The 87354-nt window shown below is 64.4% G+C and carries 85 protein-coding genes and 1 tRNA gene; 62 read left to right on the forward strand and 24 right to left on the reverse strand.

The genetic code is table 11. The features are described 5' to 3' along the window. Positions 1–14 precede the first annotated feature (14 nt). Complete coding sequence (locus N5C91_RS28235) at positions 15–332, reverse strand: YqjD family protein (protein WP_045211754.1); 318 nt, start codon at positions 330–332, stop codon at positions 15–17. Between the two features lie 404 nt (positions 333–736). Between N5C91_RS28235 and N5C91_RS28240 the strand changes: the two genes are divergently transcribed. Then, positions 737–1945, forward strand: coding sequence for an ammonium transporter (locus N5C91_RS28240; protein WP_279833590.1), 1209 nt, complete (start codon positions 737–739; stop codon positions 1943–1945). Positions 1946–2083: 138 nt separating this feature from the next. Here N5C91_RS28240 and N5C91_RS28245 read toward each other — a convergent pair whose 3' ends face one another. The 3 genes from N5C91_RS28245 to N5C91_RS28255 all read right to left on the reverse strand — a co-directional run bounded on the left by N5C91_RS28245 (position 2084) and on the right by N5C91_RS28255 (position 5055). Next, the gene (locus tag N5C91_RS28245; protein ID WP_236170926.1) at positions 2084–3355 is read right to left on the reverse strand and encodes an OprD family porin; all 1272 of its coding nucleotides are present in this window, start codon (positions 3353–3355) and stop codon (positions 2084–2086) included. A 176-nt stretch (positions 3356–3531) separates the two neighbouring features. Continuing rightward, the gene (locus tag N5C91_RS28250; protein ID WP_279833592.1) at positions 3532–4398 is read right to left on the reverse strand and encodes an MBL fold metallo-hydrolase; all 867 of its coding nucleotides are present in this window, start codon (positions 4396–4398) and stop codon (positions 3532–3534) included. A 60-nt stretch (positions 4399–4458) separates the two neighbouring features. Further along, positions 4459–5055: a glutathione S-transferase family protein gene (locus tag N5C91_RS28255; RefSeq protein ID WP_279833595.1), complete on the reverse strand. Its 597-nt coding sequence runs from the start codon at positions 5053–5055 to the stop codon at positions 4459–4461. A gap of 178 nt (positions 5056–5233) precedes the next feature. Between N5C91_RS28255 and N5C91_RS28260 the strand changes: the two genes are divergently transcribed. The 3 genes from N5C91_RS28260 to N5C91_RS28270 are packed head-to-tail and all read left to right on the forward strand — an operon-like array spanning position 5234 to position 6987. Then, entirely contained in the window at positions 5234–5791 is a 558-nt protein-coding gene (locus N5C91_RS28260; RefSeq protein ID WP_279833597.1) for a TetR/AcrR family transcriptional regulator, read from the forward strand. A 28-nt stretch (positions 5792–5819) separates the two neighbouring features. Next, complete coding sequence (locus tag N5C91_RS28265) at positions 5820–6059, forward strand: glutaredoxin family protein (protein ID WP_275094673.1); 240 nt, start codon at positions 5820–5822, stop codon at positions 6057–6059. A gap of 52 nt (positions 6060–6111) precedes the next feature. Then, the gene (locus N5C91_RS28270; RefSeq protein WP_236170921.1) at positions 6112–6987 is read left to right on the forward strand and encodes an NAD(P)-dependent oxidoreductase; all 876 of its coding nucleotides are present in this window, start codon (positions 6112–6114) and stop codon (positions 6985–6987) included. Between the two features lie 114 nt (positions 6988–7101). On the opposite strand, the gene N5C91_RS28275 is transcribed toward N5C91_RS28270, so the two are convergent. The 3 genes from N5C91_RS28275 to mobA all read right to left on the reverse strand — a co-directional run bounded on the left by N5C91_RS28275 (position 7102) and on the right by mobA (position 8213). After that, positions 7102–7178: transfer RNA gene (locus N5C91_RS28275), tRNA-Pro, on the reverse strand. 134 nt (positions 7179–7312) lie between these two features. Next, the gene (locus N5C91_RS28280) at positions 7313–7534 is read right to left on the reverse strand and encodes a YgdI/YgdR family lipoprotein (protein WP_017519306.1); all 222 of its coding nucleotides are present in this window, start codon (positions 7532–7534) and stop codon (positions 7313–7315) included. 91 nt (positions 7535–7625) lie between these two features. Continuing rightward, positions 7626–8213, reverse strand: a complete 588-nt coding sequence (gene mobA, locus N5C91_RS28285) for a molybdenum cofactor guanylyltransferase MobA (protein ID WP_236170920.1) — start codon at positions 8211–8213, stop codon at positions 7626–7628. A gap of 70 nt (positions 8214–8283) precedes the next feature. On the opposite strand from mobA, the gene moaB reads away from it, so the two are divergent. Next, the gene (gene moaB / locus N5C91_RS28290) at positions 8284–8823 is read left to right on the forward strand and encodes a molybdenum cofactor biosynthesis protein B (protein WP_081519428.1); all 540 of its coding nucleotides are present in this window, start codon (positions 8284–8286) and stop codon (positions 8821–8823) included. Next, a complete protein-coding gene (glp, locus tag N5C91_RS28295) occupies positions 8820–10034 on the forward strand; it encodes a gephyrin-like molybdotransferase Glp (RefSeq protein ID WP_279833605.1) in 1215 nt (404 codons plus the stop codon). The genes moaB and glp overlap by 4 nt, the downstream gene beginning before the upstream one ends. Before the next feature lie 245 nt (positions 10035–10279). Here glp and N5C91_RS28300 read toward each other — a convergent pair whose 3' ends face one another. Continuing rightward, positions 10280–11308, reverse strand: coding sequence for an AraC family transcriptional regulator (locus N5C91_RS28300; protein WP_236170918.1), 1029 nt, complete (start codon positions 11306–11308; stop codon positions 10280–10282). A gap of 157 nt (positions 11309–11465) precedes the next feature. Here N5C91_RS28300 and N5C91_RS28305 point away from each other — a divergent pair, with 157 nt between their 5' ends. The 6 genes from N5C91_RS28305 (at position 11466) to N5C91_RS28330 (ending at position 19242) form a co-directional block, all read left to right on the forward strand. Further along, the gene (locus N5C91_RS28305; protein ID WP_279833607.1) at positions 11466–13061 is read left to right on the forward strand and encodes an FAD-binding oxidoreductase; all 1596 of its coding nucleotides are present in this window, start codon (positions 11466–11468) and stop codon (positions 13059–13061) included. 4 nt (positions 13062–13065) lie between these two features. Then, positions 13066–14643, forward strand: coding sequence for a glycerol-3-phosphate dehydrogenase/oxidase (locus N5C91_RS28310; protein ID WP_279833610.1), 1578 nt, complete (start codon positions 13066–13068; stop codon positions 14641–14643). 26 nt (positions 14644–14669) lie between these two features. Next, the gene (locus N5C91_RS28315) at positions 14670–16229 is read left to right on the forward strand and encodes an FGGY-family carbohydrate kinase (protein WP_279833612.1); all 1560 of its coding nucleotides are present in this window, start codon (positions 14670–14672) and stop codon (positions 16227–16229) included. Between the two features lie 79 nt (positions 16230–16308). Beyond that, complete coding sequence (gene yegS, locus N5C91_RS28320; RefSeq protein WP_279833615.1) at positions 16309–17229, forward strand: lipid kinase YegS; 921 nt, start codon at positions 16309–16311, stop codon at positions 17227–17229. Between the two features lie 113 nt (positions 17230–17342). Continuing rightward, complete coding sequence (locus N5C91_RS28325; protein WP_236198596.1) at positions 17343–18272, forward strand: chemotaxis protein CheV; 930 nt, start codon at positions 17343–17345, stop codon at positions 18270–18272. A 160-nt stretch (positions 18273–18432) separates the two neighbouring features. After that, the gene (locus N5C91_RS28330) at positions 18433–19242 is read left to right on the forward strand and encodes an MOSC domain-containing protein (protein ID WP_279833616.1); all 810 of its coding nucleotides are present in this window, start codon (positions 18433–18435) and stop codon (positions 19240–19242) included. 217 nt (positions 19243–19459) lie between these two features. Here the strand turns inward: N5C91_RS28330 and N5C91_RS28335 are convergent, their stop codons facing one another. Both N5C91_RS28335 and N5C91_RS28340 read right to left on the reverse strand, forming a co-directional pair. Next, a complete protein-coding gene (locus N5C91_RS28335; RefSeq protein WP_024766845.1) occupies positions 19460–19840 on the reverse strand; it encodes a lysozyme inhibitor LprI family protein in 381 nt (126 codons plus the stop codon). 64 nt (positions 19841–19904) lie between these two features. After that, a complete protein-coding gene (locus N5C91_RS28340; RefSeq protein ID WP_279833617.1) occupies positions 19905–21830 on the reverse strand; it encodes a transglycosylase SLT domain-containing protein in 1926 nt (641 codons plus the stop codon). 207 nt (positions 21831–22037) lie between these two features. Between N5C91_RS28340 and N5C91_RS28345 the strand changes: the two genes are divergently transcribed. Both N5C91_RS28345 and N5C91_RS28350 read left to right on the forward strand, forming a co-directional pair. After that, positions 22038–23948: an ATP-binding cassette domain-containing protein gene (locus N5C91_RS28345; RefSeq protein ID WP_236170909.1), complete on the forward strand. Its 1911-nt coding sequence runs from the start codon at positions 22038–22040 to the stop codon at positions 23946–23948. Positions 23949–24012: 64 nt separating this feature from the next. Next, complete coding sequence (locus N5C91_RS28350; RefSeq protein ID WP_236170908.1) at positions 24013–24699, forward strand: hypothetical protein; 687 nt, start codon at positions 24013–24015, stop codon at positions 24697–24699. Between the two features lie 44 nt (positions 24700–24743). On the opposite strand, the gene N5C91_RS28355 is transcribed toward N5C91_RS28350, so the two are convergent. Then, on the reverse strand, positions 24744–25184 hold the full coding sequence (locus tag N5C91_RS28355) for a universal stress protein (RefSeq protein WP_024766849.1): 441 nt from the start codon (positions 25182–25184) through the stop codon (positions 24744–24746). An 81-nt stretch (positions 25185–25265) separates the two neighbouring features. On the opposite strand from N5C91_RS28355, the gene N5C91_RS28360 reads away from it, so the two are divergent. Continuing rightward, positions 25266–25700, forward strand: coding sequence for a hypothetical protein (locus tag N5C91_RS28360; protein ID WP_236198599.1), 435 nt, complete (start codon positions 25266–25268; stop codon positions 25698–25700). 5 nt (positions 25701–25705) lie between these two features. Here the strand turns inward: N5C91_RS28360 and N5C91_RS28365 are convergent, their stop codons facing one another. Further along, the gene (locus N5C91_RS28365) at positions 25706–26512 is read right to left on the reverse strand and encodes a hypothetical protein (RefSeq protein WP_236170906.1); all 807 of its coding nucleotides are present in this window, start codon (positions 26510–26512) and stop codon (positions 25706–25708) included. A 475-nt stretch (positions 26513–26987) separates the two neighbouring features. Here N5C91_RS28365 and fadB point away from each other — a divergent pair, with 475 nt between their 5' ends. The 6 genes from fadB (at position 26988) to N5C91_RS28395 (ending at position 34368) form a co-directional block, all read left to right on the forward strand. Further along, positions 26988–29135, forward strand: coding sequence for a fatty acid oxidation complex subunit alpha FadB (gene fadB, locus N5C91_RS28370; protein ID WP_226045336.1), 2148 nt, complete (start codon positions 26988–26990; stop codon positions 29133–29135). A 30-nt stretch (positions 29136–29165) separates the two neighbouring features. Continuing rightward, the gene (gene fadA, locus N5C91_RS28375; protein WP_236170905.1) at positions 29166–30341 is read left to right on the forward strand and encodes an acetyl-CoA C-acyltransferase FadA; all 1176 of its coding nucleotides are present in this window, start codon (positions 29166–29168) and stop codon (positions 30339–30341) included. A 123-nt stretch (positions 30342–30464) separates the two neighbouring features. Beyond that, the gene (locus tag N5C91_RS28380) at positions 30465–30728 is read left to right on the forward strand and encodes a DUF1653 domain-containing protein (protein WP_236170904.1); all 264 of its coding nucleotides are present in this window, start codon (positions 30465–30467) and stop codon (positions 30726–30728) included. A 92-nt stretch (positions 30729–30820) separates the two neighbouring features. Further along, on the forward strand, positions 30821–33427 hold the full coding sequence (topA, locus tag N5C91_RS28385) for a type I DNA topoisomerase (protein ID WP_236170903.1): 2607 nt from the start codon (positions 30821–30823) through the stop codon (positions 33425–33427). A 67-nt stretch (positions 33428–33494) separates the two neighbouring features. Further along, positions 33495–34016, forward strand: a complete 522-nt coding sequence (locus N5C91_RS28390) for a DUF6586 family protein (protein ID WP_236170902.1) — start codon at positions 33495–33497, stop codon at positions 34014–34016. A 112-nt stretch (positions 34017–34128) separates the two neighbouring features. After that, positions 34129–34368, forward strand: coding sequence for a hypothetical protein (locus tag N5C91_RS28395; RefSeq protein ID WP_236198600.1), 240 nt, complete (start codon positions 34129–34131; stop codon positions 34366–34368). Positions 34369–34412: 44 nt separating this feature from the next. On the opposite strand, the gene sulA is transcribed toward N5C91_RS28395, so the two are convergent. Both sulA and lexA read right to left on the reverse strand, forming a co-directional pair. Continuing rightward, complete coding sequence (sulA, locus tag N5C91_RS28400; RefSeq protein WP_236170900.1) at positions 34413–34886, reverse strand: SOS-induced cell division inhibitor SulA; 474 nt, start codon at positions 34884–34886, stop codon at positions 34413–34415. Positions 34887–34899: 13 nt separating this feature from the next. Further along, on the reverse strand, positions 34900–35514 hold the full coding sequence (lexA, locus tag N5C91_RS28405) for a transcriptional repressor LexA (RefSeq protein WP_026079098.1): 615 nt from the start codon (positions 35512–35514) through the stop codon (positions 34900–34902). Positions 35515–35765: 251 nt separating this feature from the next. Here lexA and N5C91_RS28410 point away from each other — a divergent pair, with 251 nt between their 5' ends. From N5C91_RS28410 to N5C91_RS28425, 4 genes are all read left to right on the forward strand, one after another. After that, entirely contained in the window at positions 35766–36482 is a 717-nt protein-coding gene (locus N5C91_RS28410) for a TetR/AcrR family transcriptional regulator (protein ID WP_279833626.1), read from the forward strand. 57 nt (positions 36483–36539) lie between these two features. Then, the gene (locus N5C91_RS28415) at positions 36540–37064 is read left to right on the forward strand and encodes a L,D-transpeptidase (protein ID WP_279833628.1); all 525 of its coding nucleotides are present in this window, start codon (positions 36540–36542) and stop codon (positions 37062–37064) included. Between the two features lie 11 nt (positions 37065–37075). Further along, positions 37076–38074, forward strand: a complete 999-nt coding sequence (nagZ, locus tag N5C91_RS28420; RefSeq protein WP_279833630.1) for a beta-N-acetylhexosaminidase — start codon at positions 37076–37078, stop codon at positions 38072–38074. A 147-nt stretch (positions 38075–38221) separates the two neighbouring features. Further along, positions 38222–38959: an S-methyl-5'-thioinosine phosphorylase gene (locus N5C91_RS28425; protein ID WP_236170896.1), complete on the forward strand. Its 738-nt coding sequence runs from the start codon at positions 38222–38224 to the stop codon at positions 38957–38959. A 135-nt stretch (positions 38960–39094) separates the two neighbouring features. Here the strand turns inward: N5C91_RS28425 and N5C91_RS28430 are convergent, their stop codons facing one another. Then, positions 39095–39754: a CsiV family protein gene (locus N5C91_RS28430; protein ID WP_279833649.1), complete on the reverse strand. Its 660-nt coding sequence runs from the start codon at positions 39752–39754 to the stop codon at positions 39095–39097. Positions 39755–39766: 12 nt separating this feature from the next. Further along, positions 39767–43231 carry a transcription-repair coupling factor gene (gene mfd, locus N5C91_RS28435; RefSeq protein WP_279833651.1) on the reverse strand — a complete coding sequence of 1155 codons (3465 nt, stop codon included), beginning with the start codon at positions 43229–43231 and terminating at the stop codon, positions 39767–39769. Between the two features lie 140 nt (positions 43232–43371). Here mfd and N5C91_RS28440 point away from each other — a divergent pair, with 140 nt between their 5' ends. From N5C91_RS28440 to sthA, 4 genes are all read left to right on the forward strand, one after another. Next, positions 43372–44838, forward strand: a complete 1467-nt coding sequence (locus N5C91_RS28440) for a glyceraldehyde-3-phosphate dehydrogenase (RefSeq protein ID WP_236170893.1) — start codon at positions 43372–43374, stop codon at positions 44836–44838. A gap of 108 nt (positions 44839–44946) precedes the next feature. Further along, on the forward strand, positions 44947–46347 hold the full coding sequence (locus tag N5C91_RS28445) for an amino acid permease (protein ID WP_279833653.1): 1401 nt from the start codon (positions 44947–44949) through the stop codon (positions 46345–46347). A gap of 114 nt (positions 46348–46461) precedes the next feature. Continuing rightward, positions 46462–47490 carry an FAD:protein FMN transferase gene (locus N5C91_RS28450; RefSeq protein ID WP_279833655.1) on the forward strand — a complete coding sequence of 343 codons (1029 nt, stop codon included), beginning with the start codon at positions 46462–46464 and terminating at the stop codon, positions 47488–47490. A 211-nt stretch (positions 47491–47701) separates the two neighbouring features. Continuing rightward, positions 47702–49096: a Si-specific NAD(P)(+) transhydrogenase gene (gene sthA, locus N5C91_RS28455; RefSeq protein WP_236170891.1), complete on the forward strand. Its 1395-nt coding sequence runs from the start codon at positions 47702–47704 to the stop codon at positions 49094–49096. A 42-nt stretch (positions 49097–49138) separates the two neighbouring features. Here sthA and N5C91_RS28460 read toward each other — a convergent pair whose 3' ends face one another. Genes N5C91_RS28460 through N5C91_RS28470 form a run of 3 tightly spaced genes read right to left on the reverse strand, consistent with a single transcriptional unit; the run spans position 49139 to position 50765 of the window. Beyond that, positions 49139–49861, reverse strand: coding sequence for a glycerophosphodiester phosphodiesterase (locus tag N5C91_RS28460; protein WP_236170890.1), 723 nt, complete (start codon positions 49859–49861; stop codon positions 49139–49141). Beyond that, complete coding sequence (locus tag N5C91_RS28465) at positions 49858–50175, reverse strand: phosphodiesterase (RefSeq protein ID WP_236198608.1); 318 nt, start codon at positions 50173–50175, stop codon at positions 49858–49860. Before N5C91_RS28465 ends, N5C91_RS28460 begins: the two co-directional genes overlap by 4 nt. 14 nt (positions 50176–50189) lie before the next feature. Then, complete coding sequence (locus N5C91_RS28470; protein ID WP_279833658.1) at positions 50190–50765, reverse strand: PilZ domain-containing protein; 576 nt, start codon at positions 50763–50765, stop codon at positions 50190–50192. 124 nt (positions 50766–50889) lie between these two features. Between N5C91_RS28470 and N5C91_RS28475 the strand changes: the two genes are divergently transcribed. Genes N5C91_RS28475 through N5C91_RS28485 form a run of 3 tightly spaced genes read left to right on the forward strand, consistent with a single transcriptional unit; the run spans position 50890 to position 54093 of the window. Beyond that, positions 50890–52143: a lipoprotein-releasing ABC transporter permease subunit gene (locus tag N5C91_RS28475; protein ID WP_045211653.1), complete on the forward strand. Its 1254-nt coding sequence runs from the start codon at positions 50890–50892 to the stop codon at positions 52141–52143. Then, positions 52136–52834 (forward strand): lipoprotein-releasing ABC transporter ATP-binding protein LolD, encoded by a 699-nt coding sequence (gene lolD, locus N5C91_RS28480; RefSeq protein ID WP_015477950.1) that lies wholly within the window; start codon positions 52136–52138, stop codon positions 52832–52834. Before N5C91_RS28475 ends, lolD begins: the two co-directional genes overlap by 8 nt. 11 nt (positions 52835–52845) lie before the next feature. Further along, on the forward strand, positions 52846–54093 hold the full coding sequence (locus N5C91_RS28485; RefSeq protein ID WP_236198610.1) for a lipoprotein-releasing ABC transporter permease subunit: 1248 nt from the start codon (positions 52846–52848) through the stop codon (positions 54091–54093). Between the two features lie 173 nt (positions 54094–54266). On the opposite strand, the gene N5C91_RS28490 is transcribed toward N5C91_RS28485, so the two are convergent. Then, on the reverse strand, positions 54267–54797 hold the full coding sequence (locus N5C91_RS28490) for a DUF2062 domain-containing protein (RefSeq protein ID WP_236170886.1): 531 nt from the start codon (positions 54795–54797) through the stop codon (positions 54267–54269). Positions 54798–54949: 152 nt separating this feature from the next. Here N5C91_RS28490 and N5C91_RS28495 point away from each other — a divergent pair, with 152 nt between their 5' ends. From N5C91_RS28495 to murB, 8 genes are all read left to right on the forward strand, one after another. Further along, positions 54950–57160, forward strand: a complete 2211-nt coding sequence (locus N5C91_RS28495; RefSeq protein ID WP_279833702.1) for a DNA internalization-related competence protein ComEC/Rec2 — start codon at positions 54950–54952, stop codon at positions 57158–57160. 71 nt (positions 57161–57231) lie between these two features. Then, entirely contained in the window at positions 57232–57867 is a 636-nt protein-coding gene (locus N5C91_RS28500; protein WP_017519262.1) for a MotA/TolQ/ExbB proton channel family protein, read from the forward strand. Continuing rightward, on the forward strand, positions 57864–58313 hold the full coding sequence (locus tag N5C91_RS28505) for a biopolymer transporter ExbD (RefSeq protein ID WP_045211644.1): 450 nt from the start codon (positions 57864–57866) through the stop codon (positions 58311–58313). The genes N5C91_RS28500 and N5C91_RS28505 overlap by 4 nt, the downstream gene beginning before the upstream one ends. Continuing rightward, positions 58313–59311: a tetraacyldisaccharide 4'-kinase gene (lpxK, locus tag N5C91_RS28510; protein ID WP_279833665.1), complete on the forward strand. Its 999-nt coding sequence runs from the start codon at positions 58313–58315 to the stop codon at positions 59309–59311. Before N5C91_RS28505 ends, lpxK begins: the two co-directional genes overlap by 1 nt. 66 nt (positions 59312–59377) lie before the next feature. Next, positions 59378–59563, forward strand: a complete 186-nt coding sequence (locus tag N5C91_RS28515) for a Trm112 family protein (RefSeq protein ID WP_009621404.1) — start codon at positions 59378–59380, stop codon at positions 59561–59563. A gap of 4 nt (positions 59564–59567) precedes the next feature. After that, on the forward strand, positions 59568–60332 hold the full coding sequence (kdsB, locus tag N5C91_RS28520; protein ID WP_279833703.1) for a 3-deoxy-manno-octulosonate cytidylyltransferase: 765 nt from the start codon (positions 59568–59570) through the stop codon (positions 60330–60332). Continuing rightward, complete coding sequence (locus N5C91_RS28525; protein WP_236198613.1) at positions 60332–60796, forward strand: low molecular weight protein-tyrosine-phosphatase; 465 nt, start codon at positions 60332–60334, stop codon at positions 60794–60796. Before kdsB ends, N5C91_RS28525 begins: the two co-directional genes overlap by 1 nt. Then, positions 60793–61812: a UDP-N-acetylmuramate dehydrogenase gene (murB, locus tag N5C91_RS28530; RefSeq protein ID WP_236198614.1), complete on the forward strand. Its 1020-nt coding sequence runs from the start codon at positions 60793–60795 to the stop codon at positions 61810–61812. The genes N5C91_RS28525 and murB overlap by 4 nt, the downstream gene beginning before the upstream one ends. Before the next feature lie 333 nt (positions 61813–62145). Here murB and rne read toward each other — a convergent pair whose 3' ends face one another. Then, positions 62146–65325: a ribonuclease E gene (gene rne / locus N5C91_RS28535; protein ID WP_279833671.1), complete on the reverse strand. Its 3180-nt coding sequence runs from the start codon at positions 65323–65325 to the stop codon at positions 62146–62148. A 591-nt stretch (positions 65326–65916) separates the two neighbouring features. Here rne and rluC point away from each other — a divergent pair. Genes rluC through sppA form a run of 3 tightly spaced genes read left to right on the forward strand, consistent with a single transcriptional unit; the run spans position 65917 to position 68547 of the window. Further along, on the forward strand, positions 65917–66873 hold the full coding sequence (rluC, locus tag N5C91_RS28540) for a 23S rRNA pseudouridine(955/2504/2580) synthase RluC (protein ID WP_236198616.1): 957 nt from the start codon (positions 65917–65919) through the stop codon (positions 66871–66873). Beyond that, entirely contained in the window at positions 66866–67552 is a 687-nt protein-coding gene (locus tag N5C91_RS28545; protein WP_236170879.1) for an HAD-IA family hydrolase, read from the forward strand. The genes rluC and N5C91_RS28545 overlap by 8 nt, the downstream gene beginning before the upstream one ends. Next, complete coding sequence (gene sppA / locus N5C91_RS28550; RefSeq protein WP_279833673.1) at positions 67552–68547, forward strand: signal peptide peptidase SppA; 996 nt, start codon at positions 67552–67554, stop codon at positions 68545–68547. The genes N5C91_RS28545 and sppA overlap by 1 nt, the downstream gene beginning before the upstream one ends. Before the next feature lie 83 nt (positions 68548–68630). On the opposite strand, the gene N5C91_RS28555 is transcribed toward sppA, so the two are convergent. Further along, positions 68631–69209 carry a nucleoside triphosphate pyrophosphatase gene (locus tag N5C91_RS28555; protein ID WP_236170877.1) on the reverse strand — a complete coding sequence of 193 codons (579 nt, stop codon included), beginning with the start codon at positions 69207–69209 and terminating at the stop codon, positions 68631–68633. A gap of 112 nt (positions 69210–69321) precedes the next feature. Between N5C91_RS28555 and N5C91_RS28560 the strand changes: the two genes are divergently transcribed. The 13 genes from N5C91_RS28560 to N5C91_RS28620 all read left to right on the forward strand — a co-directional run bounded on the left by N5C91_RS28560 (position 69322) and on the right by N5C91_RS28620 (position 79459). Further along, on the forward strand, positions 69322–69852 hold the full coding sequence (locus tag N5C91_RS28560; protein WP_236170876.1) for a YceD family protein: 531 nt from the start codon (positions 69322–69324) through the stop codon (positions 69850–69852). Positions 69853–69865: 13 nt separating this feature from the next. Continuing rightward, on the forward strand, positions 69866–70048 hold the full coding sequence (rpmF, locus tag N5C91_RS28565; protein WP_009621425.1) for a 50S ribosomal protein L32: 183 nt from the start codon (positions 69866–69868) through the stop codon (positions 70046–70048). A 3-nt stretch (positions 70049–70051) separates the two neighbouring features. After that, positions 70052–71059, forward strand: a complete 1008-nt coding sequence (gene plsX / locus N5C91_RS28570) for a phosphate acyltransferase PlsX (RefSeq protein WP_279833676.1) — start codon at positions 70052–70054, stop codon at positions 71057–71059. A gap of 102 nt (positions 71060–71161) precedes the next feature. Continuing rightward, on the forward strand, positions 71162–72100 hold the full coding sequence (gene fabD, locus N5C91_RS28575) for an ACP S-malonyltransferase (protein WP_279833678.1): 939 nt from the start codon (positions 71162–71164) through the stop codon (positions 72098–72100). 14 nt (positions 72101–72114) lie between these two features. Beyond that, positions 72115–72858: a 3-oxoacyl-ACP reductase FabG gene (gene fabG, locus N5C91_RS28580; RefSeq protein ID WP_037014455.1), complete on the forward strand. Its 744-nt coding sequence runs from the start codon at positions 72115–72117 to the stop codon at positions 72856–72858. 192 nt (positions 72859–73050) lie between these two features. Next, positions 73051–73287 (forward strand): acyl carrier protein, encoded by a 237-nt coding sequence (gene acpP / locus N5C91_RS28585; protein WP_015477931.1) that lies wholly within the window; start codon positions 73051–73053, stop codon positions 73285–73287. 118 nt (positions 73288–73405) lie between these two features. Then, on the forward strand, positions 73406–74650 hold the full coding sequence (gene fabF / locus N5C91_RS28590; RefSeq protein WP_236198622.1) for a beta-ketoacyl-ACP synthase II: 1245 nt from the start codon (positions 73406–73408) through the stop codon (positions 74648–74650). Beyond that, positions 74650–75465, forward strand: coding sequence for an aminodeoxychorismate lyase (gene pabC / locus N5C91_RS28595; RefSeq protein WP_279833681.1), 816 nt, complete (start codon positions 74650–74652; stop codon positions 75463–75465). Before fabF ends, pabC begins: the two co-directional genes overlap by 1 nt. A 6-nt stretch (positions 75466–75471) precedes the next feature. Beyond that, positions 75472–76566, forward strand: coding sequence for an endolytic transglycosylase MltG (mltG, locus tag N5C91_RS28600; RefSeq protein ID WP_279833705.1), 1095 nt, complete (start codon positions 75472–75474; stop codon positions 76564–76566). A 25-nt stretch (positions 76567–76591) separates the two neighbouring features. Beyond that, on the forward strand, positions 76592–77224 hold the full coding sequence (tmk, locus tag N5C91_RS28605) for a dTMP kinase (RefSeq protein WP_236170872.1): 633 nt from the start codon (positions 76592–76594) through the stop codon (positions 77222–77224). Continuing rightward, on the forward strand, positions 77217–78203 hold the full coding sequence (locus tag N5C91_RS28610) for a DNA polymerase III subunit delta' (RefSeq protein WP_279833683.1): 987 nt from the start codon (positions 77217–77219) through the stop codon (positions 78201–78203). The genes tmk and N5C91_RS28610 overlap by 8 nt, the downstream gene beginning before the upstream one ends. 36 nt (positions 78204–78239) lie before the next feature. Next, entirely contained in the window at positions 78240–78596 is a 357-nt protein-coding gene (locus tag N5C91_RS28615) for a PilZ domain-containing protein (RefSeq protein WP_009621447.1), read from the forward strand. Between the two features lie 86 nt (positions 78597–78682). Beyond that, a complete protein-coding gene (locus tag N5C91_RS28620; RefSeq protein WP_236170870.1) occupies positions 78683–79459 on the forward strand; it encodes a TatD family hydrolase in 777 nt (258 codons plus the stop codon). A gap of 264 nt (positions 79460–79723) precedes the next feature. Here N5C91_RS28620 and N5C91_RS28625 read toward each other — a convergent pair whose 3' ends face one another. Further along, positions 79724–80857 (reverse strand): aminotransferase class V-fold PLP-dependent enzyme, encoded by a 1134-nt coding sequence (locus N5C91_RS28625; protein ID WP_279833685.1) that lies wholly within the window; start codon positions 80855–80857, stop codon positions 79724–79726. Positions 80858–80941: 84 nt separating this feature from the next. On the opposite strand from N5C91_RS28625, the gene N5C91_RS28630 reads away from it, so the two are divergent. The 5 genes from N5C91_RS28630 to N5C91_RS28650 all read left to right on the forward strand — a co-directional run bounded on the left by N5C91_RS28630 (position 80942) and on the right by N5C91_RS28650 (position 84814). Then, positions 80942–81580, forward strand: coding sequence for a TetR/AcrR family transcriptional regulator (locus N5C91_RS28630; protein ID WP_236170868.1), 639 nt, complete (start codon positions 80942–80944; stop codon positions 81578–81580). A 94-nt stretch (positions 81581–81674) separates the two neighbouring features. Next, positions 81675–82643, forward strand: coding sequence for a radical SAM protein (locus N5C91_RS28635; RefSeq protein ID WP_279833687.1), 969 nt, complete (start codon positions 81675–81677; stop codon positions 82641–82643). 26 nt (positions 82644–82669) lie between these two features. Continuing rightward, complete coding sequence (locus N5C91_RS28640) at positions 82670–83563, forward strand: radical SAM protein (RefSeq protein ID WP_279833689.1); 894 nt, start codon at positions 82670–82672, stop codon at positions 83561–83563. A gap of 64 nt (positions 83564–83627) precedes the next feature. After that, positions 83628–84239: a DUF4823 domain-containing protein gene (locus tag N5C91_RS28645; protein ID WP_236198630.1), complete on the forward strand. Its 612-nt coding sequence runs from the start codon at positions 83628–83630 to the stop codon at positions 84237–84239. Beyond that, complete coding sequence (locus N5C91_RS28650; protein WP_279833692.1) at positions 84236–84814, forward strand: DUF1285 domain-containing protein; 579 nt, start codon at positions 84236–84238, stop codon at positions 84812–84814. The genes N5C91_RS28645 and N5C91_RS28650 overlap by 4 nt, the downstream gene beginning before the upstream one ends. A 107-nt stretch (positions 84815–84921) precedes the next feature. Here N5C91_RS28650 and N5C91_RS28655 read toward each other — a convergent pair whose 3' ends face one another. Next, on the reverse strand, positions 84922–86610 hold the full coding sequence (locus N5C91_RS28655; RefSeq protein ID WP_275094671.1) for an electron transfer flavoprotein-ubiquinone oxidoreductase: 1689 nt from the start codon (positions 86608–86610) through the stop codon (positions 84922–84924). 310 nt (positions 86611–86920) lie between these two features. On the opposite strand from N5C91_RS28655, the gene N5C91_RS28660 reads away from it, so the two are divergent. Next, positions 86921–87354, forward strand: a 434-nt coding sequence (locus tag N5C91_RS28660) for an electron transfer flavoprotein subunit beta/FixA family protein (protein ID WP_233299426.1), incomplete at its 3' end; no start/stop codon positions are given.

Here is an 87354-nt window from a genome sequence, read left to right on the forward strand (position 1 = left end):
CCATCGCTCATCGATCAGCGCCGGCTGACCAGCAGACCGAGCAGGAAGCCGACGCCAGCGGCGATGCCCACGGCTTGCCATGGATGATCGCCGACGTAGTCTTCGGTGGCGTCCACGGCGGCCTTGCCCTGGTCGCGCACGGAGTCCTTGGTGGAATAGATGGCGTCGCGGGCGCGCTTGAGGCTTTCGTGGATCTGCGCGCGCATCTGGTCGGCTTCGGCGCCGGCCAGGTCGGCCGAGCTCTGCAGGAGTTTTTCGGTGTCGCTGACGAGGGCCTGGAATTCGGCCAGGAGTTCATCCTTGGCGGCGTTCACTGCGGTCTTGCGAGGCATGTGATGCTCCTTGTGCGGGTTGAGGTTCCTAGTTTTCGAGCCCCAGGCTCGCTGGAAAGTTTCTCATAAATTCACCATGGGGCCGCTCTCGCGTGAGAGTTGAAGCCTAGCTGCTATTGGTTTCGCTGGTGGTATGCCGCTTGCATTTCTCTGGTGCGCATGGAGAGCGGAGCGCCCCACGGCGGGGCGTTCCCGATGCCTGGAAAGGCCGGGAATCGAAGCTCAAACCACTGAAAAACATAAGGAAGTACAGGAAATTGCAACGCTGCTCGAATGGCTTCCGGGCCATTCTGGGTCAGCGCTCGGCCCCTCTGTGGTGCGCCACTGCTTCAGTGTGGTGCGGTGCGGGGTGGCCGCGAGCCGTTTTGGTGCTTTCCCCTTGACCTCCGGGGCTGCCTGTAGCGATGGAAAACCTCAATAGTGCCGTAGAGACGCTGGTCCACGGCTCCAACACGCTGTTCCTCCTGATGGGCGCGGTCATGGTGCTGGCCATGCACGCGGGCTTCGCGTTCCTGGAAGTGGGCACGGTGCGCCTGAAGAATCAGGTCAACGCCTTGTCGAAGATTCTCTCGGACTTTGCCATTTCGGCTCTGGCCTACTTCTTCGTGGGCTACTGGATCGCTTATGGCGTCACCTTTCTGCAGCCGGCGGCGCAACTGACGACTGAAAACGGCTACGCGCTGGTGAAGTTCTTCTTCCTGCTGACCTTCGCCGCGGCGATTCCCGCGATCATTTCGGGTGGCATTGCCGAGCGGGCGAAATTCGGCCCGCAGTTGGTCGCCACCGCGCTGATCGTGGCTTTCGTCTATCCCTTCTTCGAAGGGCTGATCTGGAATGGCAACTACGGTTTTCAGGGCTGGCTGAAGGCCGAGTTCGGCGCGGCCTTCCATGATTTCGCCGGCTCCGTGGTGGTGCACGCCTTTGGCGGCTGGCTGGCGCTGGCGGCGGTGGTCCTGCTCGGTCAGCGCAATGGCCGTTATCGCGAGGGGCGACTGGTGGCCTTCGCTCCGTCGAACATTCCGTTTCTGGCGGCGGGCTCCTGGATCCTGATCGTCGGCTGGTTCGGCTTCAACGTGATGAGTGCGCAATCCCTGGCAGGTGCAAGCGGGTTGGTGGCGGTGAACTCGCTGCTGGCGATGGTCGGCGGCACCGTGGCGTCGCTGCTGGTCGGCCGCAATGACCCGGGCTTCCTGCACAACGGTCCGCTGGCTGGGTTGGTGGCGGTGTGCGCGGGTTCCGATCTGATGCACCCCATCGGTGCCCTGGCCACCGGCATGGTGGCAGGTGCACTGTTCGTCTGGGCCTTCACGGCGACCCAGGTGCGCTGGAAGATCGACGACGTGTTGGGCGTCTGGCCGCTGCATGGCCTGTGTGGCGCCTGGGGCGGTATCGCCTGCGGTATTTTCGGTCAGCAGGCGCTGGGAGGGCTGGGTGGGGTCAGCCTGGCCAGCCAGGCGATCGGCACGCTGCTCGGGGTGACGGTAGCCTTCGCGGGTGGCTTGCTGGTGTACGGCCTGGTAAAGTCGACGGTAGGCATCCGCCTGACGAAGGAGGAGGAGTACTACGGCGCCGACTTGTCGATCCACAAGATCGGGGCGCTCAGTCAGGACTGAAGGATATTGTCGGAGCGAGCTTGCTCGCGAACGCTTCGCGCCGGAGTGGCGGTCGAGAGGTTCGCGAGCAAGCTCGCTCCTACAAAAGAGCAAGAAAAAGCCCGGCGGTTGCCGGGCTTTTTCGTTATGCAGTGCGGGTTACCAGAGCGGCATGGTGTAGCTGACGATCAGACGGTTCTCGTCGTAGTCGTTCGTGTAGTTGGTGCGCATGGTTGCGTTGCGCCACTTCACGCCGAGGTTCTTCAGCGGGCCATCCTGGAAGACATAGGCGATGTCGGTGTCGCGTTCCCATTCCTTGCCTTCGCCGGAGGTGGTGATCAGGTCGATGTTGTCGCCCTTCACGTAGCGGGTCATGAAGGTCAGGCCGGGGATGCCGAGGCCGGCGAAGTTGTAGTCATAGCGCGCCTGCCAGGACTTCTCGTCCTTGTTGGCGAAGTCGCCGATCTGGATGTAGTTCACCAGGTAGGGGTCGGTGCCGTTGATGTAGGCGAAGCCGGTGTCGCCGCTCATCTTCTGGTAGCCGACGCCAAACGCGTGGTAGCCCAGGGCATAGGTGAACATGGCGTTGAGCGCCTTGTTGTCGACGTTGCTGCCGCCGTCGTCGTCGGACTTGGCCCAGCGGATGTCGGACTTCAGCGACTGCTTGTCGGCAATCGGCAGCACGTGGATCAGGCCCAGGTAGTGCTGTTTGTAGATGTCTTCCAGGCCGCCGTAGTGGTAGCTGGTGCTGAGGCTGTCGGTCCACTTGTAGGTGAGGCCGCCGAAGAGGAACTTGTTGCTGGTGGTGGCATCGCCGAGCTTGATGTTGCGTTTGCCACCGCCGGTAATGGTCATGTCCTCGTAGTCGGAGGAGTCACGCTGGTTCACCTGGTAGAGGCGGCCGCCATCGACGGTCAGGCCGTCGAGTTCCGCGGAGTTCAGGGCGAAGCCGCTGAAGGTCTGCGGCAGCAGGCGGGTATCGTTGTACTGCACCACCGGCATCTTCGGCAGCAGGGTGCCGGCCTTCAGGGTGCTCTTGGATGCGCGCAGCTTGGCGGTGATGCCCAGGTCGCCATAGCTGTCTTCGGCACGACCGTCGCTGCGCGAGCGCTGCAGCAGGCCGGTGCCGCTGCGGTCTGGCGAGGAGTCGAGTTTCAGGCCCAGGGTGCCCAGGGCGTCGACGCCGACACCGATGGTGCCGTCGGTGTAGCCCGATTCGTACTTGAGAATGAAGCCTTGTGCCCATTCCTCGGCCTTGTTCTGGGTCGGGGCCGGGCTGTCCTGGCGGAAGTCGCGGTTGAAGTAGAAGTTACGCAGTTCGACGGTGGCCTTGCTGTCCTTGATGAAGTCAGCGTGGGCGAGTGTCGGAAGGATAAAGCTGGTACCCAGCGTGGACAAAGCCACGGCACGGGCGATCGGGGTCTTGCTCATTGTTATTGTCTCCTCGAGCGCTTGGGGCAGTTCGGTGATACCGGGTGGATCAGGCCGGCATGTCGATCTGTTACAGCCTATCTACTAAATCATTACCGAATGTTGACGACTCTTAGACCTTAGTCGCTGATTAGTGAGCTGGCTATTGAAGCGCTGAGCGGCGACCGGCGCGGCTTTCACTGAATCCACTGGGGGTAGTAGCCGAGCTTGTCCTGCACCTGCGCGTCGTGGGCTGGCACTACGGTCAACTTTGGATAGGCAAGCATCAGTTCGTGCACGCGAGCCACTTCGGCCAATGTCTGCTCGCGGTCGCTGTCCACCAGTTTGCGACTGACCCAGAACTTCTCGTGGGGGCCGGTGAAGCCGGACAGGCGCCAGGTGGTGTCGCCGCTGAAGAAGAAGCGGCGACCATCATCCAGGGTGATGAACAGGCCAACCGAACCGGGGGTGTGGCCGCGCATCGGCACCAGTACCAGGCTGCCGTCGCCGAACAGATCGAGGCTGCGGTCGTAGCTCAGGAAGGGGCCGGACTCGAACTGGAACGGCTGCCACTTCAGCGGATGACGGAATTGGCTGGGAAACACGGCTGGCGGCTGGGCGATGTGGGCGTAGTTGATCTCTTCGTAGGTTGCCCACACCGGCACGTCCGGGAAGTCAGCCAGACCCGAGGCGTGGTCCCAGTGGGCGTGGGACAGGATGATCCGGTCGATACCTATGCCGCTGCCCAGCAATTGGTCTCGTGCGGGTTTCAGGCCCTCGTACTGGAACAGCGGCTTGTCCCACCAGGGCATGTCCTGCTTGAACTGCGCGTCTGCCTGGCTGCCCAGCCCGGTGTCGAACAACAACGTCGCGGCGTGGTGCTGGATCAGTACCGCGGTGTGGTTGAGCGGGACTTTTTGCGTCCAGTCGCCGCCGGCCACGGTGAAGGCGTCCAGGGTAGTGACGCCGGAAGTGCGGATCAGCGAGAAGCGCAGCTCGGCGGCCTCGGCGGTCAGGCCGGCGAGGGCGAACAGCCCGGCCAGCAGCAGGGATGGCAGACGCATTGGAATTTCCTTTTCTTGCAGCGCAGAGGTAGGCCGCCGCGAGAGCGGCGGCGCAAAGGGTCAGAGTGCGGGTTGGGCGACATAGCCGGGCAGGGCGCGCACACGTGCCAGCCAATCCTGCACATAGGGATAGGCGGACGGTTCCAGGCCGCCCTCCGGCGCCAGTGCGACGTAGGGATAGACGGCAATGTCGGCGATGCTCGGTTTTTCGGTCTGCGCCAGCCAGCGGTGGTCGGCCAGCGTCGCATCCAGCAGTTCCAGGGCATGGCGGCCCTTGGCCTGGGCTGCGCCCAGGTCGCCCGGGCGCTTGAACAGCAGAATCACCCGTGCCAGGGCCAGGCCGTGCTGTACCTCGTTGGCCGAGTAGCTCAGCCAGTTGGCGATGCGCCCCTGGGTCATGGCGTCCTGGGGGGACCAGTGCGGCTCGCCGTATTGCCGTGCGAGGTAGGCCAGGATGGCGTGGGAGTCGCCCAGGCGGAGTTCGCCGTCTTCCAGCGCTGGCACCTGGCCACGCGGATTGATCGCCAGGAAGGCCGGGCGCTTGTGCGCGCCGCCCTGCAGGTCCACCGGCACCAGCTCAGCCTTGCGGCCGATGAGCCCGAGGAACAGACGAACCTTGTAGCAGTTACCGGAAAGCGCGACGTCGTGGAGTTTCATGGCGAGAGCCCTGTGCATTGTTGTGGGGACAGTGAGATAGATATTAGACAGACAGGTCTGTATAGTTCAAGCGAAATGACCGCTCGCCAATCGACATCCGAGCTGCCGCTTCCGGCAACTGTCCGGCTCCCCATGGGCAGCAAGCCTCGCGCATAATGTGCGGTCAGGAGGTAATGCCATGGCATCCAGCAAACGCGAGCTGCTGCTCAACACCGCCCAGGACCTGTTCTACCGCGAGGGCTACCACGCCACCGGCATCGATCGGATCCTTGCCGAGTCAGGCGTCGCGAAGATGACGCTGTACAAGCACTTCAAGTCCAAGGACGAGCTGATCATGGCGGCGCTGGAAGAGCGCCACGCACGTATGGTCGAGCGCATGGAGGTGGCCGAACGCATCCTCGCGCCCCGCGAGGCGATCCTGGCGATCTTCGATGGCCTGCAGGAGGTGCTCGACAGCCCGGACTTCTGCGGATGTGCTTTCATCCATGCGGCCGGTGAATTCCACGACCGCGGCCACCCCATCCATCAGCAGGCCGCCGAGCACAAGGCTTTCCTCGGGCGCTTCTTCACAACCCAGCTGGAACGCCTGGGCGCCGCACAACCTCAGGCGCTGGCCCGCCAGCTGCAGTACCTGCTCGAAGGCGTGCTGGTGATGGCGCACATGCAGGGCCCGGCGCAGCAGGGGCGAGAAGCCCGCGCCATGGCTGATACGTTGCTCAAGCACGCCGGAGTCTGACCCCATGCAATCGCCCCTGGAGTCTCACATGCCCCCCGAATGCCAACTCTTCGGCACCCTTGGCTGCCACCTGTGCGAAGTGGCCGAAGCGGTGCTCATGCCCTTCGTCGAACACGGCCTGCTGGTCGAACTGGTGGACATCGCCGATCGCGAGGAGTGGGTTGAGCAATATGGCCTGAGCATTCCCGTGCTGCGCCGCTGCGATTCCGGCGCCGAGCTGAACTGGCCCTTCGACGCCGAACAGGTCGCTACTTTCCTCAGCCGCTGACGCGTGTGGCGGCTTTCCCTCTCCTCAATCAGCCGATACGAGGCGCAATGCAATGAAGATCGGATTTCTCGGACTGGGCGGCATGGGCGCTGCCATGGCTGCCAACCTCATCAAGGCCGGCCACCAGGTCGTCGTTTGGAATCGCTCGCCGGGTGCCGCCGAGCCACTGGTGGCGCTGGGTGCCGTTGCCGCCACTACGCCTGTGCAGGCTTTCGACGTCGAGCTGGTGATTTCCATGCTCGCCGACGACAACTCCACCCGCGCCGTCCTGCTGGACAGTGGCGCCCTGGCCTCGGCCAAGGCCGGGCTGGTGCACCTGAGCATGGCCACGCTGTCTACCGCCCTCGTCGGTGAACTGGTTGAATTGCACCGCGAGCAGGGCGTCGAGTTCGTCGCGGCGCCGGTGTTCGGGCGCACCGATGTTGCCGCTGCCGGCAAGCTGAACATCCTGGTCGCCGGCCCCGAGGCCGCCATTGCCAAGGCGCAGCCGGTGCTCGACGTGCTGGGGCAGAAGACCTGGCCGCTGGGCGACGATCCGCTGCGCGCCGTGGCGGTGAAGATCGCCGGCAACTTCATGATCGCCAGCGCCATCGAAGCGATGGGCGAGAGTGCGGCCCTGGTGAAGACCTACGGCGTGGCGCCGGGCGAGTTCATGGAGATCATGGGCAATACCCTGTTCAACGCGCCGGTATACCGCAACTACGGTGCGCTGATTGCCGAGCAGCGCTTCGATCCGGCGGCGTTCCGTCTGGTGCTCGGTCTGAAGGACGTGGGACTGGCGCTGTCGGCAGGGCAGGAGCAGCACGTGCCGCTGCCGTTTGCCAGCATCCTGCGCGATAACCTGCTGGAAGCCATCGCCCACGGCGACGGTGAACTGGATTGGAGCGCGTTGTCGCAGGTGGCGCTGCGCAAGTCTGGGCAGCTCTGATTCGCCCATGAAAAAGCCCGTCCGGCTGGACGGGCTTTTTTGTGCCTGAAGATTGGCCTGCATGAAAAATCGCAGGCAATAAAAAACCCGCCGTCAGGCGGGTTTTTCGGGATTTGGTCGGAGCGACTGGATTCGAACCAGCGACCTTCTCGTCCCGAACGAGACGCGCTACCAAGCTGCGCTACGCTCCGTTTGTTGGCGCGCATTCTACCGAAAAACTTTTGACGCACAAGGGGTTAGCGAAAAATATTTTTCGCCCCCCGGTAAAACGCGAACGCCCCGCAGACCGGTCAGGGGCTGCGGGGCGTTTTCACCACCGGGCGAATCAGAGGTCCTTGACGGTCCGTACCTGATCCTTGTTCACGCGGGCGGTTTTGCCATCCAGCTGTTCGAACTCATAGAAGCCGGATTCTTCGTCGTACTTGGGTTTGTCGACCGACTGAATCTCGCGACCATCGTTCAGGGTGATGACGGACGGCGTGGAGCAACCAGCGAGCACTCCAAAACCCAGGGCGAGCAGGAAGGCGGGAAGCATCCGTTTGTTCATTGGTGAATCTCCTGATGAGCGAACATAAAGGTACGAAAAGTCTGACCGGGTGCTTCTTGGCATAGTTCCCGGAAAATTTCCGAATATGTCGCTATCGAGCGTGATAGAGCAGCTCCGGGGTGTTCAGATTGGCCAGGCGCGGGTCGCCGGCCGGGCAGTCCACCGCGTGCAGGCCCAGCTTCGCGAATACGTGGCGCGGGCTGCGGTCCCCCTGAAGCCAGGCGTCTTCTATCTGTGCGCGCAGGGCTACCGGGATGATGCTGAACAACGGCTCCCACTGGGCGCCACAGCGCAGCATGTGTACGACACCCGGCGCTGCGGCAGATGCGCGCAGCAGACGCTCGAGCAATTCAGCGTCCAGCTGTGGCGCGTCGCAGGGCAGCACCAGCAGGTGGCTGTGGCGAGCGACGGCCAGGCCCGCGCGGATGCCGGCCAGCGGGCCCGGGAAATCCGTGCTGTCGTCCTGCACCAGGCGGTCGGCGAAACCTGCATAGACGTCTGCGTTGCGGTTGCACGAGATGATCAGGTCATCGCTGAACGGGCGGGCGAGGGCGGCGGCGTAACTCACCAGCGGGCGGCCCTGCCATTCCAGCAGGCCCTTGTCCTGGCCGCCCATGCGCTGGCCGCGTCCTCCGGCAAGAATCAGGGCGGAACAGGGGGGCAGCGGGGCTTGTGGCATGTCAGGGTCTCCGGGGCGGGCCTGTGATATAACACCGCGCATTCCCACCTCACAAGCAAGGGCCCTCATCATGAGCCACAAGGCCGAGCAGCCATTCGTCCCGCTGAACATCGCCGTCCTCACCGTCAGCGACACCCGCACCCTGGAAACCGACACCTCCGGCCAGCTGTTCGTCGACCGCCTGAAGGCCGCCGGGCACAATCTGGCCGCCCGCGTGCTGCTCAAGGATGACCTCTATCGCATCCGCGCCCAGGTCGCGACCTGGATAGCCGAGGACGAAGTGCAGGTGGTGCTGGTGACCGGCGGTACCGGCTTCACCGGCCGCGACAGCACCCCGGAAGCCGTGACCTGCCTGCTGGACAAGGTGGTGGATGGCTTCGGCGAACTGTTCCGGCAGATTTCCGTGGCTGACATCGGTACCTCCACCGTGCAGTCCCGCGCGTTGGCCGGCCTGTCCAATGGCACCCTGGTCTGCTGCCTGCCGGGCTCGACCAATGCCTGCCGCACAGCCTGGGACGGCATTCTCGGCGAGCAGCTGGATGCCAGCCATCGCCCGTGCAACTTCGTTCCGCACCTGAAGAAGGCGGCGCCCTGCGAGAGCCGCGGATGAGCTGCTGCGACAAGCCCGGCCTGCTGCCGGTCGAAGACGCCCTGGCGCGCCTGCTGGCGCTGGCCGAACAGTCTCCGATCTCCGAGTGCGAAACCTTGCCGTTGGCCGCCGCCGATGGCCGCGTGCTGGCCGAGCCGCTGCTGGCCGGCCTGGACCTGCCGCCGTGGCCGAACAGTGCCATGGACGGCTACGCGCTGCGCCTGTCCGACTGGCAGGGCAAAGCGCTGCCGGTAAGCCAGAAGATATTCGCCGGTCAGGCCGGTGAACCGCTGCAACCGGGCACCTGCGTGCGCATCTTCACCGGCGCGCCGGTGCCGCAAGGCGCCGACTGTGTGGAAATGCAGGAAAACGCCGAGGTGCTGGAGGATGGCCGTGTGCGCTTCCTCGAAGTGATGGAAGCCGGCCAGCACATCCGCCCGCAGGGCCAGGAAACCCGCAAGGGTGACTGCGTGCTGCCCACCGGCACGCGCATCGGCCCCATCGAGATCGGTCTGGCCGCGTCCCTCGGCCACGCCGAATTGACAGTGCGCCGTCGCCCGCGCGTGGCGCTGCTGTCCACCGGCGACGAGCTGGTCGAACCGGGCCAACCGCTGGCGCTGGGGCAGATCTACAACAGTAACCGGCATCTGCTGCGCACCTGGCTGTTGCGCTTCGGTTGCGAGGTGGTGGACGCCGGCATCTTGCCCGATGACCTCGAACGCACCCGTGCTGCACTGGCCGGTCTGTCGAACGTCGATCTGATTCTCTCCACTGGCGGCGTGTCGGTCGGCGAGGCGGATTTCCTTGGCGCGGCCCTGCGCGAAGCCGGCGAGCTGGCGCTGTGGAAGCTGGCGATCAAGCCGGGCAAGCCGCTGACCGTTGGGCATTACCAGCAGGTGCCGGTGATTGGCCTGCCGGGCAATCCCGCTTCCACCCTGGTGACTTTCGCGCTGCTGGCGCGGCCTTACCTGATGCGCCGCCTCGGTATGCAGAAGGTCGAGCCGCTGCGCCTGCAGGTGCCCGCCGGGTTCAACTGGACCAAGCCGGGCAACCGCCGCGAGTACCTGCGTGCGCGCCTGGAGGGCGGGCGCGCGGTGCCCTATGCCAACCAGAGCTCCGGCGTGCTGCGCAGCGCAGCCTGGGCGGAAGGATTGGCGGAAGTGCGTGAAGGGATGACGGTGGCCGAAGGCGACTGGCTGGCCTTCATTCCGTTCAGCGAACTCTTCGACTGATCCCGTATTTGTAGGAGCGAGCTTGCTCGCGAACCGCCTGATGCCTGAGAGTCCGGCAGCGTTCGCGAGCAAGCTCGCTCCTAAAGATTTCCGGTGATTATCGATGGGGGCGCAGGAGAGGATTCCTCCGCAATTCGGCCGGCAGGGCCGGCCGGTCAGCCGTCACGGACGGAGTCCGCTCCTGCGCAAAGCCGCCCACCTTGCGGACGCAGGGAATCATGCCTGCTCCAGGAAAAACGCCGGTCTCAGACCGGCGTTTTTTTATGCTGCTGGCGATACTCGCCCGGCGTCTGGTCGGTCCAGCCCTTGAAGCTGCGGTGGAACGAGCGTGATTCGGTGAAGCCCAGGTACTGGGCGATGTCCTGGATCGGCAGGTCGCTGTGTACCAGGTAGTGCTCGGCCAGTTCCTGGCGCAGCTCGTCGAGGATCTGCTGGTAGCTGGTGCCGGCCTGCTGCAGGTGGCGCTGCAGGGTGCGCACGGTCATCTCGAAGCGCTCGGCGACGCGCTCCTTGCGCGGCAGGCCGTCCTTGAGCAGCAGGCGCAGGGCGTTCTTCACCCGCAGCGGCAGCGGCTCGTCGTCGTCCAGTTCTGCCATCAGCGCCAGGGCGTGCTCTTCCAGGGTGCGCAGCAGGTTGGCGTCGGCCTGGCGCAAGGGGTAGCTCAGCAGTTGCAGGGGCACCAGCAGGGCGCTGAAGGGTTGTTCGAAGCGCACCGGGCAGCCGAACAACTGCTCGTACTCGGCAACATCGGTGCCTTCGGGCTGCGCGTGCTCGAACCAGACTTCCTGCGGCGAGCCATTGGTGTCGGCGATCCAGCGCGCATACAGCAGCCAGGACGCCAGCACGTTCTCCACCATGTGCCGGCGGATCTGTGCGGCCTCGTGGCGGCAGTTCCAGATCAGCTTGATATGGTCTGCGCCCGGTTCCAGGCGGCTGACGCCCATGTCACCGACCAGCTTCTCGTAGGGAATGATGCGGCCCATGGCTTCGCCGAGGTTGGCGCAGTTCATGGTGATGTAGCCCAGCACGCTCCACGAGCCCGGCTGCACGAAGCGTGCGGAGTGCAGACCGAACAGCGGGTCGCCGGAATGCGCGCATAGATGCTGCAGCAGGCGTTCGTGAGCCTCGCTGGGCAGGCGCTGGCTGTTGTCGCTCAGTTGCGAGCGCTCAAGCCCCGCGGCCTTGAGGGCGACGTCCAGGTCCATGCCGAGGGACTCGGCGTGGCGCAGGTATTTCAGCAGTGCGGGGACGGAGGTATAGCCGAGGGAATGCATGGCGTTCGTTCTTGTTCTGGGTGTCTCGATCGGCAACTGCGCCTGTCTTGATCCGACAGTGACAGGGCAGGGCGGCTGGCTAGTATAGGCAGCCATCAAGCGGCACCGAAATAGCAATCGAAATTGCAGACAAAGACCCTGAATAAAAGGAGCGGGCATGCGACGCTGGAACGGCTGGGGTGAAGAAACGACGGTGGTGGAACTGCCCGACAACGGACGCGCTTTTCTCGCCGAACTGGTCGGCCCGGGCCTGACGCTGCCGGACGCGACGCTGGAGCAGGTGCTGGCCAAGGTGCCAACCTCGCGCCTGCCCGAGCATCCGCTGGTGGTGCGCGAAGCTCGCGACCGCCTGCTGCACGCCCGTGGCCAGAGCCTGCCGGACTGGCTGGCGATGCGCGAAGGCGAGTTCGGCGTATTCCCCGATGGCGTCGCCTACCCGCAGACCGCCGAGCAGATTCGCGAGCTGCTGAAGTTCGCCGAGCTCTGGGACTGCCTGGTGATCCCTTATGGCGGCGGTACCTCGGTGGCCGGCCATATCAACCCGCCGGACTCCGACAAGGCGGTGCTCACCGTTTCCCTGGAGCACATGAACCGACTGCTGGAGCTGGACGAGCAGAGCCTGATCGCCACCTTCGGCCCCGGCGCCAATGGCCCGCAGGTGGAAAGCCAACTGCGCGCCCGTGGCTATACCCTCGGCCACTTCCCACAGTCCTGGGAGCTTTCCACCCTCGGTGGCTGGGTTGCCAGCCGCTCCAGTGGCCAGCAGTCGCTGCGCTACGGGCGCATCGAGCAACTGTTCGCCGGCGGCACTCTGGAAACCTTCGCCGGCAGCCTGGAGATCCCGACCTTCCCGGCATCTTCCGCCGGCCCGGACCTGCGCGAAGTGGTGATGGGTTCCGAAGGCCGCTTCGGCATTCTTTCCTCGGTGAAAGTGCGGGTAACGCGCATCGCCGACGACGAGCGCTTCTACGCCGTGTTCCTGCCGTCCTGGGAGCAGGCACTGGAAGGCATCCGCACCCTGGTACAGGCACGTGTGCCGCTGTCCATGCTGCGCCTCTCGAACGCCGTTGAAACGACTACCCAGCTCGCGTTGGCTGGCCATCCGGGGCAGATCGCCTGGCTGGAGCGCTACCTGAAGCTGCGTGGCGCGGCCGACGGCAAATGCATGCTGACCTTCGGTGTCACCGGCGATCGTGCACAGAACGCCACTTCCCTGCGTGCCGCGCGACGTCTTCTCAAGGGCTTCGGTGGGGTATTCACCGGCACCCTGCTGGGCAAAAAGTGGGCGCAGAACCGTTTCCGCTTCCCCTACCTGCGCGAGGCGCTGTGGGAGAACGGCTACGTGGTGGACACCCTGGAAACCGCCACCGACTGGTCCAACGTCGACAACCTGCTCAACCGCATCGAGGCCAGCCTGCGCGACGGCCTGGCCGCCGAGGGTGAGCGTGTGCACGTGTTCACCCACCTGTCGCACGTCTACGGCGAGGGTTCGAGCATCTACACCACCTATGTGTTCCGCCCTGCCGCCAGCTACGCAGAAACACACGAGCGCTGGCGCAAGCTCAAGCACGCTGCCAGCCAGACCATCGCCAACAATCGCGGCACCATCAGCCACCAGCACGGCGTGGGCAAGGACCACGCGCCCTATCTGCCAGTGGAGAAGGGCCCGCTGGGGATGGCGGCGATCAAGGCGCTGGCCGGGCATTTCGACCCGTCCGGTCGGCTGAACCCCGGCACCTTGCTGCAGGACTGAACCCATGCCTGCCTGGAACGCAACCTGGCGCGCCGAAGCGTTGCCCGAGCTGGCGGCGCGTGACTGGGATCTGATCGTGGTCGGTGGCGGCATCACCGGCGCCGGCATCCTGCGTGAGGCCGCGCGACGCGGCTGGCGTTGCCTGCTGGTGGAGCAGCGCGACTTCGCCTGGGGCACCTCCAGCCGCTCCTCGAAGATGGTCCACGGCGGCCTGCGCTATATCGCCAAGGGCCAGTTCGGCCTGACCCGCGACTCGGTGCGCGAGCGCCAGCGCCTGCTGGGTGAGGCGCCGGGGCTGGTCGATCCGCTGAGCTTCATCATGCCGCACTACCAGGGCGGCTTCCCCGGCCCGCGGGTGTTCGGCACCTTGCTGTCGCTGTACGACGCACTGGCCGGGCGCCGCAATCATCTGTTCCATCGCCTGGAAGAGCTGCGTTACCTGGCGCCTGGGTTGAAGGAGGACCGGTTGCTGGGCGGCACGCGTTTCCAGGACGCAGTGACCGACGACGCGCGCCTGGTGATGCGCGTGCTCGGTGAGGCGCGCGCCGAGGGCGGCGAGGCGCTGAACGGCCTGAAGGTGATCGAACTCGATCGCCGTGACGACCGTGTTCAAGGGCTGGTCGCCGAGGACAGCGAGAGCGGCGAGCGCTTCACCTTCCGCGCTCGCGCCGTGGCGCTGGCCACCGGTGCCTGGGCCGATGCCTTGCGCCAGAAGCACGGCAGCGAGCACATCCGCCCGCTGCGCGGCAGCCATCTGCTGCTGCCGGCCTGGCGCTTGCCGGTCGCCCACGCCTTCAGTTTCATGCATGGCCAGGACAAGCGCCCGGTGTTCGTCTTCCCCTGGGAAGGCGCGACTGTGGTCGGCACCACCGACCTCGATCATCGCGCCACGCTGGATGACGACGCTGCCATCAGCCGTGAGGAAGTGGAATACCTGCTGGCGGCCTGTGCGCAGCAGTTCCCGGCGGCGCAGATCACTGCCGGAGATGTGCGCTCCACCTGGGCCGGCGTGCGCCCGGTGGTCAGCGATGGCGCGCCGTCACTCAAGCCGTCGGACGAAAAACGCGAGCATGCGCTGTGGGTCGAGCCCGGTTGCGTGACATTAGCTGGCGGCAAGCTCACCACCTTCCGCCTGCTGGCGCTGGAGGTGCTCGCGGCCTGTGCGCCGATGCTGGCGCGGCCGCTGGAAGCCGCCGGCGAACAGGTCTTCGCGCCGGTGGAGAATGTCGCCCTGCCTGGCCTGACGCCTCCCCAGCAAAACCGTCTGCGCGGTCGCCATGGTCGCGCCCTGCCGGAACTGGCACGGGTGCTGGGCGTCGTGGGCAGCGAGTGCATCGGCCACACCGATTCGCTCTGGGCCGAGCTGGCCTGGGCGGCGGAAGGCGAACTGGTGCTGCACCTGGACGATCTGCTGTTGCGCCGCACCCGCATCGGCCTGTTGCTGGCCGACGGCGGCGCCCATGAACTGCCAGGAATCCGTGCCCTGTGCCAGCCACGCCTGGGCTGGGACGACGCACGCTGGAAACGCGAAGAACAGGACTACCTGGCGCTGTGGCGTCGCTGCTACAGCCTTCCGCATTGACCGAAGCCCTCATTGATCAAGAGCCCATGAATAACAACAACTACCTGCTGGCCATCGACAACGGCACCCAGAGCGTGCGCGCGCTGCTCTTCGATCTCCAGGGCAACCTGGTGGGCAAGGGCAAGGTCGAACTGGAAGCTTATTTTTCCTCGCAGCCCGGCTGGGCCGAGCAGCACCCGGACTACTACTGGGAACAGCTGGGCGAGGCCTGCAAGCGCCTGTGGGCCAGCGTGGACATCGACCGCAGCCGCATCCTTGGCGTGTCGCTGACGACCCAGCGCGGCACCGTGATCCATGTTGACGAAGCCGGCCAGGCGTTGCGCCCGGCGATCATCTGGCTGGACCAGCGTCGCGCCGAACTGGGCGAGTCGATCAAGGGGCCTTGGGGCTGGCTGTTCAAACTGGTGGGCGCGCAGGGCGCGGTGGACTACTTCCGCACCCAGGCCGAAGTGAACTGGGTCGCCCAGCAGCAACCGGACATCCACCAGCGCACACACAAGGTGCTGCTGCTTTCCGGCTTCCTCACCCAGCGCCTGTGCGGGCGCTACGTGGATTCGGTGGCCTGCAGCGTGGCCTACCTGCCATTCGACTACAAGAAGCTGCAATGGGCCGCGCCGCGCGACTGGAAATGGCAGGTGCTGGACGTGCGCCGCGAGCAGTTGCCGGAGCTGTTCAAGCCTGGCGAGAAGCTGGGTGAGATCACCGCCGAGGCCAGTCGCCTGACCGGTATACCCGCAGGCTTGCCGCTGATCGCCGCGGGCGCCGACAAGGCCTGCGAAGTGCTCGGTGCGGGCGCCATCGATCCGACCGTAGCCTGCCTGTCCTATGGCACCACCGCGACCATCAACACCACCCGTTCGCGTTACCTGGAAACCATCCCGCTGATCCCGCCATACCCGGCGGCGATCCCCGATCACTTCAACACCGAGGTGATGATCTATCGCGGCTTCTGGATGGTCAGCTGGTTCAAGCGCGAGTTCGGCCTGCGCGAGATGCAGCGCGCCGAAGAGCTGGGTATCGAGCCGGAGAAACTCTTCGACGAACTGGTCAACAGCGTGCCCGCCGGCTCCATGGGCCTGATGCTGCAACCTTACTGGACGCCGGGCATCCGCGAGCCGGGCCTGGAAGCCAAGGGTTCGATCATCGGCTTCGGTGACGTGCACACCCGCGCGCACATCTATCGCGCCATCCTCGAAGGGCTGGCCTACGCGCTACGCCAGGGCAAGGAGCGCATCGAGAAGCGCTCCGGTACCCGTATCCAGCGCCTGCGCGTGGCTGGCGGTGGTTCGCAGAGCGACGCGGCGATGCAGCTCACCGCCGACATCTTCGGCCTGCCGGCGGAGCGCCCGCACGTCTACGAAGCGTCCGGCCTGGGTGCGGCCATCGATTGTGCGGTGGGCCTCAAGCTCTATCCGGACTTCAGCAGCGCCATCGCCGCCATGACCCGCGTCGGCGACGTGTTCCACCCGCGCCCCGAGGCGCAGCGTACCTACGAGCGGCTCTACGGCGAGGTCTATCAGCGCATGTACAAGCAGCTCAAGCCGCTGTATCAGAGCATTCGGGAGATCACCGGCTACCCGGCCTGAGCGGCAAATCAAGTGGGAGGAAATGTCTTCGCGCTAGTCTGAGTCCATATCCAATGGACTCACCGGGAGGAAACCCGCCATGACGCAAGCCAAGGCCCTGCTGATCCTGCACGGCAAGCAAGCCGCCAACGAAGAGGTGCGTGCCGCCGTGCTGGCCACGCGCGAAGCGGGGCGAGCACTGGATGTGCGGGTGACCTGGGAGGGCGGCGACGCCCGGCGCCTGGTGGAGGAGGGGCTGGCGGCGGGATACACCACGCTGATCGCCGGCGGTGGCGACGGCACCGTGCGCGACGTCGCCGAAGCGCTGGTCCAGGCCGGCGGCAAGGCCAGCCTGGCAATCCTGCCGCTGGGCACCGCCAACGATTTTGCCCGTGCCGCCGGCGTGCCGCTGGAGCCGGCCGCCGCGCTGGCGCTGCTGGACGTACCGGCGCGGCCCATTGACCTGGGCGAAGTGGACGGGCAGTTCTTCCTCAACATGGCCACCGGCGGCTTCGGTTCGAAGGTTACCGCCAACACCCCGGAAGACCTGAAGAAACTGCTCGGCGGGGCTGCCTACCTGCTCACGGGGCTGACGCGCTTTTCCGAGGTGCATGCAGCGCAAGGTCGCTTTACCGGGCCGGACTTCGAATGGGAAGGCGAATTCCTCGCCCTGGGCATCGGCAATGGCCGCCAGGCCGGCGGCGGACACGTGCTCTGCCCGCAGGCCACGGCGGACGACGGTTTGCTGGATGTGAGCATCCTGCCGACGCCGCAGGACATGGTCGGCACTCTCGGCGCACTGCTCGGTAGCGGCTTCGGCACCCAGGACGTATTCGTCCGCGCGCGGGTGCCCTGGGTCGAGGTGGAGGCCCGCGAAGGGCTGGACGTCAACCTCGATGGCGAACCGCTGGAAGGCCGCAAGCTGCGCTTCGAGATACGCCCGGCAGCGCTCAGGATGCACCTGCCGGCGGATTCGCCGTTGCTTTCCGCCACTGGGCGCCTGGCCGCTGAGCCGGGCTGATCGCGCTGGTCCGGATCGGGCAAGTCGTGCATGATGGCGCACGGCCAGTATCTTGTTGGCGACGATACGGCCGATAGCTCTCCCGCACGACTCATTTCGAATCTGGAGCAGGCATGGCCGGTATTCTCGACACTGTCGATCAACGTACCCAACTGGTAGGCGAGAACCGCCTGGAAATCCTGGTCTTCCGCCTCGCCGGGCGGCAGCAGTTCGCGATCAACGTGTTCAAGGTGCAGGAAGTCCTGCAGCTGCCGCGCCTGACCCTGATCCCGCAGCGCCACCCGATGATCTGCGGGGTGATCAACCTGCGCGGCCAGACCCTGCCGGTGATCGATCTGTCGCGTGCCATCGGCATGCGCGCGCTGACCCCGGATGCCAACAGCACCATCATCGTCACCGAGTACAACCGCTCGGTGCAGGCCTTCCTGGTGGGCGGGGTGGAGCGCATCCTCAACCTCAACTGGGAGTCGATCCAGCCGCCGCCCGGTGGCGCCGGTCGCCAGCATTACCTGACCGCGATCACCAAGGTGGAAGACCGCCTGGTGGAGATCATCGATGTCGAGAAGGTGCTGGCCGAGATCGTGCCGATGAATACCCGTGTCTCCAGCGACCGCCTGGACGACACACTGCTCAGCCAGACCCGTGGCCGCGAAGTGCTGGTGGTGGATGACTCGAGCGTCGCCATCACCCAGCTGCGCGATACGCTCGGCCAGCTCGGCCTGCGCCTGCACGTGGCCACTGACGGCCTGCGCGCGCTGCAGCAGCTCAAGCGCTGGGCGGACGAAGGCCTGGACATGGACGAGAAGCTGCTGATGGTCTTTACCGACGCCGAGATGCCGGAGATGGACGGTTATCGGTTGACCACCGAGATCCGCAGCGATCCGCGCCTGCGCGATCTCTACGTGGTGCTGCATACGTCGCTGTCGGGCAGCTTCAACGATGCCATGGTGAAGAAGGTCGGCTGCGACGATTTCCTCTCCAAGTTCCAGCCGGACCAGTTGGTCGAAGTGGTGCGCCGTCGCTTGCAGAAAGTCCCTGCCTAGCTGCTTTCAAAGGAGCGAGCTTGCTCGCGAACCGCTTGATGTCGTTGCCTCCGGAAAAAGCGTTCGCGAGCAAGCTCGCTCCTACAAGTTCGTTGCCATTGCTAGACGCCCGTTCCACACCGTATAAGGTCGCTTTCGCCTGCACGAAAGGAAGCCTCCGATGTACACCCTCAGCGAGCTCTACCGCTACCCGGTCAAATCCACTGCCTACGAGCCCCTGGAGTCCGTCCGCCTGGACGCCCTGGGCCTGGAAGGGGATCGACGCTGGATGGTGGTCGACTCTGCCAACGGGCGCTTCCTGACCCAGCGCCTGCTGCCGCAGATGGGCCGTATCGAGGCGCGCTGGCAGGACGATTTCCAGGTATTGCGCCTGCGCGCACCGGGCATGGACGACCTGCTGGTGAAGGTGCCGGGGCGCGATGACAACCTGCGTGGCGTGCTGATCTGGCGCGACATGTTGCAGGTGCCCGATGCCGGTGATGCGGCGGCGCAGTGGCTGAGCACCTTCCTGCAGCGTGATGTGCGCCTGGTGCAGATTCCCGAGGAGCGTGCACGGCAGGTGGATACCGCCTACGCCGAGCCTGGCGAACACGTGCATTTTGCCGACGGCTTCCCGTTGCTGCTGATCGGCCAGGGCTCGCTGGACGACCTGTCGGCCAAGGTTGGTCGCCCGCTGGAGATGCTGCGCTTCCGCCCGAACCTGGTGGTGGCCGGCGCCGAACCGTTCGCCGAGGACGGCTGGAAGCGCATCCGCATCGGTGATGTCACTTTCAAGGTCGCCAAGCCCTGCTCGCGCTGCATCCTCACCACCATCGACCCGCATACCGGCGAGCGCGATGCCGCCCGCGAGCCTTTGGCGACCCTGCTGGGCTATCGCAACGTCAATGGCGAGGCGCTGTTCGGTCAGAACCTGCTGGCGGAAAACCGCGGTGAGCTCAAGCTGGGCATGCCGGTGGAAGTGCTGGAATAACGGACCGGCGTACGACGCGGAGCGTTGAACGCCCTACGTAACTGCATGTGGGTATGGAAGTTCTGGAGTAGCGCGCATAGGCACATCGCGCCTAGGGTTGTGCGCAGCCCCAACTTGTAGGAGCGAGCTTGCTCGCGAACTCGCCCGACGCCTGTGCCGCCGGAAAATCTGTTCGCGAGCAAGCTCGCTCCTGCAGGGGGTGTTCGCCGTCAGCGCCTTACAGCTTGCTGTCGACGCAACCGGTGCTCTGGCACTCGCGCTCACGCTCGCGCAGCACGGCCAAGCGCTCGTTGGTCTTGTCCACGGCGCATTGCAGGTTGACGAAGTAGCCGCCGTCGCGCTCGTAGCTGCACTGCGCATCGCGATCCTTGATCCAGGCGATCTGGCTCTTCTTCAGCGCGGCCTTCTGGCCGTCGTTGAGCATCTTGCGCAGGGTGCCGAATTCATTGTTCAGCTCGCGGTCAACCTGGGCGTATTCGGTGCTCAGGCAATACACGCTGTCGAAGGCGTTGCGCGGCTTCTCGCAGGCAGCCAGGGCCAGATCGGCGCTGAGCAGGCCGGCGGCAAGCATGGAGAGGGAGAGAACGGTCTTGCGCATGGAAATTTCCTTTTTTCCTTGAGGAGATGAAAGCCGCCCGGCGAGTGCCGGGCGGTGGAGGATGTCAGAGTTCGTCGAAGAAGCGTTCGTGCCAGTCGACGATGGGCTGCGGCGCGTTGAGCTTCTGCCCGTAGATCACTGCGTAGGACAGCACGTTCTGCACGTAGGAGCGGGTCTCATCGAACGGAATGGTCTCGACCCAGACGTCGAAGGCCAGGTGGCGCGCATCCTTCAGCCACTGGCGTACGCGGCCGGGGCCGGCGTTGTAGGCGGCGGTGGCGAGCACGCGGTTGCCGTTGAACTGGCCGTGCACCTGGCTCAGGTAGGCAGCGCCGAGTTGGATGTTCACATCCGGCACTATCAGTTGCTGCGGCGAAGCCAGCGGGATGCCGAACTTGCGCGAGGTTTCCTTGGCGGTGGCCGGCATCAGCTGCATCAGGCCGGTGGCGCCAACGCCCGAGCGTGCATCGGACATGAAGGCGCTTTCCTGGCGGGTGATGGCGAACACCCAGCTGGAGTGCAGGCCGCGGTTGCGTGCCTCGCGCACCAGGGTATTGCGGTAGGCCATGGGGAAGCGGATATCCAGGTCGTCCCAGTACTTGGCCTGGCTGATGGCACGGATGGCGGGGAAGTACCACTGCATGTCGTAGGCGATCTTGGCCTGGGCCAGCAGCTCGTCGTGGCTCAGGTGGCGGGCGGCGTGGTACCACTCGCGGCGGGCGTTGATGATCTCGCCACGGGCGTAGAACTCCAGGGCCCGGCGGGTGCTCGGCGCGTTGCGTACGCGCTGCATTGTCGCCGCGTCCAGCGATACCGGGCGGTTATTCAACTGGTAGGGGGCGTTGATCCGGTCCGCGGCGAGGAACCCGTAGAAGTCGCGTTCGCCAGCCACCGGCTGGTACAGGCTGATGGCCTGCTTGTTCTGCGGCTGCGCCAGTTGCAGCGAGCGCGCCTGCCAGTACTTCCAGCGGTTGGTCTCGGCCAGTGACGGCGGCAGCGCGCGGGTCAGCTTGTAGGCTTCTTCCCAGCGGCCCAGGCGCAGCAGCAGGCGCAGGCGCCATTCGGTGACGGTGTCGTCGCGCAGTTGCGGGTCGTACTTGACCATCATCGGCAGGGCGCGCGGGTCATAGCGACGCGCCAGGCTCAGGCCGATCTCGCGGGCGATGGAGACTTTCTCGTCGCTGGAGAAGGGCAGCACCGAGCTGTAGTAGTCCAGCAGGTTGATGGCCTTTTCCGGGTCCTGCTTGGCCAGGCGGCGCAGGCCGAGGCCGACCACGTCGGCAGTGGCGTGGTCGCGGGCGCCGAAGCGGGTGGTCTGGCTCAGCTGCGCCGGGTTCTGCGCGACATTGACCATCAGCGCGCCCTGGCTGCCCAGGGTCGGCAGGCGCTTGGAGAGCACCGTGGCGAGGCTATAGTTGCCTTTCTCGGCGGCCAGCTTCAGGCGCTTCCAGACCTTTTCCTCGGTGAGCTGGCCATCGGCCTGCCACATGGCGAAGGTCGTGTCGCAAGCGTCGGGCTGCGGCTTGCCCACCAGCCAGAGCTTCTCGGCGGTGGCGTAGCCTTCGGCCTTGTTGCCGTGGCCCAGCTGGTACTGGCCGTAGAGGCAGTCCAGCTCGGTGAAGTTCATCTTCGGGTCGTAATAACGGACGAACGTGTTCCAGTCGCCGCGATCGGCCAGTTGGCGCATCCAGCGCAGTTTCAGCCAGTTGATCTGCGGCAGGTCGCCGTGCTGCTCGATGAAACGTTCGATTTCGGCGTTGCTGGCGCTTTTCAGGCGGTTGGTCAGCTCGTCGTAGGCCAGGTACGGCTGCAGCGGATAATCGGCCAGTGCCGACTGGTAGCTGAAATACGGGCCGCTGTCGCCACGCGCCAGTGCCTTCTGCGCCTCGTCGTACATCTGGCGCTGCTGGGGCAGGGACGCTGCGTTGGCTGTCGAAGCGGACAGGCTGAGGATCAGGCAGGAAAACAGTGAGAAAAGGCGACCGCGCATGGCTCTTCCGGGAAGATGATCGGTGGGCGCTGGATGACGCGCGCCCGCTGCCACCTAGCTTAGCCTGTTGCGCGAGGGGGGCGAAAGCGCCGCCACGGTTACACCGTGCAAAGGCGGACGCCAGTCTCGCCTTGCGAGATTGTGTGCGACCCTCTGACTTTTGCGCACTTTCCCTTAAACTGCGCGCCCTGTTTGTGGAGATACCCAATGACCCTGCTCAAGTTCACCGATGTGTCCCTCGCCTTTGGCACCACTCCGCTGCTGGATAAGGTGTCCTGGCAGATCGCTCGGGGTGAGCGGGTTTGCGTCATTGGCCGCAACGGCACCGGCAAGTCGAGCATGTTCAAGCTGGTCAAGGGCGAGCAGAAGCCCGACGACGGCGACATCTGGCGCGCGCCCGCGCTGAAGATCGGCGAGTTGCCGCAGGAACTGCCACGTGCCGACGACCGGACTGTCTACGACGTGGTTGCCGAAGGCCTGGCCGAAGTCGGCGAACTGCTCGCGCGCTATCACCATCTGAGCATGCACATCGAAAGCGAAGAGGACCTGAACAAGCTGGCACGCGTCCAGCAGGACCTCGAAGCCCGCGATGGCTGGCGCCTCGGGCAACTGGTGGATACCACCCTGAGCCGCCTGCAACTGCCGGCCGACAAGACCCTCGCCGAGCTCTCCGGCGGTTGGCGTCGCCGCGTGCTGCTGGCCCAGGCACTGGTGGCCGAGCCCGACCTGCTGCTGCTCGACGAGCCGACCAACCACCTGGACATCGGCGCCATTGCCTGGCTGGAAAACGCCCTGGCGGACTTCCCCGGCGCCGTGCTGTTCATCACCCACGACCGTTCCTTCCTGCAGGCCGTGGCCACCCGCATCCTCGAACTGGACCGCGGCCACCTGATCGACTGGAACGGCGACTACGCCAGCTTCCTCGTCCATAAAGAGCAGGAACTGGCGGCGGAAGAGGCCGCCAACGCGCTGTTCGACAAGCGCCTGGCCCAGGAAGAAGTGTGGATTCGCCAGGGCATCAAGGCCCGCCGTACCCGTAACGAGGGCCGTGTACGTGCGCTCAAGGCCATGCGCAACGAGCGCGCCGAGCGCCGCGAGCGCCAGGGCAAGGCCAGCTTCCAGATGGAGACGGCCGAGAAGTCCGGCAAGCAGGTGATCGTCGTCGAGAAGGCCGGCTTCGCCCATCCGGGCGGCCCGGCGCTGATCCGTGATTTCTCCCTGGTGCTGCAGCGCGGTGACCGTATCGGCCTGCTCGGCGCCAACGGCACTGGCAAGACCACGTTGCTCAAGCTGCTGCTGGGCGACCTGCAGCCGACATCCGGCAGCGTCAAGGAAGGCACCCGACTGGAAGTGGCTTATTTCGACCAGTTGCGTCACCAGTTGGAGCCGGAAAAGACCGTTATCGACAACATTTCCGAAGGTCGCGAATTCATCACCATCAATGGGCAGAATCGCCACGTGCTCAGCTACCTGGGCGACTTCCTGTTCTCCCCGCAACGCGCCCGTACCCCGGTGAAAGCGCTCTCCGGGGGCGAGCGGGCACGCCTGTTGCTGGCGAAGTTGTTCAGCAAACCGGCCAACCTGCTGGTGCTGGACGAACCGACCAACGACCTGGACGTGGAAACCCTGGAACTGCTCGAAGAAGTGCTGCTGACCTTCGACGGCACCGTGCTGATGGTCAGCCACGACCGGGCCTTCCTCGACAACGTGGTCACCAGCACCCTGGTGTTCGAAGGTGAAGGACGCGTGCGCGAATTCGTCGGTGGCTACCAGGACTGGCTGCGCCAGGGCGGCTCGCCCAAGTTGCTTGGCGTGGGCGAGGAAAAGGCCGACAAGCCCGCTGCTGCCCCCGCACCCGAGCAACCGGCAGCTGTGGCTGCGCCGGCGGAAGCCGCGCCGAAAAAGAAACTCAGCTACAAGTTGCAGCGCGAGCTGGAAGCCATCCCCGGGCAGATCGACGCCCTGGAAGGCCAACTGGCTGCGCTGCAGGAAGAAACCGCGTCGCCGGACTTCTACCAGCGCCCGCAGGACGAGGCCCAGGCCGCTCTGGCGCGCCTGGCTTCCCTGCAGGAAGAGCTGGACCGGTTGATCGAGCGCTGGGCTGAACTGGAAGAATAATCCGGTCGGTCAGGCGAGGTGCCCGTGTGCGTATCGCTGATCAAAGACTGCTAGGAATGGCCGCATGGCAATCGAGTACCGCATCACCCTGGATGATGAGCACGAGTTCAGTTATCGCATCGAACTGGAGCGCCAGTACGACCCGTACGCCGCCGCCCAGACGCCACGCTGGACGCGCCTGGAGAACAACCGTTGCAGCAATTGTCCGCTGAACCCGGCGCAGTACAGCCACTGCCCGGCAGCCGTGGATCTGCACCGGGTGATCGAGGATTTCCGCGGTCTGCCCGCGTTCAAGAAGGTCTCGGTGCAGGTCCGCACGCCGGAGCGCGAATACATCAAGCATGCGGGACTGGAGGAAGGCCTGCGCGCGCTGCTCGGCGTGATCATGGCCACCAGCGCCTGTCCGCTGCTGGGCCGGCTCAAGCCGATGGCGCAACAGCACCTGCCATTCGCCAGTAACCAGGAGTTCATCCTGCGCGCGGTGTCGCTCTACCTGATGCGGCAGTACTTCAATTTCCGCGAAGGCCGGCACGCCGACTGGGAGCTGAAGGGGCTGGTGAAGCAGTTCCAGCAGTTGCAACTGGTGAATCAGGCGTTCTGGCAGCGAATCCACGAGACCTGCGAGGGCGACTCGAACCTGAAGGCTTTCCTCAGTTTCTTCTCCATGGCATCGAGCATGAGCTATTCGCTGGAGGCGCAACTGCAGAAGGTGCGGCCGCTGCTGATGAGCGGGGACATGCTCGGCGCCTGAAACCAGGCGGGCCCCGCAGGGCCCGCTGTCTCACTTGAGTTGGCTCAGCTGGTTTTCTGCAGGCGCACAGCGAGAACGTCGCAAGGCGCTCCGTGCAGCACGTCGTTGGCGGTGGAGCCCAGCAGCAGGGCGAGGCCGTGGCGGCCGTGGCTGCCGACGACGATCAGGTCGCAGTCCTGCTCATCGGCGAGGCGGTGGATTTCCTGGCGCGGCTGGCCGTAAACCAGGTGGCACTGGGAGCTGGTGATTTCGGCGTAGGTAAGGGTGAACTGGTGCAGGCGTTCCTTGGCCTGGTCGAACTGCTGCTGTTGCAGCATCGACAGGTCCATCGGCACGTCGCCGCCGAAGGCCATGGCCATGGGCTCGACCACATGCACCGCCGAGAGCCGGGCATCGTTGGCCTTGGCCAATGCGACCGCCCGCTTCATCACCGGATCGCATTCTTCGGTAAGGTCGACGGCGACCAGAATGTGTTGGTAGGGCATGAGCGTCTCCTCCGGGGGACTCGTTATCAATCAGTATGGCCCCAATGGCCGTGCTTGACCTGTTTGACCGGTATAACCGATATGACCACGTGGATGGTAATTCTTCTCATCGCATTGGTGCTCAGCCCGCTGACCTGGCTGATCCCGTCGCGCGGCCAACGCGGGCAGATGGACCTGCGCCTGCAGGCGCGGCGCCTGGGGCTGGCCATGCAGATGGCGCAGCAGGACTGGCCGCACTGGCTGGAACGGCAGCCGCCGCGGCAGTGCGCGCAGTACCACCGGGCCCGGGGCAGGAACCGGGATGCCTGGTGCTACTGGCAGAGCGAGCCGGGTGTATGGCTGGATCGCTGGCGCGAAGCGAGTGCTCCGCCCGAGCTGGCCCAGGCGCTGGCCGGCCTGCCCAGGGACGTCTACATGGTCGAGGCGACGCCGCAGTTCCTGGCACTGTACTGGGGGGAACGGGGCGATGCCGGCGACCTGCAGCGGGTCGCCGATTTCATCAAGCAGCATGCCTGAGCGGATCAGCTCTGCTGCGCAGCGTAGAGGCCGGAAACCTTTTCCAGGTCTTCGATGATGCGGTCGGAGTACTTGTTGATCAGGAAGGGCACGCTGTTCTGGTTGTAGTTCTGCAGCGATTTTTCGATATAGCGCCACTTGATCGCCACGCCGCGCAGCTCCTGGCCGATCTCCGGCGTGGTCTGCGGCGCCTGTTGCAGTTTCACCAGATTGATGGCGAAGCGGTTGGCCAGGTCATCCAGCGGGCGTTCCTCGCCGCCGCCGAAGAAGCTGGCGCCCACCGAGGCGTTGCGCGAGGCGTAGTCCACCGCGATGTCCTGCATCAGCAGGCTCTGCTCGCGGGTCTGCTGGGTCAGCGGCGGGACCTTGCTGCCGCTTTCCTCCTGGATTTTCGCGTAGAGCTGCTCGGCGGTATCCAGCAGCTTGCGGTTCTGCGCGGCGAGGTCGGCCACCGGTTGCAGGTCGGTATAGCCGCTCTTGTCCAGCGCGCCGGTGAGGGTGCGCAACTGAGCTGCGTAGGCCTTCCATTCATCCTGCAGTTCAGTCTTGAGCTTCTTCGATTCGTTGCCGGGCATGTCGCCGAGCTGGCCCAGGGCGTCCGTGGCGCTCTGCGACGAGGCCTCGACCATCTTGGCGTACTTCTGGTCGCCTTCCATCGCGTTGAACATGAAGAAGTCGCCAAGGCTGCGCTGGGCGGCGAGGCGGGTCTGGTGGACATTGAGCAGGTCGCTGGCAGCGTCGGCGGCAGCGATGAGGGGCAGGGCGGTAAGCGCGAGCGCAGACAGCAGACGCACGAGCGGACGGCTGGACATCGTTCCAACTCCTTGGAGCCATGGGCTTCTTGTTGTTTTGTTTTGCACAGGTTCCAGGCGCCTGCCGGCGTTGGCAGAAGGCAGATCGCCATTGCGCCCGACTCTAGCGCGGGCCATGGGGTTTGACCAGTGGCTGTCGGGACGACGGTGCCAGGTAGCAATTGTCACGATAGGCATGGTGAATAGCGCGTCAGGGCTGCGCTGAATGCTCCGGGCCAGACGCCCCGGCCGCTTTGCGACTGTTACGTCTCGCCGATTGACAAGCCCTGGCTTTTCCTAGAAGGTGGGCGCACCCAAATCAAACGGGCGTATGAATCGAGCGTTTGCCCCGTGCAGTGACTCGATCAGAACGCCCCGGCTATCGCGTCGGCGGGTGTGCCGCAAGCTTTGGGACTATCCTCGGCGACTGCCGGGCCGTCCCGATACACGGTGTCCGACGTGTGATTTCAAGCTTCCCTAGCGTGGAGATCAGTTGATGATTTACCAAGGTAAAGCCATCACGGTTAAGGCTCTTGAGAGCGGCATCGTCGAGCTGAATTTCGACCTCAAGGGCGAGTCCGTCAACAAGTTCAACCGACTCACCCTGAATGAACTGCGTCAAGCAGTGGATACCATCAAGGCCGATGCGTCCGTCAAGGGCGTGATCGTGACCAGCGGCAAAGGCGTATTCATCGTCGGCGCCGACATCACCGAGTTCGTCGACAACTTCAAGCTGCCTGACGAAGAGCTGCTGGCGGGCAACCTCGAAGCCAACAAGATCTTCAGCGACTTCGAAGACCTCAACGTTCCGACCGTAGCCGCGATCAACGGCATCGCCCTGGGCGGTGGTCTGGAAATGTGCCTGGCTGCCGATTTCCGTGTCATGAGCGCCACCGCCAAGGTCGGCCTGCCGGAAGTGAAGCTGGGCATCTACCCGGGCTTCGGCGGCACCGTTCGCCTGCCGCGCATCATCGGTTGCGACAACGCAGTCGAGTGGATTGCCTCGGGCAAGGAAAACAAGGCTGAAGACGCGCTGAAAGTCGGCGCCGTCGACGCCGTCGTGGCTCCCGAGCAGCTGCAAGCCGCCGCTCTGGACCTGGTCAAGCGCGCCATCGCCGGCGAGCTGGACCACAAGGCCCGTCGTCAGCCGAAGCTGGAAAAGCTCAAGCTGAACGCCATCGAGCAGATGATGGCCTTCGAGACCGCCAAGGGCTTCGTTGCTGGCCAGGCCGGCCCGAACTACCCGGCTCCGGTCGAAGCCATCAAGTCGATCCAGAAAGCCGCCAACTTCGGTCGTGACAAGGCGCTGGAAATCGAAGCCCAGGGCTTCGTGAAACTGGCCAAGACCTCGGTCGCGCAGAGCCTGATCGGCCTGTTCCTGAACGACCAGGACCTGAAGAAGAAGGCCAAGCAGTACGACGAGATCGCCAAGGACGTGAAACTGGCTGCCGTACTCGGCGCCGGCATCATGGGTGGCGGCATCGCCTACCAGTCCGCTTCCAAGGGCACTCCGATCCTGATGAAGGATATCCGCGAAGAGGGTATCCAGATGGGTCTGAACGAGGCCTCCAAGCTGCTCGGCAAGCGCGTCGAAAAAGGCCGCATGACCCCGGCGAAAATGGCCGAGGCCCTGAACGCCATTCGCCCGACCATGTCCTACGGCGATTTCGGCAACGTCGACATCGTTGTCGAAGCCGTGGTCGAGAATCCGAAGGTCAAGCAGATCGTTCTGGCTGAAGTTGAAGGCGTAGTGAAGGAAGATGCGATCCTCGCGTCGAACACCTCCACCATCTCCATCAACCTGCTGGCCAAGGCGCTCAAGCGTCCGGAAAACTTCGTCGGCATGCACTTCTTCAACCCGGTGCACATGATGCCGCTGGTCGAAGTGATCCGTGGCGAGAAGTCCAGCGACGTCGCCGTCGCCACCACCGTGGCCTACGCCAAGAAGATGGGCAAGAACCCCATCGTGGTGAATGACTGCCCCGGCTTCCTGGTCAACCGCGTGTTGTTCCCGTACTTCGGCGGCTTCTCCAAGCTGCTGGGCTTCGGTGTGGACTTCGTGCGTATCGACAAGATCATGGAGAAGTTCGGCTGGCCCATGGGTCCGGCCTACCTGTCCGACGTGGTCGGCATCGACACCGGCCACCATGGCCGTGACGTGATGGCTGAAGGCTTCCCGGACCGCATGGCCGTGGAAGGCAAGACTGCCGTCGACGTGATGTATGACGCCAACCGCCTGGGCCAGAAGAACGGCAAGGGCTTCTACGCCTACGAGACCGACAAGCGCGGCAAGCCGAAGAAAGTCACCGACCCGCAGGCTTATGAGCTGCTGAAGTCCATCGTCACCGAGCAGCGCGAGCTGAGCGACGAGGACATCATCAACTACATGATGATCCCGCTGTGCCTGGAAACCGTGCGCTGCCTGGAAGACGGCATCGTCGAGACCGCTGCCGAGGCCGATATGGGCCTGATCTACGGCATCGGCTTCCCTCCCTTCCGTGGCGGTGCCCTGCGTTACATCGACTCCATCGGTGTGGCCGAATTCGTCGCACTGGCCGACCAGTACGCCGACCTGGGTGCGCTGTACCACCCGACCGCGAAGCTGCGTGAAATGGCCAAGAACGGCCAGAAGTTCTTCGGTTGAGTGCGCAACGAATAGAGCGAGAGTGAATTTATGAGCCTGAATCCGAGAGACGCCGTCATTGTCGACTTCGGCCGCACCCCGATGGGCCGTTCGAAGGGTGGCATGCACCGCAACACCCGCGCGGAGAACATGTCCGCGCACCTGATCAGCAAGCTGCTGGAGCGTAACCCGAAGATCGACCCGGCTGAAGTCGAGGACGTGATCTGGGGCTGCGTGAACCAGACCCTGGAGCAGGGCTGGAACATCGCGCGCATGGCGTCGCTGATGACCCAGATCCCGCACACCAGCGCCGGCCAGACCGTCAGCCGCCTGTGCGGTTCGTCCATGAGCGCCCTGCACACCGCCGTGCAGGCGATCCAGACCGGCAACGGTGACGTCTTCGTCATCGGCGGCGTGGAGCACATGGGCCACGTCGGCATGATGCACGGCGTCGATCCGAACCCGCACATGTCCCTGTACGCCGCCAAGGCGTCGGGCATGATGGGCCTGACCGCCGAGATGCTGGGCAAGATGCACGGCATCACCCGCGAGGCGCAGGACAAGTTCGGTGTGCGTTCGCACCAGCTGGCCTGGAAAGCGACCCAGGAAGGCAAGTTCAAAGACGAAATCATCCCTATGGAAGGTTACGACGAGAACGGCTTCCTGAAGATCTTCGACTTCGACGAAACCATCCGTCCGGAAACCACCCTGGAAAGCCTGGCCGCCCTGAAACCGGCGTTCAACCCCAAGGGCGGCACCGTGACCGCGGGTACTTCCTCGCAGATCACTGACGGCGCTTCCTGCATGATCGTCATGAGCGCCCAGCGCGCCCAGGACCTCGGCGTGCAGCCGATGGCCGTGGTTCGCGCCATGGCCGTGGCGGGCGTTGATCCGGCGATCATGGGCTACGGCCCGGTTCCGTCGACCAACAAGGCGCTCAAGCGCGCCGGCCTGACCATCAACGACATCGACTTCTTCGAGCTCAACGAAGCCTTCGCTGCACAGGCCCTGCCGGTGCTGAAGGACCTCAAGCTGCTCGACAAGATGGAAGAGAAGGTCAACCTGCACGGCGGCGCCATCGCCCTGGGTCACCCGTTCGGCTGCTCCGGTGCGCGTATCTCCGGCACCCTGCTGAACGTGATGAAGCAGAACAGCGGCACCCTGGGCGTGTCCACCATGTGTGTGGGTCTCGGTCAGGGCATCACCACCGTCTTCGAACGCGTCTAAGCTTTCGTCGATGGGAGAGCCGGGGCCTTGTGCCCCGGCTTTCGTTTTTGTCGGGTGGGGATTGCCCGGCGGTCGCGCAATCAGCACAATCGCCGCCTTTTGGCCGGCCGAGGGAGAACCGACATGCACTTGCAGCCCGGACTGTATCGACACTACAAGGGACAGCAATACCGTGTGCTCGGCGTTGCCCGGCATTCGGAGACCGAAGAAGAGCTGGTGATCTACCAGGCGCTGTATGGCGAGTTCGGCCTCTGGGTGCGCCCGTTGAGCATGTTCACCGAGGCGGTGGAAGTGAATGGCGAGAAGGTTCCGCGATTCGCCCTGGTGAATGCCGAAGACGATCCGCTGGGTCTCCAGACTGGCCCGTCCGGCGAAACCCAAGCTTGACCTTGGCGCGACCGCCACTATATATAGCGGTGCCGCTCCAAGCGCCTCCCTCCTTGTAAATTCATCTTTTCGACGCAGGAATCTTCCGATCCATGGGTAAATCGCTGGTCATCGTGGAATCACCGGCCAAGGCCAAGACCATCAACAAGTACCTGGGCAACCAGTACGTGGTGAAGTCGAGCATCGGCCACATCCGCGACCTGCCCACCAGCGGCTCGTCCGCGTCGAAGGAGCCTGCGGCCAAAGGACGCAAGACGGCTGCCGAAGCGCCGGCCCTGTCGCCAAAAGAGAAGGCCAAGCGCCAGCTCGTCACCCGCATGGGCGTCGACCCGGAGCACGGCTGGAAGGCCAAGTACGAGATCCTTCCCGGCAAGGAAAAGGTGATCGAGGAACTGCGCCGCCTGGCCAAGGACGCCGACACCATCTATCTCGCAACCGACTTGGACCGCGAAGGGGAGGCCATTGCCTGGCACCTGCGCGAGGCCATCGGTGGCGATGACTCGCGCTACAAACGCGTGGTCTTCAACGAAATCACCAAGAAGGCCATTCAGGAGGCCTTCTCCCAGCCCGGCGAGCTGGATATCAACCGCGTGAATGCCCAGCAGGCGCGCCGCTTCCTCGACCGCGTGGTGGGCTACATGGTCTCCCCGCTGCTGTGGGCCAAGATCGCTCGCGGCCTGTCCGCTGGCCGCGTGCAGTCGGTGGCGGTGAAGCTGGTGGTCGAGCGTGAGCGCGAGATCCGCGCCTTCGTGCCGGAAGAATACTGGGAAGTGCATGCCGACCTCGGCACGCCGAAGAACGACAAGGTCCGCTTCGAGGTGGTGCGCGAGAAGGGCGAAGCCTTCAAGCCGCTCAATGAAGCGCAGGCCATGGCCGCCCTGGAGAAGCTCAAGGCTTCCAGCTACAGCATCGCCAAGCGCGAAGACAAGCCGACCTCGAGCAAGCCCTCGGCGCCTTTCATCACTTCCACCCTGCAGCAGGCCGCGAGCAATCGCCTGGGCTTCGGTGTGAAGAAGACCATGATGATGGCCCAGCGTCTCTACGAAGCCGGCTACATCACCTATATGCGTACCGACTCGACCAACCTGTCGGCCGACGCCATCGATATGGTGCGCGGTTTCATCGACAGCGAGTTCGGCAAGAAATACCTGCCGGCCAAGCCGAACTTCTACTCCAGCAAGGAAGGCGCCCAGGAAGCGCACGAAGCGATTCGTCCTTCCGACGTCAACCTGCGTCCGACCCAGCTGTCGGGCATGGAGCGCGACGCCGAGCGCCTTTACGACCTGATCTGGCGCCAGTTCGTGGCCTGCCAGATGCCGCCGGCCGAGTACCTGTCCACCACCGTCAGCGCCGCTGCCGGTGACTTCGAGCTGCGCGCCAAGGGCCGCATCCTCAAGTTCGACGGCTACACCAAGGTGCTGCCGCAGCAGAGCAAGCCGGGCGAGGACGACGTCCTGCCGGTCATGAACCAGGGCGACGCGATGAAGCTGCTCAAGCTCGACCCGAGCCAGCATTTCACCAAGCCGCCGGCACGCTTCTCCGAAGCCAGCCTGGTCAAGGAGCTGGAAAAGCGCGGCATCGGCCGTCCGTCCACCTATGCGGCGATCATCTCCACCATCCAGGAGCGCGGCTACGTCACCACCCACAACCGCCGCTTCTACGCGGAAAAGATGGGCGACATCGTCACCGACCGCCTCAACGAGAGCTTCTCCAACCTGATGGACTACGGCTTCACCGCCGGCATGGAAGAGAACCTCGATGACGTGGCCCAGGGCGAACGCGACTGGAAAAACGTGCTGGACGAGTTCTACGGCGACTTCCGCAAGAAGCTCGACCTGGCCGAGGCTGCCAACGACGGCATGCGCGCCAACCAGCCGACCCTGACTGACATCCCCTGCCGCGAGTGCGGCCGGCCGATGATGATCCGTACTGCTTCCACCGGCGTATTCCTCGGCTGCTCCGGCTACAGCCTGCCGCCGAAAGAACGCTGCAAGGCGACCGTCAACCTGATTCCGGGTGACGAGATCGCCGCGGATGACGAGGGCGAGTCCGAGTCCCGCGTGCTGCGTGGCAAGCATCGCTGCCCGATCTGCAGCACCGCGATGGATGCTTACCTGGTCGACGAGAAGCGCAAGCTGCACATCTGTGGCAACAACCCGGATTGCGCCGGCTACGAGATCGAAGAAGGCCAGTACCGCATCAAGGGTTACGAAGGCCCGAGCCTGGAATGCGACAAGTGCGGCAGCGAGATGCAGCTCAAGACCGGCCGTTTCGGCAAGTTCTTCGGTTGCACCAACCCGACCTGCAAGAATACCCGCAAGCTGTTGAAGAATGGCGAGCCTGCACCGCCGAAGATGGACGCCATCCGCATGCCGGAACTCAAGTGCGAGAAGGTGGACGACATCTACGTACTGCGTGACGGCGCTTCCGGCCTGTTCCTGGCTGCAAGCCAGTTCCCGAAGAACCGCGAGACCCGCGCTCCGCTGGTGGCCGAGCTGATCCCGCACAAGGAAGAGCTGGATCCGAAGTACCACTTCCTGCTCGCCGCGCCGGCAAAAGATCCGGATGGCCGCCCGGCGGTGATCCGCTTCAGCCGCAAGACCAAGGAGCAGTACGTGCAGTCCGAGGTCGACGGCAAGCCCACCGGCTGGCGTGCTTTCTTCGACGGCGGCAAGTGGAAGGTCGAAGACAAGCGCTGATGGAAGGCGCGCCCCGCCGAGGCGGGGCGTGCTTATACTGCCGAAGTCGACTGCAGAGGGCCCGGTCATGGCGAACGAACTCTATACCCGCACCAACCAGAAGCTGTTCTTCGCCGGTCTTGCCCTGGAAGCCTGGCGCAGCGCCGAAACGGCGCGTGCGATGAATGCCCAGGCGCGCATCCAGGCCGAGCGCGAAGCGGCGCTGTTCCATCTCTATGGTGCCGTGCTGGGTGTGGCCCATGAGATCGCCGGTTACTACCGCCTACCTCAGGCCGGTGCGCCGCGCGTCGAGATGCTGCTGAACGCCGAGGTTCTGGCCGCCGCTCCAAGCCCTGAGCTGGCGGAAATGGTCGAGCTGGCGCAGTCGCCAGAAGCCTGGCTGGGTCGCCTGCTGGCTGCCTATGCCGCGCTGTTCCAGCCGCCGAGCGAACCGAAGAAAGCCAAGGTCGATCCGACCCAGCCGCTGATCCAGGCGGTGAATGTCGACGACGAAGCGCCGATCGAGCTGGGCAACGACGAGCTGGAAACCTGGCGCAAATCCCTGAAGGAACTGGTGCTGCGCTTCCGCGCATCGCTCACCGAACTCTGACCCTCACCCTGACTCACGCGGAGCCGGCCTTCCGGTCGGTCCGTGAAAGCTTTGGCTAGGGTGCGGCGGATGTGGCTGTTACACTACGCGTTCTGCTGTGGAGAACGTCGCTATGCCAACCTCATTTCTGGAAATTGTCGAGCTGCCTGACGGGCGTATCGTGCTGCGTCGCGCGGACGAGGAGGAGGCGCTGGTGACCCTGGAGTTCTCCGCCGATGCCAAGGGCTTCCTGCAGGGTCAGCATATCGAGATCGCCAAGGCGATGTTCAATGTCGGTGTGCAGATGGCTGGCCGTCTCGCCGAGGGCGGAGACATGGGCGTGGACGACGAAGGTCCGCGCGTACTGCACTGAGTTCTGCCGCTTCGCCGCGCTCGCGGCGAAGCTTCCCGATCAGATCATCCCAGACGAATATTCAGGCTCTGCGCCTGGCCGGCGACGGCGGCGCGGGATAGTTGCGTGCGCGCTTTGGCGCTGAGATTCAGCCAGCTCACCACGGTGTGGCTATTGCCCAGGCGCAGCGCCTCGCAGGCCAGCGCCTGGGCGGCGGCCTGATCGCGGGCTGGCAGCAGCAGGATGCCCTGGCGGTTCAGGCCTGCCTTGCGCAGCCAATCCGGAGTCAGGCTCGACGGTGGGGCGATCAATGTCAGCCAGCGCGAGTCGCTCTCTTCACTGAGCTCGCGGAGCATCGGCGCCAGCAGCGTCAGGCATTGACCGGGGAGGCCACGCAGGGCGATTTCACTGAAGGCGCTCTCGTCGGCGGTGGGCTCGTCTTCCATCAGCTCCGGGAGCAGGGGAGCAGTACCGCTTGCCCAGAGTGCTTCCTGGAAGAGCGGGAGTTGCGGCAGGTTCTGCGGCTGCGGGTACTGCATGGATGTCTCCTGTTCAGCGACGGATCACGCCGACGCTCAAGCCTTCGATGACCAGTTCCTGTTCCTTGAGGTCGACCTCGATGGGGGCGAACTCCGGGTTTTCGGCGAGTAGCCAGACCTTGCTGCCTTCACGCTTGAAGCGCTTCACCGTTACCTCTTCACCCAGGCGGGCGACCACGATCTGGCCATTGCGCGCCTCGCGGGTGACGTGCACGGCGAGCAGGTCGCCGTCCATGATGCCGACATCCTTCATGCTCTGGCCGCGTACGCGCAGCAGGTAGTCGGCTGGCGGGTTGAAGAAGGTGGGATTGATCCGGCAGGTGTCGTCGACGTTCTGCTCGGCCAGGATCGGGGCGCCAGCGGCGACGCGGCCGATGATCGGCAGTTCATCGTCATTGGCAGCAGCCTTGGGTTCGAAGCCGGGAATGCGGATGCCGCGGGAGGCGCCCGGGGTCATTTCGATGGCGCCTTTGCGGGCGAGGGCCTTCAGGTGCTCCTCGGCGGCGTTGGGCGACTTGAAGCCGAGTTCCTGGGCGATTTCCGCACGGGTGGGCGGGTAGCCGTTGGCTTCCAGGCAGCGTTTGATGAAGGCGAGGATCTCGGCTTGGCGCGGCGTGAGCTTCAGCATGTCCATACTCTGGCTTTTTATACAGTGACTGGAATTATATACAGTGATGGCGGGCTGGCAATGCTTTTATCGCATGCGGCTGTCAGTGGTACGTTCGTGCATGTAACCTTTGGGCGTTGGCAAGCGTCTTGCTGCTAATAAGGTGTCTCGTCGCATTGCCATGATATTGGTAACAATCCATCGCACTTTGCTTGACAATACAAGACGCTGAAACGTATGTTTCAAACAAGTGTTTGTCAGGCGGAGTAGCCATGGCCCAGTCGGAAACCGTCGAACGCATCCTGGATGCTGCGGAACAGCTGTTCGCGGAGAAAGGCTTCGCCGAAACCTCCCTGCGTCTGATCACCAGCAAGGCGGGTGTGAACCTCGCGGCGGTGAATTATCACTTCGGCTCGAAGAAGGCGCTGATTCAGGCGGTTTTCTCGCGCTTCCTCGGGCCGTTCTGCGCCAGCCTCGAAAAGGAGCTGGATCGCCGCCAGGCCAAGCCCGATGCGCCGCGTGCCACCCTGGAAGAACTGCTGGAACTGCTCGTCGTCCAGGCCATGGCCGTCAAGCCTCGCAGCGGCAATGACCTGTCGATCTTCATGCGCCTGCTGGGGTTGGCGTTCAGCCAGAGCCAGGGGCACCTGCGCAAATACCTTGAAGAAGTCTATGGCAAGGTTTTCCGCCGTTTCATGCTGTTGGTGAATGAGTCGGCCCCGCGCCTGCCGCCGCTGGAGTTGTTCTGGCGCGTGCATTTCATGCTGGGTACCGCAGTGTTCAGCATGTCCGGTATCAAGGCCCTGCGCGCCATGGCCGAGAACGATTTCGGCGTGAATACTTCCATCGAGCAGGTGATGCGTCTGATGGTGCCGTTCCTGGCCGCCGGGATGCGTGCCGACAGTGGCGTCAGTGATCCTTCGCTGGCTGGCGCGCAGCTCAAGCCGCGCAGCAAATCCAGCAGCGCGCCCGCACCCGCCAAGGTTTGAACCTGGGCCCGGCCTTGCGCTGGGCTGCATCGGCCTGATCGGCTACAGTAGCCGGCCATGGCTGATCTCGATCTTCTCCATATTTCCCTTGCTGACCAGATGCTCTACGGCTTTGCCGCGGGGCGTCTTGTCGTGCGCTTCCCTGTATCCAGCGCCGCCAACGGCGCTGGGGAATGCAATGGTTCCGGATGCACGCCGCGCGGCTTGCACCAGGTTCGCGCGCGCGTCGGCGAGGGGCTGCCCAAAGGTGCGGTGCTGAAAGGGCGACGCTGGACCGGCGAGGTCTGGACGGCCGGGCTCCACGATGAGTTTCCCGGCCGCGACTGGATCCTTTCGCGCATCCTCTGGCTCAGCGGCTGTGAGCGGGGCCGCAACCGGATGGGTGAGGTCGATACCTTCCGCCGCTACATCTACCTGCACGGAACGCCGGACTGCGAGCCCATGGGCACGCCGCTGTCCCACGGATGTATCCGTCTGCGCAACGACGACCTGCTGGAACTCTTTCCCAGAGTTCCCCTCCATTGCCGGGTCCGAATCGAAGAAGCCGCCTGCCCCGAGTGGCGCGTGGCGCAATTGAATTGAAAGGAATGTACATGCAAGGCTCACTGATGCTCGACATCGGCGGCACCTGGCTCACTGCCGAGGACCGCCAGATCCTGCGCCAGCCGGAAGTCGGCGGCCTGATCATATTCGCCCGCAACATCGAGTCGCCGCGCCAGGTGCGCGAGCTGATGGCCGCCATCCGCGCGGTGCGCCCCGACCTGCTGCTCGCGGTGGATCAGGAGGGGGGCCGGGTGCAGCGCCTGCGCCAGGGATTCCTGCGTCTGCCAGCAATGCGTGCCATCGCCGATAACCCCAACGCCGAACGACTGGCTGAGCAGTGCGGCTGGTTGATGGCGACCGAGGTGCTGGCGGTGGGGCTCGACCTGAGCTTCGCTCCGGTGCTGGATCTGGACCACCAGCGCAGCGCCGTGGTCGGCAGCCGCGCCTTCGAAGGCAATCCCGAGCGTGCCGTTGCGTTGGCTGGAGCGTTCATCCGTGGCATGCGCGCCGCCGGCATGGCCTCTACCGGCAAGCATTTCCCTGGCCATGGCTGGGCGGAAGTCGACTCCCATGTGGGGATCCCCGAGGACGAGCGCACGCTGGAGCAGATTCGCGCCGTCGACCTGGTGCCATTCCAGCGTCTTTCCGGCGAGCTGGATGCGCTGATGCCGGCACACGTGATCTACCCGCAGGTCGATCCGAATCCGGCCGGCTTCTCCCGACGCTGGCTGCAGGACATTCTGCGTGGCGAACTGGGCTTCGACGGGGTGATCTTCAGTGATGACCTGTCCATGGCTGGCGCCCATGTGGTCGGCGATGCCGCCAACCGCATCGAGGCTGCGCTGAGCGCAGGCTGCGATATGGGGCTGGTGTGCAATGACCGCGCCTCCGCCGAGCTGGCCCTGAGCGCCCTGCAACGCCTGAGGGTCACCGCGCCGCAGCGCCTTGAGCGCATGCGTGCCAAAGCCTGGCCGGGCATCGAATACAAGCAGCTGCCGCGCTGGCAACAAGCCGTGGGTGAGCTGCGTGCCGCACAACTGATCGACTGATAGCGATCTGCTGCGCGTCGGCATAACTGCGTTGGAAGGCTGGATCAGACTGCTCATTGACCTGAAGTCAACTCCGCGTCCAATCCATCCTTCCGCCTTGTTCTGCTCTAGCTCGCGCGATCGCAGGGATAATTTGAGGATAGAAGCATGACTGTCTACGCCATCATCGGCGGTACCGGTCTGACCCAGCTGGAAGGGTTGACCCTGAAGGACGCCATCGAACTGGACACCCCTTACGGCTCGCCCTCGGCGGCCATCCAGCGCGGCGAATTTGCCGGGCGCGAGGTGCTGTTCCTCGCCCGTCATGGTCATCCGCATCGCTTCCCGCCGCACCAGGTGAACTACCGTGCCAACCTCTGGGCGCTGCAGCAGGCCGGTGCCGAAGCCATCCTGGCAGTGAACGCCGTGGGCGGCATTCACGCCGCCATGGGCAGTGGTCACCTGTGTGTGCCGCACCAGATCGTCGATTACACCTGGGGGCGCGAACACACCTATTTTGCCGGCGACATCGAGCATGTCACGCACATCGATTTCAGCCATCCCTACGACGAGCCGCTGCGCCTCAAGCTGATCGCCGCCCTGCAGGCGTTGGGCTATGCGTACAGCAGCCATGGCGTGTATGCCGCGACCCAGGGCCCGCGCCTGGAGACCGTGGCAGAAGTCGCCAAGCTGGAGCGCGACGGTTGCGACATCATCGGCATGACCGGCATGCCCGAGGCGGCGCTGGCCCGTGAGCTGGACCTGCCATACGCGTGCCTGTCCTTGGTGGTCAACCCGGCGGCAGGCAAGTCCAGCGGCATCATCACCATGGCCGAGATCGAGCAGGCGCTTCACGAAGGCATCGGCAAGGTGCGTGAGGTGCTCGGGCGCGTGCTGGTGAGCTGAGCCAATACTGTAGGAGCGAGGGGGACGCCTAGTTCTTGCTCACGAACCGCTTGGCACCGCGCCTAGCGGGTTCGCGAGCAAGCTCGCTCCTACGAAGAGCAAAGTAAAAAGCCCGGCGAATGCCGGGCTTTTTTGTTATTGCGCGGGCTGTGCCGGCGGCGGGGCGTCGAAGCCGCCGTCCGCCGGAGCGGCCGGCGCGGGCTGCTGCGGTGCGTCAGGGCCGGTCGGCGCCTCGTCTTCCATGCCGGGCGGCGGGGCGGAGGCGGGTTTGGCATTGAGCGGGGTGACCTTGATCAACATGCCCAGGCTGGGGTGATCGAGGTAGGTCAGCACGCTGTTCTTCAGGCTGGCTTCCTGGACCATGTGCTGGCTGGCGGCGAGCAGGCCGTCCTGGCCGAACTGGTTGATCCAGAAGTCGGTCTGGGTGTTCACGAAGCGCTGTTGGCTGAGGGTGACGGTGCCTTCCACCGGGAAGTGGCCGTCACGCTGGGCGCCCTCGGTCAGGGAAACCTTCACCGGGTTGGCATCGATCTCCTGGCGCCAGGCCTTGTGCATCAGCACCTGGAAGCCTTCGTTCTGCTTGAGCTTGGCGACCTGGGCGTCCATCGCTGTGGGCCGCGAGCTATCCGGGCCAGGCGGTTGCGCGGCCTTGGCCCAGTCATCCGGGGCAGGGCGACTGGCGAGCACGACGTCGCCGGACTGCTGGAAGAGGATCAGCTCTACCTGGTAAGGCTCGGCAAAGGCCGCCGGAGACAGCAGTGCCAGCGACAGCAGCAGGGGTTGGAACAGGCGCATTGCACGGAATCCTTAGTGAGTCTGTGGCGTGAGGCGCTCGAGCAGCGCCTCCAGCGTGTTGAAGCGTTCTTCCGGGCGCTCCATCGGCACCTGGAACTTGAAGAGGGTGGCCCCTTCGAATTTGTACCGATTGGGCTGGCTCTGGATCATCTTGATCAGCACCAGCGGGTCGACGCAGGTATCGGCGGCGAATTCTACCCGGCCTCCCTGGGGGCCGGCATCTACCTTGACGATCCCGAGCTTTTCCGCCTGCAGTTTCAGCAAAGTCAGACGGATAAGGTTCTTCGCCGGCTCCGGCAGCAGGCCGAAACGGTCGATCATTTCCACCTGCAGCTCGCGCAGGCCGTCTTCGTCGGCGGCGTTGGCGATACGCTTGTAGAGGATCAGGCGGGCGTGGACGTCCGGCAGGTAGTCTTCCGGGATCAGCGCCGGCACGCGCAGGTTGATGTCCGGGCCGCCGCCCAGCGGCTGTTCCAGGTTCGGCTGCTCGCCCTTGCGGATGGCCTTTACGGCGCGCTCGAGCATTTCCATATAGAGCGTGAAGCCCACGGCCTGGATCTGCCCGCTCTGACCATCGCCGAGCAGTTCGCCGGCGCCGCGGATTTCCAGGTCATGGGTGGCCAGCACGAAGCCGGCGCCAAGGTCCTGGGCGTTGGCGATGGCTTCCAGGCGCTTTTCGGCGTCCGGGGTCATCTGCTTGCGCGGCGGGGTCAGCAGGTAGGCGTAGGCCTGGTGGTGGCTGCGGCCGACGCGCCCGCGCAGCTGGTGCAGCTGGGCCAGGCCGAACTTGTCGGCGCGCTCGATGAGGATGGTGTTGGCACTGGGCACGTCGATGCCGGTCTCGATGATGGTCGAGGCCACCAGCACGTTGAAGCGCTTGTGGTAGAAGTCGCTCATCACCCGTTCCAGGTCGCGCTCGTTCATCTGCCCGTGGCCGATGCCGATACGCGCTTCGGGAACCAGCTCCGCGAGGTCGCGGGCGCACTTCTCGATGGTCTTCACTTCGTTGTGCAGGAAGTACACCTGGCCGCCGCGCAGCAGTTCGCGCAGCAGGGCTTCCTTGATCACCGACTTCTGCTCTTCCATGACGAAGGTGCGCACGGACAACCGGCGCGCCGGTGGCGTGGCGATGATCGACAGGTCGCGCATGCCGGCCACGGCCATGTTCAGGGTGCGCGGGATCGGCGTGGCGGTAAGGGTGAGAATGTCCACCTCGCTGCGCAGGGCCTTGAGCTGCTCCTTCTGCCGTACTCCGAAGCGGTGTTCCTCGTCGATGATCACCAGGCCGAGGTTCTTGAACTTGACGTCGTCCTGCAGAAGCTTGTGGGTGCCGATGACGATGTCGACCTTGCCCTCGGCGAGCTGACCCACGGCGCCTTCGACTTCCTTGGCAGACTTGAAGCGGCTCATCACCTCGACCGTCACCGGCCAGTCGGCGAAGCGGTCGCGGAAGCTGTTGTAGTGCTGCTGGGCGAGGAGGGTGGTGGGCACCAGCACGGCGACCTGCTTGCCGCTGTGCACCGCGACGAAGGCCGCGCGCATGGCTACTTCGGTCTTGCCGAAGCCCACGTCGCCGCAGACCAGACGGTCCATCGGCTTTTCCGAGAGCATGTCGGCGACCACTGCTTCGATGGCGGTCTGCTGGTCCGGGGTTTCCTCGAAGGGGAAGCCGGCGGAGAAGGTGGCGTAGTCGACCTGCGGGTCCTTGAACGCGTAGCCCTTGCGCGCGGCCCGGCGAGCGTAGATGTCGAGCAGTTCGGCGGCGACGTCGCGGACCTGTTCGGCGGCCTTGCGCTTGGCCTTCTGCCAGGTCTCCGAGCCCAGCTTGTGCAGGGGCGCCAGGGCATCGTCGCTGCCGGTGTAGCGGGCGATCAGGTGCAGGTTGGCCACTGGCACGTAGAGCTTGGCTTCGTCGGCGTACTGCAGCGCGAGGAATTCGGCGTTCTGGCCGTCGATCTCCAGGGTGATCAGGCCCATGTAGCGGCCGACGCCGTGGTCGATGTGCACCACCGGCGCGCCTTCACGCAGCTCAGTGAGATTCTTGATGACGTTCTCGCCACCGTCGCGGGTCTTCTCGCGACGCCGGCGCTGCATGACGCGCTGGCCGAACAGCGGGCTCTCGGCCACCAGGGCGATGCCCGGCTGGCCCTGGTCGGCGTCCAGCAGCAGGCCTTCGTCCATCGGTGCGATGGTGATCGCCAGGCGGTCCTTGTGCGCCAGGAAGCCCGGCCAGCCTTCGACCTCGACCGGGCGCAGCTTCAGCCGCGCCAGCAGTTCCAGCAGCACCTCGCGGCGACCGGCAGATTCGGCGGTGAAGAGGATGCGCCCGTCGAACTGTTCGATGAATTGACGCAGGCGTGCCAGCGGCTCGCTGGCCTTGGCCTCGATGGCCAGCTCCGGCAGCGACTCGGCAGGGAAGCGCTCGCGGCCCACGCCGGTCTCGATCGGCTCGGGGCTGACCACCACGCGCGGCCAGTTCTTCAGGCGAGCGAAGCAGTCTTCCACCGGCAGGAACACTTCCGCGGGCGGCAACAGCGGGCGCTCCGGGTCGTAGCGACGGTCTTCGTAGCGGTTGCGCACGTCGGTCCAGAACTGCTCGGCGGCGGTTTCGATGCCCGGCAGGGAGAACACCTGGGTGTCCTGTGGCAGGTAGTCGAACAGCGTCGATGTCTCGCCATCTTCGAAGAACAGCGGGATGTAGTACTCGATGCCGGCAGGTGTCAGGCCGCTGGCCAGGTCCTGGTAGATCGGGCAACGGCGGTAGTCGACGTCGAAGCGCTCGCGGAAGCGGCCGCGGAAGCCGGTCACCGCTTCCTTGCGCAGCGGGAACTCGCGCGCCGGCAGCAGACGAATGCTCTCCACCTTGTCGATGGAGCGCTGGGTTTCCGGATCGAAGGTACGAAGCGTCTCGATTTCGTCGTCGAACAGGTCGATCCGGTAGGGCAGTTCGCTGCCCATGGGGAACAGGTCGATCAGCGCGCCGCGCACGGCGAACTCGCCGTGTTCGTAGACGGTATCCACACAGCGATAGCCGGCGGCCTCGAAGCGGCTGCGCATCTGCTCGACGTCGAGCTTCTGGCCAACGTCCAGCACCAGGCTGCTGCCAAGCAGGAACTTGGCCGGCGCCAGGCGGTGCAGGGCGGTGGTGATGGGCACCACCAGCACGCCGCGGCGCAGTTCGGGTAGCTGATAAAGGGCAGCGACGCGCTGGGAGATGATGTCCTGGTGCGGCGAGAAGACGTCGTAGGGCAGGGTTTCCCAGTCCGGCAGTTGCAGCACTGGCAGGTCCGGCGCGAAGAAGCGCAGCTCCTGCTCCAGGCGCTCGGCGCTCTGGCTGTCGGCGGTCAGCAACAGGGTGAAACGTTTGGCTGGGCCGGCCGCTTCTGCAATGGCCAGGCTCAGGGCGGCCCCGGGGAGGTTGCCCCAGGATTGCTTGCCGGCAGCAGTCGGCAATGTAGGAATGCGCAATACGGACACGGGCAGTCGTGGCTCCGGTCGAGGAATTTGACCGGCCGGATTGTAACTATCCCGATTGACGGATGTCAGTCATGCGACGGTCGCGGATTGCCGGAGAAGGTTCACACCGTCATAATGTAGCCCCTTTTTTCTTCTCCTACATGTGGAAGGTATTGCCCGTGACCCAGAAGCCCGACCAGTGTCTCGGTGAGTGGATCGATCGTGAAGCCCTCGCGGAAGCCATGATTCCGCTGATCGGCCAACTCTACCGTAACAACAACGTGGTGACCTCGATCTACGGCCGTGGCCTGATCAACCGTTCGGTGATCGCGATTCTCAAAGCGCACCGTTTCGCCCGTCACCGCCTGGCCGAAGAAGGCGGGCTGTCGGTTCACGACACTTTCCCGATCCTCAAGGCGATGAGCGAGCTCAAGCTGGGCGCCGCTTCCGTCGACCTGGGCAAGATGGTCGCCAAGTTCAAGAGCGAAGGTAACGGTCGCAGCATCGAGCAGTTCACCAAGGACGAGCTGGCTGACGTGGTCGGCAAGCAGAATGGCGGCGCCCGCGAAGGCACCGACGTCGTCCTGTACGGCTTCGGTCGTATCGGCCGCCTGCTCGCGCGCATCCTCATCGAGAAGACCGGTGGTGGCGACGGCCTGCGCCTGCGCGCCATCGTCGTCCGCAAGGGCGCCGAGAACGACCTGGTCAAGCGCGCCAGCCTGCTGCGCCGTGACTCCGTGCATGGCCCGTTCGATGGCACCATCACCATCGACGAGGAGCACAACACCATCACTGCCAACGGCAACCTGATCCAGGTGATCTACTCCAACGACCCGGCGTCGATCGACTACACCCAGTACGGCATCAAGAAAGCCCTGCTGGTCGACAACACCGGCAAGTGGCGTGACGCCGAAGGCCTGGGCCAGCACCTGAAGTGCCCGGGTATCGACCGCGTGATCCTCACCGCTCCGGGCAAGGGCGCGCTGAAGAACGTCGTGCACGGCATCAACCACGGCGACATCACCGCTGACGACAAGATCGTTTCCGCTGCATCCTGCACCACCAACGCCATCGTGCCGGTGCTGAAGGCTGTCAACGACCAGTACGGCATCGTCAACGGCCACGTCGAAACCGTTCACTCGTTCACCAACGACCAGAACCTGATCGACAACTTCCACAAGGGCAGCCGTCGTGGCCGTGCCGCGCCGCTGAACATGGTGATCACCGAGACTGGCGCCGCTACCGCTGCCGCCAAGGCTCTGCCGGTTCTGAAAGGCAAGCTGACCGGCAACGCCATTCGCGTTCCGACGCCGAACGTGTCCATGGCCATCCTCAACCTGAACCTGGAAAAGGCCACCACCCGCGAAGAGATCAACGAGTACCTGCGCCAGATGGCCATGCACTCGGACCTGCAGAAGCAGATCGATTTCGTTTCCTCGCAGGAAGTGGTTTCCACCGACTTCGTCGGCTCCCGCCATGCGGGCGTCGTCGATGCCGAGGCGACCATTGCCAACGACAACCGCGTTGTCCTCTATGTGTGGTACGACAACGAATTCGGCTACAGCTGCCAGGTCGTCCGCGTGATGGAAGACATGGCTGGTGTGAACCCGCCGGCTTTCCCGCGCTGATCCAGGCGGTCTAGATAAACGGGAGCTCTCGGGCTCCCGTTTTTCGTTACTGGCTCCACCATAAACATCAATAAAACCTGCCAATTCCTGAACCTGGAAAGACTTCAAATGGATGGACAACATCTGCATGAAGGCGAGCTGAAGCGCGGTTTGAAGAACCGCCACATCCAGCTGATCGCCCTCGGCGGCGCCATCGGTACCGGCCTGTTCCTGGGCTCTGCCGGCGTCCTGCAATCTGCCGGCCCGTCGATGATCCTCGGCTATGCCATCGGCGGCTTCATTGCCTTCCTGATCATGCGCCAGCTCGGCGAGATGATCGTCGAGGAACCTGTGGCCGGTTCTTTCAGCCACTTCGCGCACAAGTACTGGGGCGGCTTTGCCGGCTTCATGTCTGGCTGGAACTACTGGGTGCTGTACATCCTGGTCGGCATGTCGGAGCTGACGGCGGTCGGCAAGTACATCCAGTTCTGGTGGCCGGACTTCCCGACCTGGGCGACGGCGGCAGTGTTCTTCGTGCTGATCAACGCCATCAACCTGTTCAACGTGAAGGCCTTCGGCGAGACCGAGTTCTGGTTCGCGATCATCAAGGTCGTCGCCATCATCGGCATGATTCTGCTTGGCGTCTGGCTGCTGGTCAGCGGCACCGGCGGCCCGCAGGCCTCGGTGAGCAACCTGTGGACCCACGGCGGCTTCTTCCCCAATGGCTGGAAGGGGCTGGTGATGGTCCTGGCGATCATCATGTTCTCCTTTGGTGGCCTGGAGCTGGTCGGTATCACTGCCGCCGAAGCCTCCGAGCCGAAGAAGGTGATCCCCAAGGCGATCAACCAGGTCATCTACCGGATCCTGATCTTCTACATTGGCGCCCTGGCCGTGCTGCTTTCGCTGTACCCCTGGGATGCCCTGCTGCAGAGCATCAACAGCGCCGGCGACCCCTACAGCGGCAGCCCGTTCGTGAAGGTCTTCTCGCTGCTGGGCAGCGAGTACGCCGCCAACATCCTCAACTTCGTGGTGCTCACTGCCGCGCTGTCGGTCTACAACAGCTGCGTGTACTGCAACAGCCGCATGCTCTACGGCCTGGCCGAGCAGGGCGACGCCCCGCGCGCCTTCGCCAAGGTCGATAGTCGTGGCGTACCGCTGCTGGCCATCGGCGTTTCGGCCTTCATCACCCTGGCCTGCGTGGTGGTCAACTACGTGATCCCGCACCAGGCGCTGGAGCTGCTGATGTCCCTGGTGGTCGCCGCCCTGGTGATCAACTGGGCGATGATCAGCCTGGCCCACATGAAGTTCCGCAAGGCCATGGTCGCCAAGGGCGTGCAGCCATTCTTCCGCGCGCTGTGGTACCCCTTCGGCAACTGGCTGTGCCTGGCCTTCGTGGTGTTCATCCTGGGCATCATGCTGCAGATCCCGGGCATCGACGTGTCGGTGTATGCGATCCCGGTGTGGGTCGTACTGATGGCTGTGTGCTATTTCGTCTTCAAGCGCAAGCCCCCGGTCAAGGCTGACGCCTGAACCGGTTGAGAAACGGGAGCTTCGGCTCCCGTTTTCTTTTGGTAATGCACCTTTGCCGCAGCGGAAACAGTGCGGCCAAACGCTTGCGGTAGAATGCCCGGCGCCGGGTGGATGATGGACGGCAGGAGGTGCCGAGTGGTGCGTGGAGGCTGGCTGTTGATGGTGCTGGTGACTGTCCTGGCGGGGTGCGGGCAGTCGGTCGAACGCTTTGGCGGCCCGACCATGGGCAGCAGCTACACGGTGCAGTACGTGACCACGGGCAAGGCGCCGGACACCGCAAGGCTCAAGGCCGAGGTCGACGCGATTCTGGAGAGGCTGGACGAGCAGTTCTCCACCTATCGCGACGACTCCCTGATTTCGCGCTTCAACGCCCGCCCGGCCGGCAGTTGCATGGCCATGCCGGCGGACATGCGCAAGCTCTGGAGTTACGGCGAGCAGCTTGCGCAGCAGAGCGGCGGCGCCTTCGACCTCACCGTCGAGCCGCTGATGAACCTCTGGGGATTCGGCCCGCAGTCGCGCAGTGAAAAGGTTCCGGACGCCTCGGCGCTGGCGCGCGAACGTGCCCGGGTTGGCCATCAGCATGTGCGCCTGGAAGGCGATCAGCTGTGCAAGGACGTCGATGCGCAGCTGGACTTCGACAGCATCGTTGCCGGCTATGCGGTGGATCAGGTGAGCGCGCGCCTGGCCGAGCTGGGTCTGACCGACTACCTGGTGGAAATCACCGGGGAGCTCAAGGCTGTGGGGCACAAGCCCGACGGCACGCCCTGGCGCATCGCCCTGGAAGTTCCCAGCAGCGAGCGCGAGCGGCAAGTGGAGCGTTCGGTGGCGCTGGATGGCATCGGCCTGTCCACCTCCGGCGACTACCGCAATTATTTCGAAGAGGGTGGGCAGCGCTATTCGCACACCTTCGACCCGCGCACCGGCACGCCAGTCCGGCATGCGCTGGCGGCAGTCACCGTAGCGGATGCGCAGGCCCTGCACGCGGATGGCCTGTCGACCCTGCTGATGGTACTGGGGCCGGAGGAGGGCTATACCTTTGCCGAGCGCAACGGTCTGGCGGCTTTCTTCATCGTGCGCCAGGGCGAGGGCTTCGTGACCCGCGCGACGACGCGCTTCGAGGCGCTGTTCCCGTCGCCTGAATGAAAGCTCCGCCGGGCATGATGGCGGTCCGCCGGGAGGATGAAGGCATGTAGTGGCGGCAAAATTCGCCTACCTGCCGACCAACCGCTAATGTGCAGCCTTTTGCCGCAGGGCTAAGCTGCGCCAATGATTTCGATCCGCCTCGGCGCATGTGGTGCCGGGGCTTCGCCGGGAGCGCCAAGCGGGCGCCCCGGCCTGTTCTGAAGGAGTACGCATGGCTGTCTACAACTACGACGTGGTGATTCTCGGCACGGGCCCGGCAGGCGAGGGGGCGGCAATGAACGCTTCCAAGTACGGGCGCAAGCTGGCGGTGGTGGACAGCCGTCGCGTGGTCGGCGGCAACTGCACGCACCTGGGCACCATCCCGTCCAAGGCGCTGCGTCACTCGGTGAAGCAGATCATCGAGTTCAACACCAACCCGATGTTCCGCCAGATCGGCGAGCCGCGCTGGTTCTCCTTCCCGGACGTGCTGAAAAGCGCCGAGAAGGTCATCTCCAAGCAGGTGTCCTCGCGCACCGGCTACTACGCGCGCAACCGCATCGACATGTTCAACGGCACCGCCAGCTTCGTCGACGAGCGCACCGTTGAGGTCGTGACTCCCAGCGGCGCCGTGGAGCGCCTGGTGGCCGACCAGTTCGTCATCGCTACCGGCTCGCGCCCGTATCGTCCGTCGGACATCAACTTCAACCACCCGCGCGTCTATGACAGCGACACCATTCTGTCGCTGAGCCACACCCCGCGTCGCCTGATCATCTACGGAGCCGGCGTGATCGGCTGCGAGTACGCCTCGATCTTCAGTGGCCTGGGCGTGCTGGTGGACCTGGTCGACACCCGCGACCAACTGCTGAGCTTCCTCGACGACGAAATCTCCGATGCTCTGAGCTATCACCTGCGCAACAACAACGTGCTGATCCGTCACAACGAGGAATACGAGCGCGTGGAAGGCCTGGACAACGGGGTGATCCTGCACCTGAAGTCGGGCAAGAAGATCAAGGCGGATGCCCTGCTCTGGTGCAACGGTCGTACCGGCAACACCGACCGCCTGGGCCTGGAGAACATCGGCATCAAGGTCAACAGCCGTGGCCAGATCGAGACGGACGAGAACTACCGCACCTCCGTGTCGAACATCTACGCCGCCGGCGACGTGATCGGCTGGCCGAGCCTGGCCAGTGCCGCCTACGACCAGGGTCGCTCGGCTGCCGGCAACATCGTCGAGCATGATGGCTGGCGCTTCGTCAACGACGTGCCGACCGGCATCTACACCATTCCGGAGATCAGCTCGATCGGCAAGAACGAGAGCGAACTGACCGCGGCGAAGATTCCCTACGAAGTGGGCAAGGCCTTCTTCAAGGGCATGGCCCGCGCGCAGATCTCCAACGAGCCGGTGGGCATGCTGAAGATTCTCTTCCACCGCGAGACCCTGGAAATCCTCGGTGTACATTGCTTCGGCGACCAGGCCTCGGAGATCGTCCACATCGGTCAGGCGATCATGAACCAGCCCGGTGAGCTGAACACGCTGAAGTACTTCGTCAACACCACCTTCAACTATCCGACCATGGCCGAAGCCTACCGCGTAGCGGCGTTCGACGGCCTGAACCGGATTTTTTGAAATACCCCGACCGGCGGCCTGAGCCGGTCGGGGGGAACCTGCTCAGCGATTCCCGATCGTGGCAGTGGCCAAACCGGGAAAGTCTGTGATCAGGCTATCCACGCCAAAATCGGCGAGCCGGCGCATCAGGGCCGGCTCGTTGACCGTCCACACCGACACATGCAGCCCCTGCTTCTGCGCTTTCAGCAAGCGCTCCGGGGTGCACAGCATCCAGTTCAGCGCCAGCAGATCACAGCCGTAGTGCGCGGCGACCTTCAACGGGTCGAGCCAGGCGTACTCGGCTACCAGTCCGCGTGACAGGTCCGGCGCCAGCTCTTCCAGGGCGCGCAATACCGTGCGCGAGCTCGAGGTGACGGTGATGCGGTCGCGCAGGCCGAAGCGGCCCACCAACTGGTGAATCGCCTGCACGGTGCGGCCAGCACGATCCTTCGACGCGCTTTTCACTTCCAGCTGCCAGTGCTCGAACTCGCAGCGCTCGAACAGCTCTGCCAGGCGGGGGATAGGGCAGGGGCGCAACCAGCCCGGGCCGCCTTCGCGGGCGTCCATGCTCACCAGGTCGTCCGCCAGTTGCTCGGAAACCTTGCCGCGGCGGCCGGTGGTGCGCTTGAGCGTCGGGTCGTGGATCACCATCAGCTCGCCGTCGCGGGACAGGTGCAGGTCCAGTTCGCAGCGCTTCACGCCGTGTTCCAGGCAGCGCAGGAAGCTGTTCAGGGTATTTTCCGGTGCTTCGCCTTTGGCGCCGCGATGGCCATAGATCAGAGTCACTGAGGCTCCTTGGGAGTCTGGGGTGAAAGGTCCTTGATGTAATGCGAGCGGTGCTGGCGGACGGCATCGACCACCACTCCGCTTTCGAAATAGACGCTGAATTCGCGGTAGTCCCAGCGCGAGATGGGCGGCTTGCCCACTGCTGGGTGTTCCTCGTCCGGCAAGCCGAAGCGTTCCAGCACGGCCTTCTGGCTCTCGCCACGGGTCGGCAGCACGATGTGCGGGTCACCCTGGGCGCCCACCGGTATTTCGATGGTATCCGCCAGCAGTGGCAGCGGGGTGACAAGGCTCAACAGGAGCAACAGGTGGCGCATGGTTTTCCCTGGGTTCATTCTTCGCGGGCCTTGGCCTGCCGGCGTTCCAGTGCCTGGCGCTGCAGGATATGACGGGCCAGCAACTGGCGCTGGGCGTCGCCAAGCATCTCGAATTCGGTGCCGATCTCGTAGCCGCCCTCGGGTTGTTGTGCGCAGTGGGTGACCTTGGCGCGCAGCAGCAGGCCCAACCCCTGCGGCAGCAGGACGATCTTGAGGGCTAGCAACTGGTCCACGGGCAGCGGCTGCCCATCGCGGAAGTTGATGCCGCCTTCGGACAGCGTCACCTGGCGCGCCGGACCGATCTCGCTGAGCAGGCTCTGGGTCAGGGCCTGGGCGATCAGGTCGATGCGCTTGTTCATCACCTTCAGGTAACTGGCCAGTGGGCGATCGCGCTCGTTGATATGGCGCAGCAGGTGCTGCGACTCGAAGTCGGTCAGGTGCAGGTCGCTGAGCAGATTGAACAGCGCGGAATCATCCTGAAGCACTTCTTGCGACTGGATTTCGTCCTCGCGCAGCGGGCGAAATTCCAATGCGAGCGTGTCTTCAATACGATAGTATTCGCGGCGGTCATCCGCGTCTGGAGTGGACATGGCGAACCCACGGCGGCAGTGATGGTCTGAGTGTAAAGCCGCCTGCCGAGCCTCGCCACACGGAAGTCGCACGCCAGATGGAACTGACGCCCGACGCACTCTTCACCTTCTCATTCGGCCACACATGTTCAGACCCCTTTCCGTCTACATCGGAACGCGCTACACACGCGCCAAACGCCGCAGCCACTTCGTTTCCTTCATCTCGCTCACTTCCATGATCGGCCTCGCGCTGGGCGTGGTGGTGATGATCGTGGTGCTTTCGGTGATGAACGGCTTCGACCACGAGATGCGCACCCGCGTGCTGGGCATGGTGCCCCACGCCACGGTCGAGTCCTACCAGCCCATCTCCGACTGGCAAGGCATCGCCGGGCAGATCAAGACCCAGCACCCGAATGTGCTGGAGGTCGCCCCCTTCATCCAGATGCAGGGCCTGCTCAGTGCCGGCGGCACGGTGCAGAAAGTGCTGATCAACGCCGTCGACCCGAACGAGGAGAGCAAGGTTTCGATCATCGACCAGTTCTTCCAGGAAGGTTCGCTGCAGAGCCTCAAGCCCGGCGAGTTCGGCATCCTGATCGGTGACAAGGCGGCGAAGAACCTCGGTGTGAAGCTGGGCGACAAGGTCACCTTCATCGCTCCGGAAGTCTCGGTCACCCCGGCCGGCATGTTCCCGCGCATGAAGCGCTTCACCGTGGTTGGCACCTTCCACGTTGGCGCCGGTGAGCTGGACGGCTACGTCGCCATGGTCCACATCGACGACGCCGCGCGCATGCGCCGCCTCAAGGAAGGCCAGGTCGAAGGCCTGCGCCTGAAGCTCGACGACCTGTTCCAGGCGCCGCGCACCGCCTGGGAAATCGCCCGGACGCTGAAGGGCAACGACTACTTCGCCCGCGACTGGACGCGCAGCCACGGCAACCTGTACCAGGCGATCCGCATGGAGAAATCCATGATCGGCCTGTTGCTGCTGCTGATCGTTGCGGTCGCCGCGTTCAACATCATTTCCACGCTGGTCATGGTCGTCACCGACAAGAAGGCCGACATCGCCATCCTGCGCACCCTGGGCGCCACGCCGGGGCAGATCATGGCGACCTTCATGGTCCAGGGTACGGTGATCGGCGTGATCGGTACCTTCATTGGCGGCGTGCTGGGCATCCTCGCGGCGCTCAACGTCAGCTCCGCCATCGCCCTGCTGGAGCGCCTGCTGGGCCACAAGTTCCTCAACGCGGACGTCTACTTCATCGATTACCTGCCTTCGCAACTGATGAGCGAGGACGTGATCCTGGTGTGCAGCGCCGCGCTGATCCTGAGTTTCTTCGCCACCCTGTATCCGGCCTGGCGTGCGGCCCGCACCCAGCCCGCGGAGGCCCTGCGTTATGAGTAAGTCGACCCCCAACGACCAGGCCGTCCTGAGCTGCCGCGACCTGGGCAAGCGCTACGAGGAAGGCCCGCAGTCGGTCGAAGTGCTTTCCGGCGTGCAGCTTGAGCTGCTGCCTGGCGAGCGCGTCGCCATCGTCGGCAGCTCCGGCTCGGGCAAGAGTACTCTGCTGAACATGCTTGGCGGTCTGGATACACCCAGTACCGGCAGTGTCTGGCTGGCTGGCGAGCAACTGTCGGCGTTGAACGAGAAGCAGCGCGGCCTGCTGCGCAATCGTGCTCTGGGCTTTGTCTACCAGTTCCATCACCTGCTGCCGGAGTTCACCGCGCTGGAGAACGTCTGCATGCCGCTGCTGATCGGCAAGACGCCGATCCCCGAAGCACGTCAGCGCGCCACCGCGCTGCTGGAGCGCGTGGGCCTGGGCCATCGCCTGAGCCACAAGCCGTCGGAGCTGTCCGGCGGCGAGCGCCAGCGCGTGGCCATCGCCCGGGCGCTGGTGAATACGCCCAAGCTGGTGCTGCTCGACGAGCCCACCGGCAACCTCGACCAGCACACTGCCCACGGTATCCAGGAATTGATGCTGGAACTGTCGCAGTCGCTGCGCACCGCCTTCCTGGTGGTGACCCACGACACCCACCTCGCCCAGCAGATGGACCGTGTGCTGCGCCTGGAGGAGGGTCGGCTGGTCGCCGCCTGAGGGATACCGGAATGTTCAGACCCCTGTCCGTCTTCATCGGCACCCGCTACACCCGGGCCAAGCGACGCAATCACTACATCTCGTTCATCTCCCTGACCTCGATGATCGGCCTCGCCCTGGGCGTGCTGGCGATGATCGTGGTGCTCTCGGTGATGAATGGCTTCCAGAAGGAAATGCGCTCGCGCATCCTCGGCATGGTCCCCCACGCCGTGCTGCAGCAGGCCAGCGGTCCGCTGGACGACTGGCAGCACGTGGCCGAAGTGGCGAAGCAGAACCCGAAGATCGTCGGCGCGGTGCCCTATACCGAAGTCGACGGCATGCTCTCCTATAAAGGAATGATGCAGCCCATCGAGGTGGATGGCGTTGATCCGGCGCTGGAAACCCAGGTGTCGATCATCGGCCAGCACATGGTTCGCGGCAGCCTTGATGACCTCAAGGCCACCGAGTTCGGCGTGGTCATCGGCGAGATCACCGCGCGGCGCTTCCACGTCAACGTCGGCGATAGCCTCCTGCTGATCGTCCCCGAGCCGAGCACCGCGCCCGGCGGCATCACCCCGCGCATGCAGCGCCTGAACGTGGTCGGCATCTTCAAGGTCGGCGCCGAGCTGGACAGCACCTTGGCGTTGATCCACGTGGACGACGCCGCCAGTCTGCTGCGCTGGCAGCCGGGCCAGGTGCAGAGCGTGCGCATCGCCCTGAAAGACCTGTTCCAGGCACCGGAAGTCGGCGCATCCATCGCCAAGCAGTTGGGCGAGGGCTACCGTTCGGTGGACTGGACCCACACCCAGGGCAGCCTGTTCAGCGCGATGAAGATGGAAAAGACCATGATCGGCTTGCTGCTATTGCTGATCGTCGCGGTCGCTGCCTTCAACATCATCGCCACGCTGATCATGGTGGTGGCCGACAAGCGCGCGGATATCGCCATCCTGCGCACCCTGGGCGCCACGCCGAAGCAGATCATGGCGATCTTCATGGTGCAGGGCACGGTGATCGGCCTGATCGGCACCGTCATCGGCTGCGTGCTGGGCGTACTGGCGGCCTACAACGTTACCGCTATCGTCTCGACCCTGGAGCGCATTGCCGGCACCCATGTGTTCAACTCGGACATCTACTTCATCAATTACCTGCCGTCCGACCCGCAGATCAGCGATATCGTCCTGATCTGCGTCGCGGCGCTGTCGATGAGCTTCCTCGCCACGCTGTACCCGGCCTGGCGCGCGGCCTCGACCCAGCCGGCGGAATCGCTGCGCTACGAGTGATTCACCAGCCCATGAAAAAGCCGCCCCTCGGGGCGGCTTTTTTGTATCTGCAATCGAGGGCTGGGTTTTTGTGTAGGAGCGGACTCCGTCCGCGATGGGTTGGACTCGCTCCCAGGCTGGCCGGAGCGGTGGTGAAGCAATCGCGGACGGAGCCCGCTCCTACGCTGGTACCTTCAAATTCCGTCCTGGAGGTTGCGCAGCGCCCGGCGCCGCCGCCAGCTGCGGCCGATCCACCAGCGCCAGTACCCCTCGGTGAGCAGGTAGCCGAGGATACCGACCAGGATGCCGCAGATCACCGAGCCCAGCAGGAAGGGCTGCCAGAGCAGCGACAACTCGCCGCTGATCCATTCCCAGGTCAGGTGCTCGGGCAGGGCGCGCGCCGGGATGCCCATGACCCAGGCGCCCATCTTGTAGGTGCAGTAGAAAACCGGCGGCATGGTGATCGGGTTGGTCAGCCAGACCAGCCCCACCGAGATCGGCAGGTTGGCTCGCACCCAGACCGCCAGCGAGGCGGCCAGCAGCATCTGCAGCGGGATCGGGATGAACGCGGCGAACAGCCCCATGCCCATGGCGCGGGACACGGAGCGGCGATTCAGGTGCCAGAGGTTGGGCGACTGGATCAGCGGTCCGAGAAAGCGCAGGCCCTTGTGGTTCCTGATGCTCTCCGGATCCGGCATGTAGCGCTTGAAGATTCGGCGCGGCATGAAGGAAATCTCTGGCAGACGGACGACGGCCCATTATGCCTAGCTAGGTGACAGTCATTCGTTGCCAACTATGTCCGTGTGTAACTGCCGCAGGCCAATCGGATCGGCGGTTCCGCGGGGCATCAGGGAGGAGTCCTTTGCCTCGTACCGGGATGTTCGCGCTGGCACTCGGGCTGCTGGTGATGCGCTGGATGCCGGTGCTCCCTCCGGGCTGGGTGCTGCTGCTTCTGTCTGCATTCGCGCTGCCTCTGCTGTTTACCCGCGGCTATTTCATCGGGCTGTTCCTGCTGGGCTTCGCCTGGTCCTGCCAGTCGGCGCAGTGGGCATTGGACGACCGTCTGGCGCCGGAACTGGACGGCCGCACGCTGTGGCTGGAGGGCAGGGTAGAGGGGCTTCCGGATAACTCGGGGGCGTCGGTTCGCTTCGTGCTCGCCGAGGTTTCCAGCCCACGCGCAACGGTCCCCGCCACGCTGCGCCTGTCCTGGTTTGGCGGGCCGCCGGTGGAAGGCGGCGAGCGCTGGCGGCTGGCAGTGAAGCTCAAGCGCCCCCACGGCATGGTCAACGGCGCGGGCTTCGACTACGAGGCCTGGCTTACCGCCCAGCGGATCGGTGCCACCGGCAGCGTCAAGGACGGGCAGCGCCTGGAAACGTCCAGCGGCCCGAGCGCCTGGCGCGAGGCCTGGCGACAACGCCTGCTGGCGGTGGATGCCCATGGCCGCTCCGGGGCGCTCGCCGCCCTGGTGCTGGGCGATGCCTCCGGGCTGACCACGGCTGACTGGCAAATCCTGCAGGACACCGGAACCCTGCACCTGATGGTGATTTCCGGCTCGCACATCTCACTGCTTGCCGGCCTGCTCTATGCGCTGGTCGCCGGGTTGGCCCGCTACGGCTGCTGGCCCGCGCGTCTGCCCTGGCTGCCCAGCGCCTGCCTGCTGGCCGCTGCCGGCGCCTGGGCCTACAGCCTGATGGCGGGTTTCGATGTGCCGCTGCAACGCGCCTGCATCATGGTGTCCATCGTCCTGCTGTGGCGCTTGCGCTACCGCTACCGGGGCCTGTGGGCGCCCTTGTGCGGAGCCTTGCTGGCGGTGCTGCTGGTCGAGCCGCTGGTGGTGCTGTTGCCGGGCTTCTGGCTGTCCTACGCAGCGGTGGCGCTGCTCATTTTCGGCTTTTCGGGGCGCCTGGGACGCTGGACCGCGTGGCGCACCTGGCTGCGCGCGCAGTGGCTGATGGCGGTCGGGTTGTTGCCTGCGTCCATTGCCCTCGGCCTGCCGTTGAGTGTTTCCGGCGTGGTTGCCAATCTGCTGGCGGTACCCTGGGTGGAGCTGGTTGTGGTGCCACTGGCTCTGCTGGGGAGTCTGGCGCTGGGCATTCCGTGGTTGGGCGAAGCCCTGCTCTGGGTATCGGGCGGCCTGCTGGAGGTGCTGTTCCGCCTGCTGGGCTGGATGGCCGAGCTGGCGCCGGCCTGGCAGCCGCTGGCGGCACCGGTCTGGGCGGTGGCGCTGGCAATGCTGGGCGCGCTCCTGTTGCTCGCACCGGCAGGGCTGCCATTACGCGCCCTGGGCCTGGCGCTGTTCCTGCCGGTATTCTGGCCGAAAATCCCGCTGCCAGCGCCGGGGCAGGCTGAGATCCGCGTGCTGGACGTGGGCCAGGGTCTTTCGGTACTGATCCGCACACGCAGCCAGGCCTGGCTCTACGACACCGGTGCGCGCAATGGCGACTTTGATATCGGTGAGCGCGTCGTGGTGCCGACGCTGCGGAGCCTGGGCATCGGTCGTCTGGACATGTTGATGCTCAGTCATGCGGACAATGACCATGCCGGCGGCGCCTTGGCAGTCAGGCGAGCCCTGCGGCCGGCACGGGTCATCAGCGGTGAGCCGGAAAGACTGGCGCCCGAGTTGCAGGCAGGGCCCTGTGGCGTCGAGAACTGGGCTATCGATGGAGTTCGTCTGTCGAGTTGGGCATGGGCGGGCGCCAGGGAGAGCAACGATCGCTCCTGCGCGCTGGAGATCGAAGCCAACGACGAACGCATCCTGCTCACCGGTGACCTGCCGCAAGCTGCCGAGCTGGCCTGGCTGGCCGAGCATCCGAATGAGCGCATCGACTGGTTGCTGGCCGGCCACCACGGCAGCCGCAGCTCTTCCGGGTCGGCCTTCCTGCGAGCCATCCGGGCGTCCACGGCGATCATCTCCCGCGGCGCCAACAACCCCTACGGCCATCCGCATCCATCGGTCGTCGAGCGCTTCCGCGCGCAGGGCATGCGGATTCAGGATACCGCCGAGCAGGGGGCGCTGACCTTGATGCTCGGCACCCACGGCGAGCTCCGGGGAGTGCGGGAAGGCGCACATTTCTGGCAGGAAAATTGAGCCCTGGGCGGTCGGCTCGTCACGGCCCCTGTGCTAGAGTGGCGCCACTTTTTTTCAGGGGATTCACCACTGTGTGGGAACTGGTCAAAGCTGGCGGCTGGATGATGCTGCCGATCTTGCTGAGCTCCGTCGCTGCCATGGCGATCGTCGCTGAACGTCTCTGGACCCTGCGCTTGAGCCGTGTGGCTCCGCCGCAGCTGCTCGGCCAGGTATGGAAGCAGATCAAGGACAAGAAGATGAACAGCCAGGCCCTCAAGGACCTGCGCGCATCTTCCCCGCTGGGTGAAATCCTCGCCGCTGGCCTGGCCAACTCCAAGCACGGTCGCGAGATCATGAAGGAGTGCATCGAGGAAGCCGCGTCCCGCGTGATCCACGAGCTGGAGCGCTACCTCAACGCCCTGGGCACCATCGCCGCCATGGCGCCTCTGCTCGGGCTGCTGGGCACCGTGTTCGGCATGATCCAGATCTTCAGCGCCTTCATGGGCGACGGCATGGCCAATGCGCCGATGCTCGCCGGCGGTATCTCCAAGGCCCTGATCACCACCGCGGCCGGCCTGATCGTGGCGATCCCTGCAGTGTTCTTCCATCGCTACCTGCTGCGCCGCGTCGATGAACTGGTCATCGCCATGGAGCAGGAAGCCATCAAGCTGGTGGAAGTGACCCAGGGCGACCGCGAAGTCGATTTCGTCGAGGAAGGCAAAGCGTGAAATTCCGCCGCAGAGCGGGCGGAGCGGCCCGCGAGGACGTCTTCATCAACCTGGCGTCGCTGATCGACGTGATTTTCGTGCTGCTGCTGTTCTTCGTGGTCGCCACCTCGTTCACCAAGCCGTCGCAGCTCAAGGTCGAACTGCCCGAGGCGGTCAGCGGCACGCCGCCCGAAGCCACCGAGATCAAGCAGCTGGAAATCTCCATCAGCCTCGAAGGTCACTACGCGCTCAACGGCCAGAGCCTGGCGCGCGACGACCTGGAAAACCTGATGAACGCCATGCAGCGTGAATCCGCCGGCGACAACAGCCTGCCGGTGGTGATCACCGCTGATGGCAAGGTGGACTACCAGTCCGTGGTCACCGCGATGGATGCCGCCGGCAAGCTGGGCTTCACTCACCTGCGCATCACCACCATCGAGTCCCGGGCGGACAAGAAGACCCCCTGATGGCGCTCTCCGATCGCCTGCTCGATGCCTGGTACAAGGGCCACCCGGCCCTTGCCCTGCTCAGGCCCCTCGAACTGCTCTACCGACGAGTCGCCCAGGCCCGCCGGCAGGACTTCCTTTCCGGCGCCAAGCCGGCCTACCGCGCGCCGGTGCCGATCATTGTGGTCGGCAATATCACCGTCGGTGGTACTGGCAAGACCCCGATGATCCTCTGGCTGATCGAGCACTGCCGCGCCCGCGGGCTGAAGGTCGGCGTGGTCAGTCGCGGCTACGGCGCCAAGCCACCGCAGACGCCCTGGCGCGTGCGTGCCGAGCAGTCGGCAGCGGAGGCGGGCGACGAGCCACTGATGATCGTGCGCCGTTGCGGCGTGCCGCTGATGATCGACCCGGACCGCTCCAGCGCTGTGCGCGCACTGCTGGCCGAAGAGCCACTGGACCTGATCCTCTGCGATGATGGTCTGCAGCACTATCGTCTGGCTCGCGACCTGGAACTGGTGCTGATCGATGCGGCGCGAGGCCTGGGCAACGGTCGCTGCCTGCCTGCCGGGCCGCTGCGCGAACCCGCCGAGCGGCTGGCAGAAGTCGATGCGGTGCTGCACAACGGCGCGCCTGGCGATCCGCCGGGAGCCTTCGCCTTCGCCCTGCGACCATCTGCCCTGATCAACCTGGCCAGCGGCGAACGCCGTGGCGTCGAGCATTTTCCCGCCGGTCAGTCGCTGCATGCCCTGGCCGGGATCGGCAACCCGCAGCGTTTCTTCGCAACGCTCGAGGCGCTAAACTGGCGGCCGATTCCGCATCCCTTCCCCGACCATGCGGCCTTTACCGCCGAGCAGCTGCGCTTCACGCCGGAACTGCCGCTGGTCATGACCGAGAAGGATGCGGTGAAGTGCCGGTCCTTCGCCGCGCCCGACTGGTGGTACCTCGCTGTCGAAGCGCAGCCGTCGCCGGCCTTCGTTGCCTGGTTCGACGCCCAGCTAGAGCGCCTGGTCGCCCGCTGAGTCAGCCGTCGCCTCTGTGCCGCCTGCTTTCGATCCTTTCACTCTTTCATGTTCAAGGAATGCACCATGGACCCGAAACTCCTCGATATCCTCGCCTGTCCGCTGTGCAAGGGCCCGCTCAAGCTCACCGACGACAAGTCGGAGCTGATCTGCAAGGCGGACGGCCTGGCCTACCCGGTGCGCGACGGTATCCCGGTGATGCTCGAAGGCGAGGCGCGAACCCTGAATGTCGACGAACGTCTGGATAAATGACGCCATGAGCCAGGCCTATACCGTCGTCATTCCCGCCCGCTATGCCTCCACCCGCCTGCCCGGCAAGCCGCTGCAGGACATCGTCGGCAAGCCGATGATCCAGCACGTCTGGGCGCAGGCCGGCAAGAGCTCTGCCACCCAGGTGGTGGTCGCCACCGACGATGCGCGCATCGTCGATGCCTGCCAGGGCTTTGGCGCTCAGGTGGTACTGACCCGCGCCGAGCATAACTCCGGCACCGACCGCCTGGCGGAAGTGGCTGACGCACTGGGCCTGGCCGACGACGCCATCGTGGTCAACGTACAGGGCGACGAGCCGCTGGTGCCGCCGTCGATCATCGACCAGGTGGCCGCCAACCTGGCGGCGCATCCGGAGGCGGGGATCGCCACGCTCTGTGAGGAAATTCACGATCCGGCGGCGCTGTTCAATCCGAACATCGTCAAGGTGGTCAGCGACAAGAATGGCCTGGCCCTGACCTTCAGTCGTGCCACGCTGCCGTGGGCGCGTGATGCTTTCGCGGTTGATCGCGACAGCCTGCCGGCGAACGTGCCATATCGCCGGCACATCGGCATCTACGCTTACCGCGCACGCTTCCTGCGTGACTTCGTGGCCTGGGGCCCGTGCTGGCTGGAAGACACCGAATGCCTGGAGCAGCTGCGCGCACTCTGGCACGGCGTGCGCATCCATGTGGCCGACGCCCTGGAAGCGCCGCAGGCCGGCGTCGATACCCAGGAAGACCTGGAGCGCGTGCGGCGCATCCTGGGGGCCTGATGAAGGTCCTGTTCGTCTGCCTGGGCAATATCTGTCGTTCTCCCACTGCCGAGGGCGTGTTCCGCCACAAGGTCCTTGAAGCGGGCCTTGAGGATCGGGTGGAGATCGACTCGGCCGGCACTGGTGACTGGCATGTCGGCAAGGCGCCGGACGCGCGTACTCGCGCCGCCGCGCTGCGCCGCGGCTATGACCTGTCCGGCCTGCGGGCGCGGCAGGTCTGCGTCGCGGACTTCGCCCGCTACGACCTGGTCCTGGCCATGGACAATGCCAACCTGCGTGATCTGAAACGCCTGCAGGCCGGCAGCGGCAAGGCTGATGTGGATTTGTTCCTGCGCCGCTACGAAGGCGCAATGGATGAAGTACCCGACCCGTACTACGGCGGCGAGGATGGCTTCGAGCAGGTGCTGGATCTGGTGGAGCGGGCCTGCGACGGGCTGCTCATGGAAGTGAAGAGGCGCCTGTGACGCTGCAACTGCAAGAACACGTTTCCCTCAAGCCCTACAATACCTTTGGTGTCGACGTCGCTGCGCGCTGGTTCGCCCAGGCCCATGACGATGACGAGGTGCGCGCCAGTATCGCGGTTGCCGCCGAGAAAGGTTTGTCATTGATGGTCGTCGGTGGCGGCAGCAACCTGTTGCTGACCCGTGATATCGATGCGCTGGTGCTGCGCATGGCTTCTCGCGGCATCCGTGTCCTCGACGACGATGGCGAGCATGTGGTGGTCGAGGCCGAGGCAGGGGAAGTCTGGAACGACTTCGTGCGCTGGACCCTGTCCCAGGGTTTTGGCGGGCTGGAAAATCTCAGTCTGATCCCCGGCACCGTGGGTGCTGCGCCGATGCAGAACATCGGTGCCTATGGTGTCGAGATCAAGGACGTGTTCGTCGGCCTGACCGCGCTGGATCGCCAGGGCGGCGAGCTGTGCGAGTTCGGCCTGGAGGATTGTGCATTCGCCTACCGTGAAAGCCGCTTCAAGCGCGAGCCGGGCCGCTGGCTGATTCTGCGGGTGCGCTTCGCTCTGAGTCGTGCGGCGAAATTGCACCTGGACTACGGGCCGGTGCGTCAGCGCCTGGCCGACGAGGGCGTTACTGCGCCGACGCCGGCTGACGTGTCGCGAGTGATCAGCACGATTCGCCGCGAAAAGCTCCCGGACCCTGCCGTGCTGGGCAATGCCGGCAGCTTCTTCAAGAATCCGGTGGTCTCCGCGGATCAGGCAGTAGCTCTGCGTCAGCGCTACAGCGACCTGGTGGCCTACCCGCAGGGTGATGGCCAGAGCAAGCTGGCGGCTGGCTGGCTGATCGACAAGGCGGGCTGGAAGGGCTTCCGCGAAGGTGCTGCTGGCGTCCACGCGCAGCAGGCGTTGGTCCTGGTCAACTACGGCGGCGCTACCGGGTCGCAGTTGCATGACCTGGCGCTGCGTATCCGGGATGACATCCGGCAGCGCTTTGGTGTGGAGCTGGAGATGGAGCCGAATCTCTACTGAGGTGGCTTCAGATGGAAAAAGGGATGCTTCGGCATCCCTTTTTTGTGCCTGTTCCCCAGCGCAAGAGAGGGCGGCGTTTTGTAGGAGCGAGCTTGTTCGCAGTGTGCTCCGAGCTGCGGATTCGGACTGAGCGTAGGAGCGGACTCTGTCCGCGATCGATTTCTGGCGAGCACCGCATCAAGGGGGTCGCGAGCAAGCTCGCTCCTACGAAGAGCAGTTTCGTTCGAGGATGAGTGTGAGGCACCGCTGTAGGAGCGAGCTTGCTCGCGAACCTGCCTCCGGCACAAAAAAAAGGGGATGCCCAGGCATCCCCTTTTTCATGCTCGGAAGCTATCAGCTGTGGTGTTTCTCAACCACGGTGCCTGCTTCTTCCTCGGCCTTATCGCCTTCAACCTGTTCGGCAGCCGGCTCGGCCTGCTCCACGGATTGGGCTTCGGCTTCATTCACCGCTTCGGCCGCAACGGTCTCGGCAGTGACGTCGGCAGCGGGTTCGGCCACGACTTCAGCTTCGACGACGGCAGCTTCCTCGATTACCGCTTCGACAGTCGGAGCCTGCTCGACCTGCGGTGCGGCAGCTGCAGCAGCGGCGGCTTCGCGGGCCAGGCGCTCCTGACGGCGGCGTTCGCGCGGGTCGTTGGAAGCACGGCCAGTAGCGTTGGCTGGAACGGCCGGGGTTGCCTCTTCGGCAGGCGCCGGAGCAGCAGCCGGGGCTTCTTCGGCAGCAGCCGGAGCTTCTGCCTTGGGCTCTTCGACCAGTTGGGCGACGGCTTCGATCACGGCTTCAGCTGCCGGGGTCGGCGCTTCTTCGGCAATGGTCGGTTCGGTAGCCACCACTTCAACGGTCTCGACCGGCTCGACAGCCTGTTCGCTGGGCTTGGCCAGGAACTCGATGGTCTGCTCCAGGGCGCTCTCGGTGCGAACGGCCTCGACGACGCCGGACTCGACCGCAACGGTCTCGACCTGGGCTTCGGCGGCCGGTTGCTCCTGCTCGCCAGCAGCTTCGGCTACGGCAACGGCGGTAGCGGCGGCAGCGACCATGGCGGCGGGCGACGGAGTGTCGGAAGCAACCTGCTCGGTGCCTTCGGCGCCCGTCACTTCACCTTCAACACCATCCACGCCGGCTTCACGCTGGCGCTCGCGGCGGTTGCTGCGGCGGCGCTGGCCACGGGAGCGGCGACGCGGACGCTCGTCGTCCGAGCCTTCGTCATCCTGTTGCTCCAGCAGTTCCTCGTTCGGCAGCTCTTCGGCCTCAAGGGCGGCAGCGTCGCGAGCCTGACGGTCTTCACGCGGTTGACGCTCTTCACGGGGCTGACGCTCGGCGCGCTCGCCACGCTCACCGCGCGGTTGACGCTCTTCGCGCGGCTGGCGTTCTTCACGCGGTTGACGCTCGGCACGTTCGCCGCGCTCTTCGCGGGGCTGACGCTCCTCGCGCGGTTGGCGCTCGGCGCGTTCTTCACGCGGCTGGCGCTCTTCGCGGGGCTGACGTTCGGCGCGCTCTTCACGCGGCTGGCGTTCCTCGCGCGGTTGACGCTCGGCACGCTCTTCGCGGGGCTGGCGCTCTTCACGCGGCTGACGCTCGGCGCGGTCTTCACGCGGTTGACGCTCTTCGCGGGCCGGGCGCTCGGTGCGCTCGCCACGCTCGTCGCGACGACCGCGTTCTTTGCGTTCGTCATCACGGCGACCGCCGTCACGACCGTCGCGGCGACGGTTCTGCTGGCGGCCATTGCGGCGCTCGCCCTGGCTTTCGCTGCGCTCGGTGGCCGGCTTGGTAGCGGCGGCAACCGGGGCCTGCTCAGGCTTGCTGCCGGCGAACAGGCTGACCAGCGACTTCACCAGGCCCTGGAACAGGCTCGGCTCGGGCATTGGCTTGGCGGCTTCGGCGACCGGTGCTTCGGCAGCTACCTGCTGCGGAGCGGGCGTCTGCGGGGAAACGGTCTTCACGGCGGCTTCCTGGCGAACCAGGGTGCGGGTGGCGCTGACCGGCTGGACTTCCTCGTGCTCTTCCGGCGCCATCTCGTAGCTGGCATGGCCGGACAGCAGTTCGGGGTTGTCGTCGCGCAGGCGCTGAACTTCAAAGTGCGGAGTTTCCAGGTGGTCGTCCGGCAGGATGAAGATGCGTGCGCGGGTGCGCAGCTCGATCTTGGTAATGGCGTTGCGCTTCTCGTTGAGCAGGAAGGCGGCAACCTGGAACGGCACGCGCGCACGAACTTCGGCGGTGCGGTCCTTCAGGGCTTCTTCCTCGATCAGGCGCAGGATGGCCAGGGACAGCGATTCGACGTCACGGATAATGCCTTGGCCGTTGCAGCGCGGGCAGACGATGCCGCTGGTCTCGCCCAGGGACGGACGCAGGCGCTGACGGGACATTTCCAGCAGGCCGAAGCGCGAGATACGGCCAACCTGCACGCGTGCACGGTCGGCTTCCAGGGCTTCGCGGACGCGTTCTTCCACGGCGCGCTGGTTTTTCGCTGGGGTCATGTCGATGAAGTCGATGACGATCAGGCCGCCGATGTCGCGCAGGCGCAGCTGGCGGGCGATTTCCTCGGCCGCTTCCAGGTTGGTCTGCAGGGCCGTTTCCTCGATGTCGCCGCCTTTGGTGGCGCGCGCCGAGTTGATGTCGATGGACACCAGGGCTTCGGTCGGATCGATGACGATGGAGCCGCCCGACGGCAGCTTCACTTCACGCTGGAAGGCGGTTTCGATCTGGCTCTCGATCTGGAAGCGGTTGAACAGCGGAACGCTGTCCTGGTACAGCTTCACCTTGCTCGCGTACTGCGGCATGACCTGCTGGATGAAGTTGAGGGCTTCTTCCTGGGCGTCGAGGCTGTCGATCAGCACTTCGCCGATGTCCTGGCGCAGGTAGTCGCGGATGGCGCGGATGATGACGTTGCTTTCCTGGTAGATCAGGAACGGACCGCTGCGCTCTCCGGAGGCTTCCTTGATGGCGCCCCACAGTTGCAGCAGGTAGTCCAGGTCCCATTGCAGCTCTTCGGAGCTGCGGCCCAGGCCGGCGGTGCGGACGATCAGGCCCATGTCGCCGGGAACGGTCAGGCCGTTCAGGGCTTCACGCAGTTCGTTGCGCTCTTCACCCTCGATGCGGCGGGAGATGCCACCGGCGCGCGGGTTGTTGGGCATGAGTACCAGGTAACGACCGGCGAGGCTGATGAAGGTGGTCAGGGCGGCGCCCTTGTTGCCACGCTCTTCTTTCTCGACCTGGACGATGACTTCCTGGCCTTCGCTCAGGACGTCCTTGATGTTGATGCGGCCTTCAGGATTCTTCTTGAAGTATTCGCGGGAGATTTCTTTGAGGGGGAGGAAGCCGTGGCGTTCGGCGCCGAAGTCGACGAATGCGGCCTCGAGGCTCGGCTCGATGCGGGTGATACGGCCTTTGTAGATGTTGGCCTTCTTCTGTTCACGCGCACCGGACTCGATGTCCAGGTCGAACAGGCGTTGGCCGTCTACCAGCGCTACACGCAACTCTTCGGGTTGAGTTGCGTTGATCAGCATTCTTTTCATGTAGTACCAATGGTTTCCGGGGCCACCGGAAACGGCGATCGGCACACACGACTCTCACGGTCGGTGCTAAGGCACGTACTCAGGAACGGCGGACCATTCCCGTGTCCAGCGGCAGCAGGATAAATCTGCTGTGCCGCGACTACGTTTCCTGCCTGTTGTGTAAGAACAAGCACTCATCAGGAGGAGGAATCGACTGTCAGATGCGGACGATATAGTGCGTCTACGTTCAAGGCAGGCGTTCAAGGCATGAACGCAACGCAATCCGACAGTTGTGCATCTCCGCCCTGCACATTTCCTTAAGAGCCGGGTGCCACTCGCTGAATCCGGGAGCGGGGTTGGCTTTTATCACGGCGACCTTGGCTGCCGTGGTCATGTCTCAAGGCCTGGGTTTCGAGGCGCTGTCGGCGCGAGAATCGCTCGGGCCGTTGCAACGCTTCCGGGGACTGCCTGGTGTCCTTTCAATGTGTTTGCAGGCGGTTGGGGATGGCGATTACGCGATCATCCGCAGGCCTGGCCACTTTTGGCGGCCTCCCGAATATAGCAGCAATGATTAAGTGCTTCAATTGAATGAAAAATTGTTATTATATCCGGATGACAAATCCCGCCCCTCCGACTTCCGGCGTTCAGCTGCTTGAGGTCGCGCCGGAGTATGCCGGCCAACGAATCGACAATTTCCTCCGCACTCAGCTCAAGGGCGTGCCCAAGACGCTGATCTACCGCATCCTGCGCAAGGGTGAAGTGCGGGTAAACAAGGGGCGCATCAAGCCCGAGTACAAGCTGCAGGCTGGCGACGTGGTGCGCGTGCCGCCGTTGCGCCTGGCCGAGCGTGATGAGCCGGTGCCGCTGGCCCAGGGGCTGCTGGAGCGCCTGGAGGCCGCCATCGTCTTCGAGGACAAGGCGCTGATCGTGGTGAACAAGCCCACCGGTATCGCCGTGCACGGTGGTAGCGGGCTGAACTACGGGGTCATCGAAGCCTTCCGTCAGTTGCGCCCTGAGTGCAAGGACCTGGAGCTGGTGCATCGCCTAGACCGTGATACGTCCGGCCTGCTGATGATCGCCAAGAAGCGCAGCATGTTGCGTCACCTTCACGACGCCCTGCGCGGCGAGCGTATTGTGGATAAGCGCTACCACGCTCTGGTGCGCGGCAACTGGCCGGCGGCGAAGAAGCAGATCGCCGTGCCGCTGCTGAAGAACAATCTGCGCTCCGGTGAGCGCGTGGTGGAAGTGAATCCCGAGGGCAAGGAAGCGCTGACCGAGTTCAAGGTGCTGCGACGTTTCGGTGACTTTGCCACATTGGTGGAGGCGCGCCCGATTACTGGTCGTACTCACCAGATCCGTGTGCATGCCAAGCATGCTGGCCACTCCATTGCGGGCGATCCCAAGTACGGCGACGAGGATTTCTCCCGCGAAATCCGCGAGCTGGGCGGCAAGCGCCTGTTCCTGCATTCCGCGTTCCTGCGGGTGCCGATGCCTGATGGTTCGGTGCTTGAGTTGGAGGCGCCGGTGGACGATATCTGGCTGCGTACCGTGGAGCGCCTGGATGCGTGAGTATTCCCTGCTGATCTTCGATTGGGATGGCACGCTGGTGGATTCCATCGGCCGTATCGTCGAGGCGATGCGCGTCGCGGCGGTCAATTCCGCTCTGCCCGAACGCAGCGAGGAGGCGATCAAGGGAATCATTGGTCTGGGGTTGCCGGAGGCCATCCAGACGCTGTATCCGGAGGTAGAGGAAGGCGAGCCGCTGGATCGCTTCCGTCTTGATTACGGCAATCACTATCTGAGCCTGGAAGTGCAACCTTCTCCGCTGTTCCCTGGTGTTGCCGAGGCCATGCTCGAATTTCGCGATGCGGGCTACCAGTTGGCGGTCGCCACCGGGAAGAATCGCCGTGGCCTGGATCGCGTGCTGGCGGGGCAGGGCTGGACGGACTTCTTCGATATCACCCGTGCTGCCGATGAGTCGGCGAGCAAGCCGGATCCACGCATGCTGCATGAGATTCTCGAGCATTGCCGGGTTGATGCTGGTGATGCGCTGATGGTGGGCGATTCGCCCTTCGATCTGGAGATGGCGCGCCGCGCTGGCATGGATTCGGTGGCGGTGGGCTATGGTGCTCAGTCGCTGGAGATCCTTCGGGAGTATGCTCCGGCGCTGGAAGTGAATCATTTCAATGAATTGCGCGCCTGGCTCGCCGGGCGTTCGGTCAAACCAGTGCTCGAGGTAGGCAACTGATGTCGGATGAATGGAAGGCGGACGATAGCAAGGCTGCACAAACCGCGGCGAGCGACGACAAGAGCTGGAAGCTGCTGGAGAAGGCTGTGCTGGCCGGCGTCCAGGAGCAGCGCCGGTCGCGGCGCTGGGGCATCTTCTTCAAGTTGCTGACCTTCGTTTATCTGTTCGGTGCGCTCGCGCTGTTCAGTCCCTTCAGTGGCTTGTCCAAGTCCGCGTCGCGCAGCGCCAGCCATACGGCGCTGATCGAGGTGAAGGGAATGATCGCCGACAACGAGGCGGCCAGTGCCGACAATATCGTCGGTGCGCTGCGTTCCGCGTTCGAGGATGCCGGCACCAAGGGTATCGTCCTGCGTATCAATAGCCCGGGCGGAAGCCCGGTACAGTCCGGCTATATCTACGATGAAATCAAGCGGTTGCGCGGTGAGCATCCGGATATCAAGGTCTACGCGGTCATCAGTGATCTGGGGGCTTCTGGTGCCTACTACATCGCCAGTGCGGCCGACGAGATCTACGCCGACAAGGCCAGCCTGGTGGGCTCCATCGGTGTGACGGCGGCGACTTTCGGCTTCGTCGGCACCATGGAGAAGCTGGGCGTGGATCGTCGCATCTATACCTCGGGCGAGCACAAGGCGTTCCTCGATCCCTTCCAGCCGCAGAAGGCGGATGAAACCGCCTTCTGGCAGCAGGTGCTGGACACCACTCACAAGCAGTTCATCGATGTGGTGAAGAAGGGCCGCGGTGACCGCCTGAAGGACAAGGATCATCCGGAGCTGTTCTCTGGTCTGATCTGGTCTGGCGAGCAGGCGCTGCAACTGGGTTTGATCGATGGTCTGGGTAGCTCCAGCTACGTGGCGCGCGAGATCATCAAGGAGAAGGAGATCGTGGACTACACCGTCCAGGAAACCGCCTTCGATCGCTTTACCAAGAAGCTGGGCGCCAGTGTCGCCGAGCGCCTGGCAATGTGGATGGGCTTCCAGGGGCCGGCGCTGCGCTGAATGCTCTTCCTTATATAAGGAAGGAAAAGGCCCGGCGATTGCCGGGCCTTTTCGTTTCGGCCTTGCGGGTCAGGCCTTTTTTTTCAGGGTACGGGTACCTGTTCGGCAAGCAGCATGTCCACCAGGCGAATCAGCGGCAGGCCGATCAGGCTGGTGGCGTCTTCGCCTTCGGTGGCGCGGAACAGGCTGACGCCCAGGCCTTCGGCCTTGAAGCTGCCGGCGCAGTCGAAGGGCTGTTCGGCTTCGAGGTAGCGGCGGATGCGTGCTTCGTCGAGTTCGCGAAAATGCACGGTAAACGGCACGCAGGCGACCTGGGCCTGGCCGCTCTGGCTGTTCAGCAGGCAGAGGCCGGTGAGGAAGCTGACGCTCCTGCCGCTGGCGTCCTTCAGTTGTGCGGTGGCGCGCTCGATATCGTGCGGTTTGCCGAGAATCCGGCTGCCATTCACTGCGGCCTGGTCCGAGCCGATGATCAGGTGTGCGGGGTAGCGCTGGGCGAGGGCGTGCGCTTTGCTTTGCGCCAGTCGGCGCACCAGTTGCTCGGCGTCTTCGCCGGGCAGGGCTGTTTCGTCGATGTCGGGGCTGGCACATTCGAACGGCAGGCGCAGGCGCTGCAGCAGTTCGCGGCGGTAAGGCGAGCTGGAAGCAAGGATCAGGGGTAACATGGATAATTCCTTCGGGGCGTCGCCGCGATTCTAGCGAAAAGGGCTGTCCATACAGCGGTTTATGGCTAATTTCCTTTGACAGCTTCGGGTGCATCCCTATAATGGCGCGCTTATGTTGAATGGACCGATACCACCTCACGTTGATCCGCGCAAATTGGTAGAGCGCGCCGCCACCCTCGAAGGTGAGCTGCCGATCGCCAAGATGCCACGTCTCAACGAGCAACTGACCAGCAGTGATGGCAAGATTCACGCGAAGTTTTCCTTCTTCCGTGATGAGCAGAAGCTGGCGGTCATGCACGTCGAACTCGACGCCGAGGTGAGCATGGTATGCCAGCGCTGTCTCGAGCCGGCCAACTTCCATGTGGGTGGTGAGTACGATTACGTCATCATCCCGGAAGGCAAGTCGATCGATGATCTGCCCAGTGGCTACGATGCATTGGAGGTGGGGGATGACCCCATCGACCTGACCTCGCTGGCCGAGGACGAGTTGCTGCTCGCCTTGCCCATCGTGCCGGTCCATGATCCTGAGGATTGCCAGCAGCCGGTGGGATACGCTACAGCGCCCGAACCGAGCGAGAACGTCGAAGAGCGGCCCAATCCGTTCAGCGTACTGGCGCAGTTGAAGCGTGACCCAAACGTTTAGGAGTTAATCAATCATGGCTGTTCAGCAGAACAAAAAATCCCGTTCCGCTCGTGACATGCGTCGTTCGCACGATGCCCTGGACGCGAACGCTCTGTCCGTGGAAAAGAGCACCGGTGAAGTTCACCTGCGCCACCACGTCTCCCCGGACGGTTTCTATCGCGGCCGCAAGGTCGTAGACAAAGGCTCTGACGAGTAATCTTTGTCCGCACCAATCATCGCGATTGATGCAATGGGTGGGGACTACGGTCCCCACTGCATTGTTCCGGCCTGCATTTCCTTTCTGGCCGAGTATGCTTCCCTCCAGCTGGTCCTCGTCGGCCAAGCTCCTCTGATAGAAGAACACCTGCGCGGCCTGTCCTCGGCCGAGCGCCAGCGTCTTCATATCCATCACGCCAGCGAAATCGTCACGATGGACGAGCGTCCGTCACAGGCGTTGCGTGGCAAGCCCGACTCCTCCATGCGTGTTGCCCTCGAACTGGTTCGGGATGGCAAGGCCCATGCGTGTGTCAGTGCCGGCAACACCGGTGCGTTGATGGCGCTGTCGCGCTACCTGCTCAAGACCTTGCCTGGCATCGATCGTCCGGCGATGGTGACTGCCGTGCCGACGCAAACCGGCCATTGCCATCTGCTCGACCTTGGGGCCAATGTCGACTGCAGTGCCGAGCATCTCTACCAGTTCGCGGTGATGGGTGCTGTCGCTGCCGAGGCGCTGGGCAAGCAGAATCCCAGGGTCGCACTGCTGAACGTCGGCACGGAAGACATCAAGGGCAATCAGCAGGTGAAGCTTGCCGCCAGTCTTCTGCAGCAGGCGCAAGGGGTGAACTACATCGGCTACATAGAAGGTGATGGCCTGTATCGCGGGCTGGCTGATGTGGTGGTTTGCGACGGCTTCGTCGGCAACATCCTGCTCAAGTCCAGCGAGGGTTTGGCTGCGATGGTCGCGGCTCGGCTCGAAGAGCTGTTCAACTCCAGTCTGCCGGCCAAGGCCGTCGGGCTGATGGCGATGCCTTTCCTGCGCCGCCTGCGCGGCGACCTTACGCCTTCGCAGCACAATGGTGCGAGTTTCCTGGGTTTGCAGGGCATCGTGGTGAAGAGTCACGGCAGTGCGAAAGAAGAGGGCATCCAGAGCGCCTTGCGCCGGGCGCTGCTTGAAGTTCGCGAGAATCTGCCCCAGCGGCTGCATGGTCGCCTGGAACATCTGCTCTAATGTGACCGCGGTCGTCAGACCGTCATCCAACTGTCAGTTCAGTGCGCCAGGCTCTCGCCGGCGTTATCCATTTGACGACACAGACAAAAGGGACCTGTTGCAATGTCCGCATCCCTCGCCTTCGTATTCCCCGGCCAAGGTTCGCAGTCGCTCGGCATGCTTGCCGAGTTGGGTGCCCAGCACGCCATTGTGCGCGATACCTTTGCCGAAGCTTCCGCTGCTTTGGGTTATGACCTCTGGGCCCTGGTACAGGAAGGCCCCGAAGAGCGCCTGAATCAGACCGACAAGACCCAGCCCGCCATCCTCACCGCTTCCATCGCCCTGTGGCGTCTGTGGCAGGCCGAAGGTGGCGTGCAGCCGGCGTATGTTGCCGGGCACAGCCTGGGTGAGTACTCCGCGCTGGTTGCCGCGGGCAGCCTGGCCTTCACCGACGCGGTGAGGCTGGTCGAGCGCCGTGGCCAATTGATGCAGGAGGCCGTTCCTGCCGGCACCGGCGGCATGGCCGCCATTCTCGGTCTGGAAGACGCTGATGTGCTCGCAGCCTGCGCCGAAGCTGCCCAGGGTGAAGTGGTCAGTGCCGTGAATTTCAACGCCCCTGGTCAGGTCGTGATCGCGGGGGCGGCCAAGGCCGTCGAGCGCGCCATCGAGGCGTGCAAGGCTCGCGGCGCCAAGCGCGCTGTCGCACTGCCGGTCAGCGTGCCGTCGCACTGCGAGTTGATGCGCCCGGCTGCCGAGCGCTTTGCCGAGGCTGTCGAAGCCGTTCACTGGCAGATGCCGCAGATCGCCCTGGTGCAGAACGTCACGGCCCAGGTTCCGGCTGATCTGGCTGCGCTCAAGCGCGACCTGTTGGCGCAGCTGTACAGCCCGGTCCGTTGGGTCGAGAGCGTCCAGTTGCTGGCCGAGAAAGGCGTCACCGACCTGGTCGAATGCGGTCCGGGCAAGGTGCTGGCTGGTTTGAACAAGCGTTGCGCCAAGGGCGTGACCACCCACAACCTGGATTCCGCGGACGCCTTCGGCGCGGCCCGCGCGGCTCTGGCTTGAACAGGAGATAAGGCATGAGTCTGCAAGGCAAGGTTGCCCTGGTTACCGGCGCGAGCCGTGGTATTGGCCAGGCCATCGCACTGGAACTGGGCCGTATGGGCGCCACCGTGGTCGGCACTGCCACCAGCGAATCCGGCGCACAGAAGATTTCCGAGTACCTCAAGGAAAATGGCATCCAGGGTTCGGGTATGGTCCTGGACGTGTCCAACGACGAGTCCGTGACCGCTGTTGTCGAAGCCATCCAGAAAGAATCCGGCGCCCCGGCCATCGTCGTCAATAACGCAGGCATCACCCGCGATAACCTGCTGATGCGCATGAAAGACGATGAGTGGTTCGATGTGGTCAACACCAACCTCAACAGCCTCTACCGTCTGTCGAAAGCCGTCCTGCGCGGCATGACCAAGGCGCGCTGGGGTCGCATTATCAATATCGGCTCCGTCGTGGGCGCCATGGGCAATGCCGGGCAGACCAACTACGCGGCCGCCAAGGCCGGCCTGGAAGGCTTCACCCGCGCCCTGGCGCGCGAAGTCGGTTCCCGTGCTATCACTGTCAACGCGGTTGCTCCGGGCTTCATCGACACCGACATGACTCGTGAGTTGCCCGAAGCCCAGCGTGAAGCACTGCTCGGCCAGATTCCGCTGGGTCGACTGGGACAAGCCGAAGAGATCGCCAAAGTGGTAGCATTCCTCGCTTCCGAGGGCGCAGCTTATGTAACGGGTGCCACGGTACCGGTGAATGGCGGAATGTACATGAGCTGATGTGACGAGTTCCTTCGTGGCGATGTCATATGCGCTGTCTAAAATTCTCCAAGCGTCGTGACGCTGGAATAGACAGAGCATCTGGATTGCCGGGAAGGGGCGTCAGCGTTCAGCTTGAAATGCAGAAAACCCTTTCTATACACTTACCCGCAGCCCAGCTGTACGGATTGTCCATAGGAGTGAAAACAAGGTATGAGCACCATCGAAGAACGCGTCAAGAAGATCGTTGCTGAGCAACTCGGCGTTAAGGAAGAAGAGGTTACCAACAGCGCTTCCTTCGTCGAAGACCTGGGCGCCGACTCCCTTGACACCGTTGAGCTGGTGATGGCTCTGGAAGAGGAATTCGAGACCGAAATCCCCGACGAGCAAGCCGAAAAGATCACCACCGTTCAGGAAGCCATCGACTACATCGTTGCCCACCAGGCATAAGACGTAGTCGTCGGTTCCCCGACGAAAGAAGCCGCACGGCCTGCAAAGGCGTGCGGCTTTTCTTTAACGCCGGCATCAGCCGGCGTTATTGCCGTGAAACACATGAGAGGAAGTCACAGTGTCGCGTAGACGCGTAGTCATCACTGGCATGGGAATGTTGTCGCCCCTGGGTGTGGATGTGCCGAGCAGTTGGGAAGGCATTCTCGCCGGGCGCAGCGGTATCGCCCCGATCGAACACATGGACCTGTCCGCCTTTGCCACCCGTTTCGGCGGCTCGGTGAAAGGGTTCGACGTCGAGCAATACATGTCCGCCAAGGAAGCTCGCAAACTCGACCTGTTCATCCAGTACGGCCTGGCTGCCAGCTACCAGGCGGTGCGCGATTCCGGCCTGGAAGTCACCGACGCCAACCGGGAGCGCATCGGCGTTGCCATCGGTTCGGGCATCGGCGGTCTGACCAACATCGAAAACACCTGTCGTTCGCTGTTCGAGCAGGGCCCGCGGCGCATCTCGCCGTTCTTTGTCCCTGGCTCGGTCATCAACATGGTTTCCGGGTTCCTGTCGATCAACCTCGGTCTGCAGGGCCCCAACTACGCCATCACCACCGCCTGCACCACCGGCACCCACAACATCGGCATGGCCGCACGCAACATCGCCTACGGCGACGCTGACGTGATGGTTGCCGGTGGCTCCGAAATGGCGGCCTGTGGTCTTGGCCTGGGCGGCTTCGGCGCCGCTCGCGCGCTGTCCACCCGCAACGACGAGCCGACCAAGGCCAGCCGTCCGTGGGACCAGGACCGCGACGGTTTCGTGCTTTCCGACGGCGCAGGCGCGCTGGTACTGGAAGAGCTGGAGCACGCCAAGGCTCGTGGCGCGCGTATCTATGCTGAGGTCGTCGGCTTCGGCATGAGCGGTGACGCCTTCCACATGACCGCTCCGCCAGAAGATGGCGCCGGTGCTGCCCGCTGCATGAAAGCCGCGCTGCGCGATGCCGGGCTGAACCCCGAGCAGGTCGACTACATCAACGCCCATGGCACCTCGACGCCGGCCGGCGACATCGCGGAAATCGCCGCGGTGAAATCCATCTTCGGCGACCACGCCTACCAGCTGTCGATGAGCTCGACCAAGTCCATGACCGGCCACCTGCTGGGTGCTGCCGGTGCGGTCGAGGCGATCTTCTGCGTGCTTGCGTTGCGTGATCAGGTTGCCCCGCCGACCATCAACCTGGACAACCCCAGCGAAGGCTGCGACCTCGACCTGGTCGCCCACCAGGCCAAGGAGCGTCCGATCGAGGTGGCCCTGTCCAACTCCTTCGGCTTCGGTGGCACCAACGGTTCCCTGGTGTTCCGCCGGTTCCACGGCTGATGCTGAGCTGGATCGACGGCCAGAGCGCCGAGGTACTGTCCGCGCGTGATCGCGGACTGGCCTACGGCGACGGGCTGTTCGAGACCATTCGCGTGTCCGCAGGCCGTCCGCGCCTGCTGGCGCGCCATCGGGCAAGGCTGGAAGAGGGCGTCAGGCGCCTGTCCCTGCCGGTCTCGCTCGATCTCGTCGAAGATGAAGTCCTGCGTTTCTCCGCCCTGCTCGGTGATGGTGTCGCCAAGCTGATGCTGACCCGCGGCGAAGGCGCGCGCGGCTACGCGCCACAGGCCGACGCCCAGGTGCGTCGACTGTTGCTGGCCTCGCCCGCGCCGGCTTACCCGGCGAAGAACCGGGAGGAGGGCGTAAGGCTCTTCTCCTGCGCCACCCGCCTGGCCGAGCAGCCCCTGCTGGCCGGCCTCAAGCACCTCAATCGCCTGGAGCAGGTCCTGGCTCGCGCCGAATGGAGCGATCCGGCATTCGCCGAAGGTTTGATACGCGATGTTTCCGGGCGCATCGTCGAAGGCGTGTTCAGCAACCTGTTCCTGGTCCGCCAGGGTGAGCTGATCACCGCCGAGCTCAGCCGCTGCGGCGTTGCTGGCGTAATGCGCGCGGAGATTCTCGAGCGCGCGCGCGACCTGGGGTTGCCGGTTATCGTCGGCGACATCGAGTACAGCGAACTGGCGCGCGCCGATGAGGTCTTTCTCTGCAACAGTCTCTACGGTATCTGGCCGGTGCGCGGTGTGGCCGAGTTCGCTTGGCCGGTCGGGGCGCTGACCCGTAAACTGCAGGGCCAACTCCGCGAACTTCTGGATTCCTGATACGTGATGCGCAAATTGCTGGTGCTGCTGGAAGGCGGCCTGCTGCTGGCCGGGCTTGTGCTGGGCCTGGCGGCCTGGGAGCAGCAGCGCGCGCTGCAGCAACCGCTCCAGCTCACCGAGGAGCGTCTGCTCGATGCTCCCAGCGGTGCCACCCCCGGTCGCCTGCTGACCCGCCTGGAGGACGAAGAAGTCCTGCACGGTGGTTTCTGGCTGCGCCTGTACTGGCGCTTCAACCTGGCCGGCGAGGCGTTGCACAGTGGTGAATACCGCCTGACGCCCGGCATGACCGCTGCTCAGTTGCTCGACCTGTGGCGAGAGGGTGATGTCGTGCAGTACGGCTTGACCCTGGTCGAGGGCTGGAACTTCCACCAGGTGCGCGAGCTGCTCGCCCGCCAGCCCAAGCTGGAGCAGACCCTGAGCGGCCTCAGCGACGCCGAGGTCATGGCCAGGCTGGGCAAGCCCGGGGTATTCCCCGAAGGGCGCTTCTTCCCCGATACCTACCGCTTCGTCCGCGGCAGCAAGGATGTCGATATCCTCAAGCACGCCTATCAGCGCATGGATAGCATCCTTGCCGAAGAGTGGGGCAAGCGCAGCGAAGACCTGCCCTACAAGGATTCCTACCAGGCGCTGATCATGGCTTCGCTGGTGGAGAAGGAAACCGGCGTGCCCCAGGAGCGCGGCCAGATCGCCGGCGTCTTTGTGCGTCGCCTGCAGAAGAACATGCTGCTGCAGACCGACCCGACCGTCATCTACGGCATGGGCGAGCGTTACGCCGGCAAGATCACCCGCGCCGACCTGCGCGCGCCAACGCCCTACAACACCTACGTGGTTGCCGGCCTGCCGCCGACGCCTATTGCGCTGCCCGGCCGCGAAGCGATCCATGCAGCGCTCAACCCGGTGGCGGGGCAGAGCCTGTACTTCGTCGCCCGCGGCGATGGCAGCCATACCTTCTCCGACAACCTCGACGACCACAACAAGGCCGTCCAGGAGTTCCAGATCAAGCGTCGCGCCGACTACCGTTCCAGCCCGGCGCCCGTGCCGCAGCCGGCGCAGTCGCCGGACGCAGACACTCCCGCCGCAGAGACGCCTGCGGCGCAGTAGCCCGACAACACAAGGAGTGAGCCGAGTGACCGGCCTGTTCATCACCCTGGAAGGCCCCGAAGGCGCGGGCAAGAGCACCAACCGCGAGTACCTGGCCGAGCGCCTGCGCGAGCGCGGCATCGAAGTCCAGCTGACCCGTGAGCCCGGTGGCACGCCGCTGGCAGAGCGCATCCGCGAGCTGCTGCTGGACCCCAGCGACGAAAAGATGGCGGTGGATACCGAACTGCTGCTGGTCTTCGCTGCCCGTGCGCAGCATATCGCCGAGGTAATCCGCCCGGCCCTGGAGCGTGGCGCCGTCGTGCTCTGCGATCGTTTCACGGACGCCACCTACGCCTACCAGGGCGGCGGCCGTGGCCTGCCGGTGGAGCGCATCGCGCAACTGGAAAGCTTTGTCCAGGGCGGCCTGCGCCCCGACCTGACCCTGGTCTTCGACCTGCCGGTGGAAATCGGCCTGTCCCGCGCGGCCGCCCGTGGCCGGCTGGACCGCTTCGAGCAGGAAGGTCGCGACTTCTTCGAGGCGGTGCGCAATACCTACCTGGGGCGCGCCCGAGCCGAGCCGACGCGCTATCACATCCTTGATGCCGCGCAGTCGCTGGCCGAGGTACAGCGTGATCTGGACGGACTGTTGCCGACCCTGCTGGAGCGCCTGAATGGCTGACATCTATCCCTGGCAGCAGGGCCTCTGGCAGCAGCTCAGCGGTCGTCCACGGCATGCTCATGCCTACCTGCTGCATGGCCCGGCCGGTATCGGCAAGCGTGTGCTGGCCGAGAACCTCGTGCACCTGCTGCTCTGCCAACGTCCCGAAGGCGGCAAGGCATGTGGGCAGTGCAAGGCGTGCCTGCTGCTCGCGGCCGGCACCCACCCGGATTACTTCCTGCTGGAGCCGCAGGAGGCGGAAAAGCCCATTCGCGTCGACCAGGTCCGTGAACTGGTGGGTTTCGTGGTGCAAACCGCGCAGTTGGGTGGGCGCAAAGTGGTGTTGCTGGAACCGGCCGAGGCGATGAACCTGAATGCCGCCAACGCGTTGCTGAAAAGCCTTGAGGAGCCGTCCGGCGATACTGTACTGCTGCTGATCAGCCACCAGCCCAGCCGATTATTGCCGACCATCAAGAGCCGCTGCGTACAGCAGGCCTGCCCGCAGCCATCTGCCGAGCAGGCTCGAGCGTGGCTGGCGGGCTCTCTGCCGGACGAGTCGGTGGAGGCGTTGGGCGAGCTGCTGGTGCTGGCTGGCGGCTCGCCGCTCACTGCGCTGCGGCTGCACGGCCAAGGCGTACGCGAGCAACGCGCACAGGTGGTTGAAGGGGTGAAGAAGCTGCTCAAGCAGCAGGTTGCGCCAGGTCAGCTGGCCGAAAGCTGGAATGCTGTACCTTTGCCATTACTGTTCGACTGGTTCTGCGACTGGTCCCTGTTGATCCTGCGCTACCAACTGGCTCGCGATGAAGAAGGGCTGGGCCTGACCGACATGCGCAAGGTCGTGCAGTATCTCGCCGAGAAATCGACACAGCCCAAGGTGCTGGCAATGCAGGACTGGTTGCTGCTGCAACGGCAGAAAGCCCTCAATAAAGCCAACCTCAACCGTGCCTTGCTTCTCGAAGCCTTGCTCGTACAGTGGGCAAGTCTCCCCGGGCCGGGCTAGAATCCGGCCATCGGAAAAATCTGCCAGGACAGCTGAATGAGCTTGCCACCAAATCTGGGTCCGCGTAACGGAATCCTGTCCCTGACCATCAAGGACAAATCCGTGCTGTATGCCGCCTACATGCCGTTCATCCGCAACGGTGGGCTGTTCATTCCGACCAACAAGACCTACAAGCTGGGCGATGAGGTCTTCATGCTGCTCAACCTGATGGATGAGCCGGAGAAGATCCCGGTCGCCGGCAAGGTGGTCTGGATCACGCCCAAGGGCGCCCAGGGCAACCGCGCCGCCGGTATCGGCGTGCAGTTCAACGATGGCGACAATACCGCGCGCAACAAGATCGAGACCTACCTCGCCGGCGCGCTGAAGTCGGACCGCCCGACCCATACCATGTAGCCCATGCCATGCGAGAATGGCAGGCCATACAGGTTGCAAACACGAAGCGCCCCCAGGGGCGCTTCGTCATTTCCGGAGAACGTTTCATGCTGGTCGATTCCCACTGCCACCTCGATCGCCTCGATCTTGCCGCCCACGACGGCTCGCTGGATGCCGCGCTGGACGCCGCCCGCGCGCGTGGCGTCAGCCAGTTCCTGTGTATCGGCGTGAGTGCGGACAATGCCAAGGCAGTGAAGGACCTGGCCGAGCGCTACACCGATGTGCATTGCTCGGTGGGCGTCCATCCGCTGGATCTGGAGCCCGGTGCCGCACCGGCGCTGGACTGGCTGCTGGGCGAGCTGAACCACCCGCGTGTGGTGGCCATCGGCGAGACCGGCCTGGACTATCACTACGAGCCCGAAGCCGCCGAGTTGCAGCAGGAAGCCTTCCGCCTGCACCTGGAGGCCGCCCAGGTCACCGGCAAGCCGGTCATCGTGCATACCCGCGAGGCCCGCGCCGATACCCTGGCACTGCTGCGCGAGGCGGCGCTGCCGCAGGCCGGCGTACTGCACTGCTTCACCGAAGACTGGGAAATGGCCAAGGCGGCTCTGGATATCGGCTTCTACATCTCGCTATCGGGCATCGTCACTTTCCGCAATGCCGAACAGCTGCGCGAAGTGGCGCGTCAGGTACCCGTTGACCGCCTGCTGGTGGAGACCGATTCGCCCTATCTCGCCCCTGTTCCTCACCGCGGCAAGCCGAACCTGCCCGAGTACGTGCGCGAAGTGGCCGAGTATCTGGCGGTACTGCGTGGCGTGAGTTTCGAGACCCTCGCCGAGCAGACCACCGCCAACTTCCGTCGATTGTTCCCGCTGGCAGGTTGATTGCGCCGGCGCCGATACTTTTATGACGCGCAAAAAAAACCCGGGTTCTGGGGGATGAATCCGGGTCAAGACCATTAGGAGTGTAACAATAAGGTACGCGATCCTCGGTACCTTCACCGGCGGGGCACTTGGGGGGAGATGCCGCGCACCGGTATCTACAAGTATTGGTCAAGATGCCGCGGCTGCCACAGGGGGCCGGGTGTTTTTTAAACGGATTTGGAATACATCACACTGCGCTGAGCAGCTTTCTCGGCCGTGCCTGGTTTATTGCCCCGCCAGAACCCCGATCAACCCCAGGGTTTCCTCGATCACCGCCTCGCTGGTGTAGAAGTGCGGCGAGAAGCGGATGCCGGCGCCGCGCTGGATGCACACCACCTGCTCGGCGCGCAGGCGTTCCAGCAGGCGGGTGTTGTCCCAGCCGGCCAGGCTGAAGGTCAGGATGCCGGCGCGCCGGGCCGGGTCCAGCGGGCTGTGCAGTGAAGCGCCGCTGATGCGGCCAAGGCCGTCGTGCAGTTGCTGGACGCGCGCCTGGACCAGCTCGCCCACCGTCGCCATGCCAACATCCTCCAGCAGGCTCAGGCTGGCGTCCAGCGCCACTGCCCCGAGCATGTTCGGGCTGCCGCACTCGAAACGCCGGGCGCTGCGCGCAGGCTGCCAGTCGTCGAGGTTGTAGTTGCCGGCGTTCTCCAGCATGTGCCAGCCGTATTCCTGCAGTGCCAGTTGCTCGCGCTCGGCGGCGCGGCAATAGAACACGCCCAGGCCTTCCGGGCCGAGCATCCATTTGTGGCCGTCGGCCATGGCGAAGGCGCAGTCGTAGGCCTGGACGTCGAAGGGCAGGGCGCCCAGTTGCTGGATGGCATCGATGCAATACAGCACGCCGCGCTGGCGGCATCCCGCGCCGAGGCGCTCCAGATCCATGCGCAGTCCGCTGGCGTACTGTACGGCGCTGATCGACAGCAGGCGCGTGCGCGGGGTGCAGGCGGCCAGCAGGGCACCCTCCGGGTCATCGCCGTCCAGGCTCACCTGGATGACTTCCACGCCGCGTGGCTTCAACGCTTCCCAGACAATGCGGTTGGAAGGGAACTCCTGATCGCTGATCACTACCTGGTCGCCGGCACGCCAGTCCAGGCCGAAGGCGACGAACGACAGCGCCTCGGAGGTGTTCTTCACCAGGGCGATGTCACCGGTGGTCTGGGCATTCACCAGGCGCATCAGGCGCTCGCGCAGGCGCTTCTCGACGGTCAGCCACTGCGGGTAGTCGCGCGCACCCAGCAGGATGTTCTCCCGGGCGAACGCGGCGACGGCGTCTGCGCTTCGTTGGGGCCAGGGGGCAACTGCCGCGTGGTTCAGGTAGCGCAGGCCGGTTTGTTGGGGAAACTCGGAAGAAAAGCTAATCATGTCGGATGATCCGTGCAATTTGGCGCTGAATAGGCATAATACGCGGCTTCGAATTTTGACTATTTTTGACCGAACAGTCTTTTTATGCAGAAAGAGCCGCGCAAGGTTCGCGAATTCCGTCGTCGCGAACAGGAAATCCTCGACACCGCCCTCAAGCTGTTCCTCGAACAGGGCGAAGACAGTGTCACGGTCGAAATGATCGCCGATGCCGTGGGCATCGGCAAAGGCACCATCTACAAGCACTTCAAGTCCAAGGCGGAGATCTACCTGCGCCTGATGCTGGACTATGAGCGCGATCTGGCCGACCTGTTCCACTCCGAAGACGTCGCCCGCGACAAGGAGCGCCTGTCGCGCGCCTACTTCGAGTTCCGCATGCGCGACCCGCAGCGCTACCGCCTGTTCGACCGCCTGGAAGAGAAGGTGGTGAAGACCAGCCAGGTCCCGGAGATGATCGAGGAGCTGCACAAGATCCGCGAGTCCAACTTCGAGCGCCTGAGCCAACTGATCAAGGAGCGCATCGCGGCAGGCAAGCTGGAAGATGTGCCGGCCTACTTCCACTACTGCGCAGCCTGGGCGCTGGTGCATGGCGCCGTGGCGCTGTACCACTCGCCGTTCTGGCGCGAGGTGCTGGAGGACCAGGAGGGCTTCTTCCAGTTCCTCATGGACATCGGCGTGCGCATGGGCAACAAGCGCAAGCGCGACGGCGATACACCTGCCGCCTGAGTCGGCATTCGCGTCGCCCATCGTCGTTCGTGCGACAGGGCGGTCGGTGAGGGTGGGGATATACTTGCATGAGTGATACCCACCGGAGCCGAGCATGATCGTCGACCGCCAGGGCAGGCGCTTCCGCAATCTTCGCGTCAGCCTGACCGCCGCCTGCAACTACGCCTGCACTTACTGTGTGCCGGATGGCAAGCGTCTGGTCGCCGCGCAGGACGAGTTGTCGGCGGAGTCTTTGGTGCGCGGGGTCGCCTTTCTGATCGAGGCCGCTGGTATCGAGCGCCTGCGAGTTACCGGCGGCGAACCGTTGGTCAGTCCAAAGCTCGATGCCTTCCTGCACGGTGTCAGTCGTCTCGGCCTGCAGGACATTGCCATCACCACCAATGGCCAGCTGCTGTCGAAGAAGCTGCCGCTGCTGCTGGACTGCGGCATCCGCCGCCTCAATGTCTCCCTCGATACCCTGGATGCCGATGCTTTCCGGCGCATCGCCCGTGGCGGCGATCTGGGCTCGGTGCTCAAGGGGCTCGACGAGGCCCGCGCGGCGGGCCTGAAGATCAAGCTCAACATGGTCCCGCTGCGCGGACAGAACCTCGACCAGGTCGTGCCGCTGCTGGACTACTGCCTGGAGCACGGCTTCGAGCTGCGCTTCATCGAACTGATGCGCATGGGCCATCTGGCCCGTGATTCCAATGCTTTCAACCAGCAGTTCATCGGCATGCCGGAGCTGCTGGAGCTGATCGGCGAACGTCATCCCTACGTCCAGGCCGATGCGCCGGTGGATGCCACCGCGCTGCGCTACGAAGTGCCGGGGCGGGGCTTCTTTGGCGTGATCGCCAACGAGAGCGTGCCGTTCTGTCGGACCTGTTCGCGGCTGCGCCTGTCCTCCACCGGCTGGCTGCATGGCTGCCTGTCGTCGAGCAATCGCCATTACGTCGGCGACCTGCTGGACAAGCCGCGCCACCAGGCGCTGCCGGCCCTGCAGCGATTGCTGGTGAGCGCCCTGGCGGACAAACAGGAAGTCGCCTTCTCCGGTGGCGTCACCATCATGAAGATCATCGGCGGCTGAGATCGCCCTCAAAACCTGATTAGCCCATGCCCAACGAATTCCCCATTTCCTATATCGAGCCGGTGTTCCGGCCGCCGAGCGAGGCGCACTCGCTCATTCTTCCCGTCACCAACGGCTGCTCGTGGAACCAGTGCGGCTTCTGCGAGATGTATACCCAGCCGCAGAAGAAATTCCGCGCCCGCGACGAGGCCGAGGTGCTGGAGGAGATTCGCCGCTGTGGCGAGCGCCTGATCGTCCAGCGCGTGTTCCTCACCGACGGCGATGCGCTGGTGTTGCCGACACGGCGCCTGCTCAACATCCTGCGCGCGATCCGTGAGCACATGCCTGAGGTGGACCGCGTCTCCAGCTATTGTCTGCCGCGCAACCTGCGCAAGAAGTCGGTGGAGGAGCTGAAGGAGCTGGCCGATGCGGGCCTGCGCATGGCCTATGTGGGCGCCGAGTCCGGCGACGACGAAGTGCTGGCGCGGGTGAACAAGGGCGAGACTTATGCCTCCACGCTGGATGCCCTGCAGAAGCTGGGCGAGGCCGGGATCAAGCGCTCGGTGATGATTCTCAACGGCCTGGGCGGCAGTACGCTGAGCGCCCAGCACGCTGACAACTCGGCGCGCCTGATGAACGAAGCGCAGCCGGAATTCCTCTCCACCCTGGTGGTGAGCTTCCCCACCGGCGAGGAGCGTTATCGAGCAGGCTTCCCGGACTTCCAGCCGTTGTCGCAGGCGGAACTGTTCGTCGAGGTCGAGCGCCTGCTGAGTGCGCTGGAGCTGCGCGACACGGTGTTCCGCAGCGATCATGCGTCCAACTACCTGGTGCTCAAGGGCACGCTGGGAGCGGACAAGGCTCGGTTGCTCGACCAGGTTCGCCAGGCCATCGAGCAGCCGCAGCGCGCGCATCTGCGCCAGGAATGGCAGCGCGGCCTGTGATGGCGCGGAAGCTGCATTGCCTGTCCGAATGCCGGTTTTTCGTCGCCGGCTCCGGAGATTTCCCATGCGCTACCTGATGTTGATCCTTGCCTTCGCCAGCCTGGGCGGCTGCATGAATCCCAGTGACCTGGCCGATGGCACCGACTATTACCTGCGTGATTCGGGCTTCCTCGATCACAGCCAGACCCGCCGTACCTCGAACTGGCGCCTGCAGCAGGACTCCTTCATCTATATCGCCCAGGGTCCGTTCGTACCGCCAGGCCACCCTTACGCACGGCCTAACGTGGTGGCGGAGGAGGCGTTCAAGGGATTCGTCCAGTACTTCCCGCTGGTGCGTCGGGCCAAGAGTCCGTTGGGGCTGGAGGGGGCGATGCAGGAAGCGCGCGCGGCGGGTGCCAATTATCTGTTGTATACCCGCTTTGCCCGTGGGGAAGACAATGTCGGCACCTACGAGGAATATGAGGACACCGACAACGCCGTGGGCCGCGACCGCAGCGTGATCCAGGTGATGCTGATCGAGACCGACAACCGCTACCTGGTCGATAGTGCGACTATCCGCAGCCGCGGCGGTTTTCTGACATTCTATGACGCCAGCCCCGAAGACCTGATCGGGCGGCCGCTGGAAGACTATGCCCGCAGCCTGCTGGGGGTGAAGACGCGAGAGGAGTACCAATGACTGATCCACAGACTCAATCGGACCGGGCCGGCAACCTGCTGGCGCAGATTCCCGCCAGCAAGGACAAGGGGCTGCCGCCGGTGCATCTGTGGAATCCGGATTGCTGCGGCGATATCGACATGCGCATCGCTCGCGACGGCACCTGGTATTACCTGGGCACGCCGATCGGTCGCAAGCCGATGGTGCGGCTGTTTTCCACCATCATCCGCCGCGATGGCGACGATTACTTCCTGGTCACACCGGTGGAGAAGTGCGGGATCACTGTCGATGACGCGCCTTTCGTCGCGGTGACCCTGACGGTCGAAGGGCAGGGCGAGCAGCAGGTGCTGCGCTTCACCACCAATGTCGAGGATGAGGTAGTGGCCGATGCCGCGCATCCGATTCGCGTGGAACTCGATCCGCAGACCCAGGAGCCGTCGCCCTACGTGCTGGTCCGGGTGAATCTGGAAGCGTTGATCCATCGCAACGTGTTCTACCAGCTGGTGGAGCTGGCCGTTCCGCGCGAGATCGACGGTGCCGACTGGCTGGGCGTCTGGAGTTCGGGGGAGTTCTTCCCCATTGCGCCGCAGCCGTGACCTGGCGGTCTGAACGCGAACAGTAGTCCGCGCGATTCACCGCTACAAGTACTTAGCTTGCAAAGAAAAAGGCTCCCGAGGGAGCCTTTTTCATTACCGCCAACGCCTTACATGTTGGGGTAGTTCGGACCGCCGGTGCCTTCCGGGGCTACCCAGGTGATGTTCTGGGCCGGGTCCTTGATGTCGCAGGTCTTGCAGTGTACGCAGTTCTGCGCGTTGATCTGGAAGCGCTTGCTGCCGTCGTCGTTGCTCACCACTTCGTACACGCCGGCCGGGCAATAACGCTGCGCAGGCTCGTCGTAGAGCGGCAGGTTCTTGCCAACCGGGATGCTCGGGTCGGTCAGCTTCAGGTGGATCGGCTGGTCTTCCTCGTGGTTGGTGTTGGAGAGGAACACCGAGGAGAGCTTGTCGAAGCTGAGTTTGCCGTCCGGCTTCGGATAATCGATCTTCGGCGCTTCGCTGGCCTTCTTCAGGGTCGCGTAGTCCGGGGTCGTATCGTGCAGGGTGAACGGAATCTTGCCGCCGAAGATGTTCTGGTCGATGAAGTTGAACGCACCGCCACCGATGGCGCCGAACTTGTGCATCGCCGGGCCGAAGTTGCGGCTGCGGAACAGTTCGTCATACAGCCAGCTGCCCTTGAAGGCCTCGACGTAGTTGCTCAGCTCGTCGCCGCCTTCGCGGCCGGCGAACAGGGCTTCGGCAACCGAGTCGGCGGCCAGCATGCCGGACTTCATCGCGGTGTGGCTGCCCTTGATCTTGGCGAAGTTCAGGGTGCCCAGGTCGCAGCCGATCAGCGCGCCGCCGGGGAAGACCATCTTCGGCAGCGAGTTCAGGCCGCCCTTGCAGATGGCACGAGCGCCGTAGGCCACGCGCTTGCCGCCTTCCAGGTACTGCTTGATCACCGGGTGGTGCTTGTAGCGCTGGAACTCGTCGAACGGCGACAGGTGCGGGTTGGTGTAGGACAGGTCGATGATCAGGCCGACCACCACCTGGTTGTTTTCCAGGTGATAGAGGAAGGAGCCGCCCGGGTTGTCGTCGTTCAGCGGCCAGCCGGCGGTGTGCACCACCAGGCCCTGCTCGTGCTTGGACGGATCGATGTCCCAGATTTCCTTGATGCCGATGCCGTAGTGCTGGGCGTCGGCTTCGCTGTCGAGCTTGTACTTCTTGATCAGTTGCTTGCCGATGTGGCCACGGCAGCCTTCGGCGAACAGGGTGTACTTGGCGCGCAGTTCCATGCCCGGGGTGTAGTAACCCTCTTTCGGATTGCCTTCGCGGTCGACGCCCAGGTCACCGGTGACAATGCCGCGCACTACGCCGTTCTCGTCGATCAGCGCTTCCTGGGCGGCGAAGCCTGGGTAGATCTCGACGCCCAGGCCTTCGGCCTGCTGGGCCAGCCAGCGGCACAGGTTGCCCAGGGAGATGATGTAGTTGCCTTCGTTGTGCATGGTCTTGGGCACGAAGAAGTTCGGCACCTTGGCCGCCGCTTCCGGGCTCTTCAGCACATAGATGTCGTCGCGCTTGACGGGGGTGTTCAGCGGCGCTTCGAGTTCCTTCCAGTTGGGGAACAGCTCGTTCAGCGCGCGGGGCTCGAACACGGCGCCCGAGAGGATGTGGGCGCCCACTTCGGAACCCTTCTCGACCACACAGACGCTGATTTCCTGACCGGCGTCGGCGGCCTTCTGTTTCAGTCGGCAAGCGGCGGACAGACCGGCAGGGCCGGCGCCGACGATGACGACGTCGAATTCCATAAATTCGCGTTCCACTATCGATCTCTCCTGAATCAAGGCTCTGGGCATTTTGTAGGTATTGGGATGGGCGTGCCCCCACCCAGTAAGAGCGGGGCGCATTATAGCTAGACCTGTTGCTATATCTAAACCCTTTATCGAGGGCAATACAAACGTTTGTTTGAATCGCGCGTAACCCTGATAGAATCGGGGTCCGCGGCTTATGAAGGGGTATTTTCGTGTATTGACCCGCCCGGTCGATGCGGTCAAGATACCTGCGGTTTTGCGGTCGCGTTGCGCTGGATGTAGTCGCAGATGGCGTGCACTACCGGCCAGGCCTGTCTGGCGACATTCCTATTCACCGGAGAAAAACGAGGAATCCATGAAGGTTCTTGTAGCTGTCAAACGAGTGGTTGACTATAACGTCAAGGTCCGCGTCAAGGCGGACAACTCCGGCGTCGATCTCGCCAACGTCAAAATGTCCATGAACCCCTTCTGCGAAATCGCCGTGGAAGAGGCTGTACGCCTGAAAGAGAAAGGCGTCGTCACCGAGATCGTTGCGGTCTCCGTCGGCCCGACCGCTGCCCAGGAGCAACTGCGTACCGCGCTGGCTCTGGGTGCTGATCGCGCCATCCTCGTTGAAACCAACGAAGAGCTGAGCTCCCTGGCCATCGCCAAGTCGCTGAAAGCCCTGGTCGACAAAGAGCAGCCGCAGCTGGTCATCCTCGGCAAGCAGGCCATCGACAGCGACAACAACCAGACCGGCCAGATGCTGGCTGCGCTGACCGGCTACGCGCAAGGCACCTTCGCCTCCAA

Origin of the sequence: Pseudomonas sp. GD03903, assembly GCF_029840045.1 — a bacterium.
GTDB classification, from domain to species: Bacteria; Pseudomonadota; Gammaproteobacteria; order Pseudomonadales; family Pseudomonadaceae; genus Pseudomonas; species Pseudomonas pseudonitroreducens.

Bases quoted from the DNA above. Each gene is read 5' to 3' on its own strand.
- N5C91_RS28235 (WP_045211754.1), bottom strand. From the start codon at position 332: ATGCCTCGCAAGACCGCAGTGAACGCCGCCAAGGATGAACTCCTGGCC.
- N5C91_RS28240 (WP_279833590.1), top strand. From the start codon at position 737: ATGGAAAACCTCAATAGTGCCGTAGAGACGCTGGTCCACGGCTCCAAC.
- N5C91_RS28245 (WP_236170926.1), bottom strand. From the start codon at position 3,355: ATGAGCAAGACCCCGATCGCCCGTGCCGTGGCTTTGTCCACGCTGGGT.
- N5C91_RS28250 (WP_279833592.1), bottom strand. From the start codon at position 4,398: ATGCGTCTGCCATCCCTGCTGCTGGCCGGGCTGTTCGCCCTCGCCGGC.
- N5C91_RS28255 (WP_279833595.1), bottom strand. From the start codon at position 5,055: ATGAAACTCCACGACGTCGCGCTTTCCGGTAACTGCTACAAGGTTCGT.
- N5C91_RS28260 (WP_279833597.1), top strand. From the start codon at position 5,234: ATGGCATCCAGCAAACGCGAGCTGCTGCTCAACACCGCCCAGGACCTG.
- N5C91_RS28265 (WP_275094673.1), top strand. From the start codon at position 5,820: ATGCCCCCCGAATGCCAACTCTTCGGCACCCTTGGCTGCCACCTGTGC.
- N5C91_RS28270 (WP_236170921.1), top strand. From the start codon at position 6,112: ATGAAGATCGGATTTCTCGGACTGGGCGGCATGGGCGCTGCCATGGCT.
- N5C91_RS28280 (WP_017519306.1), bottom strand. From the start codon at position 7,534: ATGAACAAACGGATGCTTCCCGCCTTCCTGCTCGCCCTGGGTTTTGGA.
- mobA (WP_236170920.1), bottom strand. From the start codon at position 8,213: ATGCCACAAGCCCCGCTGCCCCCCTGTTCCGCCCTGATTCTTGCCGGA.
- moaB (WP_081519428.1), top strand. From the start codon at position 8,284: ATGAGCCACAAGGCCGAGCAGCCATTCGTCCCGCTGAACATCGCCGTC.
- glp (WP_279833605.1), top strand. From the start codon at position 8,820: ATGAGCTGCTGCGACAAGCCCGGCCTGCTGCCGGTCGAAGACGCCCTG.
- N5C91_RS28300 (WP_236170918.1), bottom strand. From the start codon at position 11,308: ATGCATTCCCTCGGCTATACCTCCGTCCCCGCACTGCTGAAATACCTG.
- N5C91_RS28305 (WP_279833607.1), top strand. From the start codon at position 11,466: ATGCGACGCTGGAACGGCTGGGGTGAAGAAACGACGGTGGTGGAACTG.
- N5C91_RS28310 (WP_279833610.1), top strand. From the start codon at position 13,066: ATGCCTGCCTGGAACGCAACCTGGCGCGCCGAAGCGTTGCCCGAGCTG.
- N5C91_RS28315 (WP_279833612.1), top strand. From the start codon at position 14,670: ATGAATAACAACAACTACCTGCTGGCCATCGACAACGGCACCCAGAGC.
- yegS (WP_279833615.1), top strand. From the start codon at position 16,309: ATGACGCAAGCCAAGGCCCTGCTGATCCTGCACGGCAAGCAAGCCGCC.
- N5C91_RS28325 (WP_236198596.1), top strand. From the start codon at position 17,343: ATGGCCGGTATTCTCGACACTGTCGATCAACGTACCCAACTGGTAGGC.
- N5C91_RS28330 (WP_279833616.1), top strand. From the start codon at position 18,433: ATGTACACCCTCAGCGAGCTCTACCGCTACCCGGTCAAATCCACTGCC.
- N5C91_RS28335 (WP_024766845.1), bottom strand. From the start codon at position 19,840: ATGCGCAAGACCGTTCTCTCCCTCTCCATGCTTGCCGCCGGCCTGCTC.
- N5C91_RS28340 (WP_279833617.1), bottom strand. From the start codon at position 21,830: ATGCGCGGTCGCCTTTTCTCACTGTTTTCCTGCCTGATCCTCAGCCTG.
- N5C91_RS28345 (WP_236170909.1), top strand. From the start codon at position 22,038: ATGACCCTGCTCAAGTTCACCGATGTGTCCCTCGCCTTTGGCACCACT.
- N5C91_RS28350 (WP_236170908.1), top strand. From the start codon at position 24,013: ATGGCAATCGAGTACCGCATCACCCTGGATGATGAGCACGAGTTCAGT.
- N5C91_RS28355 (WP_024766849.1), bottom strand. From the start codon at position 25,184: ATGCCCTACCAACACATTCTGGTCGCCGTCGACCTTACCGAAGAATGC.
- N5C91_RS28360 (WP_236198599.1), top strand. From the start codon at position 25,266: ATGACCACGTGGATGGTAATTCTTCTCATCGCATTGGTGCTCAGCCCG.
- N5C91_RS28365 (WP_236170906.1), bottom strand. From the start codon at position 26,512: ATGTCCAGCCGTCCGCTCGTGCGTCTGCTGTCTGCGCTCGCGCTTACC.
- fadB (WP_226045336.1), top strand. From the start codon at position 26,988: ATGATTTACCAAGGTAAAGCCATCACGGTTAAGGCTCTTGAGAGCGGC.
- fadA (WP_236170905.1), top strand. From the start codon at position 29,166: ATGAGCCTGAATCCGAGAGACGCCGTCATTGTCGACTTCGGCCGCACC.
- N5C91_RS28380 (WP_236170904.1), top strand. From the start codon at position 30,465: ATGCACTTGCAGCCCGGACTGTATCGACACTACAAGGGACAGCAATAC.
- topA (WP_236170903.1), top strand. From the start codon at position 30,821: ATGGGTAAATCGCTGGTCATCGTGGAATCACCGGCCAAGGCCAAGACC.
- N5C91_RS28390 (WP_236170902.1), top strand. From the start codon at position 33,495: ATGGCGAACGAACTCTATACCCGCACCAACCAGAAGCTGTTCTTCGCC.
- N5C91_RS28395 (WP_236198600.1), top strand. From the start codon at position 34,129: ATGCCAACCTCATTTCTGGAAATTGTCGAGCTGCCTGACGGGCGTATC.
- sulA (WP_236170900.1), bottom strand. From the start codon at position 34,886: ATGCAGTACCCGCAGCCGCAGAACCTGCCGCAACTCCCGCTCTTCCAG.
- lexA (WP_026079098.1), bottom strand. From the start codon at position 35,514: ATGCTGAAGCTCACGCCGCGCCAAGCCGAGATCCTCGCCTTCATCAAA.
- N5C91_RS28410 (WP_279833626.1), top strand. From the start codon at position 35,766: ATGGCCCAGTCGGAAACCGTCGAACGCATCCTGGATGCTGCGGAACAG.
- N5C91_RS28415 (WP_279833628.1), top strand. From the start codon at position 36,540: ATGGCTGATCTCGATCTTCTCCATATTTCCCTTGCTGACCAGATGCTC.
- nagZ (WP_279833630.1), top strand. From the start codon at position 37,076: ATGCAAGGCTCACTGATGCTCGACATCGGCGGCACCTGGCTCACTGCC.
- N5C91_RS28425 (WP_236170896.1), top strand. From the start codon at position 38,222: ATGACTGTCTACGCCATCATCGGCGGTACCGGTCTGACCCAGCTGGAA.
- N5C91_RS28430 (WP_279833649.1), bottom strand. From the start codon at position 39,754: ATGCGCCTGTTCCAACCCCTGCTGCTGTCGCTGGCACTGCTGTCTCCG.
- N5C91_RS28440 (WP_236170893.1), top strand. From the start codon at position 43,372: ATGTGGAAGGTATTGCCCGTGACCCAGAAGCCCGACCAGTGTCTCGGT.
- N5C91_RS28445 (WP_279833653.1), top strand. From the start codon at position 44,947: ATGGATGGACAACATCTGCATGAAGGCGAGCTGAAGCGCGGTTTGAAG.
- N5C91_RS28450 (WP_279833655.1), top strand. From the start codon at position 46,462: ATGGACGGCAGGAGGTGCCGAGTGGTGCGTGGAGGCTGGCTGTTGATG.
- sthA (WP_236170891.1), top strand. From the start codon at position 47,702: ATGGCTGTCTACAACTACGACGTGGTGATTCTCGGCACGGGCCCGGCA.
- N5C91_RS28465 (WP_236198608.1), bottom strand. From the start codon at position 50,175: ATGCGCCACCTGTTGCTCCTGTTGAGCCTTGTCACCCCGCTGCCACTG.
- N5C91_RS28470 (WP_279833658.1), bottom strand. From the start codon at position 50,765: ATGTCCACTCCAGACGCGGATGACCGCCGCGAATACTATCGTATTGAA.
- N5C91_RS28475 (WP_045211653.1), top strand. From the start codon at position 50,890: ATGTTCAGACCCCTTTCCGTCTACATCGGAACGCGCTACACACGCGCC.
- lolD (WP_015477950.1), top strand. From the start codon at position 52,136: ATGAGTAAGTCGACCCCCAACGACCAGGCCGTCCTGAGCTGCCGCGAC.
- N5C91_RS28485 (WP_236198610.1), top strand. From the start codon at position 52,846: ATGTTCAGACCCCTGTCCGTCTTCATCGGCACCCGCTACACCCGGGCC.
- N5C91_RS28490 (WP_236170886.1), bottom strand. From the start codon at position 54,797: ATGCCGCGCCGAATCTTCAAGCGCTACATGCCGGATCCGGAGAGCATC.
- N5C91_RS28495 (WP_279833702.1), top strand. From the start codon at position 54,950: ATGTTCGCGCTGGCACTCGGGCTGCTGGTGATGCGCTGGATGCCGGTG.
- lpxK (WP_279833665.1), top strand. From the start codon at position 58,313: ATGGCGCTCTCCGATCGCCTGCTCGATGCCTGGTACAAGGGCCACCCG.
- N5C91_RS28515 (WP_009621404.1), top strand. From the start codon at position 59,378: ATGGACCCGAAACTCCTCGATATCCTCGCCTGTCCGCTGTGCAAGGGC.
- kdsB (WP_279833703.1), top strand. From the start codon at position 59,568: ATGAGCCAGGCCTATACCGTCGTCATTCCCGCCCGCTATGCCTCCACC.
- N5C91_RS28525 (WP_236198613.1), top strand. From the start codon at position 60,332: ATGAAGGTCCTGTTCGTCTGCCTGGGCAATATCTGTCGTTCTCCCACT.
- rne (WP_279833671.1), bottom strand. From the start codon at position 65,325: ATGAAAAGAATGCTGATCAACGCAACTCAACCCGAAGAGTTGCGTGTA.
- rluC (WP_236198616.1), top strand. From the start codon at position 65,917: ATGACAAATCCCGCCCCTCCGACTTCCGGCGTTCAGCTGCTTGAGGTC.
- N5C91_RS28545 (WP_236170879.1), top strand. From the start codon at position 66,866: ATGCGTGAGTATTCCCTGCTGATCTTCGATTGGGATGGCACGCTGGTG.
- sppA (WP_279833673.1), top strand. From the start codon at position 67,552: ATGTCGGATGAATGGAAGGCGGACGATAGCAAGGCTGCACAAACCGCG.
- N5C91_RS28555 (WP_236170877.1), bottom strand. From the start codon at position 69,209: ATGTTACCCCTGATCCTTGCTTCCAGCTCGCCTTACCGCCGCGAACTG.
- N5C91_RS28560 (WP_236170876.1), top strand. From the start codon at position 69,322: ATGTTGAATGGACCGATACCACCTCACGTTGATCCGCGCAAATTGGTA.
- rpmF (WP_009621425.1), top strand. From the start codon at position 69,866: ATGGCTGTTCAGCAGAACAAAAAATCCCGTTCCGCTCGTGACATGCGT.
- fabD (WP_279833678.1), top strand. From the start codon at position 71,162: ATGTCCGCATCCCTCGCCTTCGTATTCCCCGGCCAAGGTTCGCAGTCG.
- fabG (WP_037014455.1), top strand. From the start codon at position 72,115: ATGAGTCTGCAAGGCAAGGTTGCCCTGGTTACCGGCGCGAGCCGTGGT.
- acpP (WP_015477931.1), top strand. From the start codon at position 73,051: ATGAGCACCATCGAAGAACGCGTCAAGAAGATCGTTGCTGAGCAACTC.
- pabC (WP_279833681.1), top strand. From the start codon at position 74,650: ATGCTGAGCTGGATCGACGGCCAGAGCGCCGAGGTACTGTCCGCGCGT.
- mltG (WP_279833705.1), top strand. From the start codon at position 75,472: ATGCGCAAATTGCTGGTGCTGCTGGAAGGCGGCCTGCTGCTGGCCGGG.
- N5C91_RS28610 (WP_279833683.1), top strand. From the start codon at position 77,217: ATGGCTGACATCTATCCCTGGCAGCAGGGCCTCTGGCAGCAGCTCAGC.
- N5C91_RS28615 (WP_009621447.1), top strand. From the start codon at position 78,240: ATGAGCTTGCCACCAAATCTGGGTCCGCGTAACGGAATCCTGTCCCTG.
- N5C91_RS28620 (WP_236170870.1), top strand. From the start codon at position 78,683: ATGCTGGTCGATTCCCACTGCCACCTCGATCGCCTCGATCTTGCCGCC.
- N5C91_RS28625 (WP_279833685.1), bottom strand. From the start codon at position 80,857: ATGATTAGCTTTTCTTCCGAGTTTCCCCAACAAACCGGCCTGCGCTAC.
- N5C91_RS28630 (WP_236170868.1), top strand. From the start codon at position 80,942: ATGCAGAAAGAGCCGCGCAAGGTTCGCGAATTCCGTCGTCGCGAACAG.
- N5C91_RS28635 (WP_279833687.1), top strand. From the start codon at position 81,675: ATGATCGTCGACCGCCAGGGCAGGCGCTTCCGCAATCTTCGCGTCAGC.
- N5C91_RS28640 (WP_279833689.1), top strand. From the start codon at position 82,670: ATGCCCAACGAATTCCCCATTTCCTATATCGAGCCGGTGTTCCGGCCG.
- N5C91_RS28645 (WP_236198630.1), top strand. From the start codon at position 83,628: ATGCGCTACCTGATGTTGATCCTTGCCTTCGCCAGCCTGGGCGGCTGC.
- N5C91_RS28650 (WP_279833692.1), top strand. From the start codon at position 84,236: ATGACTGATCCACAGACTCAATCGGACCGGGCCGGCAACCTGCTGGCG.
- N5C91_RS28655 (WP_275094671.1), bottom strand. From the start codon at position 86,610: ATGCCCAGAGCCTTGATTCAGGAGAGATCGATAGTGGAACGCGAATTT.